General features: G+C 60.8%; 95 protein-coding genes and 1 pseudogene (2 of these 96 cut by a window edge). 35 read left to right on the top strand and 61 right to left on the bottom strand.

All coding sequences use genetic code 11. The annotated features are described in order from the left end of the window. Positions 1-1079 carry the start of an ATP-binding protein gene (locus BLU71_RS11675; RefSeq protein ID WP_083353145.1) on the bottom strand. 1759 nt of this gene lie to the left of the window's left edge, so only the first 1079 of its 2838 coding nucleotides appear in the window; it begins with the start codon at positions 1077-1079; the stop codon falls past the left edge of the window. Between the two features lie 134 nt (positions 1080-1213). Next, complete coding sequence (locus BLU71_RS11670) at positions 1214-1645, bottom strand: helix-turn-helix domain-containing protein (protein ID WP_042609473.1); 432 nt, start codon at positions 1643-1645, stop codon at positions 1214-1216. Between the two features lie 235 nt (positions 1646-1880). Between BLU71_RS11670 and BLU71_RS11665 the strand changes: the two genes are divergently transcribed. The 7 genes from BLU71_RS11665 to ycaC all read left to right on the top strand — a co-directional run bounded on the left by BLU71_RS11665 (position 1881) and on the right by ycaC (position 12040). After that, a complete protein-coding gene (locus BLU71_RS11665) occupies positions 1881-2864 on the top strand; it encodes an MBL fold metallo-hydrolase (RefSeq protein ID WP_064363952.1) in 984 nt (327 codons plus the stop codon). Positions 2865-2918: 54 nt separating this feature from the next. Next, on the top strand, positions 2919-3842 hold the full coding sequence (locus tag BLU71_RS11660) for a LysR family transcriptional regulator (RefSeq protein WP_042609475.1): 924 nt from the start codon (positions 2919-2921) through the stop codon (positions 3840-3842). A gap of 113 nt (positions 3843-3955) precedes the next feature. Next, positions 3956-7993 carry a hypothetical protein gene (locus tag BLU71_RS11655; protein WP_083353144.1) on the top strand — a complete coding sequence of 1346 codons (4038 nt, stop codon included), beginning with the start codon at positions 3956-3958 and terminating at the stop codon, positions 7991-7993. Between the two features lie 440 nt (positions 7994-8433). Beyond that, a complete protein-coding gene (locus BLU71_RS11650; protein ID WP_083353143.1) occupies positions 8434-8850 on the top strand; it encodes a DoxX family protein in 417 nt (138 codons plus the stop codon). Further along, positions 8843-9469: an antibiotic biosynthesis monooxygenase gene (locus BLU71_RS11645; RefSeq protein WP_083353142.1), complete on the top strand. Its 627-nt coding sequence runs from the start codon at positions 8843-8845 to the stop codon at positions 9467-9469. Before BLU71_RS11650 ends, BLU71_RS11645 begins: the two co-directional genes overlap by 8 nt. Before the next feature lie 40 nt (positions 9470-9509). After that, complete coding sequence (locus BLU71_RS11640; RefSeq protein WP_042609477.1) at positions 9510-11348, top strand: amidohydrolase; 1839 nt, start codon at positions 9510-9512, stop codon at positions 11346-11348. A gap of 68 nt (positions 11349-11416) precedes the next feature. Beyond that, the gene (gene ycaC / locus BLU71_RS11635) at positions 11417-12040 is read left to right on the top strand and encodes an isochorismate family cysteine hydrolase YcaC (RefSeq protein WP_016774080.1); all 624 of its coding nucleotides are present in this window, start codon (positions 11417-11419) and stop codon (positions 12038-12040) included. Positions 12041-12251: 211 nt separating this feature from the next. Here the strand turns inward: ycaC and BLU71_RS11630 are convergent, their stop codons facing one another. Next, entirely contained in the window at positions 12252-13679 is a 1428-nt protein-coding gene (locus BLU71_RS11630; RefSeq protein WP_083353141.1) for a mechanosensitive ion channel family protein, read from the bottom strand. A 108-nt stretch (positions 13680-13787) separates the two neighbouring features. Next, entirely contained in the window at positions 13788-14810 is a 1023-nt protein-coding gene (locus tag BLU71_RS11625; RefSeq protein ID WP_083353140.1) for an alpha/beta hydrolase, read from the bottom strand. A 160-nt stretch (positions 14811-14970) separates the two neighbouring features. Between BLU71_RS11625 and BLU71_RS11620 the strand changes: the two genes are divergently transcribed. The 4 genes from BLU71_RS11620 (at position 14971) to BLU71_RS11605 (ending at position 17483) form a co-directional block, all read left to right on the top strand. Then, a complete protein-coding gene (locus BLU71_RS11620; RefSeq protein ID WP_024012435.1) occupies positions 14971-15870 on the top strand; it encodes a LysR family transcriptional regulator in 900 nt (299 codons plus the stop codon). 166 nt (positions 15871-16036) lie between these two features. Next, complete coding sequence (locus BLU71_RS11615; protein ID WP_083353139.1) at positions 16037-16309, top strand: CopG family ribbon-helix-helix protein; 273 nt, start codon at positions 16037-16039, stop codon at positions 16307-16309. 1 nt (position 16310) lies between these two features. Further along, positions 16311-16586, top strand: a complete 276-nt coding sequence (locus BLU71_RS11610; protein ID WP_083353138.1) for a type II toxin-antitoxin system RelE/ParE family toxin — start codon at positions 16311-16313, stop codon at positions 16584-16586. 99 nt (positions 16587-16685) lie between these two features. Then, positions 16686-17483 (top strand): class I SAM-dependent methyltransferase, encoded by a 798-nt coding sequence (locus tag BLU71_RS11605; RefSeq protein ID WP_083353137.1) that lies wholly within the window; start codon positions 16686-16688, stop codon positions 17481-17483. A 137-nt stretch (positions 17484-17620) separates the two neighbouring features. Here the strand turns inward: BLU71_RS11605 and BLU71_RS11600 are convergent, their stop codons facing one another. From BLU71_RS11600 to BLU71_RS11520, 17 genes are all read right to left on the bottom strand, one after another. Beyond that, a complete protein-coding gene (locus BLU71_RS11600; RefSeq protein ID WP_064363957.1) occupies positions 17621-18313 on the bottom strand; it encodes a GNAT family N-acetyltransferase in 693 nt (230 codons plus the stop codon). 69 nt (positions 18314-18382) lie between these two features. Continuing rightward, positions 18383-19174, bottom strand: coding sequence for a carbohydrate deacetylase (locus tag BLU71_RS11595; protein WP_065615043.1), 792 nt, complete (start codon positions 19172-19174; stop codon positions 18383-18385). Then, the gene (locus BLU71_RS11590; protein WP_083353136.1) at positions 19146-20333 is read right to left on the bottom strand and encodes a GNAT family N-acetyltransferase; all 1188 of its coding nucleotides are present in this window, start codon (positions 20331-20333) and stop codon (positions 19146-19148) included. Before BLU71_RS11590 ends, BLU71_RS11595 begins: the two co-directional genes overlap by 29 nt. 4 nt (positions 20334-20337) lie before the next feature. Next, positions 20338-21027: a hypothetical protein gene (locus tag BLU71_RS11585; protein ID WP_064363960.1), complete on the bottom strand. Its 690-nt coding sequence runs from the start codon at positions 21025-21027 to the stop codon at positions 20338-20340. A 68-nt stretch (positions 21028-21095) separates the two neighbouring features. Then, positions 21096-23015 (bottom strand): hypothetical protein, encoded by a 1920-nt coding sequence (locus tag BLU71_RS11580; RefSeq protein ID WP_083353135.1) that lies wholly within the window; start codon positions 23013-23015, stop codon positions 21096-21098. Continuing rightward, entirely contained in the window at positions 23012-24316 is a 1305-nt protein-coding gene (locus BLU71_RS11575) for an oligosaccharide flippase family protein (RefSeq protein ID WP_083353134.1), read from the bottom strand. The genes BLU71_RS11580 and BLU71_RS11575 overlap by 4 nt, the downstream gene beginning before the upstream one ends. Beyond that, the gene (locus BLU71_RS11570; protein ID WP_064363963.1) at positions 24313-25314 is read right to left on the bottom strand and encodes a polysaccharide deacetylase family protein; all 1002 of its coding nucleotides are present in this window, start codon (positions 25312-25314) and stop codon (positions 24313-24315) included. The genes BLU71_RS11575 and BLU71_RS11570 overlap by 4 nt, the downstream gene beginning before the upstream one ends. A 13-nt stretch (positions 25315-25327) precedes the next feature. Beyond that, a complete protein-coding gene (locus BLU71_RS11565; protein ID WP_064363964.1) occupies positions 25328-26464 on the bottom strand; it encodes a glycosyltransferase family 2 protein in 1137 nt (378 codons plus the stop codon). Then, the gene (locus tag BLU71_RS11560) at positions 26457-27425 is read right to left on the bottom strand and encodes a glycosyltransferase (RefSeq protein WP_065615046.1); all 969 of its coding nucleotides are present in this window, start codon (positions 27423-27425) and stop codon (positions 26457-26459) included. The genes BLU71_RS11565 and BLU71_RS11560 overlap by 8 nt, the downstream gene beginning before the upstream one ends. Beyond that, a complete protein-coding gene (locus BLU71_RS11555) occupies positions 27422-28792 on the bottom strand; it encodes an O-antigen ligase family protein (protein WP_083353133.1) in 1371 nt (456 codons plus the stop codon). The genes BLU71_RS11560 and BLU71_RS11555 overlap by 4 nt, the downstream gene beginning before the upstream one ends. Next, the gene (locus tag BLU71_RS11550; protein WP_083353132.1) at positions 28789-29880 is read right to left on the bottom strand and encodes a glycosyltransferase family 4 protein; all 1092 of its coding nucleotides are present in this window, start codon (positions 29878-29880) and stop codon (positions 28789-28791) included. Before BLU71_RS11550 ends, BLU71_RS11555 begins: the two co-directional genes overlap by 4 nt. Continuing rightward, positions 29877-31469 (bottom strand): GumC family protein, encoded by a 1593-nt coding sequence (locus BLU71_RS11545; protein WP_064363968.1) that lies wholly within the window; start codon positions 31467-31469, stop codon positions 29877-29879. Before BLU71_RS11545 ends, BLU71_RS11550 begins: the two co-directional genes overlap by 4 nt. 16 nt (positions 31470-31485) lie before the next feature. Continuing rightward, the gene (locus BLU71_RS11540) at positions 31486-32508 is read right to left on the bottom strand and encodes a polysaccharide biosynthesis/export family protein (RefSeq protein ID WP_041478599.1); all 1023 of its coding nucleotides are present in this window, start codon (positions 32506-32508) and stop codon (positions 31486-31488) included. Positions 32509-32529: 21 nt separating this feature from the next. After that, entirely contained in the window at positions 32530-33177 is a 648-nt protein-coding gene (locus tag BLU71_RS11535; RefSeq protein WP_042609496.1) for a CpsD/CapB family tyrosine-protein kinase, read from the bottom strand. Further along, entirely contained in the window at positions 33177-33923 is a 747-nt protein-coding gene (locus BLU71_RS11530; protein ID WP_042609497.1) for a sugar transferase, read from the bottom strand. The genes BLU71_RS11535 and BLU71_RS11530 overlap by 1 nt, the downstream gene beginning before the upstream one ends. A gap of 14 nt (positions 33924-33937) precedes the next feature. Beyond that, the gene (locus BLU71_RS11525) at positions 33938-34972 is read right to left on the bottom strand and encodes an NAD-dependent epimerase (RefSeq protein ID WP_083353131.1); all 1035 of its coding nucleotides are present in this window, start codon (positions 34970-34972) and stop codon (positions 33938-33940) included. Beyond that, positions 34969-36321 carry a UDP-glucose dehydrogenase family protein gene (locus BLU71_RS11520; RefSeq protein WP_064363971.1) on the bottom strand — a complete coding sequence of 451 codons (1353 nt, stop codon included), beginning with the start codon at positions 36319-36321 and terminating at the stop codon, positions 34969-34971. The genes BLU71_RS11525 and BLU71_RS11520 overlap by 4 nt, the downstream gene beginning before the upstream one ends. A 390-nt stretch (positions 36322-36711) precedes the next feature. Here BLU71_RS11520 and BLU71_RS11515 point away from each other — a divergent pair, with 390 nt between their 5' ends. Next, positions 36712-38409 (top strand): sulfatase-like hydrolase/transferase, encoded by a 1698-nt coding sequence (locus BLU71_RS11515; protein ID WP_083353130.1) that lies wholly within the window; start codon positions 36712-36714, stop codon positions 38407-38409. Between the two features lie 71 nt (positions 38410-38480). On the opposite strand, the gene BLU71_RS11510 is transcribed toward BLU71_RS11515, so the two are convergent. After that, positions 38481-39500 carry an AraC family transcriptional regulator gene (locus tag BLU71_RS11510; RefSeq protein WP_083353129.1) on the bottom strand — a complete coding sequence of 340 codons (1020 nt, stop codon included), beginning with the start codon at positions 39498-39500 and terminating at the stop codon, positions 38481-38483. A gap of 19 nt (positions 39501-39519) precedes the next feature. Then, positions 39520-40440: a LysR family transcriptional regulator gene (locus BLU71_RS11505; protein WP_064363974.1), complete on the bottom strand. Its 921-nt coding sequence runs from the start codon at positions 40438-40440 to the stop codon at positions 39520-39522. Positions 40441-40537: 97 nt separating this feature from the next. Between BLU71_RS11505 and BLU71_RS11500 the strand changes: the two genes are divergently transcribed. Continuing rightward, positions 40538-41389, top strand: a complete 852-nt coding sequence (locus tag BLU71_RS11500) for a helix-turn-helix domain-containing protein (RefSeq protein WP_083353128.1) — start codon at positions 40538-40540, stop codon at positions 41387-41389. A 451-nt stretch (positions 41390-41840) separates the two neighbouring features. On the opposite strand, the gene BLU71_RS11495 is transcribed toward BLU71_RS11500, so the two are convergent. After that, complete coding sequence (locus BLU71_RS11495; RefSeq protein WP_083353127.1) at positions 41841-43814, bottom strand: alkyl/aryl-sulfatase; 1974 nt, start codon at positions 43812-43814, stop codon at positions 41841-41843. A 138-nt stretch (positions 43815-43952) separates the two neighbouring features. On the opposite strand from BLU71_RS11495, the gene BLU71_RS11490 reads away from it, so the two are divergent. From BLU71_RS11490 to BLU71_RS11465, 6 genes are all read left to right on the top strand, one after another. Next, positions 43953-44606, top strand: a complete 654-nt coding sequence (locus BLU71_RS11490) for an ABC transporter ATP-binding protein (RefSeq protein ID WP_042609505.1) — start codon at positions 43953-43955, stop codon at positions 44604-44606. Further along, positions 44606-47074 carry an FtsX-like permease family protein gene (locus BLU71_RS11485; protein ID WP_419198349.1) on the top strand — a complete coding sequence of 823 codons (2469 nt, stop codon included), beginning with the start codon at positions 44606-44608 and terminating at the stop codon, positions 47072-47074. Before BLU71_RS11490 ends, BLU71_RS11485 begins: the two co-directional genes overlap by 1 nt. Next, entirely contained in the window at positions 47064-48131 is a 1068-nt protein-coding gene (locus BLU71_RS11480; protein ID WP_083353125.1) for a lipocalin-like domain-containing protein, read from the top strand. The genes BLU71_RS11485 and BLU71_RS11480 overlap by 11 nt, the downstream gene beginning before the upstream one ends. 642 nt (positions 48132-48773) lie before the next feature. After that, the gene (locus BLU71_RS11475) at positions 48774-49016 is read left to right on the top strand and encodes a hypothetical protein (RefSeq protein WP_042609508.1); all 243 of its coding nucleotides are present in this window, start codon (positions 48774-48776) and stop codon (positions 49014-49016) included. Between the two features lie 11 nt (positions 49017-49027). Further along, positions 49028-49228: a hypothetical protein gene (locus BLU71_RS11470; protein WP_065615864.1), complete on the top strand. Its 201-nt coding sequence runs from the start codon at positions 49028-49030 to the stop codon at positions 49226-49228. Positions 49229-49314: 86 nt separating this feature from the next. Then, positions 49315-49899: a hypothetical protein gene (locus tag BLU71_RS11465; protein ID WP_083353124.1), complete on the top strand. Its 585-nt coding sequence runs from the start codon at positions 49315-49317 to the stop codon at positions 49897-49899. Positions 49900-50218: 319 nt separating this feature from the next. On the opposite strand, the gene BLU71_RS11460 is transcribed toward BLU71_RS11465, so the two are convergent. The 13 genes from BLU71_RS11460 to BLU71_RS11395 all read right to left on the bottom strand — a co-directional run bounded on the left by BLU71_RS11460 (position 50219) and on the right by BLU71_RS11395 (position 70074). Beyond that, on the bottom strand, positions 50219-51046 hold the full coding sequence (locus BLU71_RS11460) for a glycosyltransferase family 2 protein (RefSeq protein ID WP_083353123.1): 828 nt from the start codon (positions 51044-51046) through the stop codon (positions 50219-50221). Positions 51047-51232: 186 nt separating this feature from the next. Continuing rightward, positions 51233-52258 carry a hypothetical protein gene (locus BLU71_RS11455; RefSeq protein ID WP_083353122.1) on the bottom strand — a complete coding sequence of 342 codons (1026 nt, stop codon included), beginning with the start codon at positions 52256-52258 and terminating at the stop codon, positions 51233-51235. Positions 52259-52850: 592 nt separating this feature from the next. Next, complete coding sequence (locus BLU71_RS11445) at positions 52851-53279, bottom strand: hypothetical protein (RefSeq protein WP_064363985.1); 429 nt, start codon at positions 53277-53279, stop codon at positions 52851-52853. Between the two features lie 13 nt (positions 53280-53292). Next, positions 53293-58200: an RHS repeat-associated core domain-containing protein gene (locus BLU71_RS11440; protein ID WP_082367861.1), complete on the bottom strand. Its 4908-nt coding sequence runs from the start codon at positions 58198-58200 to the stop codon at positions 53293-53295. Then, entirely contained in the window at positions 58197-58940 is a 744-nt protein-coding gene (locus BLU71_RS11435) for a DUF4123 domain-containing protein (protein ID WP_083353121.1), read from the bottom strand. Before BLU71_RS11435 ends, BLU71_RS11440 begins: the two co-directional genes overlap by 4 nt. Next, a complete protein-coding gene (gene tssI, locus BLU71_RS11430; RefSeq protein ID WP_083353120.1) occupies positions 58930-60972 on the bottom strand; it encodes a type VI secretion system tip protein TssI/VgrG in 2043 nt (680 codons plus the stop codon). Before tssI ends, BLU71_RS11435 begins: the two co-directional genes overlap by 11 nt. Before the next feature lie 133 nt (positions 60973-61105). Then, positions 61106-61621, bottom strand: coding sequence for an Hcp family type VI secretion system effector (locus BLU71_RS11425; protein ID WP_007949952.1), 516 nt, complete (start codon positions 61619-61621; stop codon positions 61106-61108). Positions 61622-62253: 632 nt separating this feature from the next. Beyond that, a complete protein-coding gene (locus tag BLU71_RS11420) occupies positions 62254-63642 on the bottom strand; it encodes a VOC family protein (RefSeq protein ID WP_083353119.1) in 1389 nt (462 codons plus the stop codon). A gap of 88 nt (positions 63643-63730) precedes the next feature. Continuing rightward, a complete protein-coding gene (gene glcF, locus BLU71_RS11415; protein ID WP_083353118.1) occupies positions 63731-64951 on the bottom strand; it encodes a glycolate oxidase subunit GlcF in 1221 nt (406 codons plus the stop codon). Between the two features lie 2 nt (positions 64952-64953). Then, on the bottom strand, positions 64954-66003 hold the full coding sequence (glcE, locus tag BLU71_RS11410) for a glycolate oxidase subunit GlcE (protein WP_083353117.1): 1050 nt from the start codon (positions 66001-66003) through the stop codon (positions 64954-64956). Then, on the bottom strand, positions 66003-67502 hold the full coding sequence (glcD, locus tag BLU71_RS11405) for a glycolate oxidase subunit GlcD (RefSeq protein ID WP_083353116.1): 1500 nt from the start codon (positions 67500-67502) through the stop codon (positions 66003-66005). Before glcD ends, glcE begins: the two co-directional genes overlap by 1 nt. Before the next feature lie 169 nt (positions 67503-67671). Beyond that, positions 67672-68598, bottom strand: coding sequence for an alpha/beta fold hydrolase (locus BLU71_RS11400; RefSeq protein ID WP_083353115.1), 927 nt, complete (start codon positions 68596-68598; stop codon positions 67672-67674). Between the two features lie 21 nt (positions 68599-68619). Continuing rightward, complete coding sequence (locus BLU71_RS11395; RefSeq protein WP_083353114.1) at positions 68620-70074, bottom strand: flavin-containing monooxygenase; 1455 nt, start codon at positions 70072-70074, stop codon at positions 68620-68622. A gap of 188 nt (positions 70075-70262) precedes the next feature. Here BLU71_RS11395 and BLU71_RS11390 point away from each other — a divergent pair, with 188 nt between their 5' ends. The 3 genes and pseudogenes from BLU71_RS11390 to BLU71_RS11380 form a co-directional block, all read left to right on the top strand. Then, a complete protein-coding gene (locus tag BLU71_RS11390) occupies positions 70263-71336 on the top strand; it encodes a diguanylate cyclase (protein ID WP_065616995.1) in 1074 nt (357 codons plus the stop codon). Between the two features lie 213 nt (positions 71337-71549). Continuing rightward, entirely contained in the window at positions 71550-72785 is a 1236-nt protein-coding gene (locus tag BLU71_RS11385; RefSeq protein WP_083353113.1) for a M20/M25/M40 family metallo-hydrolase, read from the top strand. A 402-nt stretch (positions 72786-73187) separates the two neighbouring features. Beyond that, positions 73188-73389: pseudogene (locus BLU71_RS11380) on the top strand (hypothetical protein); the annotation flags it as partial. Positions 73390-73494: 105 nt separating this feature from the next. Here BLU71_RS11380 and BLU71_RS11375 read toward each other — a convergent pair. The 8 genes from BLU71_RS11375 to BLU71_RS11340 all read right to left on the bottom strand — a co-directional run bounded on the left by BLU71_RS11375 (position 73495) and on the right by BLU71_RS11340 (position 81721). Continuing rightward, positions 73495-74364, bottom strand: coding sequence for an isocitrate lyase/PEP mutase family protein (locus BLU71_RS11375; protein WP_024012471.1), 870 nt, complete (start codon positions 74362-74364; stop codon positions 73495-73497). A gap of 154 nt (positions 74365-74518) precedes the next feature. Then, positions 74519-75553 (bottom strand): arginine N-succinyltransferase, encoded by a 1035-nt coding sequence (astA, locus tag BLU71_RS11370; protein WP_042609520.1) that lies wholly within the window; start codon positions 75551-75553, stop codon positions 74519-74521. A 49-nt stretch (positions 75554-75602) separates the two neighbouring features. Next, a complete protein-coding gene (locus BLU71_RS11365) occupies positions 75603-76619 on the bottom strand; it encodes an arginine N-succinyltransferase (protein ID WP_064362027.1) in 1017 nt (338 codons plus the stop codon). 118 nt (positions 76620-76737) lie between these two features. Then, complete coding sequence (locus BLU71_RS11360) at positions 76738-78087, bottom strand: APC family permease (RefSeq protein ID WP_065616997.1); 1350 nt, start codon at positions 78085-78087, stop codon at positions 76738-76740. Between the two features lie 68 nt (positions 78088-78155). Beyond that, positions 78156-78908, bottom strand: a complete 753-nt coding sequence (locus BLU71_RS11355) for an N-formylglutamate amidohydrolase (RefSeq protein ID WP_065616998.1) — start codon at positions 78906-78908, stop codon at positions 78156-78158. Continuing rightward, positions 78892-80223 (bottom strand): glutamine synthetase, encoded by a 1332-nt coding sequence (locus tag BLU71_RS11350; RefSeq protein ID WP_083353112.1) that lies wholly within the window; start codon positions 80221-80223, stop codon positions 78892-78894. The genes BLU71_RS11355 and BLU71_RS11350 overlap by 17 nt, the downstream gene beginning before the upstream one ends. Further along, entirely contained in the window at positions 80220-80864 is a 645-nt protein-coding gene (locus BLU71_RS11345) for an isochorismatase family cysteine hydrolase (RefSeq protein ID WP_083353111.1), read from the bottom strand. The genes BLU71_RS11350 and BLU71_RS11345 overlap by 4 nt, the downstream gene beginning before the upstream one ends. Positions 80865-80866: 2 nt before the next feature. After that, entirely contained in the window at positions 80867-81721 is an 855-nt protein-coding gene (locus BLU71_RS11340) for a MurR/RpiR family transcriptional regulator (protein WP_042609526.1), read from the bottom strand. A gap of 320 nt (positions 81722-82041) precedes the next feature. On the opposite strand from BLU71_RS11340, the gene BLU71_RS11335 reads away from it, so the two are divergent. Both BLU71_RS11335 and cobF read left to right on the top strand, forming a co-directional pair. After that, positions 82042-82611, top strand: a complete 570-nt coding sequence (locus BLU71_RS11335; RefSeq protein WP_083353110.1) for a histidine phosphatase family protein — start codon at positions 82042-82044, stop codon at positions 82609-82611. Further along, positions 82611-83366, top strand: coding sequence for a precorrin-6A synthase (deacetylating) (cobF, locus tag BLU71_RS11330; RefSeq protein ID WP_083353109.1), 756 nt, complete (start codon positions 82611-82613; stop codon positions 83364-83366). The genes BLU71_RS11335 and cobF overlap by 1 nt, the downstream gene beginning before the upstream one ends. A 219-nt stretch (positions 83367-83585) precedes the next feature. Here cobF and BLU71_RS11325 read toward each other — a convergent pair whose 3' ends face one another. From BLU71_RS11325 to BLU71_RS11315, 3 genes are read right to left on the bottom strand one after another with little or no spacing between them, the layout of a single operon-like run. Beyond that, complete coding sequence (locus tag BLU71_RS11325; RefSeq protein ID WP_042609529.1) at positions 83586-84767, bottom strand: acetyl-CoA C-acetyltransferase; 1182 nt, start codon at positions 84765-84767, stop codon at positions 83586-83588. An 11-nt stretch (positions 84768-84778) separates the two neighbouring features. Then, positions 84779-85444: a CoA transferase subunit B gene (locus tag BLU71_RS11320; protein ID WP_039762320.1), complete on the bottom strand. Its 666-nt coding sequence runs from the start codon at positions 85442-85444 to the stop codon at positions 84779-84781. Between the two features lie 24 nt (positions 85445-85468). Next, on the bottom strand, positions 85469-86167 hold the full coding sequence (locus tag BLU71_RS11315) for a CoA transferase subunit A (protein ID WP_083353108.1): 699 nt from the start codon (positions 86165-86167) through the stop codon (positions 85469-85471). Between the two features lie 217 nt (positions 86168-86384). On the opposite strand from BLU71_RS11315, the gene BLU71_RS11310 reads away from it, so the two are divergent. Next, positions 86385-87305, top strand: coding sequence for a LysR family transcriptional regulator (locus BLU71_RS11310; protein WP_083353107.1), 921 nt, complete (start codon positions 86385-86387; stop codon positions 87303-87305). 59 nt (positions 87306-87364) lie between these two features. Here the strand turns inward: BLU71_RS11310 and BLU71_RS11305 are convergent, their stop codons facing one another. Together BLU71_RS11305 and BLU71_RS11300 are read right to left on the bottom strand one after the other, a co-directional pair. Next, a complete protein-coding gene (locus BLU71_RS11305; protein ID WP_042609532.1) occupies positions 87365-87982 on the bottom strand; it encodes a DNA-3-methyladenine glycosylase family protein in 618 nt (205 codons plus the stop codon). 58 nt (positions 87983-88040) lie between these two features. Further along, positions 88041-89123, bottom strand: a complete 1083-nt coding sequence (locus BLU71_RS11300) for a bifunctional transcriptional activator/DNA repair enzyme AdaA (protein ID WP_083353106.1) — start codon at positions 89121-89123, stop codon at positions 88041-88043. Between the two features lie 109 nt (positions 89124-89232). Here BLU71_RS11300 and BLU71_RS11295 point away from each other — a divergent pair, with 109 nt between their 5' ends. After that, positions 89233-89664: a VOC family protein gene (locus BLU71_RS11295; protein ID WP_083353105.1), complete on the top strand. Its 432-nt coding sequence runs from the start codon at positions 89233-89235 to the stop codon at positions 89662-89664. Here BLU71_RS11295 and BLU71_RS11290 read toward each other — a convergent pair. Then, positions 89646-90764, bottom strand: a complete 1119-nt coding sequence (locus BLU71_RS11290) for a carboxylate-amine ligase (RefSeq protein ID WP_064362056.1) — start codon at positions 90762-90764, stop codon at positions 89646-89648. The two genes, BLU71_RS11295 and BLU71_RS11290, sit on opposite strands and share 19 nt — an antisense overlap. A 159-nt stretch (positions 90765-90923) precedes the next feature. On the opposite strand from BLU71_RS11290, the gene BLU71_RS11285 reads away from it, so the two are divergent. The 4 genes from BLU71_RS11285 to BLU71_RS11270 all read left to right on the top strand — a co-directional run bounded on the left by BLU71_RS11285 (position 90924) and on the right by BLU71_RS11270 (position 95128). Next, the gene (locus tag BLU71_RS11285) at positions 90924-91202 is read left to right on the top strand and encodes a hypothetical protein (protein ID WP_064362019.1); all 279 of its coding nucleotides are present in this window, start codon (positions 90924-90926) and stop codon (positions 91200-91202) included. A 196-nt stretch (positions 91203-91398) separates the two neighbouring features. Further along, on the top strand, positions 91399-92004 hold the full coding sequence (locus BLU71_RS11280; RefSeq protein WP_083353104.1) for a biliverdin-producing heme oxygenase: 606 nt from the start codon (positions 91399-91401) through the stop codon (positions 92002-92004). After that, positions 92001-94238 carry an ATP-binding protein gene (locus BLU71_RS11275; protein ID WP_083353103.1) on the top strand — a complete coding sequence of 746 codons (2238 nt, stop codon included), beginning with the start codon at positions 92001-92003 and terminating at the stop codon, positions 94236-94238. The genes BLU71_RS11280 and BLU71_RS11275 overlap by 4 nt, the downstream gene beginning before the upstream one ends. A 302-nt stretch (positions 94239-94540) precedes the next feature. Next, the gene (locus BLU71_RS11270; RefSeq protein WP_042609538.1) at positions 94541-95128 is read left to right on the top strand and encodes a LysE family translocator; all 588 of its coding nucleotides are present in this window, start codon (positions 94541-94543) and stop codon (positions 95126-95128) included. 141 nt (positions 95129-95269) lie between these two features. Here BLU71_RS11270 and BLU71_RS11265 read toward each other — a convergent pair whose 3' ends face one another. Then, positions 95270-96103, bottom strand: coding sequence for an AraC family transcriptional regulator (locus tag BLU71_RS11265; protein ID WP_083353102.1), 834 nt, complete (start codon positions 96101-96103; stop codon positions 95270-95272). Positions 96104-96323: 220 nt separating this feature from the next. On the opposite strand from BLU71_RS11265, the gene BLU71_RS11260 reads away from it, so the two are divergent. Beyond that, positions 96324-96716, top strand: coding sequence for a GFA family protein (locus tag BLU71_RS11260; protein ID WP_083353101.1), 393 nt, complete (start codon positions 96324-96326; stop codon positions 96714-96716). 148 nt (positions 96717-96864) lie between these two features. Here the strand turns inward: BLU71_RS11260 and BLU71_RS11255 are convergent, their stop codons facing one another. Continuing rightward, positions 96865-97695 carry an alpha/beta fold hydrolase gene (locus BLU71_RS11255; RefSeq protein ID WP_039763251.1) on the bottom strand — a complete coding sequence of 277 codons (831 nt, stop codon included), beginning with the start codon at positions 97693-97695 and terminating at the stop codon, positions 96865-96867. Positions 97696-97943: 248 nt separating this feature from the next. Between BLU71_RS11255 and BLU71_RS11250 the strand changes: the two genes are divergently transcribed. Genes BLU71_RS11250 through BLU71_RS11235 form a run of 4 tightly spaced genes read left to right on the top strand, consistent with a single transcriptional unit; the run spans position 97944 to position 102181 of the window. Beyond that, positions 97944-98399: a (2Fe-2S)-binding protein gene (locus BLU71_RS11250; RefSeq protein ID WP_083353100.1), complete on the top strand. Its 456-nt coding sequence runs from the start codon at positions 97944-97946 to the stop codon at positions 98397-98399. A gap of 22 nt (positions 98400-98421) precedes the next feature. Beyond that, on the top strand, positions 98422-100584 hold the full coding sequence (locus tag BLU71_RS11245; protein ID WP_083353099.1) for a xanthine dehydrogenase family protein molybdopterin-binding subunit: 2163 nt from the start codon (positions 98422-98424) through the stop codon (positions 100582-100584). 1 nt (position 100585) lies between these two features. Continuing rightward, positions 100586-101164: a hypothetical protein gene (locus BLU71_RS11240; protein WP_083353098.1), complete on the top strand. Its 579-nt coding sequence runs from the start codon at positions 100586-100588 to the stop codon at positions 101162-101164. Between the two features lie 54 nt (positions 101165-101218). Then, positions 101219-102181, top strand: a complete 963-nt coding sequence (locus BLU71_RS11235) for a sensor domain-containing diguanylate cyclase (RefSeq protein WP_064362011.1) — start codon at positions 101219-101221, stop codon at positions 102179-102181. Between the two features lie 146 nt (positions 102182-102327). Here BLU71_RS11235 and BLU71_RS11230 read toward each other — a convergent pair whose 3' ends face one another. From BLU71_RS11230 to BLU71_RS11190, 8 genes are all read right to left on the bottom strand, one after another. Next, positions 102328-105450 (bottom strand): hypothetical protein, encoded by a 3123-nt coding sequence (locus BLU71_RS11230; protein ID WP_083353097.1) that lies wholly within the window; start codon positions 105448-105450, stop codon positions 102328-102330. 149 nt (positions 105451-105599) lie between these two features. Beyond that, complete coding sequence (fabI, locus tag BLU71_RS11225; RefSeq protein WP_003202751.1) at positions 105600-106394, bottom strand: enoyl-ACP reductase FabI; 795 nt, start codon at positions 106392-106394, stop codon at positions 105600-105602. A 19-nt stretch (positions 106395-106413) separates the two neighbouring features. Continuing rightward, a complete protein-coding gene (locus tag BLU71_RS11220) occupies positions 106414-108024 on the bottom strand; it encodes an ABC transporter ATP-binding protein (protein WP_083353096.1) in 1611 nt (536 codons plus the stop codon). 1 nt (position 108025) lies between these two features. Beyond that, complete coding sequence (locus tag BLU71_RS11215; protein WP_042609548.1) at positions 108026-109045, bottom strand: ABC transporter permease; 1020 nt, start codon at positions 109043-109045, stop codon at positions 108026-108028. 1 nt (position 109046) lies between these two features. Next, on the bottom strand, positions 109047-110120 hold the full coding sequence (locus BLU71_RS11210; protein WP_016774154.1) for a microcin C ABC transporter permease YejB: 1074 nt from the start codon (positions 110118-110120) through the stop codon (positions 109047-109049). Between the two features lie 4 nt (positions 110121-110124). Next, a complete protein-coding gene (locus BLU71_RS11205; RefSeq protein ID WP_083353095.1) occupies positions 110125-111966 on the bottom strand; it encodes an extracellular solute-binding protein in 1842 nt (613 codons plus the stop codon). Continuing rightward, positions 111963-113795 (bottom strand): extracellular solute-binding protein, encoded by a 1833-nt coding sequence (locus tag BLU71_RS11200; protein ID WP_083353094.1) that lies wholly within the window; start codon positions 113793-113795, stop codon positions 111963-111965. The genes BLU71_RS11205 and BLU71_RS11200 overlap by 4 nt, the downstream gene beginning before the upstream one ends. Positions 113796-114121: 326 nt before the next feature. Next, positions 114122-115343: the 3' portion of a transglycosylase SLT domain-containing protein gene (locus tag BLU71_RS11190; RefSeq protein WP_041480626.1), read on the bottom strand. The gene runs 242 nt beyond the window's last position; 1222 of the gene's 1464 nt are visible here — the last part of the coding sequence; its start codon lies off the right edge, out of view; the stop codon is at positions 114122-114124.

Here is a 115343-nt window from a genome sequence, read left to right as displayed (position 1 = left end):
GAGAGCGGCGGCAAACCCTCGCGCAACTGTTTGAGCAATCCATCCATGCCCAATTCGCTGACCTGCGCGGCGGCGAGCTCCAGTGCCAGCGGAATACCGTCCAGGCGCTGGCAGATCTCGATCGCTTGCGGCAGCTCGGCGTGGCTCAGTTGAAAGCTTTCCCGCGCCGCCGTGGCGCGTTCGACGAACAATTGCAGCGCAGCAAAGCCCAGCGCCTGGGCCGGCTCCATCGCGGTCGACATGGACGGGCATTCGAGTGATTCCAGACGCTGCACGAACTCGCCCTCGGCACGCAGGCTCTCGCGGCTGGTCGCGAGGATATGCACCCTGGGCGCGCCACGCAGAATCTGCTCGCTGAGCGATGCGACCGCATCGATCAGGTGCTCGCAGTTGTCGATCACCAGCAGCATCTGCCGTTCACGCAGGCCATCGACCAGGCAAGCCTGCGCATCGCCTTCAGGCGCAGACAGATCGAGCAGCGTCGCCAGATGCGAGCCGATCAGCGCGGGATCGGCGATGGGCGCCAGATCTACCAGGCGGATGCCGTCGCGATACTGGCCGATCAATTGTTCGGCGACACGCAGGGCGACGGTGGTCTTGCCAATGCCGCCGGGGCCGACCAGGGTGATGCAGCGTCGGCGCGGCAGTTGCGCAATCAAATGATCGACCACGGGCTGGCGGCCGATCATTCGCGTGCGACGCAGCGGCAGGTTGTGCCTGGCGACGGGCATTGCAGGCTTTTGTTCGATGCTGTCGAGCACAATCGGTGCGACAAAGCTGTAGCCGCGCTGCGCCACGGTGACGATGTAGCGCTGCCCGTTCTGCCCGTCGCCCAGCGCCTTGCGCAGCGCCGCCATGTGCACGCGCAGGTTGATGTCTTCAACGACACTGTCTGGCCAGACGCCAGCCATCAGTTGCTGTTTGCTCACCACTTCGCCGGCGTGGGCCAGCAAAATCAGGAGGATGTCCATCGCCCGCCGTCCCAGGCGCAAAGGCTGTTGGCCTTCAATCAGCAGTCGTTGCCCGGGATGAATCCGATAGGGGCCAAACGCAATGGCCTGATTCGGGGAAAAGCTCAACAGCGCGCTCCTGCGGTAATGCGGCGAACAGGGCGAACCAGTGCCTGGCGCGTGCGCAGGCCGTCTGATCCGGGGTGTCCGGGCATAATCCTCAGGTTTGAGCATCAGTGCAACGGGTGGCGTAACGGCAGCAGTCAAAACACCGCAGGCTGCGCTGCGTTGTTTTTCGGTTTGCCCATGACTCGACAGCGCCAGGCGAACGGATTGATCCCCTCGCTGCGGGTGAACATGTGGCAGAAGTGTGCCTGATCGCAGAACCCGCATTCCAGGCTGATCTGCGTCAGGCTGAGGTCGGTGTGCTGGATCAGCAGCTTGGCCCGGGCCAGACGCTGGGCGCGAATCCAGTCCTGTGGCGACAGGCCGGTGCTGCACTTGAACGCGCGGGAGAAATGACTGCGTGACAGCGAACAGGCGCGGGCCAGTTCAGCCACTTCCAGGCTTTCGCCCAAGCGATCGAGAATCAACTGTTTGATCTGGCGTTCGCGCTGTGGACTGAGTCCGCCAGTCGCGTTTTTACGCGGTTCGCAGGCAGGGGCGAGGGCGACGGTTTGCTGTGGATAAGCCATGGCCTAGGTCCGTGTCGGTGGGGAAGGCACGGTCGGCGCATTCCCTCAGGTCAAAAAAGCAACGCTGCGCAGAGGACTTCATTGTTGGGTGAGGGCGTAAGCCTGACGAGTTAATCGTTGTTAATTTCATGGCTCGGGCTGGAACTCAGCACATCCTTGCAAGTCAGCGCCTGGCACTTTGCGCGACGATGTCGATAAAGCGCGGCCGCCGTCGGCCCGGTTCAAGGGGAATGCAATGAAAGTCTTGGTGAAAGCAGCGACGACCGTGGCGGTCATGCTGGCGATGTCCGGCGCGATGGCGCAGGCGCCGCAGGTGGGCACTCAAGCGCCGGGTTACTTCCGGCTGGCCGTGGGCGATTACGAAGTCACCGCGCTGTTCGACGGTTACAACGATTTGTCGCCGAAGTTGTTGCAGGGCATGAGCCAGAGCCAGATTCGCGCGCTCCTCGCCCGCCGTTCGATTGAAACCCCAGGGGTGCAGACGGCGTTCAATGCGTTCCTGGTCAACACCGGCAGACAGCTGATTCTGGTGGATACCGGCGCCGGGCAGTGCATCGGCGCCACCGCCGGGCAGCTTTCGGCCAACATGCAGGCCGCCGGCTACAAGCCTGAGCAGGTCGACACGATTCTCTTGACGCACCTGCACCTCGATCACGTCTGTGGTCTGGTCGATGCAGAGAAAAAACCGCTGTTCGCCAACGCCACCGTGTATGCGGCCAAGGCCGAGGCCGACTACTGGCTCGATCCGGCAGCGCTGGCCAAGGCCCCGGCAGGCGCCAAAGAGTTTTTCAAAATTGCCCAGGACTCCACCGCGCCCTATGTTGCAGCCGGTCGCTTCAAGACTTTCGCCCCCGGGCAGTCGCCGTTGCCAGGCTTGGTCGAAGCCACCCTCGAAGCCGGGCACACGCCGGGCAGCACGACGTACCGCTTCACCTCGCAGCAGCAGAGCATCGTGTTCATGGGCGATCTGGTGCACAACCTGGCGGTGCAGTTTTTGCACCCGGAAGTGTCGATCGGTTTTGACGTCAACAGTCAGCAAGCGATCAGCAGTCGTCAGGCCGTGTTCAGTGCCGCGGCAGCAAGCAAGACCTGGGTGACCGCAGCACATCTGCCGTTTCCGGGCATCGGCCACATCACCGCCGAGGGCAAACATTTCCAGTGGGTACCGGTGGAGTACGGCCCGTACAAACGCGCGGCGAAAGTGCCATTGATCGAGTAAAGTGCCCAGCGCCAGTGGCAAAAAGCGTCTGACACCGATAAGGAAACCACGCCCATGAACCGTAACGATCTGCGCCGCGTCGACATGAACCTGCTGGTGATTTTCGAAGCGCTGATGTTCGAAAAGAACCTGACCCGCGTTGCCGAAAAACTGTTCATGGGCCAGCCCGCGGTCAGTGCGGCGCTGGGGCGCTTGCGCGATCTGTTCGACGACCCGTTGCTGCTGCGCAACGGTCGCGGCATGGAGCCGACGGCGCGGGCGCTGGCGATCCTCAAGGAGCTGCAACCGGCGATGGACGTGATTTCCGGTGCGGTCAGCCGCGCCAAGGAATTCGAACCGGCGAGCAGTTGCGACGTGTTCCGCATCGGTCTGTCGGACGACGCCGAGTTCGGTCTGTTTCCACCGCTGTTGCGCCAGCTCCAGCAGGAGGCGCCGGGAATCGTCGTGGTGGTGCGCCGCGCCAACTATCTGTTGATGCCGGCGTTGTTGGCTTCGGGGGAAATCTCCGTGGGTGTCAGCTACACCACGGATCTGCCCGCCAACGCCAAGCGCAAGAAGCTGCGCGACATCCCCTGCAAAGTGCTGCGCGGCGATGATCGTCCGGGGCCGCTGACGCTGGACGAATATTGCGAGCGTCCGCACGCGATGGTGTCGTTCTCGGGTGACCTGAGCGGCAATATCGACCTCGATCTGGCGAAGATCGGCCGCTGCCGCCGGGTGGTTCTCGGTGTGCCGCAATTCAGTGGCTTGCGTGCCTTGCTCGCCGGTACCGAGATGATCGCCACCGTGCCGGATTACGCGGCCTGTGCACTGGTCGAAGGCTGCGCCCTGCGTGCCGAAGATCCGCCATTCCCGATTGATGCCGCGCAGTTGTCGATGGCGTGGAGCGGGGTGCACGACAACGACCCGGCGGAGAAGTGGCTACGCTCGCGCATCAGCCAGTTCATGGCGGCGCCGTTGGACATACCGTCACCTTGAGCCCTCCGTTCGTCGGAAACTGCTCTGCACCTGTCAGATGTGACAGGTGACGATTTACTGTTTCTGGCTGTTAATCACTCCGTCGCCTAATCCCTCGGCAGGAGTGTTTTGTCATGCTTTTGAAACTCAAGAAACACGTCGCAACGCTGGCACTTCCTGAGCCGGATATCACCGGTCGCATGCTTCCCATCCTTCCCTCGGGAGAGTGGGGGATCAATCGGGCCGCGGCGCAAGGGGTCTATCCGGACGATGGATTGCAGGTCTACCTCAGCCCATGGACGACCAAGAATAAAGGCGACCTGGTGGTGCTCAGGAAAGGCTCTGTCGAGGTGGATCGGTACATCATTCGTGATCAATCAGAATCTGATCAGCGTGCGACCCTGTTCGTTGCTCCACGGCATCTTGCTTCGGGATCCCATGAAATCGACTATTGGGTAAAGCGTTTAGGCCTGGATCCCGCCGAGACGTATGCGCCGCCATTGAAAATATTCGTCAAGCTGGAAATTCCCGGCGGACAGGATACGGAGGAGGGGCCGGGGCATTCCAATCTATACATGTTCATCCCGCCGGAGTTCGTCTCTGGTGGAGTTGACAGCGAGAACGCTCCGCCGAAGGAGGATCCGGATGATCCGGATCCGACAGTAGGTTTGCCTATCGTCATTCGAAACGCATCCGGTAGCGGCGAACCCTATCCTGGTATTGCGGTGGGCGACCAAGCTGAGCTCAGTTGGGGGGGCATGCTGATCTTGTCCGACCCGGTGACGGCGGAGCAAATCAGTGATCCGGTGAAGAATCCCATCACTGTTTACGTCAAGCGGGCAGTTATAGAAAAGGCAGGTGATACCGATGAGGTGGGCCTGGCCGTGAGCTTTCGCGTGCGGGATATCGTCCACAATTATTCGGAGGACTGGTGTAGAGAAACCCGGATCAGGGTTTCGCTCAACACCAATCGGCTGGTTGCCCCTATTGCCAAGGATGCGCTCAACAATGTCCTGGACCTTGACCGGTTGGGTGATAAAAACGTCGTTGTTCAGGTCTGGGCAACTTCGAGCGAATTCAAACATCAGGACTGGATTGAAGTAAAAGTCAGCGGTACCACAGTGGACAGTCAAACCGTCACGTTCACTGCGCCCAGGCAGGAGGTCGACAATCTTCCCCACACCTATGAATTCGATTTCGAAAATGCCGATCTGCGCAGGCTTGTCGGAACCCAGGTGATTTTTTCTTATGAGGTCAAGCGTGAAGGAACTTCCGATCTGCAATCCAAAGGTCAGTTCGTGCAAGTCAACGGTGAGGCCACGCGCCTGGATGCCCCTGTTGCTGAGGATGAAAACCAGGGTGCCATTGAACCTGACCTGGCATATACCCGGGTTCTGATTCGCTCTGATTCGCTGTTCAACTATGGCGATGCGTTTGAACTGGTGTGGTTCGGTAAACGTTCGGAGGGCAGCGTCTATGTCCCGGAATTCGAAAGGTATATACCGAGCCGGGAGGAAATCGCCGACCCGATCGGTTTTTTCCTCACTGTCGAAGGCTTGCACTTGAAGTCCATTGAGGGCGGAACACTGGTGTTGTCATATGTCCATCTGAGTGTGGATGGGAACGGCGCCATTGTCAGGCGTGTGTCACGTCCCGCGGCAACGCTGAGCGTGGGCGAGCCAAAATTCGAGTTGGTTAAACCGATCGTGCTCGGAGAAAGCAATGGCTCACTGGAGCCTGCTGATTTACCCAACGGCATTGGTCAGCTGACTGTTCCCAAACCCATCGTCACACCGACGAAACGCGGCGATAAGGTGACTTACAAATGGGATGGGGAACAATCAGGCAAGACCGGCGACTCCATCGACATTACTGCGCTCAACGAGAACAGCGACGTGCCATTCCGGCTCAGCGACAAGTTTGTGGCCGAGCATATCGAGCCCAATCGCGGTGCCACGATCACGGCCAGTTACGAAATCTGGCGCAAAGAAACTGACACGATCAGTTATTCCAACCCCCTCGTGTTCTCCGTCGGCGAGTCCACGCAATTGCTGGATCCGGCCCGCGTTGTGCAGGCGGCCGATGACATACTCGATCCGGCCAATACTCCAGACGGAGCGACAGTCGAGATACCGGCCAATGATCCCGAGAATGCCGGCGATCACTTCTATATGACCTGGACATCATCGGATGGAGTGGTCAATCACACCGATGACAAAGCGGTCAGTGGCAACAACAAGGGCAAGCCGATCGAGTTCACTGTTGACCTGTCCGTTGTGCAGGCCAGCTTGAACAGAAAAGTGACTATCGATTATCGGGTCGAGTTGTTTGACGGCGGCGAGGCCGACGGCAAACCTTATGACTTCAACGTGCAAGCGCAAGAGATCCGGCTACCGGTTGCCACCTTCAGGGAAGCCACGGGGACACAGAAGGATCAGTTGAACCCGGACGATGTCTACCCCAACGGCGCGACGGTGGTGATCCCGGCCACCGCGCAATTGAAGACCGACGATGAAGTTACCGTGACCGTGGTCGGTAAAACCTCCACTCCTTACATCCACACGGTTCTGGCAGCAGAGGCCGACAAAGAACTCAGCGTGATCAAGGTGGCCCATACGGTCATCAGCGCCAACCTCGATGACAGCATCGCGTTGAGTTATGAGGTCAAGCGCAAGGCGGGAGGGACCGATGGCCCGTCGACGCCGACGGTTTACGATGTTCGCCGGGTTATTGGCAGCGGTACCTTGAAGATCATGGGGGCGCGCTATAACCGCAGTACTTATCGCGCGTCCAGTGCCACGCGTGTGCTGAGCGCATTCAACGCCACCACGGGGCAGCCGCTGCAAGCGCAGTGGAAGTACGCTTCGGACACAGAGTGGATGACCGCTGCCATCTGGCGCGACACCGCACCGCAGCAGCTGCTGCAGGTGCGCACTGCCGATGATCTGGTCACGCTCAACTCGGCGAATATCATTGGCAACGGGATCGACACCACGGTCACTGGTTTCGCTGCTTTCGTCGCTCACCGGGATGTCGGGGATGTCGCCGGTTGGGGCAACGCTGCTTACGGCGCCGATATTCCTCCGACCATTATCACCATGGATGACATCGTTGAGGTGAGCTGCACGCGCAGCGCTTATGCGGCTCGCCGCGCCAATAGTGCAGTTGTCGCCTGGGGAACCGCCGCCGAGGGCGGAAGCATGAGCGGTATAGATCCGCTGGGTTTTGTCGAAGTCATCGGTAATGCGACCGCGTTCACCGGGTTGAAGACGACCGGGCAGGTGGTTGCCTGGGGCACACCTGACGATGGAGGTAGTATTCCCATAGAGATCAGCGCGCTGACGGATATTGTACGAGTGGTGGCGGCGGGTCAGGCTTTTGCAGCAAAACGATCCGCCGGGAATGTTGTGGCTTGGGGCTTGGCGGCAAATGGTGGGGTGGTTCCCGGTGAAATTGCAGGCTTGACCGATATCGACAATCTGATCGGCAGCTATGGTGCCTTTGCCGCGCATCGTGGCAATGGGCGACTTGTCGGCTGGGGCGACGCCACCTATGGCGGCGTTGTGCCGGCTGAAATTGCGTCTCTGACCGACATCATCGAATTGAGCTGCGCCAATGCGCAGGCCTTCGCTGCAAGGCGTGCCACCGGGCAGGTGGTGGCGTGGGGAACGGCCGCGTATGGCGGGACGATCGACGCGCTGATTGGCGGGCTCACGGACATTGTCGAGGTCAGTTCCACCTGGCGCGCATTCGCAGCGCGCCGAGGCAACGGTCATGTAGTGGCATGGGGCACTCCCGCGGAGGGTGGTCTGGTGCCTGCCGAAATCGCGGCGCTCGATGACATTGTTCAGGTGTGTGGTTCCTCCATGGCTTTCGCCGCGTTGCGCAAGAACGGCACAGTGGTCGCCTGGGGGGATGCGACCGTAGGTGGCGACACCTCGACGGTCGTCACCGAGCTGACTCAGGTACAAGCGCTATACGACAACACTCATGGATTTACTGCGCTCACCGCTGACGGCCGCGTCGTGACCTGGGGACATGCCGATGGCGGCGGGGACAGCAGCGCCGTACAGGAGCGGCTGAGGGGCAAGGTGTCTTATCACGCTACACCGACCTCCAGAGGCCGGGCACTTCTGGCCAGTCGCTGGGCCGAGCTGAACACCGAGCGATGAACGCTTGCCCTTGAGCCTTGCTTCAACCCGGGAACACGGCGCTCGACCGAGCGCCGTGTGAGGTCTCACCATGCACAAAACAACAAACCTCCCGCTCAAACCGTCAGTAGACGAAGAGGAGAACGATGTACTCGATCCTGCAAACATTCCGGCCAAAGGCGTGACTGTCAGAATCAAACCTTATGACGGCATGGCCTACCGTGATTGTGTGTAAAGGACACGTATTGGCAGGTCCTCGGGGTTAGCGCGACTCAAGTGAAGCAGTGCGTCATTCAAAGTATTTTTCGACTGACCCGACGTATTCGCGAGCAGGCTCGCTCCCACAGGGTTGTGCGGTGTTTTACGAATCCCGGAACACCGCGGAACTGAGCACACCCATCCAATTTTCCCCCAACCATCCACGGCATGATTCACCCCGATAACTATTGAAGGGTGGGCCCATGCACGTTTCGCAACGGGATGAACAGGCACGCGACATCGGGTTGCTGTTCCTGCGGGTCAGCGGCGGGTTGTTTCTGTTGTGGGTGCACGGCTTGCCCAAGCTGCTGGACTTCACCGCGCAACTGCAACTGATCGAAGATCCGTTCCACCTCGGCGCCCACCTGACCCTGATCCTGGCGATCTTCGCCGAAGTCCTCTGCCCCCTACTGATCGTCGCCGGCGTGCTGGCGCGATTGGCCTGCTTGCCTATTCTCTTTGTGCTGCTGGTGGCGTTGCTGGTCGTGCATCCGCAATGGAGTGTGGCCGAAGGGCAGTTCGGCTGGTTGCTGTTGATTCTTTTCACCACTGTATTGATCGCCGGGCCTGGACGGCTGGCGATTCCTGTTCGTTTGCCCGGAGTGCTGCGTTATGCCTGAAGTCCTGAATCAACAAGCACCGGGGGCCGATGAGACTGTCACGTTGATCATCAAACACTCGGTCAAGGCCGGTTTCGAGTCGGCGTATGAAGCATGGCTGCGCAACATCGTGCGCGTTGCCGGGCAGCGCGAAGGGCATCTGGGTGTGGACGTGGTGCGCGGCAAGCGCGGGCGTCTGGATTTTTACACCTGCGTGCTGCGCTTCAGCTCCACCGAGGCCATGCAGGGTTGGCTGGAATCCTCCGAGCGTCAGGCGCTGGTCGCCGAAGCTGCGCCGATGCTGGCCGACGGTGATCAGACTGAAGTCGCCCCGGTCAACGAGTTCTGGTTCTCCCCCCTGGCCGATGCCGCTTCGCCGCCGCCGCGCTGGAAGCAGGCCGTGGTTTCGCTGCTGGTGATTCTGCCGCACACCTTGCTGGTGCCGCTGATCTGGGGGCCGCTGCTGGCGCTGCATCCGCTTCTGTCCAACTACGTGGTCGCCACGTTCCTGATCACCCTGACCATCGTCCTCTCGGTGGTGTACGTGGTAATGCCGCCGGTCACCCGTTTGTTCACCCCGTGGCTGGAAGCCAGCCAGGTCCATGAACACCTCGATTCCCAAGAAACCTCGCCGCGTTGAGCGGGGTTTGCTTCTTTTCACTTTTGCTTGAGGAACTGCGATGAGCGCCGATCTGATTTTATTCAATGGCCAATTTCATACCGTAGACCGGGAAAAACCACTGGCCAGCGCCGTGGCAATCAAGGACGGCCGCTTCGTTGCCGTCGGTAACGATGCCGAGGCCATGGCCCTCAAGGGCAGCGCCACGCAAGTGGTCGACATGAAAGGCCGCTGCGTGATCCCTGGCCTCAACGACTCGCACTTGCACCTGATTCGCGGCGGTTTGAATTACAACCTCGAACTGCGCTGGGAAGGCGTGCCGTCGCTGGCCGACGCGCTGCGCATGCTCAAGGATCAGGCCGATCGCACACCGACCCCGCAGTGGGTGCGCGTGGTCGGTGGCTGGAACGAATTCCAGTTCGCCGAAAAACGCATGCCGACCCTGGAAGAAATCAACCAGGCGGCGCCGGATACCCCGGTGTTCATCCTGCACCTCTACGACCGTGCGCTGCTCAACCGCGCCGCTCTGCGCGTGGCCGGTTACACCCGCGACACGCCGAACCCGCCAGGTGGCGAGATCGTCCGTGACAGCAACGGCAACCCGACCGGCATGCTGGTTGCGCGGCCGAACGCGATGATTCTCTACTCGACACTGGCCAAGGGGCCGAAGCTGCCGCTGGAATATCAGGTCAACTCGACCCGCCAGTTCATGCGCGAACTCAATCGTCTCGGCCTGACCAGTGCGATCGACGCCGGCGGTGGTTTCCAGAACTATCCGGACGATTACCAAGTGATCGAGCAACTGGCCAAAGACGACCAGTTGACCGTACGCATCGCCTACAACCTGTTCACCCAGAAGCCGAAAGAAGAGCTGACCGACTTCCAGAACTGGACCGGCAGCGTCAAATTGCATCAGGGCGACGACTACCTGCGCCACAACGGCGCCGGCGAGATGCTGGTGTTTTCCGCCGCCGACTTCGAAGATTTCCTCGAACCGCGTCCGGACTTGCCGCAGACCATGGAGCAGGAGCTGGAGCCGGTGGTGCGCCACTTGGTCGAGCAGCGCTGGCCGTTCCGTCTGCACGCCACCTACAACGAATCGATCAGCCGCATGCTCGACGTGTTCGAGAAGGTCAATCGCGACATTCCGTTCAATGGTCTGCCGTGGTTCTTCGACCACGCCGAAACCATCACCCCGCAAAACATCGAACGCGTGAAGGCGCTGGGCGGCGGCATCGCGATTCAGGATCGCATGGCGTTCCAGGGCGAATACTTCGTCGATCGCTACGGCAAGCAAGCTGCCGAAGCCACGCCACCGATCAAGCGCATGCTCGCTGAAGGCGTGCCGGTTGGCGCCGGCACCGACGCCACGCGCGTATCGAGCTACAACCCGTGGACCTCGCTGTACTGGATGGTCAGCGGCCGTACTGTTGGCGGTCTGGCCCTGTATGAAGAAGGTCTGCCACGCAGCACCGCGCTGGAACTGTTCACCCACGGCAGCGCCTGGTTCTCCTCGGAGCAGGGCAAGAAGGGCCAGATCCGCGTCGGTCAACTGGCTGACCTGGCGGCGCTGAGCGCGGACTTCTTCAGCGTCGAAGAAGAAGCGATCAAGTGGATCGAGTCGGTGATGACCGTGGTCGGCGGCAAGATTGTCTACGCCGCCGGCGACTTCGAAGACCTCGGTCCGCGTTCGATTCCGGTGCTGCCGGACTGGTCGCCGGTGGTCAAGGTTCCGGGCCACTGGCGCCCGAACTCGCCACTCCAGGCGCAGGTTCACCAGTGCAGCGGGCCGTGCGCCGTGCACACCCACAGCCATGAAAAAGCGCGGATGTCGAATGCACCCGTCAGCGACTTCGCCGGTTTCTGGGGCGCGTTCGGCTGTTCCTGCTTCGCGTTCTGAGTTCGAAAAAAGCGCCGGTCATCAGGGCCGGCGCTTCACGCAACAACCATCCATCCAGGAGTTTTGCCATGAGCGTTCCTTACAAGCGTCTGAACAAAGATGATGCCGTCGTCCTGCTGGTCGATCACCAGACCGGTCTGATCTCGCTGGTGCAGGATTTCTCGCCGAACGAGTTCAAGAACAACGTGCTGGCACTGGGCGACATCGCCAAGTTCTTCAAGCTGCCGACCATTCTGACCACCAGCTTCGACGCAGGTCCGAACGGCCCGATCGTGCCTGAGCTGCTTGAGCAATTCCCCGACGCGCCGTTCATCCAGCGTCCAGGCCAGATCAACGCCTGGGACAACGAAGACTTCGTCAAAGCGATCAAGGCCACCGGCCGCAAGCAACTGATCATCGCTGGTGTCGTGACCGACGTCTGCGTAGCTTTCCCGACCCTGTCGGCGATTGCTGAAGGCTTCGAAGTGTTCGTCGTGACCGATTCGTCGGGTACCTTCAATACCACCGTGCAACAAGCGGCGTGGGCGCGGATGTCCGCCGCCGGTGCCCACCTGATGAACTGGTTCGCTGTGGCTTGCGAGCTGCAGGGCGACTGGCGCAACGACATGGAAGGCCTGGCGCACCTGCTGTCCGAGCGTCTGCCTAACTATCGCAACCTGATCAACAGCTACACCAAGTTCACCGCCAAGTAATTTGGTCGAACGTCAAAAGCCCCTCACCCTGGCCCTCTCCCGGAGGGAGAGGGGACTGACCGCGTTGTTTGCTAGAGTTGCATCGACCTGCAATACCGAGCCGAGCTCCGCTCTTGAAACGCATGGAGATTGGCTCCCTTTCCCCCTCGCCCCCCTTGGGGGGAGAGGGCTGGGGTGAGGGGGGTAAGCTTTTGATTTTCAAGCCCTCGAATCAGCGCTTCTGCAACCAACCCAAGAACCCGCCTTTTTTCACCGCCACCGGTTTGGCCATCAACGCGAGGCGACTGTTCTGCTGACGCACCGCCTGCAACTTGTTCAAGGCCCGGCCGACTTCGCTGCGCTTGTCCATGCACTCACGGGTCAACTGCTTGTCGAGGCGATAGATGATGCTCGACGTCAGCGCCGTGAACGTCGCCTGCGACGGCGTATTGGCGAGGATGCTCTGCTCACCCATGACTTCGCTCGGCCCCATGCGTCCGGCCTCGGTCTGACCATTGCCGTCCGGCACCGTCGCGCTGACCACGCCCGTGGCAATCACGAACAGGCTGTCCGGCACTTCGTCCAGATCCAGCACCACCTGACCCGCCGTGTACTGTTGCGCAACCATCGACTCAGCGAGGCGATCGCGTTCTTCACTGCTCAGCGAGCGGAAAATCTTCACTTCATCCAGCAACGCACGAGCACGGCTCGACGGTTCGATTACGCCGTCGGGATGGCGCGAAATGCCCGCCGCTTCGAGATGGCGGTGGGCGAGGTCGAACAGCTGATTGCGCACTTCGCTTTTCTTGCCCAGCTCGGCAATGAAACCGCTGGCGACGTACTCGGACATGGTTTCGCCAGCCTCTTTGAGCACGGCTTTCGGCGCTGGGCTGAGCAACAGCGAACTGCTGCCCTGCAGGGTGCGATCAAGGGCGTCGAGCACCCGTCGCGGACGAATGTGATTGGGCACCTGGATGCTGATCGACACGCCGTGCATGTTGCTCGGCCGACTGAGGTTGACGATTTTCGCCTTGGCCGCCACCGAGTTCGGTACCACCGCCATGGTGCCGGCGCTGGTCAGCAGGTGCGTGGCGCGCCAGTCGATATCGAAGACCTTGCCTTCGACGCCGTCGATCATCACCAGATCGTCTACCTGATAGGGCTTGGTGGTGTTGAGGACGATGCCGGAAAACACATCGGCGAGAGTGCTTTGCAGGGCCAGACCGACAACGATGGCGACCACCCCGGAGGTGGCCAGCAGGCCCTTGACTGGCAGCTCCAGCACGTAGCCGGCCGCCGCAACAATGGCGACCAGAAACACCAGCGCACCGATGACGTCTTGCAGCAAGCGACCGCTGTGACCGATGCGGCGCATCAGCGCCAGGCCAATCACTTCGGTCAGCACCCGTGCTGCGTACAGCCACCAGAGAATCCCCAGCGCCGTCGCTCCCAGTTGTGCCACGCGATCATCAGCGAATATCGGAGCCTGCAACGGGCTGACACCGGCATTGATCACCAGCGCGCTGAATGCCAGAAACAGCGCCAGACGCACACCGACTCGCGGCGCGCGATGGGTGAAGGGCGAGAAATGCCAGAGTGCCGCGTCGAGCAGCAACAGGACGGCACTCCAGGACAGCAGGTGGGCGTAGAAAAGAGTCATGACCGGTACTCCGCGACGCTAGTGAGAAAAAACATCGCAGCCTGCGGCAGCTCCTACCGGGAATCGTATTCCAGGCTAGGAGCTGCCGAAGGCTGCGATCTTTTGCGGTTAAGGCTGCAAGTGGGTTTTCAGTTCGGCCGCAGCCTGACGCACCGCCGCTTTGACTTCCGCAATCTCGCTCAGCGGATTGAGCAGGCCGAAGTCATGAATCATTCCGTTGTAACGCACCGAGGTCACCGGCACACCGGCTGCATCCAGATGCCGCGCATAGCCTTCGCCTTCGTCACGCAGCACGTCGAACTCGGCGGTCTGCACCAGAGCAGCGGGCAGGCCCTTGAGCTGTTCGGCGCTGGCGTTGAGCGGCGAGGCGTGGATCTGCGCACGCTCGGCCGGGTTGGTGGTGTAGTTGTCCCAGAACCACTGCATCATGCCTTTGGTGAGGAAGTGCCCCTCGGCAAATTGCTGGTACGAGCCGTCGTCGAATTGCGCGTTGGTCACCGGCCACATCAGCAGTTGGAAGCGCAGCGCCGGGGCTTTCTGTTCCTTGGCCATCAACGCCACGACCGCCGCCATGTTGCCGCCGACGCTGTTGCCGGCCACCGCCAGACGCTTGCCATCGACACCGATGTCCTTGCCGTGTTCGGCCACCCATTTCGTCGCGGCGTATGCCTGGTTGATCGCGGTCGGGTACTGCGCTTCCGGCGACGGCGTGTAATCGACATACACCGCCACAGCGCCGGAGCCGACCACCAGATCACGGATCAAACGCTGGTGCGTCGGGAAGTCACCCAGCACCCAGCCGCCACCGTGGAAGAACATGAACACCGGCAACTCGCCTTTGACCTTGGCCGGGCGCACCACTTTCAGATTGATGGTCTGGCCGTCGACCTTGATAGCTCTGTCGCTGACTTCCACACCGGACAGATCAACCTTCACCGAAGCCTGCGCACCGGTCAGGACTGCACGGGCGTCCTTTGGGCTCAGCTGTTCCAGCGGGCGACCACCGCCAGCGGCGAGGGCGTCGAGGAATGCCTGAGTGTTGTGTTCGACGCCAGGACTGCCAGCGGCAAAAGCGCTGCTGACCGACAGGGCGAGGAGGGAGGCGGCGAGGGTTTTCTTGACGATGTTCATAGGTGGAAATCCTTTTGAATAATTTTGATTGTTTGCCTGAGTTTCGGGCTGCTGTGGCACTGGGGTTGCGGCCTCAGCAACACCGTGAGCACAGATTAATGGGCTGCTGAAAAGCGAAAAAGCGGCTATAAAGCGTTTAACTGTCCACCAGAGAGTGACAATGAACCCGTTCGAAGACATGCGTATTTTTTGCCAGGTCATGGACTCCGGCAGCTTCACCGCTGCGGCTGATCAGTTGGGTCTGTCCAAGCAGTTCGTCAGCCGCCGTTTGATGCAACTGGAAGAGCGCCTCGGTGTGCGCTTGTTGAATCGCTCGACCCGCCGCCTCGACGTCACGCCGCTGGGGCAGAGCTATTACGAATCGGCGCTGCGCCTGCTGGGTGAGGTGGAGCAGGTCGAGCAGGGCATCGCCGGCGAAACCGCCGAGCCGCGCGGCACGATTCGCCTGAGCGCGCCGCTGTCGTTTGCCGTGGCGCATCTGGGTTGTCTGTTGCCGTTGTTCCTGCAGCGTTACCGCGAGGTCACCGTCGAAGTCGACTTGAGCGATCGCCCGGTCGACTTGCTCGGCGAGGGCTACGACCTGGCCCTGCGCATCGGCGTGCTGGAAGACTCGACACTGATCGCCCGACGCATTGCCAGCATCGAACGGGTGTACTGCGCCAGCCCGGCGTACCTTGCCGAACGCGGCACGCCACTCAAACCCGAAGACCTGCACAGCCACGACTGCCTGCCTTACGGCCACGGGCGCTCAGTGCAATGGCGCTTCAACGAAGCACCGGGCAAACCGCTGCTGATCAACGTCACCGGGCGCATGCGGGTTAACAACGGCGAACTGCTGCGGGACGCGGCGGTGCAGGGGATGGGGATTACTTATCTACCGACCTTCATCGTCGGCGCGGCGCTGAAGGACGGGCGGCTGGTGCCGGTGCTGGATGATCTACGCCCGGAGCCACTGACCTTGTCGGCGGTTTATCCGCAGCATCGCCAGGCTTCGCGGCCGGTGCAGGCGCTGGTGGAGTTTTTGCGCGAGCGGCTTAACCAGAGTCATGTGAATCTTTGATTTTATCGACCGTCGATATCACGTTTTGTCGGGCCAGATAGCGGTGTATGGGCAGCTGTGATTAACTTTGATTTGATTTGTATCAAAGTTGAGCGGACGTAATGGAACAGGACTACTCTGATCGTCTGTGAACGCCCGCTGCCGCAATCTCGAGGAGTCAACTGACATGGCCGCGACAATGAAAACCCGATCCGTAACTGCCCATGTACCGGTGCAACTGGCCGAGAAGGTCGATCTGATGGCTGAGCGTCTGGAGCGCTCGCGTAACTGGATCGTGAAACAGGCCCTGAGCGCCTGGATTGATCAAGAGGAAGAGCGCAGCCGTCTGACGCGAGAAGCCTTGGCTGACGTCGACGCCGGGCGCGTCATCGATCATCAGTCAGTACAGGCATGGGCGGACAGCTTGACTTCCGATACACCTCTCAAGGCGCCCCTTTGATATGGAGTTGAAGTGGACAAGCAAAGGGCTTTCCGACCTGACCAGGCTTTACGAGTTTTTGGCAGCGGTCAATCAACCTGCCGCTGCGCGCACTGTGCAACAGCTGACCGCCGCTCCGACAATGCTGTTGGCCAATCCGCGCTTGGGCGAACGCCTGGAAGAATTTGAACCGCGAGACGTCCGAAGGATTCTGGTCGGGCACTACGAAATGCGCTACGAGATCATCGGTTCGACTATCTACCTGCTGCGCCTTTGGCACACTCGCGAAGAACGATAATTCATCGCCTGACTCGCGCTTACAACATCGCAACAACCCCAACTCCGGGTCTGTTCTAGACTCACGCCGCTCAATCACGAGCCTTATCCGGAGTGCGCCATGGAAGTGCCCAACCCCAAAACCGCCATCGAAAGCAATCGTCAGGCGTGGAACGATTCCGCCTGCCATCATCAGGATTCACCGGACTGGCAGGCATTGCTCCGCGATGTCGTGCAGGCGGAGTTTTGCTGTCTCGATGACACCTTGCGCGGCTTGCTGGACGTCGACGGCAAGGACGTGATTCAACTGGGCTGCAACAACGGTCGGGAAAGCCTGTCGCTGTTTGCGCTGGGTGCGCGCAGTGTGGTCGGCGTGGATCAATCGGCAGCCTTTCTTGCACAGGCCCGCGAGCTGAACAGCCGCTCGCCGCACGATGCTGAGTTCATCGAAAGTGATATCCACCGTCTTCCCGCGTCACTGCATAACCGCTTCGACGTCGCCCTGATCACCATCGGGGTACTCAACTGGATGCCTGACATCGGCGAATTCTTCCGTCATGTTGCGCAGGTGCTGAAGCCGGGCGGCAAACTGGTGATCTACGAAACACATCCGTTTCTGGAAATGGTTGACCCGCAAGCAGATGATCCTTTGCGCCTCGTCAGCTCGTATTTCCGTGCCGAGCCGTTTGTGCAGGAAGAGCCGATCGTTTATGTAGGAAAAGTCGAGCAACCGGCGGCAAAGTCGTACTGGTTCGTGCATACGCTGGGCGCGATCTTCGGCGGCGCCATTGGAGCGGGGCTGAGCATTGTGGACTTTCAGGAGTATGCGCATTCGAATCGGGAAGAGGTGTATGACTGCTACCTGAACCAGCAGGCGCAGATGCCGATGTGCTTTAGCCTGGTGGCGAGCAAGGTCTGAGAATTATCGTCGCGACGACGGGCCTCTTCACGAGCAGGCTCGCTCCCACATTGGTTTCGCGTACGGCGACTATCCAGTGTGGCAGCGAGCCTGCTCGCGAAGGCGGCCTTGCGACCGCCACATTTCACAAGGCCGGATCAAGCCTGCGCCGCGGCACTTACCACCGGCCGGCCCGGTTTGCGCAGCGGATCCAGGCGTGACCCTTCGTAGCGGGTTTCGCGGAAGAACTTCCAGCGGCCGAACAGGCAGTAAACGTGGGTCACCCGGCCTTGTTCCTGATAGCCCATGCGGATATGCAGTTTCAGCGCCGGGATGTTATGGGTTTCACAAACGTCGACGACCTTGTTGCAACCCTGTGCCGCCATGGCTTGCCAAAGCGCAACCTGCACGTCCACCGACAGGCTGCTGCCGAAGTAGGCGCGGATCATTTCGCCGCCGAATTCGAAAAACTCCCCGGGTTTGACCGGGAAGGTGCAGCCGTAATAATGACAATCGTGGTAGTCGCGGATGCTGCCCCAGATGAAGCCCACGGCATGGCCATCGGCGTCGAGATACATGTGCCCGGTGTGGCCCTCGGCAGCCAGCTCGGCCATGGTGCCGACGCGGTCGCCGAAGTGTTTGCTGAACGCCACGGCATTCTGCGCGGTGATGTCGACTTTGCGCAGGCCTTCATACGGGCGCAGTTTGTGCGGTGGCACCGGGCTGACCAGATCGCGCTCCATCCACAGCAGTTCCCAGTGGAAGAACACGTAGCGTTTCCACAACGTCCCGACGGTGCGGCCCAGGCCTTTCTGTCTGATGCGATCTTGCACTTTGGTGATGATGCTCATGATGCCCCTCCAGGGTCTTGGCCCGGGTGTTGTGGTGAGTGTCGTGTCGGCTTGCGTTACAGCGGTGATTCATTCGAGCGCCGTGGCGCCCTGTGTTTCTTGTCGATTGAGGTCGGCATACGAGACCCGCGCGACGCCCCTCAAACCCTGCTCGAGTACCTCGCTCAACGACTCGCCGGAGCCGAGATAGGCATCGCCGAAATCGACGCCGAGGCGGGTCGGGTGAGCGACGATTTCCAGTACGCCGTCGCTGGGCACGCTGGCATTGCGCAGGTCTACCGGGGTGCAGACGTAATCAGCGGAAACCCGCGCCAGACTCTGCAGACGGCCATTGAGCAATCCTTTGAATAAGCGCTTGGGCAGCGTGAGGTTGTGCCCGAGGTTGCGCGCCAGCCGGATCGGTACGCCTTGCTCGGCGGCAAACTTCGCGACGACTTCGCCGATCGGCCAGATGTTGTGTACGTGCTGGTGGGAGTCGATGTGGCTCGGGTGCATCCCGTGATCGACGCAGCGTTGCCATTGCGCCTGCAATTCGGCGTGCACCGCGTCACGGTCTGCGCGACCCAGCCACAGGCTGTGGCGGGGCAGGTTGAGGTCGAACACGCCGTTGCCATCACAGAACGTCCGCCGCCCCAGGATCGCCTGGCTCAGCGGGCGTCCGTAGGTCAGGTTGAAGTGCAGGCCGATCCGACCTTCCAGTGCTGGATGCCGAGCCATCGCGCAGGCGGCTTCGAACGCCGGCATGTTGGCCATGGCGGTGGCCGAGCTGATCAGACCGGCCTGAAAAGCTGCGAAGATCACCGCGTTTTCATTGGCGCTGAGACCGAAGTCATCAGCGTTGACTATGACTTGGCGAGGCATGGCCGCCCTCCGGAGTGATTGCGACAGGTTGCACCAGTGCTGCAGTTTTTTTGTTTGCACGGCGGGCTCGCCACTGCTGCACGGCGGGCTTGCAGCGATACCAGATGCGCAACGCCAGACCCAATGCCAGCCCACTTGGGCGCCACGAATAGAAACTCCAGCGCCAGTGTTCCAGTTGCCCGGTCATGCGCTCGTGCAGTTGATGGCTGGATTTTTCCAGGCTCACCCGTGACGCATCGATCCAGCGCCAGTGCTCATCCAGGCCCCAGCGAATCCATTCCTCCAGCAACACCCGGCCACTGCCCAGGTCGGCGTATTGCGGCAGGAATGCAAGGTTGTAATCGTAGAGCCGGCCCTGTTCGAGCAGGCCGAGGCGATAGCTGATGCAGCGACCGTTCAGCTCGAGCATCACCACGCGCACCAGGCCTTGGCCGGCGAGGGCGGTGAAGGCGCGTTCGATCCATTGGCGACTGCGCGGTGTGGCGAAAATCCCGACGCCTTCATCGCCTTTCCAGCTCACCGCCTCGACTTCGCCGAGGGTCTGCAACAAGGCACCCATGCTCAGCGCATCCGGGGTGATCCGGCGAATCTGCGCACCGCACGCGGCAATCCTTTTGCGTGCCCGGCGCAGTTTGTAGCGCGGGTCGCCCGAGACTTCCTGATGGTCGGCTTCGCTGATCAGATGCACCGGCACCCGGCAGCTCAGGCGTCGTTCGGCCGTGGAGCTGCGTGCCATCCATGCGGTGACGGCACTTTCTTCTCCCGCCGGTTCCGACAGCTCATTGAGTTGCAACAGCGCATGCGGCAGACGCTGGCGAATCAGCACCAGCGCCTCGTGCATGTCCTCGCCGCCGAGCAGCGACAGCAAAGCCAGACGATCGGCCAGCGGATAACCCAAGTGATGCAAGACCCGAAACGGCACGCCGGCGAAGCGCTCGCGGCTCGCCACAAGCGGCAGGCACAGACGCAGTTCTGCGGCTTCCCAACCGAGCAGAATGTGCAGGCGTTGGTCCTCGCCCAAGGCCTGTTCCGCCGCGCACAACCAACCGAGATTGTTGAACGGCGTATGGTCGGCCACGCCCAGGCGCAGCGTTTCATAGGCGGTTGCCGGGAAGTCGGCGGCGCACAGGGACGTGCGCCATTCGAATCGCATCACCATAGGTTCAGGCCGCCGTTGCGTTGACAGGTGGACGGGAAGTTTTACCCAGCGCCGCCAGGCGCGAACCGCTGTAGCGGGTTTCGCGATAGAAGCGCCAGCGACCGAACAGCGTGTAGATATTCATGATCCGCTGTTGTTCGGTATAGCTCATGCGCAGGTGCAGCTTGAGCGCCGGTATGTTGGTCGACTCACAGACATCGACCACTTTGCGGCAGCCCTGGGCGGCCATGGCTTCCCACAGGCGCAATTGCAGGTCTACCGACAGCTCCGTCCCCCAGTACGCCCGGGCCAGTTCGCCACCGAACTCGAAGAACTCACCGGGTTTCACCGGGAACCGGCAGCCGTAGTAATGCCGGTCGAAATAATCGCGCGGGGTGCCCCAGATAAACGCTACGGCATCGCCTTGCTCGTCGACATGCATGTGCCCGGTATGGCCCTCTTTGGCCAGCTCGGCCATCGTGCCGACACGGTCGCCAAAGTAGCGTGCGAAAGCGCTGGCGTTGTCCGCCGTAATCCTGACCACGCGCAGTGGCGGATAGGGTTTGAGGCGGTGCGGCGGCACCGGGCTGACCAGATCGCGCTCCATCCACAGCAGTTGCTGATGGGAAAAAATGTACAGTTTGCGGATCTTGCCCAAGGTCGCTCGCAGGCCTTTCCGACGAATATGTCCGCTGAGTTTTTGCAAAACATCCATGGTCTCTTCTCCTGATGAGGGTGCCCTGCGCGGCATCAAGCCCGCGCGGCAGAGCATCGAAGGGCGGCTCATGAAGCGCTCCAGCGCAGGGCAAACAGGGTTTGTCCCGGCAGTTCGAAACGCACGCGCCCGTTGTCGCAGGCAAACGGTGCGTCGCGGCTGCGATTGTCGGCGCCGAAGTACCGCAGCGCGCCATGGTTCAACGGGCAGCGGGCGCCGCTCAGATCGACGCGTTGCAGGCGCGTTCCTTTGTTCACTCCGAGCAACGTGCGCTGCTCGTCGCCGGCCATCGCCAGCACATCCACCTCGAAGGCGTCGTTGTCCAATTGCAGCACTTGCCGCAGCCAGTGGCGGGCGATGAATTGCTGGGCCAGACCGACCGGTTTCAGCTCGAAGCGATCCTCGCCCAATACGCGCAACATGCCTTTGGGGTATCGCGGCTCATCGGCGGCCTGAAACCAGTTGAGCATGCTCAGCAAACCGTCCTGCGAGGCGTTGATCACCACCGACGCCCACCACAGCGAGGTGTAATGGGTTTCCTGATCGTAGGGGCTGAGGCTGGAGCCGCTGGACAAGTTGGTCTGATCGAGGAGCAAGGCCTTGCGCGGCTGACCATTGGCGTCGAGGCCGACCAGTTCGGCGGCGCGCCGCACACTGTCGCGGTAGACACGGGTGGCGAGCAGATCGCGAATCATCCATTCATGCCAGGCCAGTGCATCGATCTGGTCGGCTGACTCGCTGAGCAGGCGCCGCGCCCAATCGATCCCGCGCTTGCCCGCCGCGTTATCGGCGAACGGGCCGTTGACCAATCGCGAACTGGCCGGCATGGCGATGCGTACACCGGCGCGGGCATTCGCCGGGTCGCTGCGCACCTGACGGGCCATGCTGGCGAAAATCGCCTGATATTGCCCATAGCTGGAGTAGTTGAGATTGGGCTCGTCGGCAAAGCCGATGTAATGCGTGCCGTTGCCGCCGAGGGCGCGGGTGCTCGCCAGCCAGGCGTCGAGGCCGCTGTTGCTCTGCACGTCGGCGCGCAGATCGGCCTGGCGCTGACTGCCGGCCAGCAGGGTGATGTCGTTGCGAATGCCGAAGCGCTGCTGATAGACCCGGCGGAATGCGTCCTCGAACTGCGGATTCTGCGCGGTGACGTCGACAAAACTGTAATAGCTCGCCGCCGTCGGCTTCAGCGCATCGAGCAGCGCATGGCTGGCCGCTGGCGGCATCACGTAGGGCAGAGCGATGCCAAGATCCGGCGTGCGTCCAAGGACTTTGTCATGCAGTACCAGCCGCACATCTCCGACCTCTTCGCGCAGCGGTTGCAGTTGCTGCGGATTCTGCGCAAACAGATTGGCCGTACCATCGAGCCAGAACGCCGCTTTGCCGCTGCCTTGCAGTTGCAGGCGCCAGACCTGCTCGCGCGGGCTGACCGGCAACGCAACCTGATCGAACTGCCAATAGGCGCGATAGGGTTTCAATGCGAGGGTCAGTGCCTGGTGGTCGCCGACCTGCTGCGCCTGCAGTGCGGTGACGCCGCCATGGAATTTGCCGGCGAGCACTGCGTGCTCACCGGCCGCAACTTTGAAATACAGCACGTCGCCATTCTTGCTTTCGGCACTGAAGTGCACTTTGGCCGGGGCAAACAAGGCGACGGTGCGCTCATCGTGTTCGATGCGGTAGTGGCGGAAGCTGTAGCCAGGAATTTCCAGCCGATAACTCGCCGCACCGGGCAGCAGCGGCCAGCGCTGACTGCCACGGGTTTCGCTGGCCTTGATCAAGCGTTCGCCGAGCAATTTGCCGCGACCGTCGAGCAGGTACAGCTGCTCTTCGTTGGCATCCGCTTGCCACGCCGGGGTCCAGCGCACGGTCACGCTGTCGGACTGATCGGTTTGCAGAAACAGACTGCCGTCACGAATCTCGCCCCAGCGCATCGACGCCGCCAAAGCGTCCAGCGACAAGCCGAGTCCGAACAGCAGGTACCAGCCTTTCATGCCGGCTTCCTCTGCAGCATCGACCACATCGGCAGCACGTCGCGGGGCAGGATGATCAGGGTTTGCCAGAACGGCACGCCGCTCAAACGGCAATACAGCACGAGCATGGCCACGGTCACTGCCAGATAGGCGATCGATGAGGCGGCAGCGGCGCCGACAATGCCGTAGGCCGGAATCAGTATCAGGTTCAACGCCAGATTGAGCAGCGCGCCCAGGCCCATCAACAACGACACCGTGCCGGGGCGATTCTTGCCCAGCAAGTCCAGGCGCAGAATGCTCGCGTAGCACAGGCCCAGCAGGCCCGGCAGCAACGCCAGCAGCGCCGGATATGCCGGCTGGTAGGCAGCGCCAAACAGAGTAACGATCAACCATTCGCCGATCACGGCCATGCTCAGGCAGGCGCCGAGCATTACCGTTGCGGTCAGGCGCAATGCCAGCGGAGTGACCTTGTCCATGCCTTCATCCTGTTGCAGCAGGCGCTTCATCAAGGGTGTGGTCACCGCTTCGGGGACGATCAGCAGCAATTCGGCAGCAGCGCTCGCCATGGCGTAATGGCCCAGCGCGGTGCTGCCGAGCAGGGCGCCGATGAACAGGTAATCGGAGCGCAGAATCACTTGCTGAAACAGCAGATCGGGATGGCTGCGCGCACTGAAGCGCAGCAGTTCGTTCTGGCTGGCGCGATCCCATTGCAGCTGCAAGGGCTGCGCCCGCTTCAGCCAGACCCAACCGGCGAGCACCACCAGACTGATACCTGCCAGCCAGCTGATCAGCGCCGCCTCCAGCGCTGCGCTCTGCCACATCCAGAACAGCGCGACGAACAGCAACAGCGGCGCCAGCGATTCGATCAGCCGCAAGACGTTGAACGCGACCACGCCACCCGAGGCGTTGTGCAGTGTCAGCAGGCCGCTTTTCAACACGGTCAACGGCACCGCCAACAGCAACAGCCAGGCGAGCAGGCCCAGTTGCACGGTCACGTCCAGCTGCGCGCCGAATTCGCGTACCAGCGCGACCACCAGCAATGTCAGCAAACCGGCCAACAGGCAACCGAACACCAGCACCTGGCTGAGCAGCAAACCCATCGGCCGCTGCTTCGCCGCCTGATAACCGACCGCCGTATTCAATCCGCCGCTGGTGGCGGCGCTGATCAGATCCGGCAAAGTGCTGAGCAGGGCGAACAAGCCGCGTTCGCTGGGCCCGAGAATCCGCGCGAGCAACACGTTGCGCAGCAAACGCAGGGCGATCATCGCCAGTTTGGTGCCCATGCTTAGCGCCAGGTGCTTGAGGTAGTTGCCTCGGCTCATGGCCGCGCTCCTCGGTAGATCCGCCACGACAGCAATTGCGGATGGCGGGCGGTGCGCTGGCTGACGCCGAAACGCGGCAGGTTCAACGGGTCGCCGTCGCCGCGATAGATCCCGGTGCCGGTGCCCAGCGCAAACGGGTAATCATGATCGGCGACCTGCTGGCGCACGCGTTCATCGTTGTCGCCGTTGGGGTAGCAGTAAACCGGCAACGGTCGGTTGCAGCCGTTGTTCAAGGCGTCGCGGCTGCGGCGGATTTCTTCGCTCAGGCGCACGTCGTCGAGGCCGGTGAGGATCGCGTGGCTGGCGCCGTGCGGGCCGAAACGCACCAGACCGGAGGCTTCCATCGCACGCACCTGATGCCAGTCCAGTGCCTGTGGCAGAGCGTCTTTCGGGCATTCGTCGGTGAGCTGTTCCAGCTCCTGCGGCGCCAGGCTTTTCAGCCCTTGCAGGTAATGCAGCAACGCCAGACTGCGGCGCTCGACATCGATGTCATCGAGCAGCACTGGTAGCGGATGTTTGCACGCGTGCAGGCATTCAATCAGGTGCATGCGCGCCTTTTCACCGTGGCTGCCCCAGAGGGTTTCGCCGAGGCTTTCCCACCAGAACCGTTGGCGACTGCCGATGAAATCGGTGGAGAGGAAAATGCTCGCTGGCACTTGATGTTTTTGCAGCAGTGCAAACGCGTTGACCGCGTTGTCGCGCCAGCCATCGTCGAAGGTCAGCGCCACGCGCGGGCGTTCGCTGCGCAAAGCGTTGGGCTGGAGGATTTCCATCAGCGGCACGCAGTCGAAATGCTTGCGCAGCCACACCAGCAAATGCTCGAACGCCTTGGGCCCGACGCACAATTCATTGCGGTGCGGCAGGTCGGCTGCGCGGTCATTCGACAGCACGCGGTGCAGCATCAGAATCACCCCGGCGCCCTGCAACTGCTGACGACCCACCGGGGAGTTTAGATAGAGCCAGCCACTGGTGCTTTTTATCAGTTGTTTGATCGCCATGGCTTCGGTCCTCTTAACGGTTCTGTTCCGGATTCCACTGGGCATACCGCTGGCCACGCAGGAACTGCCACAGGCCAAGACTCATCCCGGCGAGGGTGACCAGCAGAAACGCGGCGAGGCGGAACGGTTTCGGCAAGCGGTGTTGCCCATCCAGCAGCCCGGCAATCGCCACGCTGTAGCCGAACAGTTGCGCGATCAGGCTCAGGCGATAGAAGCCGTGTTCTTCCCACAGCCAGCAATTGCTCAGCAGCAACGGCAGCAGCAGCACCGGCGCCAGGCGGCGGATCAGTTTGTGGCTGATCAACGCCAGGGAATACAGGCCATGCTTGAGCGGATTGAGCAGCTCGCGGCGCTGGGCCAGGCTTTGCAGGCCGCCGACGGTGACGCGCTGCCGGCGGCGAAACTGTTTGTCCGCCTCGTCGACGCCATGGTCGATCACTTGCGCTTCGGGCACGTAGACGATGCGCTTGCCGGCCACCGGTGCGCAGGTGCTGATAAAGAAGTCGTCGTTGACTTCGGCCGGCACGTTCTGGAACAGTTCGCGGCGCAAGGCGAGCAGGGCGCCGTCGGCGGAGACCATGCAGCCGGTGCGATTCTCGACCCGGCGCAACCAGCCTTCGTAATGCCGATACAGACTGTCGCCGATGCTCAGGCCGCCACCGGTGACTGGTATCACCATGTGCCCGGCGCAGGCGCCGACCTGCGGATCGCTCAGCGGCGCGAGCAAGTGGCCGAGGGTATCGCGCGACCATTGGTTGTCGGCATCGGTGAACACCAGAATGTCGCCGCTGCTCAGGGCCGCGCCGGCATTCAACGTGGCGGCTTTGCCCTGACGCGGCAGGTCGAGGACGGTGATGCGCGGATCAATCACTTTGTGCGCGCAGGCCACGGTGTCGTCCGTCGAGCCGTCGCTGGCGAGGATGATCTGCAGCGTCGCCGGTTGATAATCCTGGGCCAGCAGCGTGCGCAACTTGTGCTCGATATGCCGCGCCTCGTTGTGCGCAGCGATGACGATGCTGACGTTCAGCGGCGGTGCCGGCGTGTGTCGCCACGCCGGAAACAGCGGCGCGAGGATCGTCAGCAACAGCGGGTAGCCGACGTAGGCGTAGACCGGCAGCAACAGGCACATCCAGAAAATGAATTCAGCCACGGGCAGGCCTCCTTGCGTTCCACTGACACAGACTCAGGATGAAAGCGGCGCCGGCCAGATGCAGGCGCAGCCAGTGCAGGCCCCACAGTTGCAGGGTAAAGACCGGATCACGGTGCTTGATACTCTGGCGAACGCTCAGTACCAGACCCGGCATCAGGGTCAGCGTCACCATTAGCGCCGCGTGGTGCGGAAAACCGTCGAGCAGCGCCGAGATCGCCAGAAAGTCCAGCAGCCAGACGAACAACGACAGCATCGGGAAGCGCAGCAGGCGCAGGCTCATGCCATGGGTGCGCAGCAGTTGCAGATGGCTACCCTGACGCCACATTTCTTTGCCCATCCATTCGCGCCAGTTCATCTCGTAACCCCAATGCAGCGCGACGAGGTCGTTGACCGACAGCAGGCGCGCGCCCTGTTCGTGCAAGCGCAGGGTGAATTCCTTGTCTTCGCCAGTGCGCAGGGCCTCGTTGAAACCGCCGACCTTGTCGAACCATGCGCGACGCATCAGCAGGTTGGAACTGGGCAGCCAATCGACGCTGTGGCTGGCGCGGTGCGACGGCTGCGAAGTGCGGCGCTGCCAGGCCGTGGCGAACCATGGCGCCTCGGCCGGCGTGTGCAGGTCCAGGCCGAACACATCGGCCTGGCCACTGGCCTCGATGTCGAACGTTGGCTGCAGCCAGGTTTCCGGCATTTCTACGTCGGCGTCGATGAAGGCCAGCCATTCGCCGCTGGCGATCGCCGTGCCGCGATTACGCAGCGCACCGATCAACAGCCCCGGCAAACTGAGCACGGTTGCGCCGAACTGCCGGGCAATGTGCGGGCCCTGGTCGTTCGAACCGTTGTCGACCACGATCAGCTCGCACTCGACATTGGCCGCGTGTGCGGCTTTTTGTGCTGCGAGCAGGGTTCGGCCAATGTGCCGCGCCTCGTTGTACATCGGAATGACGATGCTGATCCGCTTCATGCCTGCGTCTCCGTAGTCAGTGGCGCCTGCTCGGCCTTGACGCGCAGCACGCTGGTCAGCGCCAGCATGATCCACACGTACTTCTGGTTCGGCGCGCTGAGGAACATCAGGAACAGGGTCAGCGACAGAAAGCTCACACCCAAATGGGTCATCATGTCTGCCCTGTGTCCATCACCGCGCAGCATCCACGCCGCCCGCGCGCGGATCAGGTTGTACAGACCGAGCCCGAGCATGCCGACGAAGAACAGCCCGGCGGGCACGCCCAGTTCGCTGAAGATTTCCAGATAGGTGTTGTGGGCGCGGCGGTACAGGTCGCCGATCTTGCGGTTGGCGGAAAACGCCTTGGCGTAACCGGTGGTCGCGTAATGCAACGGGAAGGTGCCGGGGCCGGAGCCGAGCACCGGGTGCTCGCGGATCATCTGGCTGCCGACGACGATGTAGGAAGCACGGCGCCCGAGGGATTCGTCCTGCGCCTTGGAGCCGGCGCTGAGGATGCTCAATGACTGGATCCGCGCCAGGTAACCGGCCGGCATGGCGTAGATCGCCAGCGGAATCACGATGGCCGCACCGAGCATGACGAACCCCAGGTGCCGTGGACGAATGTGGGTCAGTTGCGCGCGGTAGTGCCAGATGCCGATGAGCAGGCTCAACGCCAATACCACCAGGCCTGAGCGTGATTCGGTCTTGGTCATGCCACCCAGCAACAGCAGGCAGCAGGCGCCCCAGAACAGGCGGTGCAGCAGGTTCGGGCTGCGGATCACCAGCAGCAGTCCGAGAGGAATGGCGAAGGCGATGAGCATGGCGAAGGCGTTGGGGTCTTCGAGCAGGCCGGCGGCGCGCCCCTGATCCTGGAACTTCGCCGAGAACATCGCCATGGCGCAGGTCGCGGTGACGGCGAGGGTCACCAGCCGGGCGAACAGGTCGAGGTTCAGTTCGCGGCCAATCAACAACGTAATGACAAACAGCACCAGACCAACGCTGAGTTCGCGCAGGTGTCCCAGCGACATGCCCATGTCATCGGTATTGAGCAGGCTGAGAAAATACACAACCATGAAGCCGATCAGGCAGTGCCACAGATTGCTGCGCAGGCGCTGCGACGGAATCTGGTGCAGCGCCAATTGCAGCATCACGATCACTGCCAGCGAGGCGCCGAGCAACTTGCTCCCCGACACCGAGCTGTCCTTGAAGAAACCTTCGAACGGCACCAGCGCGGCAATGCCGAGCAGGCCCCAGGTCGGCTTGCGGTACAGGACGGTAAAACCGACCAGGCCAATCACCGCTCCCGGAGCCAGATAAGGCCAGGGACTGGCCAGCAAACCCAAGCTGACCAGAGCAAACAGACTGACGATCGAGAGCGGGAAAATCATGCGCGTGTCTCCCGTGCCGTGTGGATGTACAGCTGCGACCAGCGTTCGGCCAAAGCCTTGAGGTCGTAGCGTTCCTGTTGTGTACGTCTGGCGTTGTCGCGCAACTGCGCTGCCAGTTTCGGTTCGGCCAGCAGTGTGTCGAGCTGGCGGGCGAGGGCGGCGGTATCCGTCGGCGCCGCGAGCAGGCCGTTGTGGCGGTCCTGCAGGACATCGGGAATACCGCCGACCGCGAACGCCACCACCGGCACCCCGGCCTGCATCGCTTCGAGCAGAATCATCGGCGTGCCCTCGGTGCGCGAGCTGATCACCAGCGCATCGAGTTGCTGCCACCAGCCTTGCATTGCCGTCTGATAGCCCGGCAGGCGAATCCGCGGCTGCAAACCGGCAGCATCGATGCGCGCCTGCAAGGCCTCGCGTTCCGGGCCGTCACCGAGCATCACCGCGTCCAGTTGCGGATGCTGGTGACACAGGCCGATCAGCGCATCGAGAAACAGGTCCGGGCCTTTTTCACTGCTCAAACGACCGACGTACCCGACCAGCCAGCGTTGCCGGTCTGCCACCGGCTGCATCGCCGGCGCGGCTGGCAAACCGTTGGGTATCACCTGCAACTTCTCCGCACGCACGCAGGCCTGGAGGTGCAGCGTGGCGATGCTTTGCGCCACGCAGACCACCCGTTTCACCGACGCCGTGCGGCACAGTTGCAGGCTCAACCAGGTGTAGAACTTCTGCTTGCGACTGCGCGGCGTGAAGCCGTGCTGAGTGATCACCAGCGGCAGGCGCAACAGCGTGGCGCCGACCCAGCCGAACAGCAGCCCTTTGAAGTTGTGGGTGTTGAGCAACGGCTTGTCGCCCCGGCGCTGACGCAAGTGCCGCAACAGCTCCCCCAGCCCGGCACAACCACGGGCGTCCACCCCGGCTTCACGAAAGCGCGCGATCAGTTCTGGTGGCGCATCGAGGAACAGCACCTGGTGCTGTCCCGGCGTTGCCAGGCAATGATCCAGCAACATCCGCTCGGCCCCGTAGAAGCCGCCGCTGCTGAGCAAATGAATGATCGGCAGGGCGACGATTGGGGTGGACACCGCGTTCAATTGCGCACCCAGTGAACCAGGCTCGGCATGGTCCAGTTCTTGTGCGGATTGCCCGGCTGCGACGTTTCTTCGTTGAGCACCAACAGGACCGGAAGGCCCAGCTCGTGGCTGATTTGCGCCGGATGCTTGAAGCGGTGATCAAAGAACTCACGCACGTAGACGAAGGCGATCGCCAGCAGCAGGCCGGTGAACAGCCCGAACGGAATGATCAGCAGCGGTTTCGGGAACGCCGCCTCGGTCGGTTCGAACGGTGGGCTGAGTACCCGGGCGTTGGACAGGTCATCGTTGAGCGAGCGCGTGGTGCTGCTTTCGGCAAAGCGCTGGGCATAGGTCGAAAACGCTGCGTGCAGCGCATCGATCTCGGTGTCCATCTGACGCAGTTTGCTCTGGGTCTGTTGCAGGTCGCGGATGCGGTTCTTGAACTCGGCGATGCGCGCGGTTTTCTGCTCGATCACCTGCTTGACCACGGCCAGGTCGGCGGTGCGTTCCTGGATGCGGTTGCTCACCACTTTGAGAAACTGCTGACGGGTGCGGGCGATCTGTTCGCGAGTCAGCAGCATCGGTTCGCTGCCGGGCTGGAACACCGCCAGATCGTTCATGTAGCGGCTGACCTGACTGGTCAGTTGCTCGCCCATCTGTTTGATTTCCCGGTCCTCGAACGCCACGTTGTCGACGGTGGTGGTGAAGGTGTAGGGAAAGGTGTAGTCGTTGAGTTTGCTGCTGCTGGCGGCGGCGAGCGCGGTTTTCAGATATTCGAGCCAGCGCTGGCTTTGCAGCAGGCGATCCTGATACAGGTTCAGCGCCTGTTCTTCAGTGTTGATTGCATTGAGGCGGAAGGTGATTTCTTCCTTCGGATCCGCCGCGCCGACATTTTCCAGCAGCGCTTGGCGGTTACCTTCCAGACCATCGAGACGCACCTGATACTGGTGCTTTTTGGTCTCGTAGAACGACTGCGGCAAATCGATCGATTGCAACGCCTGACGGCTGACCAGATAGTTCTGCAGCAGGGCGCTGACGAACGTCGTGCCTTGGCGCGGATCCGGGAAGCTGTAGGTGATGGAGATCACGTTGGAGCCGGGCAGGGTTTCGATTTTCAGGCTGTCGACGGCTTGCTGGGTCAGGGCGTCGAGGGTGGTGTCCCGCACCGGATCGGTTTCCATGCCGAGCCCGTTGCGCAGCGGGTTGATCACGTACTCGCGCAGCGGTGTCGAGACGTAGCGCTTGAACGGTTCGCCGAGCAACTTGGCGAACACCCCAGGTGGCGGGCTGTATTCACCGTTGTCGCGCAGTTCGCTGATGGTCTGACGGATCAGCGCTGGCGAGCGGAGGATGTTGCTCTCGGTTTCCATGTCCGCCAGTGACGGTGGAATGAAGGTGGCATTGTCCACCGTGAGCGACGTGGTGGCGTCACCCTGAGAGAGTTTTTTCGACTGTACGATGACCTGCGCGGTGATGTCGAAGCTCTGTTTGAGCAGCAGCGGCAGGAGCAGGGCGATGACTGCAAAGGTCAGGAACACGCGCTTCACCAGTTGCTTGTTGGCGAAGAAGATCCTGAAGAACTCATGCAGGTAGTTTTCCTTTGGGTTCATGTCGGTCACCTGTGAGTTAGTTGTCACTGTCTTTGTTGTCGACGCGGTAGCCGAAGCTGAAACCGACGCCCTGGAACAGCACCACATCAGCCAGTTGGCGGGCGAGTTCGCCGGCGCTGGCCAGTTTGGTTTTTGGCACGTAGAGCATGTCGTCCGGTTGCAGGTAAGCGATTTGCGGAGCATCGCCGGACAGGGCTTTTTCGACGTCGTAGCGCACCGCTTTCACCTGATTGCCGTTGCGCCGCATGATCACCACCGAATCCAGCCGGGCCTTGACGTTGGTACCGCGCGCCAGGGTCAGCGCCTCGAGCACCGACACCGGCCGGCGGATCGGATACGAGCCCGGTTGTGCGACTTCACCCAGCACGTAGATCTCGTTGCCGGCGGTGGACTTGAGCAGCACGTCCACAGTCATCCGGCCCGGCAGTTGCGCGTACTTTTTGTTGAGGAAAGTTTCCAGTTGATTGACGGTCATGCCTTGCAGCGGCACGGCGCCGATTTCCGGAAAACTCGCGTAGCCGTCAGTGCCGACGGTGATCTCGCGGCTCATGCCGGTGGCCGGGTGGTTCAACGCGCTTTTCAGGTTCTGCTCATTGCTCAGAGGGCTGATGATCTGCACGGTGAGCTGGTTGCGGTTGGGCTGGAAGAGTTGTTTGCGCTGATAGACGCGCTGGATTTCCTGGCGCGCTTCTTCGCTGGTCAATCCGGCGATTTTCACCGAGGTGTTGGCGCCCGGCAGCTCGATGGTGCCGTCGGGCAGCACCAGTTGATTGCCGTTGAGCTGGCTGGCGGCGGTGAAGTTCAGACCGATCTGGTCGCCCGATTGCACGCGGTAAGCGTCCGAGCCGCTGGTACTGATATGGAAGATCACGTCCAGCACATCCTGCGGGCGCAGGGTCTGCTCGATCTTCGGCATATCGGTCGCCTGGGCGTTGGCCGGGGAGGCGGTGAGAATATTCACCGGCATGTTCTGGGTGTCGGAAGTGCTGGAGCAGCCCGCAAGCGGCAGCAACAGCAGGACAAGCATTCTGGCGTTCATGGCGTCATCCTTTGCGTTCGCTTACAGGTTTTTGTAAAGCCATTTGGGCATGTAGTACTTGCGCCGGTTGAACACGCTGCCGACCACGTTCGCTCCGGCCTGAGTCAGGCGTTGCACAGCGGCCTGGGCGACTTCCCAGCGGGTGTCTTCGGCGCGGACGACAAACACCACGCCGTCGACCTGAGTGCTGATGACCAGGGTGTCGGCGGCGGAGTACACCGCGTCGCCATCGATCACCACGAAGCGGTACTGGCTGCCCAACTGGTCGAGCAACGGGCTCAGGCGCTCGGCAGTCAGATGCTCCAGCGTGCGGATCGGCCGGCCGTTGGGCAGCACATGGAAGGGCAGGCTCGACACCTGCACCACGCAGTCCTGCAACAACGGCGGGTTGTCCGGGTTGAACAGCAGGTCGCGCAGGCCGCGCTCCTTGCCGAGGTTCATCTGCTGGGTGAGGTTGTCCGCCGACTGGCTGGCGTCCACCAGCAGCACCTGGCCGCTGCTCATCTGCGCCAGTTGACTGGCCAGTGCCAGCGCGCTGGTGGTGGTGCCGGCGCCGGGATTGGCGGCGGTCAGGAACAGGATCCGCAGATCGAGATCCAGCACGGTCGACGTCAGATTCGATTCGCTGGGGCTGGCGATGCTCAGGCTTTTATTGGTTGAACCGTCCATTAGCTTGCTCCGTGGCCGCTGAATACTTTGAAGGGGGTTTTCAACAGAATCTTCAGATCAAGCAGAAGGCTCTGCTCGGCGATGTAGCTGAGGTCCAACTCAACGCGCTGGTCGAAGTCGATGTTGCTGCGTCCGGAGATCTGCCACAGACCGGTCATGCCGGGGTAGATCGCCAGACGCGCGAGGTGATTGTCCTTGTAGCGGTAGGCATTGAACGAGGTCGGACGAGGGCCGACCAGGCGCATGTCGCCGGTCACCACGTTGATCAGGTTCGGCAGTTCGTCGAGGCTGGTACGGCGCAGAAAGCTGCCGATGCCGGTGACCCGCGGGTCCTTGTCGATCTTGAAATCGATGGCGTCAGCGCCGTGCTTGTTCAGGTGACGCAGCGACTCTTTGAGTTCTTCGGCGTTGCTGACCATGGTGCGAAACTTGAACATGCCGAACTTGCGCCCGCGATAACCGGTGCGCTTTTGGACGAACAGCACCGGCCCCGGGCTGGTGAATTTGATCACCAGCGCCAGGCCCAACAGCAAGGGCGAGATCAGCAGCAAAATGGTCAGCGCACCGAGGCAGGCGACCACTCGATTGGTCCGCGACAGCTGCCATGGGCGGCCACCATCGCGGCCGCTGAGCCAGCCGCGACCCTGGCGATGAATCGCTGCGTCGAGACGCATGCGATGTTCGGGGTCGACGCGCTTGTCAGGGCGCATCTGTGCAATCGACACACTTTTTTCATGTCCAGTCATGGCGTCCTCCGCATTCATTCAGCCGCAAGCGGCGCACGGGCAGTGGGGTAGTAGTCGCGGAACCAGGCAATGAAGCGGCCCAGTCCTTCATCCAGTTCTATCCGAGGCTGGAATCCGGTGGCCTGGGCCAGATCGCTGGCCTCGGCGCAGGTGTTGAGCACGTCGCCCGGTTGCAGGGGCAGCAGCTCGACAATGGCTTTCTGGTCGAGGTGTTTTTCCATCAGCGCGAGGTAGGTTTTCAGCGCGACGGGCTGCTGCCCGCCGATGTTGAACAGGCGCCACGGCGCCATGCTGCTGGCGGGGTCGGGCTGCTCGCGATCCCACTGCGGGTTGGCATGCGGTGGCTGATTGATCAGGCGGGCAATGCTTTCGATGATGTCGTCGATGTAGGTGAAATCGCGCTGATGCTCGCCGTAATTGAACAGCTTCAGCGGCTCGCCTTCGCTGATCGCCCGGGCGAACTGGATTGGCGACATGTCTGGCCGGCCCCAAGGCCCATAGACGGTGAAAAAGCGCAGGCCGGTGCAGGGAATGCCGAATAGATGGCTGTAGCTGTGCGCCATCAGCTCGTTGGCTTTCTTGGTCGCGGCGTACAGCGACAGCGGATGGTTGACGCCATCCTTGACCGAGTAAGGCGTGTGCTGGTTGGCGCCGTACACCGAACTCGACGAGGCGTAGATCAGGTGCTCGACCGGGTAATGCCGGCAGCTCTCGAGAATGTTCAGGAAACCGTTGAGGTTGCTGTCCAGATACGCCCGGGGATTGTCCAGGGAATACCGAACCCCGGCTTGCGCGGCCAGATGAATCACCACTTGCGGCTGCTCGCGGGCAAAAAATGCGTCGATGGCTGAAGCGTGAGCCAGATCCACAGTGGCGAGCTGAAAATCGCCAGCCTGCTCGCGCACCCACTGCACGCGGTCATGCTTGAGTTGCGGGTCGTAGTAGTGATTGAAATTGTCCAGGCCAACCACCGCATGCCCGTCGCGCAGCAAGCGCAGGACGCAATGGGCACCAATGAAACCGGCGGCACCGGTCACCAGAATCTTCATGGCCGTGGCCCTTCAGGGGCGATGTGGCGCAGACCGATACCGCTGTAATGCAGGCCGGCGGCGGCCACTTGTTCCGGGTTGTAGAGGTTGCGGCCGTCGATGATCACCTTCGACCGCAGCTTCTCGGCGAGCAGCTCGAAATCGACCACGCGGAAGTTTTTCCACTCGGTGCAGATCACCAGCGCGTCGGCGTCTTCGAGGGTGTCGTCGCGTGTGGCGCACAGGTGCAGGTCGTTGCGATAGCCATAGAGGCGCCGGCATTCGGACATGGCTTCCGGATCATAGGCCTGCACACTGGCGCCTTCGGCCCACAACGCGTCCATCAGATAACGGCTGGGGGCTTCGCGCATATCATCGGTGTTCGGTTTGAACGCCAGGCCCCAGACCGCAATGGATTTGCCGGCCAGGCCCTGCGGAAACTGCGCGCGCAATTTGCTGAAGAGGATGTGCCGCTGGCTGTCGTTGACGTCGGTGACGCTGCGCAGCAGTTTCAACGGCATGCCGTTGTGTTCGGCGGTGTGCAGCAGCGCCCGCAGGTCCTTGGGAAAGCACGAGCCACCGAAGCCGCAGCCCGGATAAATGAAGTGGTAGCCGATGCGCGGATCGGAGCCGATGCCTTTGCGCACCGCCTCGATATCGGCGCCGAGCAGTTCGGTGAGGTTGGCCAGTTCGTTCATGAAACTGATGCGGGTGGCGAGCATCGCGTTGGCCGCGTACTTGGTCAGTTCGGCGCTGCGGTTGTCCATGAACATCAGTTTTTCGTGGTTGCGGCAGAACGGCGCGTACAGCTCGCTCATCTGCTCGCGGGCAGCGTCGTCGCGGGTGCCGATGATGATCCGGTCCGGGCGCATGCAGTCGGCGAGGGCGCTGCCTTCCTTGAGGAATTCCGGGTTCGACACCACGCGTACCTGCAGCTCGGTTTTGCCCCGTTGCAGCAATTCGCTGGTGGCTGCGGCCAGAACCTGATCGGCAGTACCGACCGGCACGGTGGATTTGATGATCAGCGTGCGATCGGCTTCCATCAGTCCGGCAATCTGCCGGGCGACGTTGAGCACATGGCTGAGATCGGCGGAGCCATCCTCGTCCGCCGGAGTGCCGACGGCGATGAAGATCAGCTCGGCGTGAGTCACCGCATCGCTGGCCTGGGTGCTGAACGACAGGCGCCCGGCCTTGATGTTTTCTTCAAGTGTTGCGGACAGGCCTGGCTCACTGATGGGCGGCACCGCTTGTTGCAGTTGTTTGATCTTGTTCGGATCAATATCAATGCATAAAACCCGATGGCCGACATCGGCAAGTGCGGCGGCTTGTATAAGTCCGACATAGCCAGTGCCAAATACGCTCACGTCCATCTGCGCACCTCAAATAAAACCAGAAAAGTTAACTACGGGATGAGATTGTTAAAGGGGTATAGCGCAGGGTTGGAAAAGCGTGTCAGCAAAATGACATGTTGCACGGGTATAACACTTGAGGGCTTTTTGGCGATTGGCCATCAAGTCATTGCTGCGATTGAATTTGTTGTTTTTTTGCAGATTTGTTCAGATTTAAAGTAACCGACAAGCGGTCGAAAGTATTGGTTTTAAAGGGGTTTCCAGATTTTGTGTGTCAGATTTGAGGCACCGTTTTTTTGACGGTCAATCCGGCTATCAGTCAATTCTTGCGCTTTTAGGGGTGGGTGCTAGTGTCAGGGTCTGACCGACAAAGCTTTGACATCCAGCCATTTCTGCCCGCCCGGTATCGCCATGTTCAGATATGCCAAAGAACTCCTTTTAGTTGTCTTTTTGCTGTTGTATTCCGACTATTACCTGGAGCGGTTAAATGCTATCGGGTGGAGTTTGAATGCACTTGTTTTTGGCGCGGTGTTTTTGGCGCTGACTTTAGCGTTATATCTGGCTGCCTATATAAGGCAAGCTCTCGTTCGACATGCATTCGCATTAACGATGTTTGCGGCGGCGGTTTTTTTCGATGTCTATACCCGGGTCACTGCGGATTACCTGAGGTACAGCGATTTTGTCTCGCTGGTGTATTCCGGTGGCTTCATTCAGGAAGCGGCCTATCAGTATCGCGACGCGATCCTGCGCGCGGTGCTCAGCGGCTTGCTGCTGTTGTTCGGCATCGGGCTCAAGCCGCGTCATCCACTGGTCGTACCGAACACGCTGCGGATCGCGGCGCCCATCGTCGGTGTGTTGATGCTCAGCGCTCTGTTGTTTTTGCGTGCGGGAGAGGGCGCCCGGGGCCTGCCGATCATGTACACGCCTTTGGCCTATTTGAATCTGTTTGCCTATGAAGCGCTGCACGATACCGTCGGCCCGCGTGAACCAGTGACGCTGGCGCGCGCCGCGCCTGCCGTCGGCCACGACATCGTGCTGATCATCGATGAAAGCATTTCCGGCAATTACCTCGACATCAACGCGCCGTTCGGCGTGCACAGCAACCTCAACCAGGCGCCGGCCGGGGTCGATGTCTTCAACTTTGGCTACGCCGCGTCCATTGCCAATTGCAGCGCAGATACCAATGTCACCTTGCGCTACGGCGGCACTCGCGCCGATTACAGGCGCATCAACAGCACGCAGCCGTCGATCTGGCAGTACGCGAAAAAGGCCGGGCTCGGCACGGTGTACATCGACGCCCAGCGCACCGCCGGCAACCTGCAGAACCTGATGACCGCCGCCGAGAAAAACGACATCGACAGCTTTGTGCAGTTCGACCAGACCAGCGTCCGTGATCGCGACATGGCGGCAGCGGCAAAGCTGATCGAGTTGCTCAACGACGAGCGTCCCGAGCTGATCGTGATCAACAAGGTCGGCGCGCATTTTCCGGTGCACGATAAATACCCGGACGCGTTCATGGCTTACCGGCCAACGCTGCCACGCGGGCAGTTCACCGAAGTCGCCGACACCGGGGAACGTGCCGGTTTCAACGGCCAGCCGGATGACTGGGTGCTGTATCGCAACGCCTACAAGAACACGCTGTTGTGGAATGTCGGCGAGTTCTTCGCCCGGGTCTTTGCCCAGGCCAATCTGCGCAACGCGCTGCTGATCTACACCTCCGATCATGGCCAGGATCTGCATGAACGCGGCAACCCGGGTTTGAATACCCATTGCGGCGGCGACCCGGTGGAAGAGGAGGGGCTGGTGCCGTTGGTGGTGATTCAGGGAAGTGGGCTCAGGACGCCGGACTGGGCGGCGAATCTGCCGGCCAACAAGGACCGCTCCAGCCACTACAACATTTTCCCGACGCTGTTGCAGGTGATGGGTTACGACCTGGCGGGGATTGAAGCGCTGTATGGCAAACCGCTGAGCGTACCGACGGCGGATGAGTTCACTTTCAACTACCGCTTCAATGCGCGGTTGGGGGCCAAGCCTGAGTGGAAGCATATTGATCTGGGCAGCATCGTTACCCCGGAGCGGGCGCCTGCCACTGTGGCTTCGGGGCAGTGAGTTTCAGGTCACTCGGGCGGGCCTCTTCGCGAGCCTGCTCGCGAACAAAAACAGCACAGCCAGCGAGAATCTCAACCCTTGATGAACCGCGCCCGATATACCCCCGGCGCGCACCCCAGCCAGCGCAGACACGCCCGGTTGAATCCCTGCACATCGCTGTAACCCAACCGATCCGCCACTTCCACCAATTCCAATGCCCCGGCCTGCAACAGGTCCTCGGCCCGGTAGTGGCGATACTCGTCAAGCAGTTCGCTGAAGGTCCAGCCCAACGCCTTCAGGCGCCGTGCCGCCGTGCGCTCGAGCACATGCTGCGTTGCGCAGAATTGCTGCCAGTGCGCTGTCGCCAGATCCTCGATCAGGTAATCGCTGAGCTGTTCCAGCAAGGTCGGTTCACTGTGACGGCGGGTCTGCTCCAGCAAATCGATCAAGGTTGCTTCCAGCGCCGGATTGCCCGGCGTCAACGGCATTGCGAACAGCTGCGGATCCAGTTGAATCGCCGCGCATGACTGCTCTGCGCTCACCGGGGCGCGGAACGCTGTTTCGTGTTGTTCGCGGCTTGCCGACACCAGCGCCACACCCAGCACCGGGTCACCCTTCAAACCGCTGGCGAGCAACTTGCGTCGCACCAGGCTGCACAGGCTGACAAGGATGTAATCGGTCAGCGCTGCCGGAGCACCGAGACTGCCCGTCTCGAGCAGACGCAGCGTGACCCCACGGTGTTCACGCATGATCTCCATGCGCAAATGCCCGTTGAAAAACGCAAAATACTCGGCGAAAAACTCGCAGGCACGTTGCAGCGACACGGCGACATCGAACAGATAGGTCAAACCGTTGGTGGCGGTCGAAACAAAGCGTTCACCCGCCGCCAGACCGATCGACGGATCTCCGCTCTGCTCCACGGCAAACGACCAGAAGCGCCGCGACATCAGCAGCGGCATGCGCATGAACGGCGTGCGCAGATCAGACAGGCTGCGGCGCAGTTGGGCTTCGATTGCGCCTTGGGTAATGCCGCGCGCGAGCAATTCTTCAATGGCCGGCAACAGGGTCGGCGCGTAAAAGGCATTGGCGGCGAACGGCGTGAATTTGCTCATCGTGCGCAGGCTCTTGCGGTCATCGATTGGCGGTCAGCAAACGTTGATCGACGCTAAGGATCGCCTCGATCATCGCCCGCGCGGCAGGCGTCAGGGTATAGCCGGCGCGGCTGACGATGCCGTAACCCAATTGCAGTGCCGCCTCGTCGTGCGGTACGTCGACAAAATCGAGCAGCTCGATCAGGCCCTCGTCGAGCTGTTCACGCAAGGCCTCAAGCGTCGCCAGACCCACGGCATCAGAGCGCAGGACCACACGCTGGATGGCGTCGAATTGTGCACACTCCACGCTCGGCGTGAAGTCGGACTCACCGAGGATATCGGCGAGCACCTTGCGGATCATCGGTGGAATGCGCGTGCCGACGATCGGGTAATCGAGCAGGGCGCGCAATTGCAGGTCTGCCTGCGCAACCAGCGGATGCCCGGCGCGACAGAAAAACCGTCCCGGCCGCCTGCGCAGCTGGTGCACCTGATACTGCGGATCACTGACGAAGTGCCGCGCGTCCGCGACGAAAAACTCGATCTGCTGTTCGCGCAACCACAGCGACAGTTGCTGCCAGTCGCCTTGGTGAAAGCGCGTGCGAATCGCCGGATGCGCCTGAATGAAATCGGCCAGCGCTTCGGGCACCAGCACTTGCGCCGGATACGGGCCGCAACCGAATTGCAGTTCGCCGCCGGTGAGGCCGTTGTATTGCGTCAATTCATTGTGCAGTGCCTGACTGCCGGCGAGCAGGCGCCGCGCGTGCTGCAGCACCAATTCACCTTGCCCGGTCAGGCGGAATTCACGGCTGCTGCGCTCGACCAGCGCGCAATCGAGGTCGCGCTCCAGCGTCTGGATGCTGCGGCTGAACGCCGGTTGGCTCAAGTTGATCGCCTCGGCGGCGCGGCCGAAATTGCGACAGTCTGCGAGGGCGACCAGGTGGCGAAGCTGGCGAAGGTCCATCATGCGTCTCCTGCATTTTGCGGATACTTTTAATGCATTGGATCGATAGCACGTCCGCTGGCATAAGTACACGCCTGGTCTTCCATGGCACGCCTTCATGTCCCAGCCTGTGTTCGCTTCCAGCGCTTTTGTCCGCACGATTCTCGCTCATGCTCGGCAGTCCGGACTGTGCCCGCAACACTTGATGGCGCGCGCCGGGATTTGCCCGTCAGTGCTCGCTGGGGCGCATCAATTGATCGCCGCACGATCGGTTGAACAGTTGTGGCGTGAGTGTGAGTGGGCGGGGGTGGCGCCGACGTTCGGCTGTGAACTGGCCGACGGGATGGCGACCGATTGCCTGCAAGGACTGAATATTCTCCTCGACTCGGCGGTGACCTTGCGCGCCAGTCTGAAGTGCTTCATCGACTGCTTGCCACGGGTGATCAACTACGTCGCGGTGGAGTTGGTCGAGGCAGGCGATGTTGCTCATTTGCGCCTGCGTTCGCTGCAGGAGCCGCTCCATCATTTCGCTCTGGACGCGGCGGCCGTGACGCTGGTGCGCAATATTGCCCGGCGGTCGGGCAGGGCGCCGGGAGATTTGTTTGTGAATGTCAGCCTGCGCGCTGCGCAAATGGCCGGGAGTTTGCTGCGTGAAATTGGTGTTGCGGTGGAGCAGGGCGAGCACCTGCGCCTGACATTGCCGCGCTCATGTCTCGATCAGGCCTTGCCTGGCGCCAATCCGTTTTTGCACCAAAGCGTGCTGCGCCACTGGCACGCTGAAGCCAGCGCACCTGCGCGCCAGGACAATCTGACAATGGCGAGCCACTGGCTGACGGCGGGCGATCAGCCGATCGAGCGCATAGCCGAACGGCTGGGCTATCGGCAGCCCAGTAACTTTATCCGCGCGTTCCGCAAACAGTTCGGGACTACGCCGAAGCAGTTTCGGCTGAACACTGGGCAGGTCTGTTGAACGCAGGATAGAGGTGTTTGATCGTCTTTGAGGGTGTCAGCAAGATTTTCCCCCTCACCCCAGCCCTCTCCCCCAAAGGGGGCGAGGGGGAAAGGGAGCCGATTTGCGTGTTATTCAAAATTGAATTCAACTCGGTATCCCAAGTCGGCGTAGCTCGTACATGCAACTCGGTCGGTCCCCTCCCTCCGGGAAGGGGGCTTATGACTCATGGGAGCCGATCTGCGTGTTATTCAAAATTGCATCAACTCGTTATCCCACGTCGGCGTAGCTCGTACATGCAACTCGGTCGGTCCCCTCTCCCTCCGGGAAGGGGGCTTATGACTCATGGGAGCCGATCTGCGTGTTATTCAAAATTGCATCAACTCGTTATCCCAACTCGGCGTACCTCGTCCATGCAACTCGGTCGGTCCCCTCTCCCTCCGGGAGAGGGCTAGGGTGAGGGGCTTTTGACTTACGGCGTGACGATATTGAACTGCGGTCCGAATGTATCCAGGCTGCCCATCAACAGCCCGAATTTCTGACCATTACCCTGCAGCTTCACCAGCCCCTTCTGCATCGCCGTCGGGAAGTCCAGTTGCTTGAGGCTGATCTTTTCCAGCGTATCGCGGCTGAGGCTGACACTGGCATCCGCCGCCGGATTCAGGCCGGCGCGGTGAGTCAGCACGCCGTTGCGCAAGGTCAGGGTGAAATCCCTTTGCACATCGTCGAACGTCCAGTTCAGCGTCAGGTCATTGGCCACGGCTTTGTCGCTGTCCAGGCGTACCGCGAGGTAGTCGAAGAACATTTCCGGACTCATCGCCCGCACCATGTCCGCCGACACGGAATTGGCTGATCGCGGCGGCACGCCGACGCGCAGTTCCATCGCCCCGGTCAGGTACATGTTGCGCCAGGTGGCGTTCTCGCTTTGATAACCCAGCTGCTCCAGGGTCTCGGCCTGAGCCTTGCGTGCATCCGCGTTGTCCGGGTCAGCGAACAGCAGCTGATTGCCCAACTGCGCGGCCCAACGGTAGTCCGCGCTGGCCATCGCACTGCGCATTTTCTCCAGCACCGACGTGGCACCGCCCATGGCCTCGACCGAACGTCTGGCTGCCTCCACCGGCGGCAGCGGATTGAGGTTGGCCGGGTTGCCGTCGTAGAAACCCATGTAGCGCTGATACACCGCGCGGGTGTTGAAACTCAGCGAGCCGTAGTAGCCGCGGGTGTACCACTTCTGATCGAGCGAGCCGGGCAGTTTTTTGATCGCCTCGGCGATTTCCAGCGGCGTCAGGCCCTGGTTGAGCAAATGCAGGGTGCGGTCGTTGATGAAGGCGTACATGTCGCGCTGATCGGCGAGCAGAGTACGAATTCGCTCGCCGCCCCAGGTCGGCCAGTTGTGCTGAGCGAACAGCACGTCGGCTTTGTCACCATAGCGCGCCAGGCTGTCATCGAGATATTGCGACCAGGCCTTGGCATCACGCACTTGCGCGCCGCGCGGAGTGAGGATGTTGTGCATCATCTGCGTGGCGTTTTCGGCCATGCACAAGGCTTTCAACTCGGGGAGATACAGGTTCATCTCCGCCGGCGCTTCGGTGCCCGGGGTCAGTTGAAATTCAACTTGCAGGCCAGCGATGGTGCGAGTTTCCAGCGGCTCGGCGATCAGCTCGGTGGGCGCGATCAGCGTGACCGTGCCGCCGCTGGGCGCGCTCTTGCCAAGGCCAGCGTCGACCTGACCTTTTTCACTGCGCGGCAACAGACTGCCGAACTGGTACTGCGCGCGGCGGCTCATGGCATTGCCGGCCATGACGTTCTCGCTCATCACGTGTTCCATGAAACCGACCGGCGCATAAACCTTGACCTTGCCGGCCTTGACGTCGGCCTCATTGATCACCCCGCGCACCCCGCCGAAGTGGTCGACATGAGTGTGACTGTAGATCACCGCAACGACTGGTTTGCGCGGTCGGTTGGCGTAGTACAGATCCAGCGCAGCCCTGGCGGTTTCGGCGATGGTCAGCGGATCGATGATGATCAGCCCTTCGTCACCTTCGATGATGGTCATGTTGGCCAGGTCGAGCCCGCGCACTTGATACAGCTTGGGGCTGACCTCGAACAGACCGGCGTGGGCGTTGAGCCGGGCCAGTCGCCACAGGCTCGGATTGACCGATTCCGGCGCCTTGTCCTCAGCGAGGAAGTCATAGGCGTTGACGTTCCAGATGACTTTGCCGGCGGCATCCTTGATCTGGCCCTTGAACGGTGCGATCAAACCTTTGCTGACGGACTCGAAATCGGTGCGGTCGCTGAACGGCAGGGTGTTCAGGACGCCAGCGTTGCTCGCGGCGGTTTGCACGCTTGGCGCAACCGGGCTGTCAGCGGCGAGCAGCGACTGACTCAGGCAAGCGGTGATCAGGCAGGTCAGCAGGCCGCGCGGGCTCAAAGTGAAACGGGGCATGGGTGTCTCCGGTTTTTTATCGTTATGGCCGAACAACCGGCAGCGTAGGACGCGGCGCAAGGTTGGCGATGATCATCAGCGGACAAAAAACATTCAGGGCCGCTATCCTAGGTCCAGGTTCACTGATCGGGTTTGCCCATGCTTGAGGTTCGCGACGTTTTCAAAAGCTATGCCACGCCACAGGGAGTGTTGCCGGTGCTGCAAGGCGTCGACCTGACGCTGGCGGCCGGTGGCAGCCTGGCGCTGATGGGCGAATCGGGCAGTGGCAAAAGCACGCTGCTGCATCTGGTGGCGGGGCTGGACAAGGTCGACAGCGGCAGCATCCGCAGCGGCGAACATCGCCTGGAAGCCATGAGCGAAGCGCAACTGGCCAATTGGCGCCGCACGGAAATCGGTCTGGTATTTCAGCAGTTCAACCTGATCGGCAGTTTGCGCGTGGAAGACAATCTGGCCTTTCAGGCGCGCCTGGCCGGGCGCCATGAGCCGCGCTGGCAGGCGCATCTGGTGCAGCGTCTGGGTCTGGGCGATCTGCTCTCGCGGTATCCCGAGCAACTTTCCGGCGGCCAGCAGCAACGGGTGGCGCTGGGCCGGGCATTGGCTTCACAGCCGAAATTGCTGCTGGCCGATGAACCCACTGGCAGCCTCGATGAAGCGACCAGCGATGAAGTGCTACGGCTGTTGCTGGAATTGCTCGATGACACGCCGACGACCTTGTTGATGGTCACCCACAGTCAGCGCGTCGCGGCGCGATTGGCCCAGCGTGTGGTGTTGTCGAACGGGCGGGTCGCCTGATGATCTGGCGGCAAACCCTGCGCGCGCTGCTCAGCCACTGGCGGCGCCATCCCGTGCAGTTTTTCAGTGTGCTCACCGGACTGTGGCTGGCCACCAGTCTGCTCACTGGCGTCGAGGCGCTGAACAGTCAGGCACGTGACAGCTATGCGCGGGCCAGCCAGATGATCGGCGGCGAACCGCAAGCCAGCCTGAGCACGCCGAACGGTGCGCCGTTTCCCCAGCGCTGGTTCATCGAGCTGCGCCGCCAGGGCTGGCCGGTGTCGCCGGTGCTGCAGGGCCGGCTGACACTCAAGGGCCACGAAGACCAACGCATTCAGGTGATGGGCATCGAGCCGGTGTCGCTGCCGACGGACTCCGCAGTGGCCGGGCAGGCGATGCCGATCGAGCGCATCGTCGAATTCTTCAGTCCGCCGGGCAGCACCTGGATTTCTCCGGACACCCTGCAAATGCTCGGCTTGCGCGAGGGTGAGAGGCCGCAAACCGTCAGCGGTCATCAACTGCCGCCGCTGCTCGCACAGAAAGACATGGCCCCGGGCCTGTTGCTGGTCGACATCGGCGTCGCGCAAAGCCTGCTCGAACAACCCGAGCAATTGTCGCGGCTTCTGTTGCCCAAGGACTTTCATCAAGAATTACCAGCCAGTATCAGCGATCGCTTGCAGCTCAAAAGCAGCGGCGAAGAAAACAATCTCGCGCGGCTGACCGAGAGCTTTCACCTCAATCTCGATGCCTTGGGATTTCTGTCGTTTCTGGTCGGTTTGTTCATCGTCCACGCCGCCATCGGCCTCGCTCTGGAACAGCGCCGAGGCCTGCTGCGCACATTGCGCGCCTGTGGTGTCAGTGCGCGAACGCTGATCGCGTGTCTGGTGGTTGAACTGGGCGGGCTGGCACTGATCGGTGGGCTGCTCGGTGTGATCAGCGGCTATTGGCTGGCCAGCGTGCTGCTGCCGGACGTCGCCGCCAGTCTGCGCGGATTGTACGGCGCGGAGGTGGCGGGACAGTTGCGTTTGAGCCCCTGGTGGTGGTTCAGCGGCATCGGTTTGAGCCTGTTCGGCGCGTTGCTGGCCGGGGCCAACAGTCTGCTGCGGGCGGCGCGTCTGCCGTTGCTGGCGGTGGCTGATCCGCAGGCCTGGCATCAACAGTATTCGCGCTGGTTGCGTCGGCAGGGTTGGCTGGCGACAGCGCTGCTGGCGATTGCGCTGGCCGCGCTGATCTGGGGTGACAGCCTGAGCAGCGGTTTCGTGCTCATGGCCGGGCTGTTGCTCGGTGCCGCGCTGGCCTTGCCGGTGCTGCTCAGCGCGTTGTTGAACCCGTTGCTCGGGCGTAGTCGGTCGGTGCTCGGCCAGTGGTTTCTCGCCGACTGCCGCCAGCAACTGCCAGCCCTGAGTCTGGCGCTGATGGCGCTGCTGTTGGCGCTCGCCGCCAATATCGGCGCCGGCAGCATGACCGCCGGTTTTCGCCAGACCTTCAACGACTGGCTCGAACAACGCCTGAGCGCCGAGTTGTACATCAACCCGGCCAACCCGGCTCAGGCGCGCGAGATGCACAGTTGGCTCAAGCAGCAGCCCAACGTGACCGCTGTGCTGCCCAACTGGCAGGTTTCGGTGACGCTGCAAGGCTGGCCGGCCGATGTCTACGGCATCATCGACCACCCGCACTATCGCCAGCACTGGCCGCTGCTCGACAGCAGTGGCGGAGATCCGTGGGGAAAACTGGCCGCGGATGATGCAGTGATGCTCAGCGAACAACTGGCGCGACGCCTGAAACTCAAAGCGGGCGAGCATCTGCGCATCCCCACGCCAAACGGCACGTGGTCGCCGCGCATCGTCGGCATCTACGCTGACTATGGCAATCCGAAAGGGCATGTGCTGATCAGCAGCGATCACCTGCTGCGAGGCTGGCCGCAGCTCACCCCGAACCGCTTCAACTTGCGTATCGATCCAGCGCAGATTCCGGCACTGCTCAACGCCTTGCAGGCGCGCTTTGAGCTGGATGACAACCGCATCATCGATCAGGCGCGGCTCAAGGGCTGGTCGGTGCAAGTCTTCGAACGCACCTTTGCCGCGACGGCGGCGTTGAACAGCCTGACGTTGGCCGTGGCTGGCGTGGCGCTGTTCATCAGTCTGCTGACCCAGAGCCAGAGTCGGCTCAGTCAACTTGCACCGCTGTGGGCATTGGGCGTGACACGTAAACAACTGATGCTGCTCAACCTCGGTCAGACCTGGCTGTTGGCGATACTGACTTTGTTGCTGGCATTACCGCTGGGTATCGCGCTGGCATGGTGCCTGGATGCGGTAATCAATGTGCAAGCGTTCGGCTGGCGACTGCCGTTGCGGGTGTTCCCGTTGCAGTTGTTGCAACTGATGGGCCTGGCGTTGCTCGCGACTTTACTGGCCTCGGCATGGCCGCTGTATTCGTTGTATCGCACGCAACCGGCGGATTTGCTGAGGACGTTTGCCCATGAGGATTAACGGCGTCGTGCTGATGCTCGTGTTGCTGCTCGGTGGTTGCGATCAGCCCGCACCCGAGGAGAAAGGCTTCGCCGGCATGGGCGATCAGGCGCAATCGTTCACCCCGGTGGTGCCCGGTCGGATGTTCAGTTTCCCTGCCGATCACGGCGCGCATGATGGTTTCCGCATCGAGTGGTGGTACGTCACCGCCAATCTCAAGGATCAGCAGGGCAATGATTTCGGCGTGCAATGGACGCTGTTTCGCAGCGCCCTGAAACCGCTCGCCGAGCAGGCCGGGTGGGGCAATCAGACGATCTGGCTTGGTCATGCGGCGGTCACCTCGCGTTCGGTTCATCACGCCGCCGAGCGCTACGCCCGCGGCGGAGTAGGGCAGGCCGGGGTGCGGCTGGCGCCGTTCGAGGCGTGGATCGATGACTGGATGTTTGCCAGTCAAGCGCAGGATCCGCTGAGCGATATGCAGCTCAGCGCCCGCGATAAAAATTTCGCGTATCAGCTGCGCCTCACCTCCAGCCGCCCGCTGGTGCTGCAGGGCGACAGCGGCTTCAGCCAGAAATCCGAAGAAGGCCAGGCCTCGTACTACTACAGCCAACCTTTTTTCCAGGCCAGCGGCACGCTGCAGATCGATGGCCAGACTTACACCGTCAGTGGCCCGGCATGGCTTGATCGCGAGTGGAGCAGTCAACCGCTGACTGCCAACCAGACTGGCTGGGACTGGTTCTCCCTGCACCTGGACAGCGGCGAACACGTGATGCTTTATCGCATGCGGCAGAAGGACGGCGCGCCTTATCTGACCGGCACGTGGATCGCCGCTGACGGGCAGATTCAGACGTTGCGCAGCGAGCAGATCAGTCTTGTGCCGCAGGACACGGCCAAGGTGGCTGATCGGCCGATGCCGGTGAAATGGTCGATCCGTATTCCTGACAAGAAGCTCGATATCAGCGTTGACGCGATCAACCGCAATGCGTGGATGGATTTGCGTATCCCGTACTGGGAAGGGCCGGTGAAGATCAATGGCAGCCATCTTGGCCAGGGCTATCTGGAAATGACCGGGTATTAACGGCAGACGCTGTCTCATTGTGGGAGCGAGCCTGCTCGCGAAGGCTTTTTGTCGGGTGCTGAGGATTTTTGGCTGAGTACATATCCGTTGCTGCGGTAACGGCTGCTTAGGGTTCCGCCCTTACGGCGGGTCACCTTTTTCAAACGCCAAAAAGGTAACCCAAAAGGCTTGCTCCTGCGTTCGGCCCTCGCAGGCTCGGGTTCCTTCGCTGCGGGATCGATCCGGGCGCAGCGTCTCCGGTTTGCTTCGCTGCACCTACACTCGCTGTGTACGACTGCGTCGTACGGTCGCTGCGCTCCCACGCCCGGATCAATCCCTCCGCTCAGCCTTCCGACGTCGCCGGTGGATCAAGATCAAAAGCAGGCGAGCTGACACTCGACCCAAGGGCGAACGCGGAAACTGTAGGAGCTGCCGAAGGCTGCGATCTTTTGATCTTGCTTTTGCTTTTGCTTTTGCTCTTGTAGGAGTGAGCCTGCTCGCGATAGCTATCTCAAAGACACCGATGAATAGCAGAGTTACCCAATCCCTGTGGGAGCTGGCTTGCCAGCGATGGCGTCCGTGCCTTCACCGCTGAGCGAACTGACTGGAACTCTCGCCGGCGCCCACCGCTCTACCAGAAACCCGCCATTTTCGGACTTAACCATGAGCGACGACCTGCAACTCCCAGACCTCGAAACCTGGCAGCGCCTGTTCGACGATCAGACCCTTTGGCAGCAATCGCCTGACGCTCACTATTTCGATCTGCAACGCACCGCCGACGACCTGCTCGGCCAAGGGGCGATCGATCTTGAGCAATGGCAGTTGCTGCGCGCCAAAGCCGACGATTTGCACAAGCAAACGCCCGAGGTCAACGTCGCCCGCGAACTCGACGATCCTGAAGCCTGAGGAACACTGCCGTGAATACAACCGTCACCCAAAACGACAATCCCGACGAGCCACGCCCTGCCGGCGAAACCGAACGCGACAATGACGCACTGCGCCCGACCGATCCCAAGCAGCGGCAGGACAGCGGCAAAGGTACAGCGAGCGGCGAATCCACCGCCCAGGAGACCGCCAAGCCACACACTCGCGGGCCACAAACCCAAGTCAAGCCCTGAACAGCGTCTATGCTCACTGGCACGCCCGCCGCTGAAGTCGATTCGGCAGCGGGCGTCGCCACTTCATCACAGGGAAAGTAATGCATATGAAGCTCGACGCTCTGGCCAAGGCCATCACCCTCGCAACCCTCCTTTCGGTCTCCAGCTTCGGCGCTCTGGCTGCCGATATCCCATTGTCTGCCACCGTTGAGGCCGATTCCGTTACCACCAAAGTGCTCGCCGTCGACCCGGCCAACCACCAGGTTGTGCTGGAAGGCCGCGAGGGCCGTCAGGTCCATGTGCAGCTCAGCGAGAAAGCGAAAAACCTTGCCAATCTCAAGGTCGGCGATCTGGTGAAGATCGAAGTGCAACGTTCAGTTGCCGCTTATCTCGACACGGATGTGGATAAAGGTCTGCCAGGCACCACCGAACGCACCGGCGAACTGCGCAAGGCCCCGGGTAGCGACAACCCTGGCGGCGAGGCCTATCGTCAGGTTCAGGTGCAGCTGAAAATCAGCAAAATTGATTTGAAGACCCACCAGGTCACCCTCGAGAATCCATCCGGACAATCGAAGACGCTCGATGTGAAGAAGCCGGAGATTCAGGCCAGGTTGAAAGATCTGAAAGTAGGGCAGAGCGTAATTGTCACTTACACCGATATCCTGAAAGTGACCAGTCAACACGATAGTTGAGCATTAGCTCTACAACTTTATTGCTCTTGTACAATTTTATGTATGAGAGCAATCATATAAAAGTTTCTGTCGGACAATTCTGGGGAAATATCGGAAAGGACGGTCTTTAACTTTTCAGTACAAAAATTTCATATTTCTACCTGACGACATATTCACAGGATTGAATTAAAATCCTCGGCGTTCGCCCAGTGTCAGGGCTCTTTACCGGTGCATGGATTGCCAGGCCATAACACTGGGCGAACTCCAACGACGGTAGTTGTATACAAAAGTTAAGAACAAAAAAGGGCGACTTTGAAGTCGCCCCTTCTGTTGCCTGGAATCAAGCCGAAGCCTGCATGCCAGACTTGTCTCGCTGCCCCCGTAAGCGCTTGAGCGTTGCCTGATACATCTTCGTGCGGCGATGGTCCTTGCCATACGTGCCTGCCGCCGCGACGGTGCCGGCCTGGATGTGATCCAGATAGCGGAAAATCGTCCGTGGCGAGAGAAACCTGACGCCATAGCCCAACTCGATCATTCGATCCTGCAGCGTATAACCCGGCACCCGATCATCCATACAGAAGTGCAACCCTTGTGACTTCATCAAACGCACATTCCACAACGTACAAAAACTTTTAAGATGCGTTTCTTTATACGGGCGTGGCGGTTTCGAACGCAGCCCGAAATGAACTTTGAGCCGGCGAACATGGTGTTTGCAGAATCTCGAAGTCAACCGCCAGGTATCTCGCAATAACCCACGATCAAGTTGCTCCACACAACCGACCGCCGCCATGTCTGCACTTTTCGTGCATTCGCGCATCATTATCGCGAACACTTCCATGTCGTAGACAAAGGTGTCGGTGTGCAGCAGAAACAAGTAGTCGGTCTCAACTTTAGCCAAGGCCAGATCCAGCGCCTTGCCATGGGCAATATGACCCGCTTCCTTGCTCGGCGACGGCCGCTCGATCAGATTGATCCAGTCCAGCGAACGCAAGTAATCAAGGCTGGCATCCGCCGAATCGTTATCCACCACCCACACTGGAATGCCCTGGGCCTGAACATGCTCGCGCAACAGCTCCAGGCACATGCGGGTGATATCCGGGGTTTTGTAATTGACCAGCACGAGGCTGAAGTTGGATTGCGGCTGGGAGGGTAGATCGAAGGCTTTCATGTCGGAGGGACTCATCCACGGCTCAAGACGACGGGGTTCATGGGCCGGGATGCTAGCGGGGGAAGCTTAGGTGAAGCTTAATTTGCCGGTTTGACTGAGTTGTTATAGCAAGCAGGGCTTTCAATGGATCCGGACGGCTTCCAGAAGACAAAGCGACCACATGATCGCTCTGTCTTGAGAGATGAATCAGACCTCCTGTCGCCAAGCGGAGAACGTGATCATTGTGCCGGCTTCTTTTCTATTGGTGATTTCTATTTTATAGGTACCACCATCGATGCGGCCCTCAACTAGCGCTTTGCGCTCGTTGCCGCTGACTTCGGCGTCCTTCGCATGCTGCTGATAGAAGTCGATAACATTCTCGTATTCCGTAAAAGTCCTGAGAATGACCTCATATTCATGCTGAGGGCGTCCGGCTATTTTGTCCCAGTCACCGTCAATTGGCGTGTCTTCCATACCCGGTGTCGTAAATACACCGTGAGCGCCAGCGCCAATCAGGTGAGCTCGCTGCGGAAGCAATGCCAGCATCGCTTTTGGAAAATCGGACGGTAATTGAGCCGCAGTCCAGGCTCCCTGTTTCGGCTGAGTCACGATGTACTCAACGTGGGCAATCTTCTGCGCGGCGGCTCGGCGTTCTGGGTCATCACTCTCCGCCCACAGCGCCATCATAGGAGGCAACTGCTTACTCCAGGAGACCAAAGAGTCAGCGTCAGCCTTCTTGGCGCCTTCTGGCTGGAAAATAGTCAGCACTGTTTCCGGCGCATCGTTACAAGTCAATGCTTCCTCACGAGACTTGACGGTGCAGTGGCCATTGACCAATCCTACGGCGAGCAAATGCCCCTTGTCGTCCAACAGTAATGAGCCGCGCTCGAATCCGTTGTTACCGTCGTCCATGGCGGCGATTACTTTTATGCCGGAAGGCACACCATCAACAAACGTCGACATTTCCGAATCGAGCGCTTCAAGAACCTGCTGCACGATCATCGTATTGTCATTGGTGTAACTTCCGGTTTGGTACCCAAAAAAATTAACGAGTGCAGAGCGAACCGCCGGGTCTTGGTTGAGCTTGGAAGCCCGTTCTGGACTGGCTTCGTTTGTGAGCAACAAGGCAGTTGTGCCGTCGGGACGTTGTTCGGATCGAAGTGACAGCGCGATTGCGCTTAGGGAGAAGGTGAAGGCTAGAAACAAGGCGAGAGTGCGGCTCAAGTGTTTCAAGATAACAGTCCTTTGGTTATTTAATCCGTGAGAGTGATCGCAGAGATTTGATCGGGTGATTATGCGTTGAGCGTAAGTTTTCTGTTTTTTTTCATTATTCTTGATTGGGGATTTTAATTTGACAGCGGCCTTGCAGGTCTCAGTATCGCGCCTTCCATGCTTATCAGGCGGCCCAGCAGATTTCTTCGTACAACTAATCAGTCAAGGCTTCCAGAACTCAATTCCTTCCATATGACGCTCTATGTCATCCATGTCATCCATGTCATCCTCACCAAGAGTTGAGTCAAAATTTTTGCTGATAATTGTTCTGATTTTGCTAGTCGCTGAGTTACGTTTTCATCGTCAATGAACTCAGTTGTAGCTTTCCGGTATTCTTCAACCGGTTTGTCGCTATAGTAACTTCCCATTTTATGTAGAGAAATCAAGATGAATTCAATATTTGCGAGTGCTTCCAGAGCATCTTCGCCAGTCAGTATGATTTTTTGTTTTTTTTTTTTCTAATATTATTTTTCTCTGATAGGGCATTGCGACAATTGGGGGCGGATTTATTTCAATGGAAAATAAATCTGTCCCTGTATGTCCAGACTGGCTCTTATTGATTTTTATCTGATTTTTTAGCTTTTTCCAAAAGGTTGTACAGCTCTGGATAATAGTCGATTTCTTCTGGCGGCAGTTGGTCAATTATATTTTGTATTTTTTCGGCATATTTTGTTTCAATTGGTGTTTCTGTCCAGTCTAGCTCTGAGGCGGCGGCGATAGATACCTCGATAAATTCGGAGTCAAGAAGTAGTTTTAAAATCTCTATGGCATCTGCTGACCGCAATTCACCCAGTGCCGCAGCACTTCGCTCTTGCCAATATTGCTCCATAGAGAGAATAGTGTCGTGCAAATGTTTCCAATCTTCCGCATTGAATTTTTTCAATACTCCCTTAGCTACTTGCTCCGTTATGTACTCATTCCAATTGGAGTCTTCATTCTGCCCAAGCCAGTGATTGTACTCTTCGTAAATTTTGCTGTTCATTCGCTATCTCAACTTAAGTTGATGGTGACATAGGCGCGTCGCCTGCAGGAAATGAAGACGTAATAACTCCGTCGTCCTTTAAAACCTGCCACTTCACACCGTCAACCGTTTTGGTGTGTAGGGTGGTTGTAACGCCGTCAACTTCCCGCATGAATACACCGGGTGTCGCGGCTACTTCATCTGTAACCCAAAGTATCTTGTCGTTGCTCCAGGTTTCTGGGGCTAGTGTATGTTTTCCGCCTTTCTTGGCTGACATACCGACGGTACCGTCTTTTCGTACAAGAACCATTTTGAAGTCTTGAACTTTTATCGTACCGTCTGCGTTTGTCTGTACAACGGTCATTTCGTGTTTTGGGGATTTTAAAACTTCAGAGGAATGCCCCCCAATCGGCTTATTACTGTTCGGGCTGCGCGTGCCGAACAGAATCTTATCTTGCATCTGGGCAGGCAGTGCCCCGGCGTATGGGCGATTATATGGATCAGGTGGCGCTTTTCCTTCGTCGTGTTCAGCTTTTTCCGAATCATCGGGCCTCTTACCTTTAGGTTCGTCCCCTGCGCCAGGACAGGTATTCAGCCCCAACGGATCCACCCACCCCGTTGGGTTAGGCACGTACTGATAGCTATTCAACCCACCCGCAAGCTTGATCGGATCCGGTGTCAAAAAACGCCCAGTGCCCGGATTGTAGTAGCGGTGGCGGTTGTAATGTAAGCCTGTCTCGGCGTCGAAATACTGACCCTGGAAGCGCAGCGGATTGTCGATTTCGCTGACGTCCAGTGCAGCGAGATTGCCGTAGGCGCGGTACTTCGCTGACCACATGATCTCGCCGCTGTAGTCGGTCAGTTCCTGTGGCGTGCCGAGATGGTCGAGTTGGTAGTAGAACGGGGCCGCTTTTAGCGGGCCTTCGCCGTCGAGCATTGCCAACGGGCGGAAGCTGCCCGGTTCGTAGATATAGCTGCGATAACGATTTTCTGCACTTTCGGCGATCAAGCGTTCGCCTTGCCAGAGAAATTCAGTGGTATGGCCGTCGACGGTTTTCTCGATGCGACGGCCGAAGGCATCGTATTTGTAGGATGCGGTGCTGCCACCCGGCAGGCTGACACCGATCAGGCGGTGCTGGCAGTCGTAGCGGTACTCGGTGACGAGTTTTTGTCCGGCGCCACGGCGTTCACGAATCAGGTTGCCGTAGGCGTCGTAGTCGTAATGGCGGTCGCCCTGCATGAGCAGGCGATTGCCTTTGACGTTGGCGAGGTTCGCCGCAGGCAGTTCATTTTGGCTGAGCAGGTTGCCTGCGGGGTCATGGGCGAAGCTTTCTGGCATAGCGCCGCGTACGCTGATCAGTCGGTCGAGCGGATCGTAGTGATAGCTGCGGTTGCCTTTGCGGCTGTCGCTAATGCCAGCGAGGTTGCCGTTGACGTCGTAGTTGTAGCGACGCTGGAACAGGTGTTTGTCCCGTTGGCTGACGCTGTGTGCTTGCAGGCGACCCTGTTCATCGTATTGGTATTGGCTGAGCAGCAGGCCTTGTTGGCGTTGTTGCTCGCGACCGGCGTTGAACTGGTGGCTGGTCAGGCGTGACCCGTTCAGGTCGATGCTGCTCAGGCGTCCACCGGACAAATGACGGTAATCGAGCGTGCAGCCATCCGGCAGACGGCAGTGGCTGAGTTGGCCGACGTTGTCGTATGCGTAACGCGTGGTGCCCCAACCTTGATGCTCGGTGATCAAGCGATCTTGCACGTCGTATTCATAAGCGAGCGGCCAATGGCCGTCGTCGACGTTTACCAGGCGACCCAGTGCGTCGTAGCTGTAATGAATCTCCTCACCATCGGGCAAGGTTTTGACCAGCAAACGGCCTGCGGCATCACGCTGATATTCGGTAACCAGTTCGGTGCCGTCTTCGCCAAACTCGGTTTTCTTCAGCAGTTGGCCGTTGGGGTCGTATTCGTACGCGGTGCGTCGGCCGTCGAAACCGGTTTCCTGCTGGATCAGGCCGTTCGAGTAATAATCGAGTTGATAGCGTTCGCCGCGCTCGTTCTCGATCTCGGTGAGGTTGAGTTGCGAGTTGTCGTAGCGGTAGCGCAGTTGGCTGCCGTCGGGATTGATGCGGCGGCTGACGAGGTGCAGGTTGTCGGCGTATTCGTAGCGGGTGATACGGCCGAGTTCGTCGCGTTCGGCGGTGACGCGGCCATACGGGTTGTAGGTAAACGCACGTGTGGCGCCGCCGGGCAGGGTGACCTGAGTGAGGCGGTCGACGGCATCCCATTGGTATTGGGTGATCGCGCCGAATTCATCCTGGCGAGTGATTTGCCGGCCGAGCGCATCGTAGCGATACTTGCGTTGACCTCCATCCGGCAGGCGTTCTTCCAGCAATTGGCCGAGGTTGTTCCAGCCCAGGTGATGACGACTGCCGTCGGGGTGACGGATCTCTACCAAGCGGCCCTGGTGGTCATAGCTGTATTGGGTTTCATTACCCAACGGATCAATTTGTTGAGTGATATCGCCTTGTCGGTTGTAGTCATACTGCCAACGCGCTTGGCCACGCCTGACCTCAATCAGTTGGCCATTGTAGTAGTTGTAAAGCGTTGGCTCGCCTTCCGGAGGGATCACGGCCAGCAAACGGCCGGCATTGTTGTACTGATACTCGGTGACTGCGCCCAATGCATTCTTTTCAGCAATCAAACGACCCTGATCGTCGTAGGCTTTCTGCGTTTCTGCGCCGTCCGGAGCGATTTCGCTGATGAGGCGCGCATTTTCGTCGTGTATGTAAACTTGCTCACTGCCATCGGCGTTATGAACCGTGACCGTGCCTTTGTCGTCCCACTCATAGCGTGTTTCCAAGGGTAAGTAGTTTGTCCAATGACGGACGCAGCGGGACAGCTTGCCTTCTCGCTCCCACTCCCAGAAGAAGCGGGCACCACCGGCCAATTGTCGCTCAAGGATTACATGTTGTTCGTTATAGCGGTAATGCTCGGTTTCGCCTGCAGCATTGGTTGCCGACACAAGTTGATGGCGAGCGTTGTACTCGTAGGAAACCAGTGTCTGTAAAGTCAGCCACGGATCCTGCCGTCTACCGGAATCGTCATACTCCGAGCGTTGCTGCTGTTGGTCCACGGCAATGATATGGCGGTCGTCGTAACGCAGCAGCAAGGCGCGACCGGAGCCATTGTCGATACGTTGAATGCGACCGACCAAGTCATAGCTGATATGCACCTGGTTTTCATACGAATCACTGATGGTGGTCAGTCGTTCTGCACGGAAATGATAGAACCGCGGCTTTGGCCCTGCTTGCGTGAGAATCAGCTCTCCGGGTGCATTCCCCAGAAAAATGGCCGCTTGAGCGAGGCTATTGGTGATGGCCGGTCGTTTCTCGGTCGGCTTTGGGAAACGGGTCTGGCGGTTTTCATTGTCTGTCCACAGCACGCCTTCGTCATCGATAAGCAAGCGATGAGACAACGAGTGGCTCCAGCCTGGCCCCATACGGTTGTCGATTTCAACAGCACTGCTGCGGTAGAGACGTGTCCATTCCAGCGGTAAGAGACCGCCCAGTTCGCCGTCGGTGAGTTTCAGCAACTCCTCACCCGTGACCATGGAGACGGGGTCACCGTTGGAGCAGGTTTTGTCGACGCATTGTGCGGGTTCATCAGCCGGGTTTTTTGACTGTTTAGGCGCGTTGTCGATGTTCTCCTGCTGTTCCAGGCGCGTTTCGTTCTGGGTTTTGTTTCGTGCGTGAATTTGCGCGTCGTTTTCGACTTTGCCTCCTGTCGCAGGCGAAGGACGCTTCGGAGCTGTGGCCGTTTGTGCAGGCGTGTGATCGGCGACAGTCGCCACTGCTTTTTTGCCCGAGTTGGTTACGCCGTTGCCATGAAATCTCAACGCGGCAGCAGCATCCGCATGGGGCTTGGAGCGAATCCTGCTGATTTCAATGAGCTTGGCCGTTAGCTTCTCAACCAGGTTGATCGCTTTTTGCGCCTGCAATGTGCCCTTGACCGCTTTCGCACTGGCGCGTAATGCAACCCCCAGCCCGCCGGTAAAAATGATCCCGAGGACGATATAACTTATTTCAGACTTCACTCTGGCTAGCACTTCTGTGCGAGTCTGCGGTGGCAGTAAAGTCGTCCATGCCCAAACCGCAGCGACATAAACCCACAACAATGGCTCGTCACTCGCTATCAAGAAACTGGTGCGAAGTGCTTCAGTTGAGGAGTTGTAGATTTTCTTGATGTTTTCGTCGGTGAAAAACTCCTTGAGTGTTTCGTAATTTTCACGGGGGTGAGTAACAAGCTTGAACAGCGACTTGATATCGCCCCAGATTCCCATGACGAATTTCCAGAAACCATCCCACTCCGATTGCAATTGTTGCCAGAGACGGCCAGCTATTGACGCATTGTTATGCTCCTTCCACAAAGGCAGGCATGTAGTTGTCCATTCCGAGGACAACCACTTGCTCAGATCGCCGATGACTTCGTCGTAGGATTTGAATAGACGCTCGTTGTCCGCGCTCGTCAGATCGGGGTAGAAAGTAATTCGGTAGAGCTGGCGTGGCTTCAGGTCGCTAACGACTTCAATCCCGGTTGGGCCGATTGTTTTGCGTACGGGTTGCCCGACGGTCTTGTTCTTCGAGTCGACAGGGGTCAGAACCACTGGAGTGTTGCCAATCGGCACAAAACGCGCCGATTCGAAACTATGAATCAGCGTGAGCTTTCCATTCTCGGGACAAGTGGCGAAATAAACCGGTTGGGTCTTGTCGCCCGTCGCAATGGGTTTTTTAACCTCGTCACCGACTTGAAATTGCTGCTCCATTTCCAGCCCAGGTATGAGTCTGGCGGTGGACCGATAACTCTTCAGGCAGTTCTTGAACTCTGCAATGACCTTGTTGAAGTCAGGCTGTTGAGCGGTGACATGAGTGATCGTATCCAATGGGGTCATACCACCACCTCTTTTTCCAGATAGGCCTTCAACAGCCCGGTAAAGTTTTCTTCCGTGAGTGGCGTGCGTTTAACAAAGCGCGCCACTTTTTGTTTCAGGTTCGATTCGGGAACGGAGAAATACAGATCGGCGTGTTCCTCCTGCAACCACTGCATCATGTTGCCGATAACGGTGGATGGATTTTCTGCCATCAACCCATCCAGCAAACCCTTCGGCACCTCCCACCACGGCCAGTCCCTGACCTTCGGCACCACCCGTGTGCCCACTTCCAGCGCTTGTCCATTAATCAGATACCGCTCAAACACCGGCAGCACTTCTCCAGCCTTCTCCCCAAGCCCCCGCAGGATCGGATAAATATGCCGCCCATCCCAAAACCGGAAAAACACCTCGGTGCCGTCCGGCATTTTTACCTGCGTCAGGCTGCGCAAATGTTCGAACACTTCGTTCGGCGCTGATCGCGATGTCGCCAGCCAGCCCCAGTCCAGCGCATCTGTTTCGGCGATCCAGGGCAGGAAGGCCGAATTCGGTTTGAGTTCGGTGAGGTAGGGCATCACCGGTTGCCAGGTGGAGTAGGGCGTGCCGCCCCAGATCGGCAGGAGCTGGGCGGTTGGTTCGGTGAGGTACAGGGTTTTCAGCGCGTCTGCATCGCTGGCGGCGCTGATGATCAGGTACAGGCGCTCGCCGCTTTGCAGCGGCTGTTGCGCCAGCCAGTCCTTGGGGGAAATTCGTTCAGATGGCACAGGCACCTGCCTTGCATTTTTCGCATTCTTCGCAGAACGGCGCGTTACGTTTCAGGGTGTTGATCTGCGCCGGGGTCAGGACCTGGCCGGCCTTGTCGGCGTCGGCTTGTTTCAACACGCCGGGCATCAACGGCGCCGCACCAGTCCCGCTTCCCGGGCTGCCTCCGGAGTTCATGTTGATCACCGGGCCGCTCATCGTTACGCCGCCAGCGTCGATCTTGATAAAGCTGCCACCGCCGACCAGCGTGAGTTCGGCGCCGGCTTCCATGACCACTTTCATGCCGCTGCTCAGGTGGATTTCCTGGCCTGCGTCGATGAATTGGCCGGTGCCGATCTTGATGTGCTGATTCACGCCGACAGTGAGGTGGTCGTTGGCGCGGGTTTCGACTTTGCGGTCGGCGTAGACGGTGTGGTGTTCTTCGGCCTTGAACTCGGTGTAGCTGTTCTGTTCGACGGTGTCGTGGCGTTCGTTGCCGACGCGGATCTTCTGGTCGTGCTCGATGTTTTCGTCCCAGTCGCGCTGGGCGTGCAGGTAGATCTGTTCCTGACCTTTCTTGTCTTCGATGCGCAGTTCGTTGTAACCGCCACCACCCATGGAGCTCAGGGTCTTGAAGGTGCTGCGGGTCTTGTTCGCCGGCAGTGGATAGGGAACGGTGTTTTCCTTGTGGTACAGGCAGCCGCTGATCAAGGGCTGGTCGGGGTCGCCTTCAAGGAACGTGACCAGCACTTCCATGCCGATACGCGGGATGGCGATGCCGCCGTACTGGGCGCCGGCCCAGGCGCTGGAGACGCGCAGCCAGCAGCTGGTCTTGTCGTCGGCCTGACCTTCGCGATCCCAGTGGAACTGGACTTTGACCCGGCCGTATTCGTCGCAGTGGATTTCTTCGCCTTTCGGGCCGGTGACCACCGCGCTCTGGCTGCCGAGGATGCGCGGTTTCGGGTGGCGCAGTGGCGGGCGGTTGGGCACGTCCCACGGCGTGGCCTGAAAGCGGTTGCGATAGCCCTGATGGAAATCGTCTTTCAGCGCCGTAGTGTCGCTGGTCACCGACTCTTCGAGCACCTGCGGCTGCTTGCCTTCGTGCAGGACTTCGGTGAGCAGCCACAGATCATTCCACTTGGCTTTCGGGTGTTCGGTCAGGGCGAGGAAATGGCCGCTGACCAACAACGGCTGATCGCTCTTGCCTTCGGCCAATTGGAAGTCGCTGCGATGGCGTTCGAGGGCGCGTTTGGCCAAATGCTTGCCGCGCTCGCGGTCGATGAAGCGGCCCGGGTAATCGTAGTCTTCAAGGTCGGGCAGGGCGTCGCCACGGTTCTCGCTTTCCAGGGTCAGGCGCGGTTTTTCGAAGTCGTAGTCGCGGCGGGTGGTGCGGCTGGTGCGGGTTTCCAGGCGCAGGTCGAAACGCTTGATCACCGGGTTGCTGGCGACCATGCCGGAGTCTTGCTGATAGGGCACCGGCGCCAGTTTCGGAAACACCGTCTGGTCATCGCCGAACAGCAGTTTGTGGCCTGTTGTGGTGTGCTGGAAGTGGTAGTGAATACCTTCCTCTTCGCACAGGCGCTGGATGAAGTGCAGATCCGACTCGTCGTATTGCACGCAGTAGATGCGCTCGGGATAGATCGAGCCGGTCTTGAATTCGTAGGCGTTGCTTTGGATGCCGTGCTCTTCGAGCACCATGCCGATGATTTTCGGCACGCTGAGGTTCTGGAAAATGCGCTGGTTGATGCGATGTGCGAGGTACGCCAGTCGCGGGCGCAGGGTCACCGAATAACGGGTCAGGCGCTTGCCGGAATCGCCTTGCGCGGCGCGGTAGATCTGGCCATGAATGCCGCTGCCGTCGGGCGACAGCTGCAGGAAGGCCGGTTTGTGCAGCAGGGTTTCGAGGTCCAGCGACGGCTGCTCACTGACCAGCTCCACCTCAAAGACAAAAGGCTGGCTGATGGCTTCCCGGCCGGTGAGGGTAAACACCTGAAAGTCAGCGGAAAGCCCTTCGATGGTCAGGGCAAAGTGGGTTTCATTGGCCGGCGCGAACATCCCTTGTTCCTCGTGCTGTACAGCGGCGCTCGTCGACGGCCGCAAAAAGCGGCTCAACGTACGCGAAATTCTGGAGGGGCGTAAACAACATCGACCAGCAGAGCTGGCCGATGCGTGTAACGGTCAGCCGTAATTAAACGACTGGAGCACGCCAGTCATCGGAACCCGAAGTACCGGATACTTCGTGGGTCCAGGTGATTTTGCGGTAGGTGAACTGCACTTCTTCCAGGTGGGTGAAGTGCGCGTTGCCCGGATCCTGGCAGTTGTGCATTTTGTTGTTGATGGCGACGATGATCGCGTCTTCCAGTTTGGTGGTGTAGTAGTGCTCTTGGGTGCCTTGAGCCGAAGTGCGGTACCACTGGATAACGATTTCGCTCATGCGCTCGCCGGAAGTCAGTGCGGCTTGCAGCAGAGGCGAAGCCTTGTCGTAGACCTTGGTGATCACGACTGGCTTGTGCACGCGCTGACCGGTTGGCTGACCGGATTGCGGGTCACGCGGGATGATCACGTCGTGGGTGAAAGCCTGAACCATGACCTGGTCTTCGTGGCCTTCCTGGTAGGTGTTGCCAACGGAGTCGGCGGTGAACGCGCCGGCAGTGATCAGGCCTTGTTTTTCGCCGGTAACCGACATGTACGCTGGTGTTGCCATGGGGTGCTCTCCTTGCGGATAAATTGAGGGTGCCCGGAGGCGAAATCGCCCGGTGGGTGGCTGAGGGATATCAAGGAGCGTGCCAGGTTTGGAGAGGTGCCCGGCTGGCGGGGGCGCCACGGTGGTTGGTGATCATTCGGGGCGATTTTCAGCGGAATAATCAGGAGAAAGTGCGCAAGAAGTTGCGCAGTACTGCGCAACTTCTTGCGCACTTGGCTGCAGGCCTTGCAGCGCCTGGGCTGCAGAGGATTTAGGCCCTGAAATATTACGACCTACTGCGCAACTTCTTGCGCAGTTGGGGATTTGCCGGATCCGAGGTGTTGGCTTCGCGAGCAGGCTCGCTCCCACATGGAATTCGTGGATCGCCCTAAGGCTTGGGCCTACACCGAACCTGTGGGAGCGAGCCTGCTCGCGAAGGCGGCTGTTCAGGCAAATCATTGGCGACTGACATACCGCTATCGCGAGCAGGCTCGCTCCTACAGGGGGATAAGTGGTTTGCCCCGAAGTCGTGTTCATGCGCGAAACCTGTGGGAGCGAGCCTGCTCGCGAAGGCGGCTGTTCAGGCAAATCATTGGCGACTGACACACCGCTATCGCGAGCAGGCTCGCTCCTACAGGAGAGCGGCGTAAAACTCAGGTCAGGTTGATACCCAAAGTTTCGGCACATTCTTCAAGCGAACGCCGCTGCGTCTCGGCATACAACTCCAACTCATCAATGGTCGAGCGCCCCAGCGCCTGTTCGAATGCCTGGCGATTGGAATGTTCGGCGTAATGCGTCTGCGCAGAATCACCAAGGTTCGACTGAAAAATCCCCGCCGCGCTCACCGGCAGGAAATCTTCGTACACCAGCGGCTCCGCTTTCACGTAGCCATCGCGCAGCAAGTCCTCCAAGGACGACTCACCAAGTCCTCCAGCGGCCAAACCCTTTTCCGTGGCGAAATAACGAAAGTACGCCAGCCCCTGTTCGCGCATGCCCTCGACGCTGTCAGGAAATTCCGCAAAGTGTTGAGTCATCAGCGCGTTGTAACGTGCAGCATTGGCTTCGTTGGGAAAATCGCCCAGTTCATCGCGGGCGGCGTTCAGCAGGCGGTCATACAGCGCGCGCCCCTTGGGCGTCAGGGCAGCGCCGCGTTGTTCGATTTCGCCGAACCGGGCGCTGTGGCTGCCAAGGATTTCAGGCTGGTCGGTGAAGGCGATCGGTTCGTCCAGCGCCTTGAAGCTGGTCTGGCGCAGCAGGATCAGGCACTTGCGGCGCGGTGGGCCTTCAATCACCGCTTTGGGTGTGATGCCATGGGCGGGCATCTGTGCCTGCACGGTGTCGATGTCCAGCGTACGTGGCGTAAGGTGATTGATGTGCGGGCCCTTGAACGCCACGACGTCGGCGACCAAGCGGTGCTGGGCGCTTAGTTTCTGGTACTGCGCGCCAGTGACGGTGGCGCTGTGGTGCCAGCGAAAAGTCTCCAGTGCCTGTCGGACAAATTCTGCGGCGTCAGCTTCGTTCAGCCCGCCTGCTGTTTCCGCCTGTTCAATCAGGCGGAACGCGGAGTCGGTAAAAATCGAACGCCGGGCCAGCACCGACTCGGCAAAAGAACGCAGTTCAGGGGCTTCAATCAGCTCCAGGCGCAGAAACGAGGTGAACACACGAAACGGGCTGATTCGCAGCGCCTCCTCATGCACCGCGCGAAACGCCGTCGAATGCACCGGCACGCCCGCCGGCGTCAGGTCGTAATAACCCACCGGCTGCATACCCATCACCGCGAACAGGCGGGCGAGGGTGGCCAGTTCGCTCGCCGTGCCGACGCGAATGGCACCGTGGCGTTCCATGTCCAGCCGCTCGATTTCGCCGGTGCGCCTGAGGTGCCCGGCAATCTCAGGCTGACGTGCCAGCACGTCGCGGTTGGTGTTCTCTACCAGTTCCATCAGCGCGCCGTACAGCGGCACCTCTTCGCGGTACATGTCGGACATCGCTCGGGAGAAGCGTTGGCGGATCAGGTCGGGGCTGACGAACGGCTGCACGGTCATGAAAAAAATTCCTGCCACTGTCACGGAATGGATGCCGGAAAAGATCGCAGCCTTCGCCCACGCGGGCAAACGAAGAATCCTACGAACTTCATTCTGCCAACGACTGATCCACCAGCTCGATCCAATGCTTGACCGGCGTACGCCCGGCGCTGGCCAGATGGCTCTGGCAGCCGACGTTGGACGTGACGATCAATTCCGGCCGGCCACTTTCGAGCGCATTGAGGCGCTGGTCGCGCAGTTGCCGCGCCAGCACGGGTTGGGTCAGCGAGTAAGTGCCCGCCGAGCCGCAGCACAAATGGCCGTCCGGTACCTGAGTGAGGTTGAAACCGAGTCGGGTCAGCACTGCTTCCACCGCGCCGCCGAGTTTCAGTGCGTGCTGCAAAGTGCACGGGCAATGCACGGCGATGCGCCGTTCGCTGGCGGCGCACACCTGTTCCAGCGGTTCCGCCGCGATGACTTGCACCAGATCCCGAGTCATTTCGCTGATTCGCTGTGCTTTCAACGCATAGACTGGATCGCCCGCCAGCAAATGCCCGTAATCATTGATGAACGCGCCACAACCACTGGCTGTCTGCACGATGGCTTCGGCACCGTTCTGCAGATGCGGCCACCAGGCATCGATGTTCTGTCGTGCGCGGTCGAGGCCCTTGGCCTGGGCGTCGAGGTGATAGTCGAGTGCGCCGCAACAACCGGCCTCGCTCACCGGCGTCACGCTGATGCCCAGACGATCGAGGACCCGCGCCGTCGCGTCATTGGTGTTCGGCGACAGCCCCGGTTGCACGCAACCTTCAAGCAACAACACCCGGCGCGCATGCCGTGGAGCGGGGCGCGTACTCGTAATGGCGGCGTGCTGCGGCAGTTTGCTTTCCAGCAGGCGTGGCAGCAGCGGTCGAAAGGTCGCGCCCATTCGCAGCAAGCCCTTGAACAAACCCGGATTCGGCGCCAGCGCGCGCAAGCCTTCGCGCAGCAAGCGCTGGGCTGCCGGGCGCGGCACCGCGTGATCAACCACCGCGCGGCCAATGTCGAGCAGGTTGTGATAATCGACCCCGGACGGACAGGTGGTTTCACAGTTGCGGCACGACAGGCAGCGATCCAGATGCAGCTGCGTCTGCTCGGTGGCCGGCGCGCCTTCCAGCACTTGCTTGATCAGATAAATGCGCCCGCGCGGCCCGTCGAGCTCATCGCCGAGCAATTGATAGGTCGGGCACGTCGCGTTGCAGAAGCCGCAATGCACGCAGGTGCGCAGGATTTTTTCCGCCTCGGCGGCGCGGGGTAATTGGCGCGATTGCTCGCTGAGCGTGGTTTGCATGGCTAGACCTCCGCGTACATTCGCCCGGGGTTGAACAGCCCTTGCGGGTCGAGTTGTGCCTTGAGTTGCCGGTGGTAGCGCAGCAAGGTCGGTGCCAAAGGTTGAAACGGCGAATCGGTGGCGCCGTGGGTAAAGCACGTCGCATGACCGCCAAAGGACTGGGCGAGGGCGTGAATCTCGGTGCTATCGGATTTAAGCCAGCGTTGTGCGCCCGCCCAGTCGAGCAGTTGCTCGCCGGGCAGCTCGAGCGGGCCGAGATTGTTTGGCAATGACAGGCGCCACAGCGGCAAGCCTTCGTCGAAAAACCTCAGGCGCTGTTCGTTGTGATCGCGCCAGAAAACCGAATCCAGCGGTTCGCCGCCGAGGCGTTGATGCGCCGCCGTCACCGATCCTTCGCCACCTTCCAGGCGCAAATACAGACTTTGGCCGTCGTGACACGCGGCGCTGATCGGCAGCGGTTGCTGACCCCACTCGGCGAGTTTGCTCAAAGCGCGGACACAATCGATGTCGAGGCGAATGCTCAGGCACTGGCGTGGTTTCGGCAGGACTTTCAGCGACACTTCGGTCAGCACGCCGAGGCAGCCGAAACTCCCGGCCATCAGTCGCGACAGGTCGTAACCGGCGACGTTTTTCATCACTTCGCCGCCGAAGCGCAGATGCTGACCGAGACCGGTGATCACCCGCGTGCCGAGGACGAAATCGCGTACCGAACCGGACCACGGCCGGCGTGGCCCGGACAACCCTGCGGCGATCATGCCGCCGACCGTGGCACTGTCAGCGAAGGACGGCGGTTCGCAGGGCAGCATTTGCCCGGCGTCATCCAGCGCCGCGAGCAGCTCGGACAATGGCGTGCCGGCGCGCACCGTGACCACCAGTTCCGTCGGATCGTACTGGACGATGCCGCGATGGGCGCGGCTGTCAAGCACTTCGCCGGCCACCTCGCGGCCGAGAAACGCCTTGCTGTTGCCGCCCTGAATCTTCAGCGGCGTGGCATTGGCCCGCGCGGCGTTGACCTGATCGAGCAGGGCCTCGGCGGCATCGAAATCAGCCATCAGAATCGCTCCAGCTCGGGGAAGGGCAGTTGCCCGGCGTGGATGTGCATGGCGCCGAATTCGGCGCAGCGGTGCAGGGTCGGAATGTTCTTGCCGGGGTTGAGCAGGCCCTGCGGATCGAATGCGGCTTTGACCGCATGAAACAGCAGCAACTCGTCGCTGTTGAACTGCGCGCACATCTGATTGATTTTCTCGCGCCCGACGCCGTGCTCACCGGTAATGCTGCCGCCGACCTTCACGCACAGTTCGAGGATCTTGCCGCCCAATGCCTCGGCGCGATGCAGCTCGCCCGGCTGGTTGGCGTCGAACAGGATCAGGGGGTGCATGTTGCCGTCACCGGCGTGGAAAACGTTGGCCACGCGCAAGCCAAATTCCTCGCCGAGGCTGGCGATACCTTGCAGCACAGCGGGCAGTTCGCGGCGCGGGATGGTGCCGTCCATGCAGTAATAATCCGGCGACAACCTACCGATCGCCGGGAAGGCATTTTTGCGCCCGGCCCAGAAACGCACGCGTTCGGCCTCGTCCTGAGCCTGGCGCACCTCAGTGGCCCCGGCTGCTGTCATCACTTCGCGCACGCGCTGGCAATCGTCGTGCACGTCGGCTTCGACGCCGTCGAGTTCGCACAGCAGAATCGCCTCGGCATTGACCGGGTAACCGGCGTGGATAAAGTCTTCAGCGGCGCGAATGGCCAGGTTGTCCATCATTTCCAGACCACCGGGGATGATCCCGGCGGCGATGATTTCGGCGACCGCGCGGCCGGCCTTTTCCACTGAATCGAAACTGCCAAGCAAAACCTTGGCGACTTGCGGTTTGGGCAACAGCTTCACCGTGACTTCGGTGATGATGCCCAGCAATCCCTCGGAGCCAGTGAACAAGGCGAGCAGGTCAAAACCGGCTGAATCGAGCGCCTCGGAGCCCAGTGTCAAGCGTTCGCCCTCGATGGTCAGCACTTCGATTTTCAGCACGTTGTGCACGGTCAGGCCGTACTTGAGGCAATGCACGCCACCTGCGTTTTCCGCGACGTTGCCGCCGATCGAACAGGCGATCTGCGATGACGGATCGGGCGCGTAATACAGGCCGAACGGAGCTGCGGCCTGGGAGATGGCGAGGTTGCGCACGCCGGGTTGAACCCGCGCGATACGTGCGGCGGGGTCGATATGCAGGATGTTGTTGAAGCGCGCCATCACCAGCAGCAGGCCTTTTTCCAGTGGCAGCGCGCCGCCAGACAATCCCGTGCCGGCACCCCGGGCGACCACCGGCACATTGTTCCGATGGCAAAGTTTCAGCAGGGTTTGCACTTGCTCGATTCGCCGGGGCAGGGCGACCAGCATGGGCGTGGTGCGGTAGGCGGAGAGGCCGTCGCATTCGTAGGGCTTGAGTTCATCCTCGCGCCAGAGAATGTCCAGATCCGGCAGGGCCTGCTGCAGGGCCTTGAGCAGTTCGGCCTTGTTCACTTCGGGTAAAGGACCGTCGAGGCGTTCGTCGTAAAGGATGTTCATCGCCCACCGCCGATGTCCTGTAGAAATACCCACCTGTGGTGAGGGAGCTTGCTCCCGCTGGGGCGCGAAGCGGCCCCTCTGCTACCAATGCGCGTCTGATTCAACGCGCCGGGATTGGGTCTGCTGCGCAGCCCAGCGGGAGCAAGCTCCCTCGCCACGAGGTAAGCGTTCATTTTTGCGATCCCAGGAATTGCTGATACCGCCGCGCCGTGTTCGCCGGCTGTTCGACCATCGGCATGTGCCCGACGTGATCCCACACATCCACTTCAAGGTTGGCAATGCCCTTGCTCCAGACCGGCACGCTGCTGACGTCGATCAAGCGATCCTTGCGCCCCCACAGCAGCAGCGCCGGACATTTGATGTCGGCCAGTTTCGGCTCCATCGGCGGGCTGGCATGGAAGTCGCGGAAGATTTCTTCGAGGTCGTCACGTTGTTGCTCGTAGCGCTGGGCGACGGCGTCCAGCACCAGTTTCGGCACCCACGGCGGCGACTCCATGGTCATGGCGTAGAAACGCTGGAATTCTTCGCGGGAGTTGATCAGGAACGGATTGTGCCCGCGTGCCAGGTGGCGCTCCATGTCGCTCGGCTCTGGTGCGGTGACGCCGGCCGGGTCGATCAAGGCCAGCGAAGCGATCCGCTCGGGATAGCTCGCCGCGAGCCACGCAGCGATGTAGCCGCCCATGGAGTTGCCGATCACATGGACTTTTTCCACGCCGCAGACATCGAGTAGCTGAATCATGCGTTTGGCCTGAACCGCGATGTCATAACCGCCTCCGGCCTTGAAGCCGGTTTCGCCGTGGCCGGCCAGATCCGGGATGATCACCCGATACTCGCGCACGAAATGCCGGGCGCAGCGCAGCCAGAGATTTTTGTCGGCGCTGAAGCCGTGCAGCATCAGAATCGTGCTGGACGCCTCGTATGGCCCGCCTTGCCAGGTCGACACGGTCATCTCGGCGATCGGCACTTCGATCTTGTGCAGTTTGTACAACCTGGCCTCGATGGCCATGGCCAGGTCGTACAGCCAATGGCCGACCGCTGGGTAACTCAACCAGCTCCAGGCCACGAAAACCGCGAGGGCGACAAACAGCAAAAGCATCGACGTCTTCCTTATACGTGTTCAGGACAAAATATGGTCGGCCGGTTTCAGCGCTCGGGTCAGCAGGTGATAGCTGAAACTGAAGCCGGGAAACATCGCGATCACATGGCCGCTCTTGCTCTGGTACCAACTGTGGCAACCGCCGGACTTCCACACGGTGCGCTGCATTTCCCGGTGGATCATTGCAGTGTAGGTACGTTCCGCGTCATGGCGCACTTCGATGCTGCGCAGGCCTTTGGCCTGCACGGTGCGAATGCAGTCGAGGATGTAGTTCATCTGCGATTCGATGATGAACAGCGCCGAAGTGTGGCCAATACCGGTGTTCGGCCCGGTGACGATAAACAGGTTGGGGAAATCCGGCAGGCTGGTGCCCAGGTAGGCGCGCGGATATTCGGCCCAGACATCTCTGAGTTGCACCGCGTTCTTGCCGCTGACCGGGTAGGAAATCACCCCGTCGGTGGCGTCGTAACCGGTCGACCAGACGATCAGATCAACATCGACATGATCGCCGTCCACCCTGTTGATCCCGCTTTCGTCGATCGACGCGATGCCATGCTCGCGACTGTGCAGCGTGACGTTGGCGCGGCTCAGCGCCGGGTAATACGTGCTGGAGACCAGCACCCGCTTGCAGCCGATGGTGAAATCCGGAGTGAGTTGCTGCCGCAGCACCGGGTCTGGAACCTGGCGTTTGAGGAACCGCAGCGCATGTTGCTGGACCAGGTGAATCGCCGGTTTCGAGTATTTGAAGGCGATCACCCGGGTTTCGAATTGCCAGTAGATCAGCCAGCGCAGCAGCTTGTACGCCGGCTTCAAGCCGAGCAGCCAACGCTGGAAGCGGCCGAATTTGCGATCGGCACGTGGCAGCACCCAATGCGGCGTGCGCTGGAACACATGCAGGTGTTCGACCTGGGGTGCAATTGCCGGAATCACCTGGGCCGCGCTGGCACCGCTGCCGACAATCGCCACGCGTTTACCGCGATAGTCGTAGCTGTGATCCCAATGGTTTGTATGAAACGTCTTGCCTTGAAAGCGATCCATTCCGGGGAAGTGTGGGATGACCGGCTGACTTAACGGACCGGAGGCGTTGATCAGGAACTGCGTGTGAAAGATGCCTTTGGCACGGGTGTACACCGTCCAGCATTTATCCGCTTCGTCCCATTCGACGCGCTCGACGTCGGCTTGCAGCTCCACGCGGTCGCGCAAACCGAACTGCTCGATCACTTGCTCGGTGTAGCGCTGCAGTTCTGCCTGTCCGGCAAACATCTGCGACCAGCGGTAGGGTGCGAACGAGAGCGAATACAGCGGCGACGGCACGTCCACCGCTGCGCCGGGGTAGGTGTTCTGGCACCAGGTGCCGCCGAAAAAGTCGCGTCGCTCCAGTATGCGAAAGTCATCGATCCCGGCCTTGAGCAGGTTGACCGCCGCGCACTGGCCGCCAAAACCGCTGCCGATGATCAACACATGGTAGGTGTGCATGGGTCCCCTTTTTATAGTTGTTTTTCCTTTTCCCTGTTTCATTTATAGCCAACTCTGGGCTTCGTGTGCGGCGCTGATAGCGCTCTATTCAGGCCGCTGGCCGGTGATGGCTATTTAGCGGCGCCCTGATAGACTCCGAACACATCCGTGTCGGGGTGAAACCATTGCAGCGCGCGGTCGAGGCCCTTATGGGAAATACGCGGGGAAAGGGACTTTCACTGGCCAGGAGGCTGTACAGGTCGCGGGTGTTCGGGCTGCTGCTCGGGCTCATGTGCGTCAGCGTGGCGATGTATTCCCTCGATCCGCCGCTGTGGGTGTGGGGCCTGATGCTGTTCAATGGCCTGATCTGGCCGCATCTGGCGTTTCAATGGGCGCGCCGCTCGAGCGTGCCGTTCCGCGCCGAACACCGCAACTTGCTGATCGATGCATTCATGGGCGGCTTCTGGGTGGCTGCCATGCAGTTCAATCCGCTGCCCAGCGCAACCACGATTTCGATGATGGCGATGAACAATGTCGCCATTGGCGGTGGCCGATTCCTGCTCGCCGGGACGACGGCACAGCTATTGGGTATCGGCGTCGGGCTGGTGGTGTTCGCACCGGCGTTCATCCCGCCGACTTCGCCATTGCAGCTTTACGCCTGTTTGCCTTTGTTGTTGCTGTATCCGCTGGCGCTGGGCTGGATCTGCTTTCGTCAGGCCTCCACCCTGGGCCGGCACAAGCGTGAGCTGTTGGCGTTGAGTCGCACCGACAGCCTGACCGGGCTGCTCAATCACGGCGCGTGGAAGGATCAACTGAACCTCGCATTCCAGCGCTGTAAACGCCAGCAGCAAGGCGCGGCGATTGCGTTGATCGACATCGATCACTTCAAGGCGATCAATGACACCTACGGCCATGTCGCCGGCGATATCGTCCTGCGCCAGTTGAGCAAACTGCTCAAGCAGAATCTGCGCGCCACCGATGTCGCCGGGCGCTACGGCGGGGATGAGTTCTGCGTGATTCTGCCGGAACTGCCGCTGTTCAATGCCGCTCAGGCCATGGAAGCCTTGCGCGAACGCTTCGTGACGCTGGGCTATGAGCAGAATCCGGCGTTGAAGGTCAGTCTGAGCATTGGCCTGGCCGCGTATGATCCGAGCCATGCCGACGCCACGCGTTGGCTGGACGATGCCGATCAGGCCTTGTACGAAGCCAAGGCGGGTGGGCGCAATCGGGTCATCTGCAACAGCGACAACAAGCCGAGGCAGGCGCTGCTGGATTCGGTCTGAGGGACACCCCGCCGATTGAAACTGTAGGAGTGAGCCTGCTCGCGATAGCAATCTGTCAGTGATTTGAATGCTGACTGATACAACGCTATCGCGAGCAGGCTCACTCCTACAGGTTTGTTCGGTGTCGGTCTGGAGAGTGTCGCATTCGCTATAGAGCCTTGCGTCAATGTCGGTTACGGTTGAATCCCTCCGACACGAAACAAGGACTGCTTCATGACGTTCTCATTTCCCCGCTCTCTGCTGGCCGCCAGCCTCGGTCTGTCCCTCGCATTCTCGGCCGCAAACGCCGCCGAACCGCACAAACAAGTGCTCGCCGATGCCGAGCAGTATCAGCCCGAAGCCCTGAAATTGTTGGAGCGACTGGTCAATATCGACTCCGGCTCAGGTTATGAGCCGGGCCTGAAACAGGTCAGCGACATTGCCATCGATGAACTGAAAAAACTCGGCGCCACCATCGAACTGGTGCCCAACACCCCGGAAAAATCCAGCCACGTGCTGGCCACGCTCAAAGGCACCGGCAAAGCGAAGATCCTCCTGATGGCGCACATGGACACGGTGTTCAAGGAAGGCTCCGCCGCCGAGCGGCCTTTCCACATCAAGGACGGCCGCGCCTACGGGCCGGGTGTAATGGACGACAAGGGCGGCATCGTCGCCGGCATCTACGCATTGAAAGTGCTGAAGAACCTCGACTTCAAGGATTACGCGCAGATCACCTTCCTGCTCGACGCCAGCGAAGAAACCGGCTCGGACGTCGCCACCGACCTGATCAAGAAAACCGCCAAGCAGCACGACGTCACCCTCAACCTCGAACCGGGGCGCCCGGCCGATGGCCTGGTGGTGTGGCGCAAGGGCAGTGCGACGGCGCTGGTCGAAGTCAAAGGCAAAGCCGCCCACGCCGGGGTCGCGCCAGAATTGGGCCGGAACGCGGCGATGGAAGCGGCGCACCAGATTCTGCAACTGGGCAAGCTCGGCGATGAGGCGAAGAAGACCACCATCAACTTTACCGTGCTCAAGGCCGGTGATCGCACCAACGTAATCCCGGACCAGGCCACGGCCAAGGCTGACGTGCGCGCGGCGGTGCCGGAAGAGTTCGATCGCATCGAGAAGGATCTGGCGCGGGTCTCGCAGGACAAGTTGATTGCCGAGACCGAGGTGAAAACCTCTCTGCAGCGCGGATTGCCGCCGATGCCGCAGACCGCTGAGTCCGATCGCTTGATGGCCATGGCTCAAGGCATTTACGGCGAAATTGGCCGCAAGCTCACCGAGGAGGGCAGCGGCGGCGCGGCGGATGCCAGTCTGTCTGCCGGGGTGGGGACGCCGACGCTGGATGGCTTCGGGATCGTCGGCGGCAATATTCACACGCCCGAGGAATACGCCGAAGTGGCGAGCGTGGCGCCGCGGATTTATCTGTTGTCGCGGATGATCATGGAGTTGGCGAATCCGCGGTGATGGAATTGGTGGTGTGAATGTTTGGGGCGGGGTGTCAGTTGACTCGCCCCTCACCCTAGCCCTCTCCCCCAGGAGAGGGGACTGACCGCGTTGTTTTTAGTCAATGCGGCAAGCTTGAGATTTTCTGCTGAATTCAATTTCGCATTCAACACGGTCCACCACGTCGGCGCAGATCCTGAGCATCCCCCAATCGGTTCCTTCTCCCTCCGGGAGAGGGCTAGGGTGAGGGGCTTTTGTGGGAAAAGTGGCAGTCGAGGACGGCGCACAAAAAATACCGAAAAGTCCGACAGAAGCTCTCGTTGCGGCCGTCGGACGCGGCTCTTATAGTCTCGGTTCGCAGATAACTCTGCGACGATCTTGGCCGGTCGAATACAGAACCTGACCTTTCTGGAGTGAACTAGGGCCGCCTGTGCGATGCACCGGTTTGTGGTCGTGCGGGATCTGGCCGATACCTTTGCCAGCCTTAACCTCAAGGGCATTTCCGATTGTGATCTGACGCGGGTGACCAGCGCGGTTCATCTGCTGATGCGCGAGGGCTGCGCGACTCTGAATGTGATTCAGGCGCGGGCGGTGCAGCGGGAGGAGGGGTAAGACGCCGGTTTAGCGGTGCCGCAATAGACGCTTTCGCGAGCAGGCTCGCTCCCACAGGGGACCGCATTTCAACTGTGGGAGCGAGCCTGCTCGCGAAGGGGCCGGTGCAGCGTGTGCATCACTCCTTGACGCTCATGTACTCCTTGGCCCAGAGAATGTATTCCTCCGGCTGGGTATAGGTGTGCGTCAATTCGGTCGCGCTCAGGTCGGCGGCCTGGGTGAAGATCTGCCGCTGTTCGCGCAGGCTGTCGTAGGTCGCTTTGATCGCGGCGAAGTAGGCGCCGTGGCCGTCGATGGTCACGCGTACGCCGAGTTCGGCCAGGCGTTTGTCGTCGCGCAGGGCCGGGTTGCCGTAAGTGACCAGCATCAGCGGCACGGTGAGATGCTCGGCGATTTGTTCCAGTTGATCGAAGTCCTGCACGCCGACCATGCAGATACCGTCAGCGCCCGCCGCCTGATATTGGCGGGTGCGGCTGATGATTTCCTGGTTCGGCAGAATGCCGGCGTTGGTGCGGGCGATGATCGCCATTTCCGTGTCGACCCGGGCTTCCAGCGCCGCGCGGATCTTGCCGACGCCTTCGGCGACGGTGATCAGGTCGGTGGATTTTCGCCCGAATTGTGCGGGCAGCAGGGTGTCTTCGATGGTCAGTGCCGCGACGCCGGCGCGTTCCAGTTCGACGATGGTGCGCATGACGTTAAGAGCGTTACCGTAGCCGTGATCGGCGTCGGCGATCACTGGCAATTGGGCGACGCGGCCGATGCGCGTGGCCTGTTCGGCGAATTCGCTGAGGGTGATCAGGGCGAAGTCCGGGGCGCCGAGCACCTGCAGGGAGGCCACGGAACCGCCGAGGATACCCACTTCAAAACCCAGGTCAGCGGCGATGCGGGCGGACATCGGGTCGAACACCGAAGCCGTGTGATAGCAGGTGTCGGAGGCCAGCAACTGACGGAAATTACGGCGCAAATCTTGATGGGAAAGCCTGGTCATACGAGTTCCACCAATACATAAGGAATGGAGAGGCTTGAGCAAAGGTGTCAACGCCGAAGAATGAAAAGGCTATCACGCGAATGGGTCAGGAATCATGACGAATTTGCGCGGCAGGACTGGCGGCTGAAAGGTTTAATCTCTGGCGCCGGGCATATCAGGCCGCCACGGCGTGTTGCTGTTGATGGGGCAGGAGCACCGCACGCACCGAATTACCCGGCTGAAGTTGCAGGCGTTTGGCGGTGAGACGATCGACCATCAGGCTGTTGCCCACCAGTCGCCCGGGCGCCACGGTGATGCGGCAGTTTTCCAGGCGGCGGTTGTGAATCAGCCACAGCGGCGCCTGCTCGTCCGGGATGCCGAGGCTCAGGGTCAGTTCGAGACTGTCACGCACCGTGCGAATGCTGCGGATCGGCGCTTCGATGACCGGGCCACCGTCGAAAATGTCGATGTAACCCTGGTGCGCAAAACCTTCAGCCTGAAGGATTTTCAATGCCGGTTGGGTGTTCGGGTGAGTCTGGCCGATCGCCGCCTGTGCCTGTTCGGTCAGCAGGCAGGTGTACAGCGGCTGACGTGGCATCAGTTCGGCGATAAAGGCTTTGTTGCCCAGCCCCGACAAGTGATCGGCGTGGGTGAAATCCATCTGGAAAAAGTGTCGGCCAAGGCTGTCCCAGAACGGCGAGCAACCGTTTTCATCGGCACTGCCGCGCAGTTCGGCGATCATCTTCTCGCCAAACAGATGCGGAAACTCGGCGACAAACAGCAGGCGCCCCAGCGACAACAGGCGACCATTGCTGCCGCTGCGCTGGTCATGGCGCAGAAACAGCGAGCACAGTTCCGATTGTCCGGTCAGTTCATTGTTGAGGAACAACGTCGGAATCTGCCGCTGAATACCCAGGTCCGGCGCCGAACTGACGGTCACGCCGAGCCGGTAGTTGTACCAGGGTTCGCGCAGGCCAACGGCGCCAGCCATCGCGCTGACACCGACCACGCGCTGTTCATCATCCTCGAGGACAAACAGATAATCGGCATCGGCCCGTTCCACCTGCTCGGCGAACGCCCGTTGCGCCCAACGCACCCGGTGCGCGAGGCGGTCCTCGTTGGCAGGAAGGGTGGTGAAGCCCGGCCCGGCCTGTTCGACGAGCGTCATCAAGGCAGGCAGGTCGCTGACTTTTACCGGACGGACAATCATGCTCCAACTCCTTCTGCGTACCGATTCAGGCACCAACGGCAAATGCGCCTCACAGAGCGACCAACCGTATCGGGCTGCCCTCGCTGACCTTCAGTGCCGCGCATAGAGCGGGCGTCAGGGGCAGCGGTTGATCGGGCTGGTAGTCGAGCTCGGTGACAATGGCGCGGTAGTCATGCAAGGCGTCGTTGCTCACCAGGTAACGGCCTCGGGCGTCTGTCGACGCCTGTTGCCGGACAGTGGCAGTCTGGCTGCCAACGATCGAGCGAATGTTTGCGGTACGCGCATACAACGTAGGGCCGGCGTCGAACAGGTCGATGTAGCTGTTGGTTTCGAAGCCTTCACGCTCGAGGATGTCGAACGCCTCCTGGCCGTCCGGGTGCACGCGGCCGATGCAGTCCTGCGCCGCTTGCGGCAGCATCGGTACGTATATCGGATATTGCGGCATCAGTTCGGCGAGGAACGTGCGGCTCTGCAACCCGCACAGACGCTCGGCTTCGGCGTAGGGCAGGTCGAAGAAATGCTTGCCCAGCGCATCCCAGAATGGCGAGTGGCCGTGCTCATCGCTGTAGCCGACGATCTCGGTAATCACCGCCTCGGAGAACCGCTGCGCATGGGCGGCAATGAACAGCAGGCGCGCCCGCGACAACAGTTCGGAAAACGGCGTGCGCACCAGCGTGGCGTCGATGTGGAACCCGCGCAGCAGGGTATGCCCGCTAAGGTCATGGCACAGCGACAACGCCGGCACGCCATGCTCGATGTTCAACTCCCGCGAGGCGCTGGTGAAATGGCGATTGCGCAAGCTGTAGAACGGTTCCTTGAAACCGGCGGTGGCAAGAATTTCCGAGCAACCGAGCAGTTGCTGGCGTTCGAGGTCTTCCAGCACAAAGAAATAGTTCTCCGGCCCCTGCGCCGTGGCGGCGCTGTCGAACGAGGCGCGCGACCCGGCGATTTTCTCGCGCAGGTGCTCGCTGTCATCCGGCAGCGAGGTCACGCCGATCAGGCTCTCGCGGGCCAGGCGCTGTAGCTGGGGCAGATCATTCTGCTCGACTGGGCGTAAGACCAGCATGGATGTACTCCTGTATCAAAAGGTTCGGCCCGTTCGCCGAACCTGACTATCACTGTCGGTTTCCACGCGTTAAATCGGCGGTCGCCTGATTTGTTGTCAGACGCCGCTCTTTTTCTTGTCAGCCATTGCTCGGATCGGGCAACACCGTGCTGGCGCCGAGCTTGTTGAGGAAGAACAGATAAACCAGACCCAGGGCAATCCAGATCAGGCCGAGTTTCTGCGCATCGACGCCCATGTTGTACATGATTGCCGCGACGATGATGAAGCCGATCACCGGGCAGAGCAGATGGCGCACAACCTGTCCCGACTTCTGCCGACGCCAGTAGTGGTTGATCACGGTCAGGTGCAGGAGCATGAATCCGCTCAGGGCGCCGAAGTTGATCAGCGAGGTGAGGATGTCGACCGCCTCGATGAACAGGTAGCAGATCAGCAGCGACAGCACCGCCACCAGATAGATGCTCAGGTACGGCGTGTTGTGTTTCGGATGGACCCTGGCCAGCACCTTCGGCAATTTGCCATCGCGGGCCATGCCGAACAGCAGGCGCGACACGGCGGCCTGCGAGGTGATCGCCACGGCCACGCCCCAGGCCAGCGCCGTCGCCACTGCGGTCAGGGTTGCGAGCCAGCTGCCGGCGGCGATTTCAGCGATTTCATAGAACGCGGTGTCGGCGGATTTGAAGCCCATGCCCGCTGCCAGATCGGTGGCGATCCACGTCTGTACCACGAAAATCGTGCCCATCACCGCCAGGGTGATCAGCGCCGCTCTGCCGACGCTGCGGCCCGGGTCTTCCTTGATTTCTTCGGCAAGGGTCGAGATCGCATCGAAGCCGAGGAACGACAGCACGGCGATCGACACCGCTTGCATCAACAAGGCGAAGTTGAAGGTCTCGGGGTGATACAGCGGCGCCAGTGTCAGCTCGCCGTTGCCGCCGCCGTTGTGCAAGGCATTCCAGGCGTAGAACAGGAAGATGCCCAGTACCACCAGTTGCGCCAGCAGGAACAGGATGTTCATCCGCGCGGTAAAGGTGATGCCGCGCAGGTTGACGAACGTTGCGCTGACCAGGAACGCCAGGATGAAGCCAACCTTGGGAATATCCGGGTACAAATGGTTGAGCGCCATCGCCGCATACAGGTACAGCAGCGGCGGAATCAGCAGGTAGTCGAGCAGCATCAGCCAGCCAGCGATGAAACCGACGTGTTGATTGAGGCCGCGTTGCGCGTAGGAATACACCGAACCGGCAATCGGAAACGCCTTGGCCATGCTGCCGTAACTCAGCGCGGTGAACAGCATCGCCACCATGCCGATGATGTAGGCCAGCGGCACCATCCCGGGTGCCTCGGCGTTGACGTAGCCATACACACCGAACGGGGCGATGGGGATCATGAAAATCATCCCGTATACCACCAGATCGGTCAGCGTCAGGCTACGTTTCAACTCTTGCTTGTAGCCGAATTCTTCAATTTCCATGAAGCGCAACTCCTTGTCAGCCATCGGTCGTTTTAGTTGTTCTGTCGGTCGATCATTTACCGCGATTCTTACAGCAAAGGTGCCAGGTAGCCGGCCCAGCGCGAAACCGCTTCGGGGCTGCGCAGCAAGTCATTGCGCACTTCGATCAGTACGGCCTCGAGGCCTCGGGCATCGCCGTGCACCGGTACGGTCATGTCGCCCAGCGGATCGATTCTGTACGGCTGGTTGCCCGCGACTTTCAAAGGATGCACTTGCAGTCCGTCGAGCAGGCGCTGGGCATAGGCTTTGGCCTGGCCGAACAACACGCCGATTTCCAGTGCTCGCGGCTGGCCGTAGTACACCGGGGTAAAACTGTGAATGCCGACCACGCGCACCGCTTGGCCCTGGGCAATACGCTCGTCGATCAGCGTCTGCAAACGTGCATGAAACGGCTTGAACAGGGTCTGCCGACGATACTCGCGAGCCGCCTCATCCAGCTCGCGGTTGCCGGGAATCTGGTAGATCTCGCTTTGCACCGGGATGCTGTCCGGTGCATGGCGCGGGCGGTTGAGATCGATCAACAGCCGTGAGTAATTGGCGCTGAGCAGGGTGGCACCGAGCTGTTCCGACAACTGTTCGGCCAGTTGCAGCGCGCCGATGTCCCAGGCGATGTGTTCCCGCGCGGCGGCCTCGTCCAGGCCCAGATTGTTCAGGGCATCGGGGATGTAACGACTGGCGTGTTCGCACACGAGGATCAACGGGTTCGTCGAGTCCTCGCGGCTGAGGTTATAGACCGGGCGGTTGAACAACCCCAGTTCGGCGGATTCAGTACAGGCGTGCATAGTGCTCACACAGGTCAGCGGGCGAGAGCTGTTCCGTCAGCGCCAGTTCCTCGGTTTTCAGGGCGTACCAGGTGTCGAGCAGCGGCTTGGGCAGCCATTCATTGAAGGCTGCACTGTCGCGCAGGCAATCCAGCGCCTGCGCCAGCGAGGCGGGCAGGGCGACAATGCCCCGGGCCTTGCGTTGCTCGTCATTGAGTGAATCGGGAATTTCATCGGTGATCGCGTTCAGCGCCAGACGCTGTTCGATGCCCAGTCGCCCGGCGATCAGCAGCGCCGCCATGGCCAGGTGTGGCGAGGCGGTGGCGTCCATGGCGCGGAATTCCAGGTTGAACTGCTGCGCGGCAGACTTGCCGCCCAGGGTCACGGTCGGGCAGATGCGCAGCGCCGCTTCACGATTCTGCTGTCCCAGGCACGCATAGGACGCGCTCCAGTGGTGCGGCTGCAAACGCTGGTACGAGAGCGGCGTCGGCGCAGTGAACGCGCAGAGCGCCGGCAAATAGTGCAGGACTCCGGCAGCCCAGTGCTGACCGATGCTCGACAGGCCGTTGCTGGTGCCGGCGTCGTACAGCATGGGCTGGCCGGCCAGATCGAGCAGGCTGACGTGCAGATGCACACCGTTGCACACCGCCTCGGGAGCGGTCTTCGGCGCGAAACTCAGCGCCAGGCCCATCTGCCGGGCGATTTCCCGGGTGATTTCACGCACATTGACCGCACGATCCGCCGCCGCCACGCCAAGGGTCGGGCGGCAGGTGATTTCGTATTGGTGCTTGCCGTATTCCGGCAGGAACATTTCCGGCTCGACCCCGCCGGCGCGCAGGGCGCTGAGCAGCCAGCCGGCGAATTCGGCGCCCTGACGCTGCGCTTCGAGAGAGAACGCTGCATGTTCGGCCTCGCCAGCGTGCAGGTTGAATTCATGTTCGAACGCGGCATTCACCTGCAAACCGAGCTCATCGTGATAGCGCTCGATTTCATCACGCAGCAATGTGCGTGGGCAGGCGCCCCACGCCTGGCCGTCGGTCTCGCGGATATCGGCGTGGATGAAATCCAGCGCCGGCGCGTTCGCGTCCGGGCCGTTGCCGACGGTGACGCGGCTGTTCAGATCGGGGATCAGCCGCAGGTCGCCGTACGCGCCCCACGGATTGCTCGAGGCGATGATGTCTTGTGGCGTCAGCGCGCTGTTGGCCGGGACCCAGCCGCAACCCGCTGCCTGATAGTGCTCAAGCTCGTCGGTAGGGAACGAGCGGCCACGGGTGATGCCGATCAGGTCAGTGGTCACCAGAGTGGTCATCGGCAGAGGCGTCAGGCGTGCGCTCATGGCTGCATCTCCTGCAAACGACCGAGCACGGTGTCGGTGTCGGTGATCCAGCAGTAACCCTTGATTGCATTGAGGCAGGCGTGGTGGCGTTCGGCTGTGTAAGTGGCGCAGGCGTCCTCCACCAGCGTCACCAGATAGCCCCGGTCGGCGGCGTCGCGCACGGCCATGTCCACGCACTGATCGGTGACGATGCCAGCGATGATCAGATGACGGGTCTGCAAGTTGCGCAGCACGTAGTCGATGTTGGTCGAGTTGAATACCCCGGAGGAGGTCTTTGGCAGCACGATTTCGTTCTCGGCCGGGGTCAGTTCAACAATCACCTGAGCTTGCGCGCTGCCCTTGGGCAGGTGCATGTCGGACAGCTTGTGATCCAGCGAGCGGTCGCGACCGTCGGCGGTCAGGCTTTCGATGATCGTGTGCAGCACGTTTTGCCGGGCCTGACGAAAGGCGCCAAGCAGCCGTTGCTGATTGGGCACCACCTGGCTGCGCGCACGCTGGAGGAAATACTCGGCATCCGGCCCGCTCAGGTGCGGGTCGAATTGCGGCTCGAGCCAGGCGCGCTGCATGTCCACCAGCAACAATGCGGTGTGATCGAACACAAACGGCAGGTCCCGTGGCGAGCGGTGGGGAAGGCTGAACATCCTTATTTTTCCTCCAGCAGGTGAGTCGCAAAGTCGTTGCGCAGGGCATCGATGCCTTCCAGGCGATCGGCAGGGTCGGGCACACGCAAGGTCAGGCAGGCGATCAGCGCCTCGACCTGCGCCAGCGCCGGCACCATGGTGTCGAACGGCGACGCCGATTCCACCGGGGCGCTGATGATCAGGTCGGCCATCTCGCGCAGCGGCGAGGCGTAGACATCGGTGAACAGCACCACCCGCGCGTTGTTGTTCTTCGCCGCGGTGGCGACGCGCAGGGCTTGGGTCTGGTAGCGCCGATAGTCGAACACCAGCACCACGTCCTGGCGTTGCAGATCGTACAGACGGTCAGGCAACAGGGCGTTGTCTTCCAGGGCGAAGCAGCCGGGGCGCAGCAGGCGCAGGTGGTTAAGCAGGTAATTGGCCAGCAGGATGCTGAAACGGCCACCGAAGCAGTAGATCTGATGGCGGCTGTCGAGCAGCCACTCCACGAGGATCCGTACGTCTTCGGGTTGGGTCAGGGCTTGAGTGTCAACCAGCAAGCGATGGCTGTCGGCCAGATAATGGGCCCAGGCATCGTTCTTGTTCTGCTGCGAGCGCGGCTGCAATAGCGTGCGTGGTGAACGCAGGCGATGGTCCATGTCGCTGAGCAGGGCTTCCTGGAAATCGGCGTAACCGCCAAAACCGAGCTTTTTCACCAGACGCACGATGGTCGGATCGCTGACACCCGCATGTTCGGCAAGGCGCGCCATCGGCCCCAGACCGTTGCGGGGATACTGATCGAGCAGGGCGCGGACGACTTTGCGCTCTGACGGCGTCAGATCCAGGCCGGGGTCAGTGATCAGGTCTCTGAGAGGGGGCATCCGGGCTCCTGCTGGATGGGGGTGTCGAATTCATTTCACAATCCGTTAAAAGAGTATTTATGTAATGTGTGCTACATGTCTAGCGAATTTTTGTACAGGTTTGCCAGGCACCAAAAGTGTGCAAGGCGTCCGTGTAACAAGGGCTACGCCGAAGTAGCGTCGGCTTGTAGTCCTTTGCCTGTCACAGTGTCAGACATTGCCTATCCAAGGTTCAGCGGCTGGCGAGCGGGCAATCCTGAAAAATCCGGTTTTACGGCACAATGGGCCGCTAATGAATTTCGAACCGTTGCTTTTAATATCTTTCGTCCGAGTACCTGCCTGTGCCAAGTAGCCGTTTGATACTGGTTTGCCATGCGCGAACCATCGCACAAAAATTGGCGCGTTTTCCTACGAATGAGCCTGTTGAAGAGTTGCCCGTGGCGTCTGACGCCATCCGGTCGCGATTCCCGGCGACGCGGCGCCTGGTATGCGGGCCGGAGCTGCGAACCCGGCAAACAGCAGCGTGGTTGGGTGCCGATGGCGAAATCGACCCGGCCCTGGGTGATTGTGACTGGGGGCGCTGGCACGGCCAGTCGATCAAGGAATTGCAAGCCCACCACGCCGACGCGTTGTCAGCCTGGCTGGCTGATCCAGACGCGGCGCCCCATGGCGGCGAATCGGTCGGCCAACTGACACAGCGGGTGGCGCAGTGGCTGGCTACAGTCGCCGCGACGCCCGGGCATGTGGTGGCAGTCACCCATCCGTTTGTCATGCGTGCTGCATTGATGCAGGTGCTGCACGGCAACGCGTTCAATGCGATCGATGTCGAGCCGCTGTCGGTGATCGAGCTGCGCTTCAACGGCATCTGGCGTCTACGCTTGCCGGGCATGGACCTTGAAGAGGAATTCTGATGAAACAGCTGCTGGTCATCGGCATTGGCGCCGGCAATCCGGACTACATCACGATGCAGGCAGTGAAAGCGCTGAATCGGGTCGATGTGTTCTTTCTGCTGGATAAAGGCCAGAGCAAACAGACGCTGATCGATCTGCGCCGCGAGATCTGTGAGCGCTACATCACCGATCACGCTTATCGCTTTATCGAAGCCAGCAGTCCTGAGCGCGAGCGGGGCGATGTCGACTACACGGCAAGTGTCGATGCACTGAACCGCGCCAAGCAGCAGACCTTCGAGCGGCTGATCAATGAGGAATTGTCCGACGGTCAGTGCGGTGGTTTCCTGGTGTGGGGCGATCCGGCGTTGTACGACAGCACGCTGCGCATTCTTCAGGCGATTCAGTCATCAGGCCGCTGTGAATTTGAGTACGAAGTGATACCGGGGATTACCAGCGTTCAGGCCCTGGCTGCGCAGCACAAGATACCGCTGAACACGATCGGCCGTTCGGTGGAAATCACCACGGGACGGCGATTGGCAGCAGGGCAGGTGAGTGAAGCGGACAGTCTGGTGGTGATGCTCGATGCCGAGGATTCGTACCAGCAGGTGGCGGATCGCCAGACCGAGATTTTCTGGGGCGCTTACCTGGGCACACCGGATGAGATTCTGCTCAGCGGAAGACTGGCGGATGTCGCCGATGAGATCGAACGGGTGCGCAAAGCGGCGCGGGCGGAGCATGGGTGGATTATGGATACCTATCTGCTGCGCAAGCCTTGAATGGCTGGCGTCTGAAAAAGCGCTTTCGCGAGCAGGCTCGCTCCCACATTTGGAATGCGTCCCCCCTGTAGGAGTGAGCCTGCTCGCGATGACGGTGGTACATCCAATACGAATTTCGGACAGGCAAAAAGAAACCCGGTACACCGCAAGGCGCACCGGGTTTTTTGTTGCCGGCCAACGGCGGATGTCGTGGATCCGCCGTCAACCTTGAACTCCGTATCAGGCGCGTTCCAGCGCCAGCGCTACACCCTGGCCGCCGCCAATGCACAAGGTCGCCAGACCTTTTTTCGCATCGCGCTTGAGCATTTCGTGCAGCAATGTCACCAGCACGCGGCAACCCGATGCGCCGATCGGGTGACCAAGAGCGATGGCGCCGCCGTTGACGTTGACCTTGTCCAGGTCCCATTGCAGGTCCTTGGCGACGGCCAGCGATTGCGCGGCGAACGCTTCGTTGGCTTCGATCAGGTCGAGCTGGTCGATGCTCCAGCCGGCCTTGTCGAGGCAGCGGCGGGTGGCGGATACCGGGCCGATGCCCATGATCGCCGGATCGACGCCCGCGTTGGCGTAGGCAGCGATTCTGGCCAGAACCGGCAGGCCCAGGGCTTTGGCTTTCTCGCCACTCATCAGAATCACGGCGGCGGCACCGTCGTTCAGCGATGAAGCGTTGCCAGCGGTGACGCTGCCGTCCTTTTTGAACGCCGGGCGCAGCTTCGCCAGGGATTCGGCGCTGGTGTCGCCGCGTGGCTGCTCGTCGATCTTGAAGGCGACCGGATCGCCCTTGCGCTGGGGAATCAGGATCGGGGTGATTTCATCGACGAAGCGCCCGGCTTCAATGGCGGCGGCAGCTTTCTGCTGGGAAGCGGCTGCGAAGGCGTCCTGCTGTTCGCGGGTGATCTGGTATTTATCGACCAGATTTTCCGCGGTGATGCCCATGTGGTAATCGTTGAACGCATCCCACAAACCATCGCTGATCATGGTGTCGACGATTTGCGCGTGACCCATGCGCAGACCGGTGCGGGCGCCCGGCATGATGTAGTTGGACAGGCTCATGTTTTCCTGGCCGCCGGCAATGATCACCTCGGCGTCGCCGCAACGGATCGCCTGCGCGCCGAGATGCAGAGCTTTCAGGCCCGAACCGCAGACCTTGTTCAGGGTCATCGCCGGTACCGCGTGGGGCAGGCCGGCCTTGATCGCGGCCTGACGCGCCGGGTTCTGCCCGGCGCCGGCGGTCAACACCTGGCCCATGATCACTTCATCGACCTGCGCACCGTCCAGACCGGTTTGCTCGAGCAACTGGCGGATCACCGCCGCGCCCAGATCGACCGCGGATACGTTGGCCAGGGAGCCCTGAAAACTGCCGATCGCGGTACGCGTGGCGGCAACAATGACGACGTCTTGCATTTTCGAATTCCTCACTCGGCAGCGAACTGCATTTCCGGTACGTGATCCGGGACGATCAGTTTACCAGCGGTTTTGGCGACGATTTCTTCAACGCTGACGCCAGGTGCGCGTTCCTTGAGGACAAAAGCGCCATTTTCAATTTCCAGATAGGCGAGGTCGGTCAGCACGCGCTTGATGCAGCCGGCGCCGGTCAGCGGCAGGCTGCATTTGGCGAGCAGCTTGGATTCACCGTCCTTGGACGCGTGGGTCATGATGACAATGATGTTGTCGGCACCGGCCACCAGGTCCATGGCGCCGCCCATGCCCTTGACCAGTTTGCCGGGGATCATCCACGAGGCAATATTGCCTTCGACGTCGACTTCGAACGCGCCGAGCACGGTCAGGTCGACATGGCCGCCGCGGATCATCGCAAAGGATTCGGCGGAGTTGAAAATCGATGCGCCGATCCGCGCGGTCACCGTTTGTTTGCCGGCGTTGATCATGTCGGCATCGATGGTTTCTTCGGTCGGAAAAGGTCCCATGCCGAGCAGGCCGTTTTCCGATTGCAGCATGACTTCCATGCCTTCGGGGATGTAGTTGGCGACCAGGGTCGGAATGCCGATACCGAGGTTGACGTAGTAGCCGTCCTGCATTTCGCGGGCGACGCGCTGAGCCATTTGTTCGCGGGTAAGTGCCATGTTGTTGTTCTCCGTAGGCCTGAATTATTTGCGGATGGTGCGTTGTTCGATGCGTTTTTCGAACGTGCCGCAAATGACCCGGTCGACGTAGATGCCCGGGGTGTGGATCTGCGTCGGATCGAGTTCGCCGGGTTCGACGATTTCTTCGACTTCGACCACGGTGATCTTGCCGGCGGTGGCCGCCAGCGGGTTGAAGTTCTGCGCGGTGTGGCGGTAAACGACGTTGCCGAAATGGTCGGCCTTCCAGCCTTTGACGATGGCGAAGTCGCCAGTGATGGATTCTTCCATCAGGTACTTGCGACCTTTGAATTCACGCACTTCCTTGCCCTCGGCGACTGGGGTGCCGACGCCGGTGGCGGTGAAGAATGCCGGAATGCCGGCGCCGCCCGCGCGCATCTTCTCGGCGAGGGTGCCTTGCGGGGTGAGGATGACTTCGATGTCGCCCCTGAGCAGTTGCTCTTCGAACAGTTTGTTTTCGCCGACGTACGAGGCGATGACTTTGCTGATCTGGCGGTCGGTGAGCAGCACGCCAAGGCCGAATCCGTCGACGCCGCAGTTGTTGGAGACGACAGTGAGGTCGCGGGTGCCCTTGCGCTTGATCTCGGCGATCAGGTTTTCCGGAATGCCGCACAGACCGAAGCCACCGGCGATGACGGTCATGCCGTCTTCCAGGCCGGCCATCGCTTCCTCGTAGGAACTCACACGCTTGTCGAAACCTGCCATAGGCACCTCTTTTATTATTTGTGGGCGGCTGGCTAGCCGAATGACTGGAGTGTCTCTCCGTGGAATATATTTGTTAAGTTGATTTTTACGGTTGATTGATTGATAAACATCAATAATCAATGTTTCGGCGATCTCCTGCAGAGGGCAATCACATCACGGCTTGCAGCTTGCAGCTTGCAGCTCGCCGCTCGCCGCTCGCAACTGGAGCAAAGCGACCATGACCATCAAACAGATTCGTGCCTTTCTCGCCGTGGCCCATAGCCTGAGTTTCGCCGTTGCATGCGAGCGCCTGCACCTGTCCCAGTCAGCGTTGAGCCTGACCATCAAAGCGCTGGAGGAGGGCCTGGGCGGGCGGCTGTTCAGCCGCAATACCCGGAATGTCGCGCTGACCCCGGAGGGCGAATCCCTGCTGCCGCTGGCGCGCAGGCTGATCGCCGACTGGGACAACGCTGAAGACGAGATGCGTCAGCGTTTCAGCCTGCAACGCGGGCGCGTGACGCTGGCGGCGATGCCGTCGTTTGCCGGCAATCTGCTGCCGCCGATTCTCAAGAGCTTTCGCGCGCGCTATCCGAACGTCAACGTCACGGTCAACGACGTGATCAACGAGCAAGTGCTGGAAATGGTCCGCGACCGGCAGGTGGAACTCGGCGTGGCGTTCGCGCCGATGCAGAGTACCTCGATGACGTTCACGCCTCTGTATGTCGATCGCTTCGTCGCCGTGGTGCCAGCGGATTCAGCGCTGGCTGGCCGCGCCGACATCGATTGGCAGACCTTGCTGGAGCAACCGTTCATCACCCTGCAGCGGCCGTCGACGGTACGGGTGATGCTGGAAGAGCATTTGCACGCGCGCGGGATGAAGCTGCCGGTGGAGTTCGAGAGTCATCAATTGGCGACGGTCGGCCGCATGGTCGCCAGCGGGCTCGGAGTCAGCGCGGTGCCGGCGTTGTGTGCGGGGCAAATGCGCGAGCTGGGTGCACATTGCCTGACCTTGAACGATTCGGTCGAGCGGGCAATCGGTGTGCTGACCGAGCCGGGCAATGAACTGTCGGCGGCGGCGCAGGCGTTGTTCGAGATTCTCAAGGCTGAAGATCTGCAGCGCCAGTTCGATCTCCCCCTCAGCCCGGAAGCGCGGGAATAGAGGGCCGAACACTGATTCAGTGTGGGAGCGAGCCTGCTCGCGAAAAACGATAACGCGGTCTAGACCTTGGCCACCCGCCACAGATACCAGGCGGCCACTGTCCGATACGGGCTCCACGCCCGGCCGATCTCGATCATCTGTTTGCGCGTCGGTTGCACGTCCAGCCCCTTCAAACGCCGGTAACCCTCACGCACACCGAAGTCATCAGCCGGCAGAATGTCCATGCGTTCCAGGCTGTAGATCAGCAGCATCTCCACGGTCCAGCGACCGACGCCGCGCAGGCTGGTCAGACGTTCGATCAGGGTTTCATCGTCCATGGCCCGCGCAGTCGGGTAATCCGGCACCACGCCGTCCAGCGTCGCCTGGGCAATCCCCTGGATCGTCGCGATCTTGCTGGCTGAAAATCCGCAAGCGCGCAGTCGCTCGACCTCAGTCGCCAGAATCTGTTCCGGACGCGGAAATGCCTGTCCGGGAAACAACCCCACCAGACGTCCGAGAATCGCATCGCCAGCCTTGGCGTGCAGTTGCTGATAGGCAATCGCGCGCACCAGCGACTCATACGGATCGCGCGCCGGGTGTGGCTGATGCAGGCAGGGGCCGACGGCGCGGATATGGCGCTGCCAGTCAGCGTCTATTACGGCCAGAAAGGCGCTGGCCGCGTCGTACACGTCAGTCATGCGGCCGTGAGTCGAGCGTAATCATCGAAATGCCTTCTCGCTGGATGAGTTGCATGTTTCAGAAAGCCAATTGTTGAGTCATTTGCAGCGCAGCGTTCTCCAACCGCAGCAGAAACGCCTTGCGCGGTTGCCCGCCACCATAACCGGTCAGCGAACCGTCTGCGCCGATCACTCGATGGCAGGGCACTACGATCGATAGCCGATTGTGCCCATTGGCCAGACCCACCGCACGACTGGCGCCGGGTTTGCCCAGTCCCGCGGCGATGGCGCCGTAGGTGCTGGTGTGGCCGTAGGGGATTTGCAGCAGCGCCGCCCACACCTCGCGGGCAAAAGCGCTGCCGGGCAGGTGCAACGGCACGCTGAACTGAGTGAGCCTGCCGGCAAAGTACTCCGCGAGTTGCACCTCGATCTGCTGTAAGTGCGCGTTGTGTCCCGGCGCGACGGCGTAGCCATAACGGTTCTGCAGTGCTTCGACTTCACGGGTCAGTGCCGGGCGATCAAGGAACTCCAACAGCACCAGCCCACGGCGCTCGGCCATGGCGATCATCGGCCCCAGCGGCGTGGTCAGGCGGGTGAACAGCAGCGGCTCACTGTTGGCGGCGCGGCCCGGGGTAATGTGGAAGGACTTCTGAAAAGCGTCGCGAAAACCGCTGAGCGACTCGTAGCCGGAGTCGAACGCGGCGTGATCGATCGACGCGCCTTGCCTGATTCCGCCCAGGGCCATGCCGAGGCGACGGGTGCGCAGCCAGGCATGGAAAGTCATGCCGAAATGCTGTTTGAACCAGCGCCGCAGCTTCAATGGTTCGATGCCTGCAGCGAGCAATTGTGCATCGCTCCAGCGCCGTTCGGGATCGGCGTCTACCGCGTTAAGCAGGCGCTGCACCCAGTCCGGGGCGATCGCCGCGGCGTCCAGCGGTTTGCAGCGCAGGCAGGCGCGGTAACCGGCGCACAGGCATTCGTCGGCATGGGCAAAAAATTCGACGTTCTCCGGTTTCGGCTTGCGCGCCGTGCAACTGGGGCGGCAGAAGATCCCGGTGGTTTTCACCGCCGTGAAGAACACGCCTTCATAGGCAGTGTCGCGTTCGAGCATGGCGCGAACCATTTCGGCGTGGGGTGGCAGGACAGCGGCTGGTATGTTCATGGGCTGAGAGTAAATCCGCTTTGTCGATGGCTCCACCGAAAAATCGACAGTGAATTTTTTCGCTGGTGCAGCACAATGAGCGGGTCGCCGCTTTCAAGGAAGCTCACCCATGCATCCGTTTTCCATTCAGCGCATCGATCATATCGTCCTGCGCGTAGCCGACCTGCAACGCAGCATCGATTTCTACGGCAAAGTGTTCGGCGCCGAAGTGGTCAGGCATAACCAGCCGCTGGGGCTGGTGCATTTGCGGGCCGGCACCTCGATGATCGATCTGGTCGACCTGGCGGGCGAACTCGGGCGCAAGGGCGGCGGCGCGGCGCAGGCGCAGAAACGCAATGTCGACCACTTTTGCCTGCGCATCGAGCCGTTCGATGAAGCGGCGCTTGTCGCTCATCTGGAATCGTTTGGTTTGATGGTGGAGCAAGCCGCCAGACGTTTCGGCGCCGAGGGCTACGGCCTGTCGCTGTATTGTTTCGACCCGGACGGCAATCAGGTCGAACTCAAAGGCCCGTCCGAAGGCGCTCAGCCAGACGTTTCCTGAAGCAACAATTCAGTTACTTGCGCTAGCGCCAGATGGCCGTTTTGCGGTTGCTCAGAGGCCAGGTTGAACAGCGCCAGTTGCCGATCGGCGCTGTTGCCGCTGTCAATGATCGCCCGCGCACGTTCAAACAACTGCGCCGCGCCCAACGCCTGCGCGGTCTCGGCAAAACGCTGCTCGGCAAGTTCAAGCCACTGCGCGATCGAACAGTCGCCGTCGATGCCCTCGACCAGAAAGCGCGCATGAGTGCCCAGGCGTTTGGCCCGCCAGCGATTTTCTTCCAGCATCGAGCGCGCGGTCTGGTCGTACAGCAGACCGGGGCGCCGCTGTGCACTGGCATGAGCCACCAATACGCGAAAAAACGCCGCGAGCGTCAGCGCATCATCGACCCGAGGGCAGGCGTCAGTCATGCGCAGCTCGAGCGTCGGAAAGCGCGCCGCCGGGCGCACACCCCACCAACACTCGCTCGGCTCAGTGATCGCGCCGATGCGCGTGAGAAACGCCAGGTGATCGTCGTAATGGCGCTGATCGGCAAACAGCGGCGGGATGCCCATGCGTGGCCACTCGTCACACGCTGTCTGCCGGTAACTCATGAAGCCGCTGGCGGCGCCATCCCAGATTGGCGACGAACAGCTCAGCGCCAGCAGGAGGGGCGTCCACGGCAGCACTTCGTTCATCACCGCAATGCGATCCAGCGGCTCGATCACTTCGACGTGCACATGCAGGCCTGACAGCACGCTGCGCCGCGCGACATGGCCGTAGCGTTGGAACAGATATTGGAAATGTTCCTCGTCGGTCGGCACCTGCTCGCGCCAGTCGGCCAGCGGATGACTGCCGGCGCTGAGCAGGGCCAGGCCAAACGGTTCGAGGGCTGCCCCCAGGGCCTGACGGCTGCCGCGGAGAAAATCGCCGGCGTGCAGAAAATCGCTGAACACCGGCGAGGCCACCTCGATCTGCCCCTGAAACATCTCTGTGGCAAACCACACGCCCAGCGCCGCCCGGCATGCCTCGATCGCCTGGGGTGGCGGGCTGCCGACCATGCTCAAGGTCTGCCGATCAGTGAGGAAATACTCTTCCTCGATACCGAATCGCGGATGGCTCATGGCGGTGCTCGAGTGAGTGTTTCTCTTCAGAACCCCCCGCAGCAACGGTGGTTCAAGCCAGGCGACCAGTGCCGCGCATGCACCGTTGGTCTTGTCCATTGCACTTGGGCGGCTAGGGCGTTTCCAAACAAGTCCGATCAACGTTTTCTGGAGGCAGACATGAGCAACCCATCCAGCAACGACAAGGCCCTCAATGAGACCGGCAATCCCAACGACGACGGCTTCGCCATCGGCACGGCTGGGCGTGATGAAGATCCCAACGCCACCACCGACTGGGACGTCAGCCGTGACAGCGAAGATGTCATGACACCGGACGATACTCGCGGTTTGCCCGGTTACCCTGGCGCCGAACACAGTAACCCGTCAAAACGCGTTCCCGACACCAGCGTGCCAGCCAACGGTGATCCATCCGTGCAGAACGACAGCGGCGCTGACTGAGGCGGTGGAGGATGGCAGGATAATGGCGTCGGTCGAACTTTTTCGATCCGGCGCCACTCTGAACGTGTCATAGGGTCGAGGTTCGGCAGAAAAAACGCTTCGGCAGTCCGAAAAAGCTGCGTGGCGTGATAAATTCCCACCCCACGCCGTGCCCACCCAGAATGGCCCCTGCCGGGTCCCACCAAGAGCGATCTACATGCAAGCAAAGGCCCGTGAGGTTTATGTGCCACCGGTGCTGCAAGATCTGCGGGCCGGTACAGCCGAACTGCACATCGCACTGGAAAAACGCCTTCCTTTTTTCTCCGACTCCCTCGATAACCGCGCTTTCGAACGCTTGATGGCGGCCTATTACGGTTTCTATCAGCCGCTGGAACGGGCGTTGCTGGCCAGCGGGGCGGTGCCGGGCGATTTCAATCTGACGCCTCGTCTGAAGGCCGAAACCTTGCACGCCGACCTGCGCGCGCTGGGCGCGAGCGCCAATGACTTGCCGCTGTGCGAGGACTTGCCGGTGATCGACTCCAGCGCTGCCAGCCTTGGCGTTCTGTACGTGCTCGAAGGCGCCACCCTTGGCGGGCAGATCCTGCGCCGGGAAATCGCCGCGCGGCTGAATCTGGATGCCGACAACGGTGCCGCGTTCCTGGATGTCTATGGCGCTGCCACCGGGCGGCGCTGGCGCGAGTTCATCGAATACCTGAGCAACCGGCCCATGGATGCCAGCGAACGCGCGGCCGTGGTCAGCGCAGCACAAACCACATTCAGCTGTTTCGAGCAGTGGCTCGAGCGCCAGGAGGTACTGGCATGAACCTGCAAGACCAACAAGCCTTTGAAGAACTGCTGGCCAACTGTGCCGACGAGCCGATCCGCTTTCCCGGCGCGATTCAGCCCCATGGTTTGCTGCTGACCCTGAGCGAGCCTGCGCTGCAGATCATTCAGGTCAGCGCCAACGTCGAAACCCTGCTGGCCCGCGCGCCGGAATCGTTGATCGGCCAGCCGCTGCACAGCCTGATCGGCGCCGAACACACCGCGCAAGTGCAGGAAGCCTTGCAGCAGGCGACGTTCTCCGAGGCGGCGCCGCTGCGTTTCGAGCTCAACGGCACCTCGTTCGAAGGTTTGCTGCACCGCCATCAGGGTGTGCTGATTCTTGAGCTGGAGATCCACGTCAAGAATTTCCAGCCGCGCAACGTTGCCGGGGTCAACACCCATCTGGGTCGCATGCTCCAGCGCCTGCAAGCGGCGACCACGCTGCAGGCCTTGTACGACATCAGCGTCAAGGAAATCCAGGCGATGACCGGTTACGACCGGGTGCTGATCTACCGCTTCGAGGAGGAGGGCCACGGCCAGGTCATCGCCGAAGCGTCCGACCCGTCGATGGAAGTGTTCAATGGTCTGTTCTTCCCGGCGTCGGACATCCCCGAGCAGGCGCGCGAGCTGTATCGCACCAACTGGCTGCGGATCATCCCCAACGCCGGTTACCAGCCGGTGCCGCTGGTGCCGAAGTTGCGCCCCGACACGCAAACGCCGCTGGACCTGAGTTTCGCCACCCTGCGCAGCGTCTCGCCGATCCACTGCCAGTACATGAAGAACATGGGCGTGCTGTCGTCGATGAGCATTTCCCTGCTCAAGGGCGACAAACTCTGGGGCCTGATCAGCTGTGGCAACCGCCAGCCGCTGCACGTGCCGCATGAGTTGCGCATGGCCTGCCAGACCATCGGTCAGGTCCTGTCATTGCAGATCAGCGCCATGGAAACTCTTGAGTTGACCCGCCAGCGCGAAGAGAAGGTCGAGGCGCTGTCGCGGCTCAACCAGGCGATGATCGATTCGCCGCAAAACGTGTTCGACGGCCTCGCCCAGCAGCCGGCGACGCTGATGGCGCTGGTCAATGCCGGCGGCATCGCGATCATCGAAGACAAACAACTGCACCGTTACGGCAACTGCCCGGCGCCGGAAGAAATTCGCGCTCTGCACAAATGGTTGCAGGAGCGCGGCGAGCCGGTGTTCGCCAGTCATCATCTGTCCAGCGTTTATCCGCCGGCGGCGCAGTATCAGTCGGTGGCCAGCGGTGTGCTCGCCATGAGCCTGCCCAAACCGGTGGACAATGGCGTGCTGTGGTTCCGTCCGGAAGTGAAGGAAAACATCAACTGGAGCGGCGACCCGCGCAAACCGCTGGACCTGGAAAATTCCGACGTCGGCCTGCGCCTGCGTCCGCGCACCTCGTTCGAGATCTGGAAAGTCGAGATGGCCGGGATCTCCACCAAGTGGAGCCACGGTGATCGGTTTGCTGCCAATGATCTGCGTCGCTCGGCGCTGGAAAACGATCTGGCCCGCCAGGTACGGCGCGAGCAGGAGGCCGTGCGGGCGCGGGACGAACTGGTGGCGGTGGTCTCCCACGATCTGCGCAACCCGATGACTGTGATCTCCATGCTGTGCGGCATGATGCAGAAAGCCTTCAGCTCTGAGGGGGCGCACACCTCGCGGCGCATTTCCACGGCGATCGATACCATGCAACAGGCCACGGCACGCATGAACACGCTGCTCGAAGACCTGCTCGACACCTCGAAAATCGACGCCGGGCGCTATTCCATTACCCCGCAGGCGCTGGACGTCGGGCTTATCTTCGAAGAAGCGCAATCGCTGCTGTCGCCGCTGGCCCATGACAAGGACATCAGCATTTCCTTCCAGGCCGATCCTGACCTGCGCATCCACGCCGACCCTGAACGGCTGTTTCAGGTGCTGTCCAACCTGGTCGGCAACGCAATCAAATTCACCCCGCGCATGGGCACCGTTGGTGTGCACGCCAAGTCGGTGGGCGATGAGATTGTGTTCATCGTGCGTGACAGCGGCGAAGGCATTCCCAAGGAACATTTGCCGCATGTGTTTGATCGCTACTGGACAGTGAAGGAAGGCAATCCGACCGGTACCGGCCTTGGTTTGTACATCACCCAAGGCATCGTCGAAGCCCACGGCGGACAGATCGTCGCCGAGAGCGAGCCGGGGCAGGGTAGCGAGTTCCGTTTCACCGTGCCGCGCCTGGCCTGATCGCCCTGTAGGAGTGAGCCTGCTCGCGATGGCGTCCGTCCCGTCAGCGCTGTTCTGACTGATCCACCGTTATCGCGAGCAGGCTCACTCCTACAGGTCTTGCGGTGGGCTCTGCAATTTGATTTCACACAAAACCCTGTGGGAGCGAGTCTGCTCGCGAAGCAGTCAGCCCAGCCAACACTGGGCTGACTGACCCACCGCTCTCACAGAAGATTCGCATCCTCAGGGTCATTTTCTTCAATACCGCAAATCCCCCGCTCGCTACCGTAGTCACCTCGTTCCTCATTTGAAGCAGGTGTGCAATGAGTCTGATTCTTTCCATGGCGGCGTTTGCCCTGGCCGCTTCCATCACCCCCGGGCCGGTCAATATCGTTGCGCTGAGCTCTGGCGCGCAGTACGGCTTTCGTGCCAGTCAGCGACATGTTGCAGGGGCGACGCTGGGGTTTGTGCTGTTGCTGGTGCTGATGGGTCTGGGACTGCATGAAGTCCTGCAGTTGTGGCCGTTCATGACTCGCGTGGTGCAGTGGGCCGGGGTGGCGTTTCTGCTGTTCATGGCCTGGAAACTCGCCAGCGATGACGGCCAGTTGCACGCCAGCGAGTCCGGCCGCGCGCCGTCGATGCTCTATGGCGCGGTGATGCAATGGCTTAATCCCAAGGCCTGGCTTGCTTGCGTGGCCGGCATGGGCGCCTTTGTCGCCGATGGCGAGGCGCGGCTGGTCTGGCAATTTGCGGCGGTGTATCTGGTGATCTGCTATCTGTCGGTGGGCTGCTGGGTGTATGCCGGGACGTTCTTGCGTGGCTATCTGAGCAACGCGGCGGGGATGCGCTGGTTCAATCGGCTGATGGCGTTGTTGCTGGCGGTGAGCGCTGTTTATCTCCTGATCACCTGATTGACCTGTCGATCACAAGACCCTGTAGGAGTGAGCCTGCTCGCGATAGCGGTGGATCAGTCAATGCAGTGCTGGATGACACACCGCTATCGCGAGCAGGCTCACTCCTACAGGGGATTTGTGTGTTAGCAGAGATTGGGTTCAGCCGCGATACTGGCCCGGCGTTGCCGCCAGATGCTGTTTGAACGCTCGCTGAAAATGCGCCTGATCGGCAAATCCGGCCTGGAGCGCGACATCGGCAATCAACTGGCCGCGGCGCAAGCGTTCGCGGGCGAACTGGATGCGCTGATTGACCAAAAAGGCATGGGGCGTCATTCCGTAACGCTGCTTGAACGCGCGAATCAGGTACGACGGCGACAACTGTGCCGCCGCGCAAATCGCCTCGAGGCTGAGCACTTCGGTGCAATGTGCACGAATGAAATCAGCGGCGCGTTCCAGCTTGAAGTTCGGCTCACGTACAGGCTGATCAGCCGGATTCAGGCGCAGTTGCAAATCACTGAAAAACTCCACTGCCGCGCTGTGTTTCGCCAGCGCCTCCAACTGTTCGTCGACCAACACCTCATACAACCCCGTCAACCTGCCGAACAGCTCGGCATCAGCCAGATGCGTGTCCGAAAAACGCCGGAATTCCAGCTCCGCCGCAAACCCCAACTGGTGCTGCAAATCCGTCAGCCACGGCGTTTCGACATACAACATCACATACGACCACGGCTGATCGTCGATCGGATTACAGGCATGCACATCGCCGGGATTCATCAGCACCACGGTGCCGGCCGCCACCGCGAACTGCGCTTGCTCATGCACATAGGTGCTGCGCCCGGCGGTGATCGCGCCGATGGAAAAGTGCGCGTGGGAATGCCGCGCATAACAGACCTCGCGACCATCAGCGATGGCTCGCGCCTCAATGAAAGGCAGGGCGTCGTCGCGCCAGAAACGCGGGGCTTTCTCGGGGTTCTTCGCAGCAGCGTGTTTCATCGTGATCGTCCCGGCAGGTCAGCGCTTGAGTGTATTAGCTCTGGCCGGCGAATGCCCATTGCGATTTGCGCGTTGTGCGGATCTTGCGACATCTGCAGCAATCCCCCTCGGCAGGTCGAACGCAATGATGCAAGCTGCAATAGGCTGCATGGCGTCTCACTGCGGTTCTTTAAACCCTATCTGGCGATTGTGTTTATCAAAAGTGCGAAGGAGCTAAACCATGAAGACCTTCACTGGCGGCTGCCTGTGCGGCGCTGTGCGTTTTCAGGTCACGGGCGAGCCTTATCGCGTCGGGCTGTGCCATTGCCTTGACTGTCGCAAGGTGCACGGCGCGTTGTTTCATGCCTCGGCGATTTTTCCTCAAGACGCGGTGACGATTACCGGCGCAACCCATGACTACCAGGGGCGGCACTTTTGCCCGCGCTGTGGCTCGTCGGTGTTCAATCGCAGTGGTGATGAGGTCGAGGTCAACCTCGGCGCGCTGGATGCGCCGGATCAGTTAAAGCCGACCTATGAGAGCTGGATTGTGCGGCGTGAATCATGGCTGCCGGATTTTCCGTTGGCCAGGCATTACCGTGGTGATCGTGAAGGCAAGGGGCGCGGAGAGGGGTAGAGGACTTATCCCCATCTCGCGCACACCGACGATCCCTGTAGGAGTGAGCCTGCTCGCGATAGCGGTGGATCAGTCAATTCGATAGTGACTGGCATACCGCTATCGCGAGCAGGCTCACTCCTACAGGGGAGCGCGTACGTTCGTGATATTACCCGCGGATAAACGCCAGCAAATCCGCATTGATGGTCTCAGCCTGCGTCGTCGGCATGCCATGCGGAAAACCCGGATACGACTTCAGCGTGCCGTTGGGCAGCAGTTTCGCCGACAACGGTCCGGAGTTGGCATAAGGCACGATCTGGTCGTCCTCGCCATGCATCACCAGAACCGGCACCGTGACTTTTTTCAGATCCTCGGTGAAGTCGGTTTGCGAAAAGGCGACGATGCCGTCGTAGTGCGCCTTGGCGCCGCCGATCATGCCTTGCCGCCACCAGTTGGCGATGATCCCTTCCGACGGCTCGGCCCCGGGGCGGTTATAGCCATAAAAAGGCCCGCTCGGCACATCGCGATAAAACTGCGCGCGATTCGCCGCCAACTGCGCCTGAAAGCCGTCGAACACCGATTTCGGCAAGCCACCCGGGTTGCTTTCGGTCTGCACCATCAACGGTGGTACGGCGCTGATCAACACCGCTTTGCTGACCTTGTCCTGACCATGCCGGGCGATGTAATGGATGACCTCGCCGCCGCCGGTGGAATGGCCGACGTGGACAACGTTGCTCGTACCCAGATGATTGACCACCGCCAGCACATCGTCGGCGTAGTGGTCCATGTCGTGGCCGTCCCAGACCTGACTTGAGCGCCCGTGTCCCCGCCGATCATGGGCAATCACCCGAAAGCCCTGCGCGAGAAAAAACAGCATCTGCGCGTCCCAGTCGTCCGAGCTGAGCGGCCAGCCATGGTGGAAGTGGATCACCGGGGCGTCGCGCGGGCCCCAGTCCTTGTAGAAGATGTCGACGCCGTCTCGAGTGGTGACAAAGCCCATATTCGTTACTCCTGACCTGTGATGGACAACCGCGAGGCTCGCGGACCGGTTGCGCAGAGATACGACGACTCAGTGCGAGCCGTTATCAACTGTAGGAGCAACGCCACGGTCTGCATGACCGCTGGTCACAACGTCTGGCTTCGAGCGTAATTTAGGCTTTGCTGAAAGGGATAAGCGCGGGCGTGCGCAGGTTTCTGCGGCCACAGCGACGCCCCTGCGCAACACCGTAAGCCTGAGGAAATCACCCGATGCTGACCCTGAATATCAATGGCAAGGATCAGGAGCTCGAAGTCCCCGCCGACATGCCGCTGCTCTGGGTTCTGCGCGATGTCGCGCACCTGACCGGCACCAAGTTCGGCTGTGGCATGGCCCAGTGCGGCGCGTGCACCGTGCACGTTGACGGCGCACCATTACGCTCCTGTATCACCCCGGCGACTGCCGTCGCCCACGGGCAGAAAATCCTCACCATCGAAGGCTTGTCCACCGATGGTTCGCACCCGGTGCAGCAGGCATGGGCGGAACTCGACGTGGTCCAGTGCGGTTACTGCCAGTCCGGGCAGATCATGTCCGCCGCCGCGTTGCTGGCGAAAATTCCCAACCCCACCGACAGCGATATCGATCAGGCGCTCTCCGGCAATATCTGCCGCTGCGGCACCTATCCGCGCATTCGCGCAGCGGTCAAACGCGCCGCCGAAATCGGCTGATTCATTCTGTGGGAGATAGACGATGAACAGTCCGGTATCGCGTCGGGGGTTTCTCAAGGGCAGTGCCGTGTTGGGTGGCGGCCTGATGGTGGCGTTTGTGGTGCCCGGGGCCAATCGCTTCGCCCGCGCAGCAGAGGATCAGAACAAGACATTCGCGCCCAATGCGTTCCTGCGCATCGCGGCGGACAACAGCGTTACGGTGCTGCTGGGCCATTCGGAAATGGGCCAGGGCATCTGGACCGGCCTGACCATGCTGATTGCCGAGGAACTGGACGCCGATTGGTCGAAAATTCGCGTCGAGCACTCGCCAGCCTCGGCGGCGGATTACGGTTTGCCGGCGTTCGGCGGCATGCAGATCACCGGTGGCTCAACCTCGACCTTGATGGAATTCGACCGCTACCGACTGGCCGGGGCGACGGCGCGGCAGATGCTGGTGGAAGCGGCGGCGAAACGCTTCGACGTCGCGCCTTCGACGATTCGCACTGAGTCCGGCGTGGTGATCGCCGGGGACCAGCGCGCGACCTATGGCGAACTGGCCGATGCCGCCGGGCAGCTGCCGGTGCCGGATCCGAAAACCATCACCTTCAAGGAGGCCAAGGACTGGAAGGTCATCGGCAAACCGACCAAACGTCTCGACACCCCGGAAAAAATCACCGGCCGCGCCAAGTTCGGCATGGATGTGCAGTTCGAGGGCCTGATGACCGCGATGGTCGCCCGCGCGCCGGTGTTCGGCGCCACGGTCAAATCCTTCGAAGGCGCCGCAGCGCTGGCGATTCCCGGTGTGCACAAGGTGCTGCAGGTGCCCAGCGGGGTGGCGGTGGTGGCCGAGCATTTCTGGGCGGCGAAGCTGGGGCGCGATGCGCTGAAGGTCAATTGGGATTTGGGCCCGCTGGCCGACATGAGCAGCGAAAAACTGCTGGAAAGCTTCCGCAAACTGGCGGCGACCCCGGGCACTTCCGCCACGCAGGCGGGGGACGCCAAGGCCAATTTCGCCAAGGCAGCGAAGAAAATCGAGGTCGAGTACAGCGTGCCGTATCTGGCCCACGCGCCGATGGAACCGCTCAATTGCACGGTGAAGATCAGCGCCGGCAAGTGCGAAATCTGGACCGGCACGCAGTTCCAGACCCTCGACCAGATGGTCGCCAGCAAGATCACCGGGCTCAAGCCTGAGCAGGTCGAGATTCACACGGAATTCCTCGGCGGTGGCTTCGGTCGCCGCGCCAATCCGACCTCGGACTTCGTCGCCGAAGCCGTGCAAGTCGCCAAAGCGGCAGGCCTGCCGGTGAAAACCGTGTGGGCGCGCGAGGATGACATTCGCGGCGGCTATTACCGCTCGATGTACTTGCACAAGGCTCAGGTCGGGCTGGGTGCCGATGGCCTGCCGCTGAGCTGGCAGCATGTGCTGGTCGGGCAATCGATCATGACCGGAACGATGCTCGAGGCGGCAATGGTCAAGAATGGCATCGATGCGACCTCGGTCGAGGGTGTGGCTGACAGTCCGTACATCAAGGATCTGCCTCATCACCAGGTCGACCTGCATTCGCCGCAGACCGGCATCAACGTGCTGTGGCTGCGTTCGGTGGGCCACACCCACACGGGGTTCGTCATGGAATCGCTGATCGATGAACTGGCCACGGCGGCAGGCAAGGATCCGGTGGAGTACCGGCGAACGCTGCTCAAGGCGCATCCGCGGCATCTCGGCGTGCTCAACCTGGCGGTGGAGAAGGCCAACTGGGGCGCGGCGCTACCCGCCGGACATGCCCTCGGCGTGGCGGTGCACGAGTCGTTCGGCAGCTACGTGGCGCAGGTTGCCGAGGTGTCGCAGGACAATCTGGCGATCCGCGTGCATCGGGTGGTGTGCGCGGTGGACTGCGGCATTGCAGTGAATCCGCAGAGCATCGCCGCGCAGATGGAATCGTGCATCACCTTCGGCCTCGGCATGGCCCTGCACAGCAAGCTCACCGTGAAGGACGGCGGCGTCGTGCAGTCCAACTACCACGATTATCAGGTGTTGCGGCTCAACGAAATGCCGGTGGTCGAAGTGCACATCGTCCCCAGCAGCGAAAAACCCGGCGGCATCGGCGAGCCCGGCGTGCCACCGACCGCGCCGGCGGTGGCCAACGCGGTGTTTGCCCTGACCGGGCAACGTCTGCGCGAACTGCCACTGCAACTGTCGGGGGTGTGAGATGAAACGACATCTGGTGTTGGGCACCGTCGTTTTACTGGGCCTTGGTGGCTACGCCTCGGACCTGTTTGCCGAGGATCAGCAGGCATTGAAAGCGTTCGGCACGGTGCAGAAAGTCTTCCAGAGCCCGCGCTGCCAGAACTGTCACATTCCCGGCGATTCGCCGTTGCAGTTCGACGCCGGTCTCCCTCACGCGATGAATGTGGTGCGCGGCATGGACGGCAAGGGCGCCGCCGGTTTGCCTTGCGCCACCTGCCATGCCGAAAGCAATCCGCCGGCCAGTTACGGCCCCCATGCACCGCCAGGCGCGCCGCACTGGAGCCTGCCACCGGCGGCACACAAAATGGCCTGGATTGGCCTGCCCTCGGACAAGCTCTGCGCGATGATCAAGGACCGCGCGAGCAACGGCGATCGCGATTTCGCCGCCCTGTTAAAACACGTCAGCGAAGACAAACTGGTGCTCTGGGGCTGGAATCCCGGAGCAGGGCGCGCACCGGTGCCGGTGCCGCACGATATTTTCGTCGAGCAATTCAAGCTCTGGGCCGATGCCGGCGGACCGTGTCCGGTGGCGCAAATGTGAAGCCTCAGCGATTTAGCGCTACGCTGAGGGCAAGTCTGTCTACGGAGTGTGCGCATGCTGGTGCCCGGAAAACCTGCCAATGAAGCTGCACGGATCGACGCGCTGCACGGCCTCAACCTCGACGCGGCGCCTGAAGAGCGTTTCGATCGCCTGACGCGTCTGGCCAAGCGCTTGTTCAATGTGCCGATTGCTCTGGTCACGCTGATCGACAAGGATCGCCAGTGGTTCAAGTCCTGTGTGGGGCTGGATGTCAGCGAGACGTCGCGCGATGTCTCGTTCTGCGGCCATGCGATTTTGCAGAACGAACTGATGCTGGTGCCCGATGCGCGGGAAGATCTGCGTTTTCATGACAATCCGCTGGTCACCGGCGCCCCGAATATTCGCTTTTACGCCGGTTATCCGCTGACCGTGCCGGACGGCAACAAGTTGGGCACGTTGTGCCTGATCGATACCAAACCCCGCAACCTCGACGACGAGGAGCGCGCCTTGTTGCGCGACCTCGCGGAGATGGCCGAGCAAGAGCTGACGGCGGTGCAAATGGCGAGCATGGATGAGTTGACGTTGCTGTCCAATCGCCGCGGTTTCAAGCAACTGGCCCAGCATGCGCTGGATGCCTGTGTGCGTCTGAACCGGCCGGCGACGCTGCTGTTTTTCGACCTGAATGACTTCAAGCAGATCAATGACCTGTATGGCCATGCCGAAGGCGACAGCGCGCTGAAAACCTTCGCCGATGTGTTGCGCATTGCCTTTCGCGAAAGCGATGTGGTCGGGCGCCTGGGTGGCGATGAGTTCGTCGCGTTGCTGACCGGATCGAGTCACGTCGAAACCACGCGTATCATGGCGCGGCTCAAGGAAATCCTTGAAGAGCGCAACGCCACGCTGCACCGCGGTTATGCGATTCGCTTCAGCGTCGGCCAGATCGAATACGATCCCGCGCGACACGAAACCGTGGACCGGCTGCTGGCCGATGCGGATGGCGCGATGTATGCGCACAAGCAGGCGTTGAAAGGCTGTTAGCGCGGGCGCAATTCATCTGTCGGAGTGAACCTGATCGCGATAGCGGTGTGTCAGGCAGCGTTGCAGTCACAGACAGAACGCTATCGCGAGCGGGCTCACTCCTACAGGATTTGCTGGTGTTGAGTTTCCGCAATGCCCGCCAGGACTCAGCTTTTCGGTGGGCTCAGCTTCTGATAAAACCCCAGCCATTTCTCGTGGCAGGCTTCAGCATCCTTGAGATCAGGTGCAACGAGCGCCTCTTGCAAGGCTTTCGCTTCATAAGCTTCGAACAGGTGACGTACTGCCGTCCTGGCGATGGCGTCGACCTTGTTCGACGAAAACGTATCGGGCACTGCGGTGCGTGGTTGTTCCTCCAGCGGTGCGCCTTGGATATCGAGGCGGGTGAGAAATGCTTTGCAGGTGGCATTTGCGCGGGGCAGGGTACCGTGTCGGTAGGCTTCGGCATCGAGGGGCAGCGATTTCGCCGCTTCTTTTGCCAGCGATGGCTTGAGCAGGCTGATATCAATATCACGGCGCAACACCACTTCATCCCTGCAGGTGAAGATCTCGAATACCCTGGCAGGCCGGCCATGCAGCAGCGCCAGCACGCCGAACGCTGCGGTTTTGGCGACATCAGGCTTGTCCGTGGCAGCCGATACCGGCCGCACGGCAAGCAATTCCAGCTCGTGGTCCTCGATGTCGACTCGTTGCGCGAACGGTAAACGACAGAACGCCTCCTTCAGAAACGCGCTATGCGCATCCTTCATTTGCTTCAAGCGCGCAGTCAGTGCCGCATGGAAGAAGCTGGCTACGTTGTGCAGCCTGGGCAACGACGCAATCATGGGCGCCAATTGCAGCTGCTTATTGCTCGATTGCCATCCCTGCATGTCGCCTGTCAGCTTGCCGGCGATATGCAGATCGCTCAGGGAGTAATGCGTTACCGATGTTTCAGCGTTCAAGGCAGGCACGAACAGCACCTTCGCGGTCAGGTGTGGGTTATCAGCGAAGGCCTTGCGCAGATCCGTCAGGGCAATAGTGGCGGGCGTAGGCGCTGTCGACAGGAAGGCCCGGCGATAAAAACCCGATAGCAGACGATTGTGATTGCGAAAGACCACATCGGCCTGCTTCAGCGTCGCGCTGTCATAAACGGTCACTGCGCATTCCTCATCACGCTGGATCGCACCTCTTGCGACCGCCCAGTCGACAACGACCGAGGCACAGGAGTCCTCGCGCAGAAACGTGTAGAAGTCCGCCGGTGCCGGGCCTTTCGTCAGTTGGCTCAGTTGCTCGTAGGTCATCAAGCGTGCCACGCCCGGCAGGCGGCTTTCGATATACAGCACGACTTGCTTGAACCTTACCCACTCCAGACAACTCATGTAAGAAAGTGACCCCGGAATGTCACGTATGAGAAACTCCGGCGCTATCCCGGACAGTAACAGGTGGGTCGCCAGTGTCTTGTTCTTGACCCCGACGAGTTGGGGCTGGCGATCGATGAACCGGCGCACTTCCTCATAACTGTCGCCCCAGAAATCATGGCCTTCCAGACGCTGGGCGACGATTCGGTTCAAGTCCTCGCCGGCGCTCGGCTCCAGGCTGAGAATCAATGCTGCGAGCAACAGACGGTCGCGGTTGGTGGCCAGAAGGCGTTTCTTGTGCGCCGCTGCCCCCAAACTCTTTACTAATTGATTGCCCAGCGTCCGGGCGCGTGGCGTGATCAGGATGCAACCGATCAAGTAGTCGGCTTTTGCCTTGAGCGTATTGAGCGGCAGATCGGTGTCGATTCCCTCACTGAGGTAATCGATCAACGGCGGCGAGCCCTCGGGCAGATAAGATTGCGTGGTGTCGATGATGCTTTGACGTTGTTGCGCCGTGAACCGCTCCGTTTGAGTCCAGGGCTGACCTAACAGGTACCAGTGGTTCATAAGCCCGGGACTCATGTGCAGATTGACTCTGTACCATTTCGCCAGGGCGAGGGCTTGCTCGACAGTTTTCGGCAAAGGGAGATCGTAGAAGCGCAGCATCTGCTCGAGCGTGACGTTGCCGTCCGAGCGCAAGACCCCGCCAGCTTTGCTTGCCTTGGCTTTGAGCTGGTCGCGATAGAGTTTCAGATCCGAGTGCTTTTCCACCTGTGCGGTGAGCGTTACCCAGCCTTGCGGGCTGGCCGTGCCGACGTGACCGGATTCGCTCAAGAGCAGTGGACTGTCGATGGGCAGGCCTTGCTGCCGCAGGATGGTCTGAAAATCAGGGTTGGCACTCAAGACCTGCAATCCACGCTGGCCGAGCGCAATCCACTCTGCCAGCGCAGAGTCCGGATGGGGCTCGCTGAATTCCTCGTAATCGATTCGGGCCGTGGGTGCCTTGTTCCAGCTCAGCGCTATCAGGCGCCGAACGATATGCCTGCCGTCTTCGAGATCGGCAAAACTTTCGCGATAGCTGCGAATGGGGTCGCCGGTCTGCACATAATCACTGACATAGGGCAACGCGGGCCATGTGTGCCGGCGCAAATCCTGCGCCAGTGACCGGGCGTCGGCCGCATTCTCCGGAACTGGCATGCCATAGCGCGTCAACAGCTCGCCGATTTTGAGCGCCGCACCGGCGGAGGTAGAGGAAGCGGAGGAGGACTTGAGCGATACCAGCGCATCGGCAAGACCTCGTTGCTCGAACGGATCGCTGTCGGTTACCACCTCATCGATTTTCGTCGCGATGCGCTGGAAATCCTCCAGTTGCCCGTTGCGTTCGCTGACAACCGCTGAGGTGGTAAGGCCTTGCTCATCCATTGCGGGCAAGCCACGGGTCTTCAACTCGGCGACGATCACTTTTGCCTGCGCCTGGTTCTGCGGTTCCGGATAGCCGTAAAACGCCAGGACCACTTCACGAGGGAATCGGTAGAGCGGGTTGGCAGACTTGCCACCTATGTAAGGCAGGCCCAGGCCTGACGAATCGATGCGCTGTGAGATCGACAGCAGCAAGGGCGCCATTTGCCACCAGCCGGAATCATCGTCCAGGGTGAATGTACGCACGCGGGTGGCGCCGTTCGATTGTGTGCTCGCCTGCAGTGTGTCGCCCTTCAGACGCAGCGTATCCAGATCGATGTGGAAACGGCTGGCCCAGTCGAGAAATTCCGGGCGTTCGAGGGCTGTCCAGTACAGCTCCATCCATTCGCGCAGCAGGCAGCCCCGGGGGACTTCGAGGGTGCGCGACGGGGTCTCGGGCGTGACCACCGGGACTTCAGTCAACTCGGCAATAAGGTTCTGGATCAGCGTCTGTACATGTACCGGTGTGTCGTTCATCTGCGCCTCCCAGGCGGTTGATAAGCATCAAGCGACGAGTATCGAAGGAGGGGCGCGGTGGCTGGCGGTACATATGTAGTGCGATGAGTTTTTCCGCAGGCATAAAAAAACCCGCCGGATGCGGCGGGTTTTTCCTGACTACACGAAGATCACTCTTCGATGTTGCCCATGGCGGTGGTGTTGAAACCGCCGTCGACGTACATGATTTCACCGCTGATGCCCGACGCCAGGTCGGAGCACAGGAAGGCGCCGGCGTTGCCGACTTCTTCGATGGTGACGTTGCGGCGCAGCGGAGTCTGCGCTTCGTTGGCGGCCAGCATCTTGCGGAAGTTCTTGATGCCGGAAGCGGCCAGGGTGCGAATCGGGCCAGCCGACACGCAGTTGACGCGGGTGCCGTCCGGGCCCAGGGAACCGGCCAGGTAACGGACGCCGGCTTCCAGCGAAGCCTTGGCCATGCCCATCACGTTGTAGTTCGGCATGGTGCGCTCGGCGCCCAGGTACGACAGGGTCAGCAGGCTGCCGTTGCGGCCTTTCATCATTTCGCGACCGGCCTTGGCCAGCGCCACGAAGCTGTAGGCGCTGATGTCGTGAGCGATCCGGAAACCTTCACGGGTGGTGGCTTCGGTGAAGTCGCCGTCCAGTTGGTCGCCCGGTGCGAAGCCGACGGAATGCACGATGCAGTCCAGGCCGTCCCACTTCTTGCTCAGTTCTTCGAAGACCTTGGCGATTTCTTCATCGCTGGCCACGTCGCACGGGAAGCACAGCTCAGGGCTCGAACCCCAGCCTTGTGCGAATTCTTCGACGCGACCCTTGAGTTTGTCGTTCTGATAAGTGAAGGCAAGCTCAGCGCCCTCGCGATGCATGGCGGCAGCGATGCCGGATGCGATGGACAGCTTGCTGGCGACACCGACGATCAGTACGCGCTTACCGGCGAGAAAACCCATGTGTTGCTCCTCTTTCAGGTTATTGCGCAGTGGCTGGTGCCAGAAAAGCGGCTTCCAGCAACTGCTGTGTATACGGATGTCGGGGGGCGGCAAAGATACTTTGCGCGTCTCCCTGTTCGACCACTTGGCCATGCTTGACCACCATCAGCTGGTGGCTCAGCGCTTTGACGACAGCCAGATCATGGCTGATGAACAAATACGTCAGGTTGTACTTGGCTTGCAGTGAACGCAACAGCTCCACCACTTGCCGCTGCACCGTCCGGTCGAGCGCCGAAGTCGGCTCGTCCAGCAGGATCAGCGCCGGTTTCAGCACCAAAGCCCGGGCAATGGCGATTCGCTGCCGTTGCCCACCGGAGAATTCGTGGGGGTAGCGGTGCCGGGTTTCCGGATCCAGACCTACCTCCTTCAATGCCGCGATGATCGCCGCTTCCTGTTCGGCGGCGGTGCCCATCTTGTGTATCCGCAGGCCTTCGCCAACGATGTCATTGACGCACATGCGCGGGCTCAGGCTGCCAAACGGGTCCTGAAACACCACCTGCATTTCCCGGCGCAGCGGACGAACCTCGCTTTGCGTCAGGCAGTCTAGCTGCTTGCCTTCAAAGCGGATCGCGCCCTGGCTGCCGATCAGGCGCAAAATTGCCAGGCCGAGGGTGGATTTGCCGGAACCGCTTTCGCCGACAATCCCCAGGGTCTGACCCTGAGGCAGGCTGAAATTGATGCCGTCCACTGCCTTGACGTAATCCACCGTGCGCTTGAGCAGGCCTTTCTTGATCGGGAACCAGACTTTCAGGTCCTCGACTTCGAGCAGCGGCGCACCGATTGCATTGGTTGCCGGGCCGCCGCTGGGCTCCGCGCCGAGCAGTTCCCGAGTGTACGGATGCTGCGGCGAACGGAACAGCTCTGCGCACGATGCCTGTTCGACGATGCAACCGCGCTGCATGACACATACGCGATGCGCAATTCTTCGCACCAGATTCAAATCGTGACTGATCAGGAGCAGCGACATGCCCAATCGAGCCTGAAGATCCTTGAGCAAATCGAGGATTTTCAGCTGAACGGTCACGTCCAGCGCGGTGGTCGGTTCGTCGGCAATCAGCAATTCCGGCTCATTGGCCAGGGCCATGGCGATCATCACGCGCTGGCGCTGGCCGCCGGACAATTCATGGGGCAGGGCCTTGAGGCGCTTGTGCGGCTCGGGAATGCCGACCATTTCCAGCAGCTCAAGGGTGCGTCTGGTCGCAACTTTGCCGCCCAGGCCCTTGTGAATGCCGAGAATCTCGTTGATCTGCTTCTCGATCGAGTGCAGCGGATTCAGCGAGGTCATCGGTTCCTGAAAAATCATCGCGATGCGGTTGCCACGAATGTGGCGGATGGTCTTTTCGCTCAGATCCAGCAGATTCTGCCCTGCATAGTTGATGCTGCCGGCCGGATGCCGCGCCATGGGGTAGGGCAGCAGGCGCAGGATCGAGTGTGCGGTCACCGATTTGCCCGAGCCCGATTCGCCGACCAGCGCCAGGGTTTCGCCACGCTTGATGTCGAAGCTCACGCCCTCGACCACACGATGCACCCGCTCGCCGAAACCGAATTCGACGGCGAGGTCGCGCACTTCGATCAGATTGTCCTGATTCATTTCACTTCCTCGGGTCGAAAGCATCGCGAGCGGACTCGCCGATGAACACCAGCAAACTCAACATCAATGCCAGCACGGCAAACGCGCTCATGCCCAGCCACGGCGCCTGCAGGTTGGATTTGCCCTGGGCGACCAGTTCGCCCAGCGACGGGCTGCCCGCCGGCAAGCCGAAACCGAGGAAATCCAGCGCGGTGAGGGTGCCGATAGCGCCGGTGAGAATGAACGGCATGAAGGTCATGGTCGAGACCATGGCGTTGGGCAGGATGTGGCGGAACATGATCGCGCCGTTCTGCATGCCCAGCGCCCGCGCGGCGCGCACGTACTCCAGATTGCGCCCGCGCAGGAACTCGGCGCGCACCACGTCGACCAGGCTCATCCACGAGAACAGCAGCATGATCCCCAGCAGCCACCAGAAATTCGGCTGGACGAAACTGGCGAGAATGATCAGCAGATACAGCACCGGCAAACCCGACCAGATCTCCAGAAAACGCTGCCCGGCCAGATCCACCCAGCCGCCATAAAACCCCTGCAGTGCCCCGGCAATCACGCCGATGATCGAGCTCAGCACGGTCAACGTCAGCGCAAACAGCACGGAAATGCGGAAACCGTAGATCACCCGCGCCAACACGTCGCGGCCCTGATCGTCGGTGCCCAGCAGGTTGTCCGCAGAGGGCGGCGCCGGCGCCGGGACTTTCAGGTCGTAGTTGATGCTCTGGTAGCTGTAGGGGATCGGTGCCCACAGAATCCACGCGTCCCTGGCCTTGAGCAGCTCACGGATGTACGGGCTCTTGTAGTTGGCCTCCAGCGGGAATTCGCCACCGAAGGCGGTTTCCGGGTAGCGCTTGATCGCCGGGAAGTACCAGTTGTTGTCGTAATGCACGACCAGCGGTTTGTCGTTGGCAATCAGCTCGGCGCCCAGACTCAGGCCGAACAGGATCAGAAACAGCCACAGCGACCACCAGCCACGCTTGTTGGCCTTGAACAGTTCGAAGCGCCGACGGTTGAGAGGGGACAGGTTCATCTCAATGCTCCCGGCTTGCGAAGTCGATGCGCGGATCGACAAAGGTGTAGGTCAGGTCGCCGATCAGTTTCACCACCAGCCCGAGCAGGGTGAAGATGAACAGCGTGCCGAACACCACCGGGTAATCACGGTTGATCGCCGCTTCGAAACTCATCAGGCCGAGGCCGTCGAGGGAGAAAATCACTTCCACCAGCAGGGAGCCGGTGAAGAAGATGCCGATGAACGCCGACGGGAAACCGGCAATCACCAACAGCATGGCGTTGCGGAACACGTGGCCGTAGAGCACGCGATGGCGAGTCAGGCCCTTGGCCTTGGCGGTGACCACGTACTGTTTGTTGATTTCATCGAGGAAGCTGTTTTTGGTCAGCAGGGTCATGGTCGCGAAGTTGCCGATCACCAGCGCGGTTACCGGCAATGCCAGGTGCCAGAAATAATCGAGGATCTTGCCACCCAGGCTCAGCTCATCGAAGTTGTTCGAGGTCAGGCCGCGCAGGGGGAACCAGTCGAGATAACTGCCGCCGGCAAACACCACGATCAGCAGGATCGCAAACAGAAACGCCGGGATCGCATAGCCGACGATGATCGCCGAACTGGTCCAGACGTCGAAGTGGCTGCCGTGCCGCGTGGCCTTGGCGATGCCCAGCGGAATCGACACCAGGTACATGATCAGCGTGCTCCACAGCCCCAGCGAGATCGACACCGGCATCTTTTCCTTGATCAGGTCGATGACCTTGGCGTCGCGGAAGAAACTGTCGCCGAAATCCAGCTGCGCGTAGTTCTTGACCATGATCCACAAGCGTTCCGGGGCCGACTTGTCGAACCCGTACATGTGCTCGATTTCCTTGATCAGCGCCGGGTCCAGCCCTTGCGCGCCACGATAGGACGAGCCGGCCACGGCCACCTCGGCACCGCCGCCGGCAATCCGGCTGGTAGCGCCTTCGAAGCCTTCGAGCTTGGCGATCATCTGCTCGACCGGCCCGCCGGGCGCGGCCTGGATGATCACGAAGTTGATCAGCAGGATGCCGAACAGGGTCGGAATGATCAGCAGCAGTCGCCGAAAGATATACGCCAGCATCTGATTACTCCGTGCCCGCAGGGTCGGCTTGCAGTTGGGTTTCGACTTCTACGGCCGGTTTGGCGTCAGGCTTGACCCACCAGGTGTTGATGCCGATGTCGTACTTGGGCGAGGTTTTCGGGTGGCCGATGTGGTTCCAGTAGGCCACGCGCCAGCTCTTGATGTGCCAGTTCGGCACCACGTAGTAGCCCCATTGCAGTACGCGATCCAGCGCGCGGGCGTGGGCCACCAGGCTTTTGCGCGAGTCGGCGTTGATCAGGCTTTCCACCAGTTGGTCAACGGTCGCATCCTTCAGGCCCATGCTGTTGCGGCTGCTCGGTTTGTCGGCGGCGGCGCTCATCCAGTACTCGCGCTGTTCGTTGCCCGGCGAGTTGGACTGCGGAAAGCTGCCGACCATCATGTCGAAATCCCGCGAACGCACGCGGTTGATGTACTGCGAGACGTCGACGCGGCGTATCACCAGATCGATGCCGAGGTCGCTGAGGTTGCGCTTGAACGGCAGCAGCACCCGTTCGAACTCGGTCTGGGCGAGGAGGAATTCGATCACCACCGGTTTGCCGGTGGCGTCGACCATTTTGTCGTCAACGATCTTCCAGCCCGCCTCTTGCAGCAGTTGATACGCCTCGCGCTGCTGGGTGCGGATCATGCCGCTGGCGTCGGTCTGCGGATTTTCAAAGGCTTCGCTGAACACCTGGGCCGGCAGTTTGCTGCGGAACGGTTCGAGGATGGCCCGCTGATCAGCATCGGGCAGACCGGTGGCGGCCATTTCAGAGTTTTCGAAATAACTGCGGGTGCGCACGTAGGCGCCGTTGAACAGTTGCTTGTTGGTCCATTCGAAGTCGAACAGCAGCCCGAGCGCCTGACGCACGCGCACATCCTGGAACAGCGGGCGGCGCAGGTTGAAGACGAAGCCCTGCATGCCGGTCGGGTTGCTGTTGGGGATCAGTTCCTTGATCAAACGGCCCTCGGTGACCGCCGGAACGTTATAGGCGCTGGCCCAGTTCTTCGCGGTCATCTCCAGCCAGTAATCGAACTGCCCGGCCTTCAGTGCTTCGAGGGCGACGGTGTTGTCGCGGTAATAGTCGGTGGTCATCGTGTCGAAGTTGTAGAAGCCACGGTTGACCGGCAGGTCCTTGCCCCAGTAGTCCTTGACCCGCTCGTAACGTACCGAGCGTCCGGCCTTCACTTGGGTGACCTTGTACGGGCCGCTGCCCAGCGGGATTTCCAGATTGCCCTTGTTGAAGTCGCGACTGGCCCACCAGTGTTTCGGCAGGACCGGCAATTGGCCGAGGATCAGCGGCAGTTCGCGGTTGTTGCTGTGTTTGAACTTGAACAGCACTTTCAACGGGTCTTCGACGATGGCTTCGGCGACGTCGTTGTAATAGCCGCGAAACATCGGCGAGCCTTCCTTGGTCAGCGTCTCGAAGCTGAACACCACGTCTTCGGCGCGCACCGGGTGGCCGTCGTGGAAACGCGCTTCCGGGCGCAGATAGAAACGCACCCAGCTGTTGTCGTCGGCTTTCTCGATCTTGCTGGCGATCAGGCCGTATTCGGTGAACGGCTCGTCGAGGCTGTGTTTGGTCAGGGTGTCGTAGATCTGCCCGATGTCATCGGCGGGCACGCCTTTGTTGATGAACGGGTTGAGGCTGTCGAAGCCGCCGAAACCGGCCTGACGAAACACGCCGCCCTTGGGCGCATCGGGGTTCACGTAGTCGAAGTGCTTGAAGTCGGCCGGGTATTTCGGCGGCTCGTTGTACAGGGTCACGGCGTGTTGCGGGGCAGCACAGGCCAGCCCGGCGAACAGCAAGCCGCAGGCCTGCACGAGCAGGGTGCGAACAGGGTTCATCGATCTTTCTCCGAAGACTTCAGCCACCACGCGCTCAGGCCCAGGGTGTAGGGCGGCGTGGTGACAAAGGCCAACCGGTTGCGGTAGGCCAGACGGTGATAATTGAGGTACCAGTTGGGAATGCTGTAGTGCTGCCAGAGCAGCACGCGGTCGAGCGCCTTGCCGGCGGCGACCTGCTCGTCGCGGGTGCGTGCGGCGAGCAATTGTTCAAGCAGATGATCGACCACCGGATTGGCGATGCCCGCGTAATTCTTGCTGCCCTTGACGTTCACCTGGCTGGAGTGGAAGTACTGCCACTGCTCGAGGCCCGGGCTCAAGGTCTGGCCCAGTGTCATCGAGATCATGTCGAAATCGAATTGATCGAGGCGCTGTTTGTACTGCGCGCGATCGACGGTGCGCAGGCGCGCGTCGATGCCGATGCTGTTGAGGTTCTCGATATACGGCTGGTAGAGACGCTCCAGGCTCGGATTGACCAGCAGCAGTTCGAAGCGCAGCGGTTGGCCTTGGGCGTTCTGCAAGCGCTGACCGTTGAGCTTCCAGCCGGCGTCCGCGAGCAATGCCAATGCCTTGCGCATGGTTTCCCGGGGAACGCCCCGACCGTCGGTTTGCGGCAGGGTGAATGGCTCGGTGAACAGCCTTGCCGGGAGCTGGTCCTTGTACGGCTTGAGCATCAGCCATTCGTGCCCGACCGGCAGGCCCGAGGCGGTGAATTCGCTGTTGGGGTAGTAACTGGTGGCGCGCTTGTAGGCGTCGCTGAACAGCGCGCGGTTGGTCCACTCGAAGTCGAACATCAGGCCCAGCGCTTCGCGAGCCTTTACGTCGGCGAACGTCGCGCGGCGGGTGTTCATGAACAGGCCCTGAGTCTGAGTCGGGATCTGATGCGGGATCTGCGCCTTGATCACCTCGCCACGCCGTACGGCAGGGAAGTTGTAACCGTTGAGCCAGTTCTTCGCCTGATGCTCGATGTAGACGTCGAACTCACCGGCCTTGAACGCTTCGAAAGCCACATCGCTGTCGCGGTAGAACTCGACTTCCATGCGATCGAAATTGTACTTGCCGCGGTTGACCGGCAGGTCCTTGCCCCAGTAATCCTTGACCCGTTCGAAGATCAACTGCCGCCCCGGCGTGACCGAAGTTATGCGGTACGGCCCGCTGCCCAGCGGTGGTTCGAAGGTGGTGGCCTTGAAGTCGCGATCTTTCCAGTAATGCTGCGGCAGCACCGGCAATTCGCCCAGGCGCAGGATCAGCAGCGGATTGCCCGAGCGCTTGAACACGAAGCGAATGCGCTGCTTGTTGAGGATGTCGACCCGCAGCACTTCCTGCAGCGCCGTGCGATACAGCGGATGGCCTTCCTTGAGCAGCAGGCGATAGGAGAATGCTACGTCGTAGGCGGTAATCGGCGCGCCGTCATGGAAGCGCGCCTCGGGGCGCAGATTGAAGACGACCCAGCTGCGATCTTCGCTGTACTCCACCGATTGTGCGATCAAACCGTAGCTCGACGCCGGCTCGTCGCCGGACGGCGAATACTGCCCGGTGCCGACCATCAGCGGCTCGTTCAGCTCGTTGATGCCGTACTGGAGGAAGTTCGCTGTGGTGACCGGGCTGGTGCCCTTGAAGGTGTAAGGATTGACCGTATCGAAGGTGCCGAACGCCATCACCCGCAACGTGCCGCCCTTGGGCGCTTGCGGGTTGACCCAGTCGAAGTGGGTAAATCTGGCCGGGTACTTGAGCGTGCCGAACTGCGCATAACCATGACTTTCGGTAATCGTCGCGCTTGCGGTAGAGCTCAAGGCCAGGCTGATCAGGAGCAGGGAGAGGGCACGCTTCAAGTCAGATCCGATCCAGCGGCTTGGGCTTTGTGGGCCGTACAGTAACAGCTTGTCTGGACAGGAAAAAGATGCGGGTTAAAGAGCCCCTCACCCTAACCCTCTCCCGGACGGAGAGGGGACTGATCGTGGTGTCTGGGCAAATTGCACCGACGTGCGATACCGAGTCGAACTCAGATTTTGAAAAGCCTGGAGATCGGCTCCCTTTCCCCCTCGCCCCCTTGGAGGAGAGGGCTGGGGTTGTTCTGGTCAAATGAGGGGGATGGATCTTCAGGGCGCCACAAAACTTCATCCAAAAAAAAGCCCCCGAAATCTCAGGGGCTCTTCTGTCAGTGCGGCTGATAAACCGTGAGCATCTGCCCAGGCTTGAGTGCCTTGCCTGCACCCGGGTTCCAGCGCTTGAGATGTTGCATCTCGACGTTGAAACGCTTGGCCACCACATACAGGGTGTCGCCGCGCTTGACCTTGTACTGGGTCTGCTGCTTGCTCTCGTCCTTGCCTTTGGTCTTGGTATTCGCCGCGACCACGGTGTTTACCCGACCGGACTTGCGCGCCGGGGCACGCTTGGTGTTGTCCTGCATGACCAGGGTCTGGCCGACCTTGAGGTTCTTGCCGGTCAGCTTGTTCCAGCGCTGCAGATCCTTCACCTCGACCTTGTTGGCTTTGGCGATGGAGCCGAGGTTGTCGCCACGCTTGACCCGATAAGCGCGCTTGAGTTGCGCCACTTCAGACGGATCGGCGCCTTCGAATACCGGCTTCAGCGAGCGCGGGCTGATCAGCTCGTCCGGGCGCATGGTCTGCAGACTCGCGGTCAGCAGTTGCGCCTTGGACGTCGGCACCAGCAAATGCTGCGGGCCATCGATGGTGGTGCGCTGTTTGAAGGCCGGGTTGAGCTGGAACAGCTCGTCTTCGTCGATGTTCGCCACCGCAGCGACCTTGGACAGGTCCATGCGCTGGTTGATTTCGACGACCTGGAAGTACGGTTCGTTGGCGATCGGGTTGAGGTTGACGCCGTAGGCTTCCGGCGCCAGTACCACCTGCGACAGTGCCAGCAGTTTCGGCACGTAGGCCTGGGTTTCCGCTGGCAGCGGCAGGTTCCAGTAGTCGGTGGGCAGGCCGAGCTTTTCGTTGCGCTCGATCGCCCGGCTGACCGTGCCTTCACCGGCGTTATAGGCCGCCAGAGCCAGCAGCCAGTCACCGTTGAACATGTCGTGCAGACGGGTCAGGTAGTCCATCGCCGCTGTGGTTGAAGCGGTGATGTCGCGACGGCCATCGTAGAAACGCGTCTGGCGCAGGTTGAAGTAACGCCCGGTGGACGGAATGAATTGCCACAGGCCCACGGCATCGGCACGGGAATAGGCCATCGGGTTGTAGGCGCTCTCGATCACTGGCAGCAGGGCCAGTTCCAGCGGCATGTTGCGTTCTTCGAGGCGTTCGACGATGTAATGAATATAGAGGCTGCCGCGTTCGCCGGCATTCTCGAGGAAAGAGGGGTTACTGGCGAACCACAGGCGTTGTTGCTCGATGCGCGGATTGACGCCGAGGCCTTCC

The organism is Pseudomonas moraviensis (assembly GCF_900105805.1).
In the GTDB taxonomy this organism is placed as follows: Bacteria; Pseudomonadota; Gammaproteobacteria; order Pseudomonadales; family Pseudomonadaceae; genus Aquipseudomonas; species Aquipseudomonas moraviensis_A.
Note: the sequence above shows the minus strand (reverse complement) of the source record. Positions and strands in the feature narration are given on the sequence as shown.

Coding starts and splice junctions, on each gene's coding strand:
- BLU71_RS11670 (WP_042609473.1), bottom strand. CDS start 1,645: ATGGCTTATCCACAGCAAACCGTCGCCCTCGCCCCTGCCTGCGAACCG.
- BLU71_RS11665 (WP_064363952.1), top strand. CDS start 1,881: ATGAAAGTCTTGGTGAAAGCAGCGACGACCGTGGCGGTCATGCTGGCG.
- BLU71_RS11660 (WP_042609475.1), top strand. CDS start 2,919: ATGAACCGTAACGATCTGCGCCGCGTCGACATGAACCTGCTGGTGATT.
- BLU71_RS11655 (WP_083353144.1), top strand. CDS start 3,956: ATGCTTTTGAAACTCAAGAAACACGTCGCAACGCTGGCACTTCCTGAG.
- BLU71_RS11650 (WP_083353143.1), top strand. CDS start 8,434: ATGCACGTTTCGCAACGGGATGAACAGGCACGCGACATCGGGTTGCTG.
- BLU71_RS11645 (WP_083353142.1), top strand. CDS start 8,843: ATGCCTGAAGTCCTGAATCAACAAGCACCGGGGGCCGATGAGACTGTC.
- BLU71_RS11640 (WP_042609477.1), top strand. CDS start 9,510: ATGAGCGCCGATCTGATTTTATTCAATGGCCAATTTCATACCGTAGAC.
- ycaC (WP_016774080.1), top strand. CDS start 11,417: ATGAGCGTTCCTTACAAGCGTCTGAACAAAGATGATGCCGTCGTCCTG.
- BLU71_RS11630 (WP_083353141.1), bottom strand. CDS start 13,679: ATGACTCTTTTCTACGCCCACCTGCTGTCCTGGAGTGCCGTCCTGTTG.
- BLU71_RS11625 (WP_083353140.1), bottom strand. CDS start 14,810: ATGAACATCGTCAAGAAAACCCTCGCCGCCTCCCTCCTCGCCCTGTCG.
- BLU71_RS11620 (WP_024012435.1), top strand. CDS start 14,971: ATGAACCCGTTCGAAGACATGCGTATTTTTTGCCAGGTCATGGACTCC.
- BLU71_RS11615 (WP_083353139.1), top strand. CDS start 16,037: ATGGCCGCGACAATGAAAACCCGATCCGTAACTGCCCATGTACCGGTG.
- BLU71_RS11610 (WP_083353138.1), top strand. CDS start 16,311: ATGGAGTTGAAGTGGACAAGCAAAGGGCTTTCCGACCTGACCAGGCTT.
- BLU71_RS11605 (WP_083353137.1), top strand. CDS start 16,686: ATGGAAGTGCCCAACCCCAAAACCGCCATCGAAAGCAATCGTCAGGCG.
- BLU71_RS11600 (WP_064363957.1), bottom strand. CDS start 18,313: ATGAGCATCATCACCAAAGTGCAAGATCGCATCAGACAGAAAGGCCTG.
- BLU71_RS11595 (WP_065615043.1), bottom strand. CDS start 19,174: ATGCCTCGCCAAGTCATAGTCAACGCTGATGACTTCGGTCTCAGCGCC.
- BLU71_RS11590 (WP_083353136.1), bottom strand. CDS start 20,333: ATGGTGATGCGATTCGAATGGCGCACGTCCCTGTGCGCCGCCGACTTC.
- BLU71_RS11585 (WP_064363960.1), bottom strand. CDS start 21,027: ATGGATGTTTTGCAAAAACTCAGCGGACATATTCGTCGGAAAGGCCTG.
- BLU71_RS11580 (WP_083353135.1), bottom strand. CDS start 23,015: ATGAAAGGCTGGTACCTGCTGTTCGGACTCGGCTTGTCGCTGGACGCT.
- BLU71_RS11575 (WP_083353134.1), bottom strand. CDS start 24,316: ATGAGCCGAGGCAACTACCTCAAGCACCTGGCGCTAAGCATGGGCACC.
- BLU71_RS11570 (WP_064363963.1), bottom strand. CDS start 25,314: ATGGCGATCAAACAACTGATAAAAAGCACCAGTGGCTGGCTCTATCTA.
- BLU71_RS11560 (WP_065615046.1), bottom strand. CDS start 27,425: ATGAAGCGGATCAGCATCGTCATTCCGATGTACAACGAGGCGCGGCAC.
- BLU71_RS11555 (WP_083353133.1), bottom strand. CDS start 28,792: ATGATTTTCCCGCTCTCGATCGTCAGTCTGTTTGCTCTGGTCAGCTTG.
- BLU71_RS11545 (WP_064363968.1), bottom strand. CDS start 31,469: ATGAACCCAAAGGAAAACTACCTGCATGAGTTCTTCAGGATCTTCTTC.
- BLU71_RS11540 (WP_041478599.1), bottom strand. CDS start 32,508: ATGAACGCCAGAATGCTTGTCCTGCTGTTGCTGCCGCTTGCGGGCTGC.
- BLU71_RS11535 (WP_042609496.1), bottom strand. CDS start 33,177: ATGGACGGTTCAACCAATAAAAGCCTGAGCATCGCCAGCCCCAGCGAA.
- BLU71_RS11530 (WP_042609497.1), bottom strand. CDS start 33,923: ATGACTGGACATGAAAAAAGTGTGTCGATTGCACAGATGCGCCCTGAC.
- BLU71_RS11525 (WP_083353131.1), bottom strand. CDS start 34,972: ATGAAGATTCTGGTGACCGGTGCCGCCGGTTTCATTGGTGCCCATTGC.
- BLU71_RS11520 (WP_064363971.1), bottom strand. CDS start 36,321: ATGGACGTGAGCGTATTTGGCACTGGCTATGTCGGACTTATACAAGCC.
- BLU71_RS11515 (WP_083353130.1), top strand. CDS start 36,712: ATGTTCAGATATGCCAAAGAACTCCTTTTAGTTGTCTTTTTGCTGTTG.
- BLU71_RS11510 (WP_083353129.1), bottom strand. CDS start 39,500: ATGAGCAAATTCACGCCGTTCGCCGCCAATGCCTTTTACGCGCCGACC.
- BLU71_RS11505 (WP_064363974.1), bottom strand. CDS start 40,440: ATGGACCTTCGCCAGCTTCGCCACCTGGTCGCCCTCGCAGACTGTCGC.
- BLU71_RS11500 (WP_083353128.1), top strand. CDS start 40,538: ATGTCCCAGCCTGTGTTCGCTTCCAGCGCTTTTGTCCGCACGATTCTC.
- BLU71_RS11495 (WP_083353127.1), bottom strand. CDS start 43,814: ATGCCCCGTTTCACTTTGAGCCCGCGCGGCCTGCTGACCTGCCTGATC.
- BLU71_RS11490 (WP_042609505.1), top strand. CDS start 43,953: ATGCTTGAGGTTCGCGACGTTTTCAAAAGCTATGCCACGCCACAGGGA.
- BLU71_RS11485 (WP_419198349.1), top strand. CDS start 44,606: ATGATCTGGCGGCAAACCCTGCGCGCGCTGCTCAGCCACTGGCGGCGC.
- BLU71_RS11480 (WP_083353125.1), top strand. CDS start 47,064: ATGAGGATTAACGGCGTCGTGCTGATGCTCGTGTTGCTGCTCGGTGGT.
- BLU71_RS11475 (WP_042609508.1), top strand. CDS start 48,774: ATGAGCGACGACCTGCAACTCCCAGACCTCGAAACCTGGCAGCGCCTG.
- BLU71_RS11465 (WP_083353124.1), top strand. CDS start 49,315: ATGAAGCTCGACGCTCTGGCCAAGGCCATCACCCTCGCAACCCTCCTT.
- BLU71_RS11460 (WP_083353123.1), bottom strand. CDS start 51,046: ATGAAAGCCTTCGATCTACCCTCCCAGCCGCAATCCAACTTCAGCCTC.
- BLU71_RS11445 (WP_064363985.1), bottom strand. CDS start 53,279: ATGAACAGCAAAATTTACGAAGAGTACAATCACTGGCTTGGGCAGAAT.
- BLU71_RS11440 (WP_082367861.1), bottom strand. CDS start 58,200: ATGACCCCATTGGATACGATCACTCATGTCACCGCTCAACAGCCTGAC.
- tssI (WP_083353120.1), bottom strand. CDS start 60,972: ATGTTCGCGCCGGCCAATGAAACCCACTTTGCCCTGACCATCGAAGGG.
- BLU71_RS11425 (WP_007949952.1), bottom strand. CDS start 61,621: ATGGCAACACCAGCGTACATGTCGGTTACCGGCGAAAAACAAGGCCTG.
- BLU71_RS11420 (WP_083353119.1), bottom strand. CDS start 63,642: ATGACCGTGCAGCCGTTCGTCAGCCCCGACCTGATCCGCCAACGCTTC.
- glcF (WP_083353118.1), bottom strand. CDS start 64,951: ATGCAAACCACGCTCAGCGAGCAATCGCGCCAATTACCCCGCGCCGCC.
- glcE (WP_083353117.1), bottom strand. CDS start 66,003: ATGGCTGATTTCGATGCCGCCGAGGCCCTGCTCGATCAGGTCAACGCC.
- glcD (WP_083353116.1), bottom strand. CDS start 67,502: ATGAACATCCTTTACGACGAACGCCTCGACGGTCCTTTACCCGAAGTG.
- BLU71_RS11400 (WP_083353115.1), bottom strand. CDS start 68,598: ATGCTTTTGCTGTTTGTCGCCCTCGCGGTTTTCGTGGCCTGGAGCTGG.
- BLU71_RS11395 (WP_083353114.1), bottom strand. CDS start 70,074: ATGCACACCTACCATGTGTTGATCATCGGCAGCGGTTTTGGCGGCCAG.
- BLU71_RS11390 (WP_065616995.1), top strand. CDS start 70,263: ATGGGAAATACGCGGGGAAAGGGACTTTCACTGGCCAGGAGGCTGTAC.
- BLU71_RS11385 (WP_083353113.1), top strand. CDS start 71,550: ATGACGTTCTCATTTCCCCGCTCTCTGCTGGCCGCCAGCCTCGGTCTG.
- BLU71_RS11375 (WP_024012471.1), bottom strand. CDS start 74,364: ATGACCAGGCTTTCCCATCAAGATTTGCGCCGTAATTTCCGTCAGTTG.
- astA (WP_042609520.1), bottom strand. CDS start 75,553: ATGATTGTCCGTCCGGTAAAAGTCAGCGACCTGCCTGCCTTGATGACG.
- BLU71_RS11365 (WP_064362027.1), bottom strand. CDS start 76,619: ATGCTGGTCTTACGCCCAGTCGAGCAGAATGATCTGCCCCAGCTACAG.
- BLU71_RS11360 (WP_065616997.1), bottom strand. CDS start 78,087: ATGGAAATTGAAGAATTCGGCTACAAGCAAGAGTTGAAACGTAGCCTG.
- BLU71_RS11355 (WP_065616998.1), bottom strand. CDS start 78,908: ATGCACGCCTGTACTGAATCCGCCGAACTGGGGTTGTTCAACCGCCCG.
- BLU71_RS11350 (WP_083353112.1), bottom strand. CDS start 80,223: ATGAGCGCACGCCTGACGCCTCTGCCGATGACCACTCTGGTGACCACT.
- BLU71_RS11345 (WP_083353111.1), bottom strand. CDS start 80,864: ATGTTCAGCCTTCCCCACCGCTCGCCACGGGACCTGCCGTTTGTGTTC.
- BLU71_RS11340 (WP_042609526.1), bottom strand. CDS start 81,721: ATGCCCCCTCTCAGAGACCTGATCACTGACCCCGGCCTGGATCTGACG.
- cobF (WP_083353109.1), top strand. CDS start 82,611: ATGAAACAGCTGCTGGTCATCGGCATTGGCGCCGGCAATCCGGACTAC.
- BLU71_RS11325 (WP_042609529.1), bottom strand. CDS start 84,767: ATGCAAGACGTCGTCATTGTTGCCGCCACGCGTACCGCGATCGGCAGT.
- BLU71_RS11320 (WP_039762320.1), bottom strand. CDS start 85,444: ATGGCACTTACCCGCGAACAAATGGCTCAGCGCGTCGCCCGCGAAATG.
- BLU71_RS11315 (WP_083353108.1), bottom strand. CDS start 86,167: ATGGCAGGTTTCGACAAGCGTGTGAGTTCCTACGAGGAAGCGATGGCC.
- BLU71_RS11310 (WP_083353107.1), top strand. CDS start 86,385: ATGACCATCAAACAGATTCGTGCCTTTCTCGCCGTGGCCCATAGCCTG.
- BLU71_RS11305 (WP_042609532.1), bottom strand. CDS start 87,982: ATGACTGACGTGTACGACGCGGCCAGCGCCTTTCTGGCCGTAATAGAC.
- BLU71_RS11300 (WP_083353106.1), bottom strand. CDS start 89,123: ATGAACATACCAGCCGCTGTCCTGCCACCCCACGCCGAAATGGTTCGC.
- BLU71_RS11295 (WP_083353105.1), top strand. CDS start 89,233: ATGCATCCGTTTTCCATTCAGCGCATCGATCATATCGTCCTGCGCGTA.
- BLU71_RS11290 (WP_064362056.1), bottom strand. CDS start 90,764: ATGAGCCATCCGCGATTCGGTATCGAGGAAGAGTATTTCCTCACTGAT.
- BLU71_RS11285 (WP_064362019.1), top strand. CDS start 90,924: ATGAGCAACCCATCCAGCAACGACAAGGCCCTCAATGAGACCGGCAAT.
- BLU71_RS11280 (WP_083353104.1), top strand. CDS start 91,399: ATGCAAGCAAAGGCCCGTGAGGTTTATGTGCCACCGGTGCTGCAAGAT.
- BLU71_RS11275 (WP_083353103.1), top strand. CDS start 92,001: ATGAACCTGCAAGACCAACAAGCCTTTGAAGAACTGCTGGCCAACTGT.
- BLU71_RS11270 (WP_042609538.1), top strand. CDS start 94,541: ATGAGTCTGATTCTTTCCATGGCGGCGTTTGCCCTGGCCGCTTCCATC.
- BLU71_RS11265 (WP_083353102.1), bottom strand. CDS start 96,103: ATGAAACACGCTGCTGCGAAGAACCCCGAGAAAGCCCCGCGTTTCTGG.
- BLU71_RS11260 (WP_083353101.1), top strand. CDS start 96,324: ATGAAGACCTTCACTGGCGGCTGCCTGTGCGGCGCTGTGCGTTTTCAG.
- BLU71_RS11255 (WP_039763251.1), bottom strand. CDS start 97,695: ATGGGCTTTGTCACCACTCGAGACGGCGTCGACATCTTCTACAAGGAC.
- BLU71_RS11250 (WP_083353100.1), top strand. CDS start 97,944: ATGCTGACCCTGAATATCAATGGCAAGGATCAGGAGCTCGAAGTCCCC.
- BLU71_RS11245 (WP_083353099.1), top strand. CDS start 98,422: ATGAACAGTCCGGTATCGCGTCGGGGGTTTCTCAAGGGCAGTGCCGTG.
- BLU71_RS11240 (WP_083353098.1), top strand. CDS start 100,586: ATGAAACGACATCTGGTGTTGGGCACCGTCGTTTTACTGGGCCTTGGT.
- BLU71_RS11235 (WP_064362011.1), top strand. CDS start 101,219: ATGCTGGTGCCCGGAAAACCTGCCAATGAAGCTGCACGGATCGACGCG.
- BLU71_RS11230 (WP_083353097.1), bottom strand. CDS start 105,450: ATGAACGACACACCGGTACATGTACAGACGCTGATCCAGAACCTTATT.
- fabI (WP_003202751.1), bottom strand. CDS start 106,394: ATGGGTTTTCTCGCCGGTAAGCGCGTACTGATCGTCGGTGTCGCCAGC.
- BLU71_RS11220 (WP_083353096.1), bottom strand. CDS start 108,024: ATGAATCAGGACAATCTGATCGAAGTGCGCGACCTCGCCGTCGAATTC.
- BLU71_RS11215 (WP_042609548.1), bottom strand. CDS start 109,045: ATGAACCTGTCCCCTCTCAACCGTCGGCGCTTCGAACTGTTCAAGGCC.
- BLU71_RS11210 (WP_016774154.1), bottom strand. CDS start 110,120: ATGCTGGCGTATATCTTTCGGCGACTGCTGCTGATCATTCCGACCCTG.
- BLU71_RS11205 (WP_083353095.1), bottom strand. CDS start 111,966: ATGAACCCTGTTCGCACCCTGCTCGTGCAGGCCTGCGGCTTGCTGTTC.